103 protein-coding genes, 2 tRNA genes and 1 other RNA gene (2 of these 106 cut by a window edge) are annotated in these 115343 nt (G+C 64.0%); 43 read left to right on the top strand and 63 right to left on the bottom strand.

What is annotated here, in order from left to right; translation table 11 throughout:
* From rnpB to DVO78_RS12715, 4 genes are all read right to left on the bottom strand, one after another.
* An RNA gene (gene rnpB, locus DVO78_RS12730) (RNase P RNA component class A) lies at positions 1-111 on the bottom strand (it extends 228 nt beyond the left edge of the window).
* A gap of 60 nt (positions 112-171) precedes the next feature.
* The gene (locus DVO78_RS12725; RefSeq protein ID WP_120005248.1) at positions 172-987 is read right to left on the bottom strand and encodes a YaaA family protein; all 816 of its coding nucleotides are present in this window, start codon (positions 985-987) and stop codon (positions 172-174) included.
* Positions 988-1022: 35 nt separating this feature from the next.
* A complete protein-coding gene (locus DVO78_RS12720; RefSeq protein ID WP_238385287.1) occupies positions 1023-1475 on the bottom strand; it encodes a reverse transcriptase-like protein in 453 nt (150 codons plus the stop codon).
* A gap of 83 nt (positions 1476-1558) precedes the next feature.
* The gene (locus tag DVO78_RS12715) at positions 1559-2404 is read right to left on the bottom strand and encodes a Nif3-like dinuclear metal center hexameric protein (protein WP_120005247.1); all 846 of its coding nucleotides are present in this window, start codon (positions 2402-2404) and stop codon (positions 1559-1561) included.
* 71 nt (positions 2405-2475) lie between these two features.
* Here DVO78_RS12715 and msrA point away from each other — a divergent pair, with 71 nt between their 5' ends.
* From msrA to epsC, 3 genes are read left to right on the top strand one after another with little or no spacing between them, the layout of a single operon-like run.
* Positions 2476-3015, top strand: coding sequence for a peptide-methionine (S)-S-oxide reductase MsrA (gene msrA, locus DVO78_RS12710; RefSeq protein ID WP_120005246.1), 540 nt, complete (start codon positions 2476-2478; stop codon positions 3013-3015).
* Between the two features lie 51 nt (positions 3016-3066).
* Entirely contained in the window at positions 3067-3999 is a 933-nt protein-coding gene (gene cysK, locus DVO78_RS12705; protein ID WP_120005245.1) for a cysteine synthase A, read from the top strand.
* A gap of 46 nt (positions 4000-4045) precedes the next feature.
* Positions 4046-4633, top strand: coding sequence for a serine O-acetyltransferase EpsC (gene epsC / locus DVO78_RS12700; protein WP_120005244.1), 588 nt, complete (start codon positions 4046-4048; stop codon positions 4631-4633).
* A gap of 20 nt (positions 4634-4653) precedes the next feature.
* On the opposite strand, the gene gndA is transcribed toward epsC, so the two are convergent.
* Together gndA and ppk2 are read right to left on the bottom strand one after the other, a co-directional pair.
* Positions 4654-6117: an NADP-dependent phosphogluconate dehydrogenase gene (gndA, locus tag DVO78_RS12695; protein WP_202912184.1), complete on the bottom strand. Its 1464-nt coding sequence runs from the start codon at positions 6115-6117 to the stop codon at positions 4654-4656.
* Between the two features lie 83 nt (positions 6118-6200).
* The gene (ppk2, locus tag DVO78_RS12690) at positions 6201-7133 is read right to left on the bottom strand and encodes a polyphosphate kinase 2 (RefSeq protein ID WP_120005243.1); all 933 of its coding nucleotides are present in this window, start codon (positions 7131-7133) and stop codon (positions 6201-6203) included.
* A gap of 235 nt (positions 7134-7368) precedes the next feature.
* Between ppk2 and DVO78_RS12685 the strand changes: the two genes are divergently transcribed.
* Positions 7369-8259: a hypothetical protein gene (locus tag DVO78_RS12685; RefSeq protein WP_120005242.1), complete on the top strand. Its 891-nt coding sequence runs from the start codon at positions 7369-7371 to the stop codon at positions 8257-8259.
* A 39-nt stretch (positions 8260-8298) separates the two neighbouring features.
* Here DVO78_RS12685 and zapE read toward each other — a convergent pair whose 3' ends face one another.
* Both zapE and DVO78_RS12675 read right to left on the bottom strand, forming a co-directional pair.
* The gene (zapE, locus tag DVO78_RS12680; RefSeq protein ID WP_120005241.1) at positions 8299-9366 is read right to left on the bottom strand and encodes a cell division protein ZapE; all 1068 of its coding nucleotides are present in this window, start codon (positions 9364-9366) and stop codon (positions 8299-8301) included.
* A gap of 10 nt (positions 9367-9376) precedes the next feature.
* Positions 9377-10978: an AMP-binding protein gene (locus DVO78_RS12675; protein WP_120005240.1), complete on the bottom strand. Its 1602-nt coding sequence runs from the start codon at positions 10976-10978 to the stop codon at positions 9377-9379.
* 92 nt (positions 10979-11070) lie between these two features.
* Between DVO78_RS12675 and DVO78_RS12670 the strand changes: the two genes are divergently transcribed.
* Positions 11071-11514 carry a SufE family protein gene (locus DVO78_RS12670; RefSeq protein ID WP_120005239.1) on the top strand — a complete coding sequence of 148 codons (444 nt, stop codon included), beginning with the start codon at positions 11071-11073 and terminating at the stop codon, positions 11512-11514.
* Positions 11511-12296 (top strand): glycerophosphodiester phosphodiesterase family protein, encoded by a 786-nt coding sequence (locus DVO78_RS12665; protein ID WP_157984029.1) that lies wholly within the window; start codon positions 11511-11513, stop codon positions 12294-12296. Before DVO78_RS12670 ends, DVO78_RS12665 begins: the two co-directional genes overlap by 4 nt.
* On the opposite strand, the gene DVO78_RS12660 is transcribed toward DVO78_RS12665, so the two are convergent.
* Positions 12253-13503 (bottom strand): alpha/beta hydrolase family protein, encoded by a 1251-nt coding sequence (locus DVO78_RS12660; RefSeq protein ID WP_120005237.1) that lies wholly within the window; start codon positions 13501-13503, stop codon positions 12253-12255. The genes DVO78_RS12665 and DVO78_RS12660 overlap by 44 nt on opposite strands.
* A gap of 71 nt (positions 13504-13574) precedes the next feature.
* On the opposite strand from DVO78_RS12660, the gene msrB reads away from it, so the two are divergent.
* The 6 genes from msrB (at position 13575) to DVO78_RS12630 (ending at position 19930) form a co-directional block, all read left to right on the top strand.
* Entirely contained in the window at positions 13575-13961 is a 387-nt protein-coding gene (gene msrB, locus DVO78_RS12655) for a peptide-methionine (R)-S-oxide reductase MsrB (protein WP_120005236.1), read from the top strand.
* On the top strand, positions 13961-15022 hold the full coding sequence (locus DVO78_RS12650; protein ID WP_120005235.1) for a threonine aldolase family protein: 1062 nt from the start codon (positions 13961-13963) through the stop codon (positions 15020-15022). The genes msrB and DVO78_RS12650 overlap by 1 nt, the downstream gene beginning before the upstream one ends.
* A 90-nt stretch (positions 15023-15112) precedes the next feature.
* The gene (locus tag DVO78_RS12645) at positions 15113-15715 is read left to right on the top strand and encodes a DUF3000 domain-containing protein (RefSeq protein WP_120005234.1); all 603 of its coding nucleotides are present in this window, start codon (positions 15113-15115) and stop codon (positions 15713-15715) included.
* A gap of 2 nt (positions 15716-15717) precedes the next feature.
* Positions 15718-16959 carry an HRDC domain-containing protein gene (locus DVO78_RS12640; RefSeq protein ID WP_120005233.1) on the top strand — a complete coding sequence of 414 codons (1242 nt, stop codon included), beginning with the start codon at positions 15718-15720 and terminating at the stop codon, positions 16957-16959.
* Between the two features lie 116 nt (positions 16960-17075).
* A complete protein-coding gene (locus DVO78_RS12635) occupies positions 17076-17714 on the top strand; it encodes a hypothetical protein (RefSeq protein ID WP_120005232.1) in 639 nt (212 codons plus the stop codon).
* 98 nt (positions 17715-17812) lie between these two features.
* Positions 17813-19930: a 3-hydroxyacyl-CoA dehydrogenase NAD-binding domain-containing protein gene (locus tag DVO78_RS12630; protein WP_120005231.1), complete on the top strand. Its 2118-nt coding sequence runs from the start codon at positions 17813-17815 to the stop codon at positions 19928-19930.
* Positions 19931-20359: 429 nt separating this feature from the next.
* On the opposite strand, the gene DVO78_RS12625 is transcribed toward DVO78_RS12630, so the two are convergent.
* The 4 genes from DVO78_RS12625 to DVO78_RS12610 are packed head-to-tail and all read right to left on the bottom strand — an operon-like array spanning position 20360 to position 24106.
* Positions 20360-21469: an ABC transporter permease gene (locus DVO78_RS12625; RefSeq protein WP_157984028.1), complete on the bottom strand. Its 1110-nt coding sequence runs from the start codon at positions 21467-21469 to the stop codon at positions 20360-20362.
* A 10-nt stretch (positions 21470-21479) separates the two neighbouring features.
* Positions 21480-22118: an ABC transporter ATP-binding protein gene (locus DVO78_RS12620; protein ID WP_238385301.1), complete on the bottom strand. Its 639-nt coding sequence runs from the start codon at positions 22116-22118 to the stop codon at positions 21480-21482.
* A gap of 24 nt (positions 22119-22142) precedes the next feature.
* Positions 22143-23420, bottom strand: coding sequence for a peptidoglycan-binding domain-containing protein (locus DVO78_RS12615; RefSeq protein WP_120005229.1), 1278 nt, complete (start codon positions 23418-23420; stop codon positions 22143-22145).
* Positions 23417-24106: a response regulator transcription factor gene (locus tag DVO78_RS12610; RefSeq protein ID WP_120005228.1), complete on the bottom strand. Its 690-nt coding sequence runs from the start codon at positions 24104-24106 to the stop codon at positions 23417-23419. Before DVO78_RS12610 ends, DVO78_RS12615 begins: the two co-directional genes overlap by 4 nt.
* A gap of 594 nt (positions 24107-24700) precedes the next feature.
* On the opposite strand from DVO78_RS12610, the gene DVO78_RS17595 reads away from it, so the two are divergent.
* On the top strand, positions 24701-25573 hold the full coding sequence (locus tag DVO78_RS17595; RefSeq protein ID WP_338016583.1) for a sensor histidine kinase: 873 nt from the start codon (positions 24701-24703) through the stop codon (positions 25571-25573).
* Positions 25574-25585: 12 nt separating this feature from the next.
* On the opposite strand, the gene DVO78_RS12595 is transcribed toward DVO78_RS17595, so the two are convergent.
* The 6 genes from DVO78_RS12595 to DVO78_RS12570 all read right to left on the bottom strand — a co-directional run bounded on the left by DVO78_RS12595 (position 25586) and on the right by DVO78_RS12570 (position 33415).
* A complete protein-coding gene (locus tag DVO78_RS12595) occupies positions 25586-26791 on the bottom strand; it encodes an MFS transporter (protein WP_120005225.1) in 1206 nt (401 codons plus the stop codon).
* Positions 26792-26913: 122 nt separating this feature from the next.
* The gene (gene dxs / locus DVO78_RS12590) at positions 26914-28908 is read right to left on the bottom strand and encodes a 1-deoxy-D-xylulose-5-phosphate synthase (protein WP_120005224.1); all 1995 of its coding nucleotides are present in this window, start codon (positions 28906-28908) and stop codon (positions 26914-26916) included.
* Complete coding sequence (locus DVO78_RS12585) at positions 28905-29801, bottom strand: amidohydrolase family protein (protein WP_120005223.1); 897 nt, start codon at positions 29799-29801, stop codon at positions 28905-28907. Before DVO78_RS12585 ends, dxs begins: the two co-directional genes overlap by 4 nt.
* Positions 29798-30715 (bottom strand): MaoC/PaaZ C-terminal domain-containing protein, encoded by a 918-nt coding sequence (locus DVO78_RS12580; RefSeq protein ID WP_120005222.1) that lies wholly within the window; start codon positions 30713-30715, stop codon positions 29798-29800. Before DVO78_RS12580 ends, DVO78_RS12585 begins: the two co-directional genes overlap by 4 nt.
* A 7-nt stretch (positions 30716-30722) precedes the next feature.
* Positions 30723-32081, bottom strand: a complete 1359-nt coding sequence (locus tag DVO78_RS12575; protein WP_120005221.1) for a 3-oxoacyl-ACP reductase — start codon at positions 32079-32081, stop codon at positions 30723-30725.
* Between the two features lie 8 nt (positions 32082-32089).
* Complete coding sequence (locus tag DVO78_RS12570; protein WP_238385286.1) at positions 32090-33415, bottom strand: acetyl-CoA C-acetyltransferase; 1326 nt, start codon at positions 33413-33415, stop codon at positions 32090-32092.
* A gap of 140 nt (positions 33416-33555) precedes the next feature.
* On the opposite strand from DVO78_RS12570, the gene DVO78_RS12565 reads away from it, so the two are divergent.
* Positions 33556-35634 carry an acyl-CoA dehydrogenase family protein gene (locus DVO78_RS12565; protein ID WP_120005220.1) on the top strand — a complete coding sequence of 693 codons (2079 nt, stop codon included), beginning with the start codon at positions 33556-33558 and terminating at the stop codon, positions 35632-35634.
* A gap of 81 nt (positions 35635-35715) precedes the next feature.
* Here the strand turns inward: DVO78_RS12565 and pepN are convergent, their stop codons facing one another.
* Positions 35716-38367 carry an aminopeptidase N gene (gene pepN, locus DVO78_RS12560; protein WP_120005219.1) on the bottom strand — a complete coding sequence of 884 codons (2652 nt, stop codon included), beginning with the start codon at positions 38365-38367 and terminating at the stop codon, positions 35716-35718.
* A gap of 38 nt (positions 38368-38405) precedes the next feature.
* Between pepN and DVO78_RS12555 the strand changes: the two genes are divergently transcribed.
* From DVO78_RS12555 to DVO78_RS12545, 3 genes are read left to right on the top strand one after another with little or no spacing between them, the layout of a single operon-like run.
* Positions 38406-40097 carry a circularly permuted type 2 ATP-grasp protein gene (locus DVO78_RS12555; RefSeq protein WP_120005218.1) on the top strand — a complete coding sequence of 564 codons (1692 nt, stop codon included), beginning with the start codon at positions 38406-38408 and terminating at the stop codon, positions 40095-40097.
* Positions 40097-41026 carry an alpha-E domain-containing protein gene (locus DVO78_RS12550; protein WP_120005217.1) on the top strand — a complete coding sequence of 310 codons (930 nt, stop codon included), beginning with the start codon at positions 40097-40099 and terminating at the stop codon, positions 41024-41026. The genes DVO78_RS12555 and DVO78_RS12550 overlap by 1 nt, the downstream gene beginning before the upstream one ends.
* A complete protein-coding gene (locus DVO78_RS12545) occupies positions 41023-41877 on the top strand; it encodes a transglutaminase family protein (protein WP_120005216.1) in 855 nt (284 codons plus the stop codon). Before DVO78_RS12550 ends, DVO78_RS12545 begins: the two co-directional genes overlap by 4 nt.
* On the opposite strand, the gene tatC is transcribed toward DVO78_RS12545, so the two are convergent.
* From tatC to DVO78_RS12490, 11 genes are read right to left on the bottom strand one after another with little or no spacing between them, the layout of a single operon-like run.
* The gene (gene tatC, locus DVO78_RS12540; RefSeq protein WP_120005215.1) at positions 41855-42694 is read right to left on the bottom strand and encodes a twin-arginine translocase subunit TatC; all 840 of its coding nucleotides are present in this window, start codon (positions 42692-42694) and stop codon (positions 41855-41857) included. The two genes, DVO78_RS12545 and tatC, sit on opposite strands and share 23 nt — an antisense overlap.
* On the bottom strand, positions 42657-42911 hold the full coding sequence (gene tatA / locus DVO78_RS12535; RefSeq protein WP_120005214.1) for a twin-arginine translocase TatA/TatE family subunit: 255 nt from the start codon (positions 42909-42911) through the stop codon (positions 42657-42659). Before tatA ends, tatC begins: the two co-directional genes overlap by 38 nt.
* A gap of 52 nt (positions 42912-42963) precedes the next feature.
* Positions 42964-44907, bottom strand: coding sequence for a helix-turn-helix transcriptional regulator (locus tag DVO78_RS12530; protein WP_120005213.1), 1944 nt, complete (start codon positions 44905-44907; stop codon positions 42964-42966).
* A 12-nt stretch (positions 44908-44919) separates the two neighbouring features.
* The gene (locus DVO78_RS12525; RefSeq protein ID WP_120005212.1) at positions 44920-45324 is read right to left on the bottom strand and encodes an FKBP-type peptidyl-prolyl cis-trans isomerase; all 405 of its coding nucleotides are present in this window, start codon (positions 45322-45324) and stop codon (positions 44920-44922) included.
* Position 45325: 1 nt separating this feature from the next.
* Entirely contained in the window at positions 45326-46555 is a 1230-nt protein-coding gene (locus DVO78_RS12520; protein WP_120005211.1) for an FKBP-type peptidyl-prolyl cis-trans isomerase, read from the bottom strand.
* 33 nt (positions 46556-46588) lie between these two features.
* On the bottom strand, positions 46589-48079 hold the full coding sequence (gene pafA, locus DVO78_RS12515; RefSeq protein WP_120005210.1) for a Pup--protein ligase: 1491 nt from the start codon (positions 48077-48079) through the stop codon (positions 46589-46591).
* Positions 48080-48082: 3 nt separating this feature from the next.
* Complete coding sequence (locus DVO78_RS12510) at positions 48083-48286, bottom strand: ubiquitin-like protein Pup (RefSeq protein WP_120005390.1); 204 nt, start codon at positions 48284-48286, stop codon at positions 48083-48085.
* A gap of 10 nt (positions 48287-48296) precedes the next feature.
* Positions 48297-49976 carry a depupylase/deamidase Dop gene (gene dop, locus DVO78_RS12505; protein ID WP_238385285.1) on the bottom strand — a complete coding sequence of 560 codons (1680 nt, stop codon included), beginning with the start codon at positions 49974-49976 and terminating at the stop codon, positions 48297-48299.
* A complete protein-coding gene (arc, locus tag DVO78_RS12500) occupies positions 49973-51526 on the bottom strand; it encodes a proteasome ATPase (protein ID WP_120005209.1) in 1554 nt (517 codons plus the stop codon). Before arc ends, dop begins: the two co-directional genes overlap by 4 nt.
* Positions 51513-52586, bottom strand: a complete 1074-nt coding sequence (locus DVO78_RS12495) for a tRNA (adenine-N1)-methyltransferase (protein ID WP_120005208.1) — start codon at positions 52584-52586, stop codon at positions 51513-51515. The genes arc and DVO78_RS12495 overlap by 14 nt, the downstream gene beginning before the upstream one ends.
* On the bottom strand, positions 52583-53284 hold the full coding sequence (locus DVO78_RS12490; protein WP_238385284.1) for an HAD family hydrolase: 702 nt from the start codon (positions 53282-53284) through the stop codon (positions 52583-52585). Before DVO78_RS12490 ends, DVO78_RS12495 begins: the two co-directional genes overlap by 4 nt.
* Before the next feature lie 124 nt (positions 53285-53408).
* On the opposite strand from DVO78_RS12490, the gene DVO78_RS12485 reads away from it, so the two are divergent.
* Positions 53409-54290: a PAC2 family protein gene (locus DVO78_RS12485; protein ID WP_238385300.1), complete on the top strand. Its 882-nt coding sequence runs from the start codon at positions 53409-53411 to the stop codon at positions 54288-54290.
* 19 nt (positions 54291-54309) lie between these two features.
* On the opposite strand, the gene mshC is transcribed toward DVO78_RS12485, so the two are convergent.
* Both mshC and DVO78_RS12475 read right to left on the bottom strand, forming a co-directional pair.
* Positions 54310-55581 (bottom strand): cysteine--1-D-myo-inosityl 2-amino-2-deoxy-alpha-D-glucopyranoside ligase, encoded by a 1272-nt coding sequence (mshC, locus tag DVO78_RS12480; RefSeq protein WP_120005206.1) that lies wholly within the window; start codon positions 55579-55581, stop codon positions 54310-54312.
* Positions 55582-55654: 73 nt separating this feature from the next.
* Positions 55655-55921: a hypothetical protein gene (locus tag DVO78_RS12475; protein ID WP_120005205.1), complete on the bottom strand. Its 267-nt coding sequence runs from the start codon at positions 55919-55921 to the stop codon at positions 55655-55657.
* An 83-nt stretch (positions 55922-56004) separates the two neighbouring features.
* On the opposite strand from DVO78_RS12475, the gene DVO78_RS12470 reads away from it, so the two are divergent.
* Positions 56005-56247 (top strand): DUF5703 family protein, encoded by a 243-nt coding sequence (locus tag DVO78_RS12470; protein WP_120005204.1) that lies wholly within the window; start codon positions 56005-56007, stop codon positions 56245-56247.
* Positions 56248-56386: 139 nt separating this feature from the next.
* Here DVO78_RS12470 and DVO78_RS12465 read toward each other — a convergent pair whose 3' ends face one another.
* The gene (locus DVO78_RS12465) at positions 56387-57676 is read right to left on the bottom strand and encodes a M20/M25/M40 family metallo-hydrolase (protein WP_120005203.1); all 1290 of its coding nucleotides are present in this window, start codon (positions 57674-57676) and stop codon (positions 56387-56389) included.
* A gap of 237 nt (positions 57677-57913) precedes the next feature.
* Between DVO78_RS12465 and DVO78_RS12460 the strand changes: the two genes are divergently transcribed.
* Positions 57914-58771: a hypothetical protein gene (locus tag DVO78_RS12460; protein ID WP_120005202.1), complete on the top strand. Its 858-nt coding sequence runs from the start codon at positions 57914-57916 to the stop codon at positions 58769-58771.
* A 44-nt stretch (positions 58772-58815) separates the two neighbouring features.
* On the top strand, positions 58816-58959 hold the full coding sequence (locus tag DVO78_RS17590) for a hypothetical protein (protein ID WP_157984026.1): 144 nt from the start codon (positions 58816-58818) through the stop codon (positions 58957-58959).
* Between the two features lie 40 nt (positions 58960-58999).
* Here the strand turns inward: DVO78_RS17590 and DVO78_RS12455 are convergent, their stop codons facing one another.
* Both DVO78_RS12455 and DVO78_RS12450 read right to left on the bottom strand, forming a co-directional pair.
* A complete protein-coding gene (locus tag DVO78_RS12455; RefSeq protein WP_120005201.1) occupies positions 59000-59395 on the bottom strand; it encodes a hypothetical protein in 396 nt (131 codons plus the stop codon).
* A gap of 261 nt (positions 59396-59656) precedes the next feature.
* Complete coding sequence (locus DVO78_RS12450) at positions 59657-60124, bottom strand: Lrp/AsnC family transcriptional regulator (protein ID WP_120005200.1); 468 nt, start codon at positions 60122-60124, stop codon at positions 59657-59659.
* Positions 60125-60217: 93 nt separating this feature from the next.
* On the opposite strand from DVO78_RS12450, the gene DVO78_RS12445 reads away from it, so the two are divergent.
* The 4 genes from DVO78_RS12445 (at position 60218) to DVO78_RS12430 (ending at position 62987) form a co-directional block, all read left to right on the top strand.
* Positions 60218-60625: a rhodanese-like domain-containing protein gene (locus DVO78_RS12445; protein ID WP_120005199.1), complete on the top strand. Its 408-nt coding sequence runs from the start codon at positions 60218-60220 to the stop codon at positions 60623-60625.
* 364 nt (positions 60626-60989) lie between these two features.
* Positions 60990-61469, top strand: a complete 480-nt coding sequence (locus DVO78_RS12440; RefSeq protein WP_120005198.1) for a hypothetical protein — start codon at positions 60990-60992, stop codon at positions 61467-61469.
* Positions 61470-61653: 184 nt separating this feature from the next.
* Positions 61654-62145: a hypothetical protein gene (locus DVO78_RS12435; RefSeq protein WP_120005197.1), complete on the top strand. Its 492-nt coding sequence runs from the start codon at positions 61654-61656 to the stop codon at positions 62143-62145.
* A gap of 71 nt (positions 62146-62216) precedes the next feature.
* Positions 62217-62987 carry a hypothetical protein gene (locus DVO78_RS12430; RefSeq protein WP_120005196.1) on the top strand — a complete coding sequence of 257 codons (771 nt, stop codon included), beginning with the start codon at positions 62217-62219 and terminating at the stop codon, positions 62985-62987.
* A gap of 139 nt (positions 62988-63126) precedes the next feature.
* On the opposite strand, the gene DVO78_RS12425 is transcribed toward DVO78_RS12430, so the two are convergent.
* From DVO78_RS12425 to DVO78_RS12410, 4 genes are all read right to left on the bottom strand, one after another.
* Positions 63127-63214 (bottom strand) — tRNA-Leu (locus tag DVO78_RS12425).
* 64 nt (positions 63215-63278) lie between these two features.
* A complete protein-coding gene (locus DVO78_RS12420; protein WP_120005195.1) occupies positions 63279-63536 on the bottom strand; it encodes a type B 50S ribosomal protein L31 in 258 nt (85 codons plus the stop codon).
* Between the two features lie 147 nt (positions 63537-63683).
* A complete protein-coding gene (locus DVO78_RS12415) occupies positions 63684-64577 on the bottom strand; it encodes a sulfite exporter TauE/SafE family protein (protein ID WP_120005194.1) in 894 nt (297 codons plus the stop codon).
* A gap of 3 nt (positions 64578-64580) precedes the next feature.
* Positions 64581-65366: an ABC transporter ATP-binding protein gene (locus DVO78_RS12410; protein WP_120005193.1), complete on the bottom strand. Its 786-nt coding sequence runs from the start codon at positions 65364-65366 to the stop codon at positions 64581-64583.
* A 49-nt stretch (positions 65367-65415) separates the two neighbouring features.
* Between DVO78_RS12410 and serB the strand changes: the two genes are divergently transcribed.
* The 6 genes from serB (at position 65416) to pgl (ending at position 73848) form a co-directional block, all read left to right on the top strand.
* Positions 65416-66372: a phosphoserine phosphatase SerB gene (serB, locus tag DVO78_RS12405; protein WP_238385283.1), complete on the top strand. Its 957-nt coding sequence runs from the start codon at positions 65416-65418 to the stop codon at positions 66370-66372.
* 105 nt (positions 66373-66477) lie between these two features.
* Positions 66478-68586 carry a transketolase gene (tkt, locus tag DVO78_RS12400; protein WP_238385282.1) on the top strand — a complete coding sequence of 703 codons (2109 nt, stop codon included), beginning with the start codon at positions 66478-66480 and terminating at the stop codon, positions 68584-68586.
* A gap of 30 nt (positions 68587-68616) precedes the next feature.
* Positions 68617-69759: a transaldolase gene (gene tal, locus DVO78_RS12395; RefSeq protein ID WP_202912183.1), complete on the top strand. Its 1143-nt coding sequence runs from the start codon at positions 68617-68619 to the stop codon at positions 69757-69759.
* The gene (locus DVO78_RS12390) at positions 69756-71405 is read left to right on the top strand and encodes a glucose-6-phosphate isomerase (protein WP_120005192.1); all 1650 of its coding nucleotides are present in this window, start codon (positions 69756-69758) and stop codon (positions 71403-71405) included. Before tal ends, DVO78_RS12390 begins: the two co-directional genes overlap by 4 nt.
* Before the next feature lie 97 nt (positions 71406-71502).
* The gene (gene zwf, locus DVO78_RS12385; protein ID WP_238385299.1) at positions 71503-72972 is read left to right on the top strand and encodes a glucose-6-phosphate dehydrogenase; all 1470 of its coding nucleotides are present in this window, start codon (positions 71503-71505) and stop codon (positions 72970-72972) included.
* A gap of 18 nt (positions 72973-72990) precedes the next feature.
* Positions 72991-73848 carry a 6-phosphogluconolactonase gene (pgl, locus tag DVO78_RS12380; RefSeq protein ID WP_238385281.1) on the top strand — a complete coding sequence of 286 codons (858 nt, stop codon included), beginning with the start codon at positions 72991-72993 and terminating at the stop codon, positions 73846-73848.
* Positions 73849-73875: 27 nt separating this feature from the next.
* On the opposite strand, the gene secG is transcribed toward pgl, so the two are convergent.
* From secG to uvrA, 11 genes are all read right to left on the bottom strand, one after another.
* Positions 73876-74127: a preprotein translocase subunit SecG gene (gene secG, locus DVO78_RS12375; protein WP_120005189.1), complete on the bottom strand. Its 252-nt coding sequence runs from the start codon at positions 74125-74127 to the stop codon at positions 73876-73878.
* 53 nt (positions 74128-74180) lie between these two features.
* Positions 74181-74993, bottom strand: coding sequence for a triose-phosphate isomerase (gene tpiA / locus DVO78_RS12370; protein WP_120005188.1), 813 nt, complete (start codon positions 74991-74993; stop codon positions 74181-74183).
* A 42-nt stretch (positions 74994-75035) separates the two neighbouring features.
* Positions 75036-76259, bottom strand: a complete 1224-nt coding sequence (locus tag DVO78_RS12365; protein ID WP_120005187.1) for a phosphoglycerate kinase — start codon at positions 76257-76259, stop codon at positions 75036-75038.
* Between the two features lie 39 nt (positions 76260-76298).
* Positions 76299-77306 carry a type I glyceraldehyde-3-phosphate dehydrogenase gene (gene gap / locus DVO78_RS12360; RefSeq protein ID WP_120005186.1) on the bottom strand — a complete coding sequence of 336 codons (1008 nt, stop codon included), beginning with the start codon at positions 77304-77306 and terminating at the stop codon, positions 76299-76301.
* Between the two features lie 215 nt (positions 77307-77521).
* Entirely contained in the window at positions 77522-78145 is a 624-nt protein-coding gene (locus tag DVO78_RS12355; RefSeq protein WP_120005185.1) for a superoxide dismutase, read from the bottom strand.
* 176 nt (positions 78146-78321) lie between these two features.
* Positions 78322-79302, bottom strand: coding sequence for a DNA-binding protein WhiA (gene whiA, locus DVO78_RS12350; RefSeq protein WP_120005184.1), 981 nt, complete (start codon positions 79300-79302; stop codon positions 78322-78324).
* Positions 79303-79360: 58 nt separating this feature from the next.
* Complete coding sequence (locus DVO78_RS12345) at positions 79361-80380, bottom strand: gluconeogenesis factor YvcK family protein (protein ID WP_120005183.1); 1020 nt, start codon at positions 80378-80380, stop codon at positions 79361-79363.
* 18 nt (positions 80381-80398) lie between these two features.
* Entirely contained in the window at positions 80399-81289 is an 891-nt protein-coding gene (gene rapZ / locus DVO78_RS12340) for an RNase adapter RapZ (protein ID WP_120005182.1), read from the bottom strand.
* 9 nt (positions 81290-81298) lie between these two features.
* Complete coding sequence (uvrC, locus tag DVO78_RS12335; RefSeq protein WP_120005181.1) at positions 81299-83182, bottom strand: excinuclease ABC subunit UvrC; 1884 nt, start codon at positions 83180-83182, stop codon at positions 81299-81301.
* Complete coding sequence (locus tag DVO78_RS12330; protein ID WP_120005180.1) at positions 83175-83930, bottom strand: lysophospholipid acyltransferase family protein; 756 nt, start codon at positions 83928-83930, stop codon at positions 83175-83177. The genes uvrC and DVO78_RS12330 overlap by 8 nt, the downstream gene beginning before the upstream one ends.
* Positions 83931-83972: 42 nt before the next feature.
* The gene (gene uvrA / locus DVO78_RS12325) at positions 83973-86915 is read right to left on the bottom strand and encodes an excinuclease ABC subunit UvrA (RefSeq protein WP_120005384.1); all 2943 of its coding nucleotides are present in this window, start codon (positions 86913-86915) and stop codon (positions 83973-83975) included.
* 140 nt (positions 86916-87055) lie between these two features.
* Here uvrA and DVO78_RS12320 point away from each other — a divergent pair, with 140 nt between their 5' ends.
* The 3 genes from DVO78_RS12320 to DVO78_RS12310 are packed head-to-tail and all read left to right on the top strand — an operon-like array spanning position 87056 to position 91652.
* A complete protein-coding gene (locus DVO78_RS12320; RefSeq protein WP_120005179.1) occupies positions 87056-87724 on the top strand; it encodes an MBL fold metallo-hydrolase in 669 nt (222 codons plus the stop codon).
* Positions 87721-90342, top strand: coding sequence for a DEAD/DEAH box helicase (locus DVO78_RS12315; protein WP_238385280.1), 2622 nt, complete (start codon positions 87721-87723; stop codon positions 90340-90342). The genes DVO78_RS12320 and DVO78_RS12315 overlap by 4 nt, the downstream gene beginning before the upstream one ends.
* On the top strand, positions 90339-91652 hold the full coding sequence (locus DVO78_RS12310) for an alpha/beta fold hydrolase (protein ID WP_120005178.1): 1314 nt from the start codon (positions 90339-90341) through the stop codon (positions 91650-91652). The genes DVO78_RS12315 and DVO78_RS12310 overlap by 4 nt, the downstream gene beginning before the upstream one ends.
* Here the strand turns inward: DVO78_RS12310 and DVO78_RS12305 are convergent, their stop codons facing one another.
* Both DVO78_RS12305 and uvrB read right to left on the bottom strand, forming a co-directional pair.
* Entirely contained in the window at positions 91653-92912 is a 1260-nt protein-coding gene (locus DVO78_RS12305) for a TerC family protein (protein WP_120005177.1), read from the bottom strand.
* Positions 92913-93113: 201 nt separating this feature from the next.
* A complete protein-coding gene (gene uvrB, locus DVO78_RS12300; RefSeq protein ID WP_120005176.1) occupies positions 93114-95249 on the bottom strand; it encodes an excinuclease ABC subunit UvrB in 2136 nt (711 codons plus the stop codon).
* Between the two features lie 218 nt (positions 95250-95467).
* Between uvrB and DVO78_RS12295 the strand changes: the two genes are divergently transcribed.
* From DVO78_RS12295 to DVO78_RS12265, 7 genes are all read left to right on the top strand, one after another.
* Positions 95468-96475: a LacI family DNA-binding transcriptional regulator gene (locus DVO78_RS12295; protein WP_162301592.1), complete on the top strand. Its 1008-nt coding sequence runs from the start codon at positions 95468-95470 to the stop codon at positions 96473-96475.
* A 35-nt stretch (positions 96476-96510) separates the two neighbouring features.
* Positions 96511-97278, top strand: a complete 768-nt coding sequence (locus DVO78_RS12290) for an ABC transporter ATP-binding protein (protein ID WP_120005174.1) — start codon at positions 96511-96513, stop codon at positions 97276-97278.
* A 265-nt stretch (positions 97279-97543) separates the two neighbouring features.
* Positions 97544-98107 (top strand): ABC transporter permease, encoded by a 564-nt coding sequence (locus DVO78_RS12285; RefSeq protein ID WP_157984025.1) that lies wholly within the window; start codon positions 97544-97546, stop codon positions 98105-98107.
* A gap of 49 nt (positions 98108-98156) precedes the next feature.
* Positions 98157-99278 (top strand): ABC transporter substrate-binding protein, encoded by a 1122-nt coding sequence (locus DVO78_RS12280; RefSeq protein WP_120005172.1) that lies wholly within the window; start codon positions 98157-98159, stop codon positions 99276-99278.
* Between the two features lie 39 nt (positions 99279-99317).
* Positions 99318-100142 carry an N-acyl homoserine lactonase family protein gene (locus DVO78_RS12275; protein WP_157984024.1) on the top strand — a complete coding sequence of 275 codons (825 nt, stop codon included), beginning with the start codon at positions 99318-99320 and terminating at the stop codon, positions 100140-100142.
* A gap of 16 nt (positions 100143-100158) precedes the next feature.
* Positions 100159-100902, top strand: a complete 744-nt coding sequence (locus DVO78_RS12270; RefSeq protein WP_120005170.1) for a glutamine amidotransferase — start codon at positions 100159-100161, stop codon at positions 100900-100902.
* Positions 100903-100912: 10 nt separating this feature from the next.
* On the top strand, positions 100913-101782 hold the full coding sequence (locus DVO78_RS12265) for a ribokinase (protein WP_120005169.1): 870 nt from the start codon (positions 100913-100915) through the stop codon (positions 101780-101782).
* 30 nt (positions 101783-101812) lie between these two features.
* Here the strand turns inward: DVO78_RS12265 and coaE are convergent, their stop codons facing one another.
* The 6 genes from coaE to polA form a co-directional block, all read right to left on the bottom strand.
* Positions 101813-102418, bottom strand: a complete 606-nt coding sequence (gene coaE, locus DVO78_RS12260; protein ID WP_120005168.1) for a dephospho-CoA kinase — start codon at positions 102416-102418, stop codon at positions 101813-101815.
* Positions 102419-102455: 37 nt separating this feature from the next.
* A complete protein-coding gene (locus tag DVO78_RS12255; protein ID WP_120005167.1) occupies positions 102456-104252 on the bottom strand; it encodes a BCCT family transporter in 1797 nt (598 codons plus the stop codon).
* A gap of 142 nt (positions 104253-104394) precedes the next feature.
* Complete coding sequence (gene rpsA, locus DVO78_RS12250; protein WP_120005166.1) at positions 104395-105888, bottom strand: 30S ribosomal protein S1; 1494 nt, start codon at positions 105886-105888, stop codon at positions 104395-104397.
* A 221-nt stretch (positions 105889-106109) separates the two neighbouring features.
* A complete protein-coding gene (locus tag DVO78_RS12245) occupies positions 106110-107018 on the bottom strand; it encodes a polysaccharide deacetylase family protein (RefSeq protein ID WP_120005165.1) in 909 nt (302 codons plus the stop codon).
* A gap of 213 nt (positions 107019-107231) precedes the next feature.
* Positions 107232-108617, bottom strand: coding sequence for a GNAT family N-acetyltransferase (locus tag DVO78_RS12240; RefSeq protein ID WP_120005164.1), 1386 nt, complete (start codon positions 108615-108617; stop codon positions 107232-107234).
* A 193-nt stretch (positions 108618-108810) separates the two neighbouring features.
* Entirely contained in the window at positions 108811-111627 is a 2817-nt protein-coding gene (gene polA / locus DVO78_RS12235; RefSeq protein WP_274380764.1) for a DNA polymerase I, read from the bottom strand.
* 85 nt (positions 111628-111712) lie between these two features.
* On the opposite strand from polA, the gene DVO78_RS12230 reads away from it, so the two are divergent.
* Positions 111713-112234 carry a hotdog fold thioesterase gene (locus DVO78_RS12230; protein WP_120005163.1) on the top strand — a complete coding sequence of 174 codons (522 nt, stop codon included), beginning with the start codon at positions 111713-111715 and terminating at the stop codon, positions 112232-112234.
* Between the two features lie 98 nt (positions 112235-112332).
* On the opposite strand, the gene DVO78_RS12225 is transcribed toward DVO78_RS12230, so the two are convergent.
* The 3 genes from DVO78_RS12225 to DVO78_RS12215 form a co-directional block, all read right to left on the bottom strand.
* Complete coding sequence (locus DVO78_RS12225) at positions 112333-113469, bottom strand: glycosyltransferase family 4 protein (protein ID WP_120005162.1); 1137 nt, start codon at positions 113467-113469, stop codon at positions 112333-112335.
* Positions 113470-113534: 65 nt separating this feature from the next.
* On the bottom strand, positions 113535-113804 hold the full coding sequence (locus tag DVO78_RS12220; protein WP_120005381.1) for a DUF1272 domain-containing protein: 270 nt from the start codon (positions 113802-113804) through the stop codon (positions 113535-113537).
* A gap of 128 nt (positions 113805-113932) precedes the next feature.
* Positions 113933-114003 (bottom strand) — tRNA-Gly (locus DVO78_RS12215).
* A gap of 98 nt (positions 114004-114101) precedes the next feature.
* Here DVO78_RS12215 and DVO78_RS12210 point away from each other — a divergent pair.
* A complete protein-coding gene (locus tag DVO78_RS12210) occupies positions 114102-115193 on the top strand; it encodes a glycosyltransferase family 2 protein (protein ID WP_162301591.1) in 1092 nt (363 codons plus the stop codon).
* Here DVO78_RS12210 and DVO78_RS12205 read toward each other — a convergent pair.
* A protein-coding gene (locus DVO78_RS12205) for a glycosyltransferase family 2 protein (RefSeq protein ID WP_157984023.1) crosses the window boundary here: on the bottom strand, positions 115153-115343 show its end. Its footprint extends 748 nt past the window's final position; the window shows 191 of its 939 coding nt (coding positions 749-939); its start codon lies beyond the right edge, outside the window; its stop codon occupies positions 115153-115155. The two genes, DVO78_RS12210 and DVO78_RS12205, sit on opposite strands and share 41 nt — an antisense overlap.

Below are 115343 nucleotides of genomic sequence, written 5' to 3'. Positions count from 1 at the left end.
TTCTGTGGCACTGGCCTGCGGGTCTCCCCGAGTGGGCGTTACCCACCATCCTGCCCTGCGGAGCCCGGACTTTCCTCGACACTGCGGTGCCGCGATGGTCTGGCCGACCCGTCCCTATCACGAGAATACCGCTGCACCGCCATCGCTCCTAGTCCGCCGTCTCACCGCCGGTCACGCCCGGCATGTCGCACCAGCGCGCTGCGGGACGGCAGCCTCTGGCGAGGCCGGTTCGACCAGGTCCAGCTGGTGCGGTGTCCGGCCTGTGGCCGGGCGCACCTGGACTCGCCAGCGCCCAGCGGCGAGTCCAGCGACGTCCTCAACCGTCTCCGGCGCAGTCGCACAGCGCAGCAGCATTCCGGCCAGCTCCCCGCGGGCGTGCTTGGCGAAGTGCGTAATGACCTTCCGCTGCCCGTCCTTCTCTGTGAAGCTGTTGACCTGCAGCATCTGCTCCGCCGGTCCGGAATAGGCCCGCTGATAGGCCCCGGATCTGCAGTCAACCACCAGCTGATCACCCACCAGATCATCCATCGGATCCTTGAGCTGCTTCTTCCAGAAGCTCCCCAAGTTCCCCACTATGGGCAGCTTCACGTCCATGGAACACCTGTAGGCGGGGATGACGTCGGTCAAGCCGGTGACTCCGAACCCACCGGAGAACACCAGTACCTGCTCTGCGGCCCGGTGAAGCTCTGCCTCCGACAACGATGACGCCCCGAGCGCCTCATAGAGGACACCGGTGTAGATGCGGTAGGCCGGGGCCGCCGGCTCGTGGAAGAGCCGAGTATTGGCGGCCACCTCAGAGAGAGCCTTGGGACCGACCTTCAGGGTGGTCTGGGCCAGGTCGGTGCCGCTGAGAACCGCCAGTGCCTCGATGACCTCCGTCCTCGCAGCGGTCAACTGCGGAAATCTCAGCGCAGCAAGATTCAGGCGCGCACCGTCATCGTCGGCAGGAGCTGTTTTGCCCTCCGAGGGCGGCAAGAGAATAAGCACCCCAGTAGCCTACCCAGAAGGAGCGGACACCCCCGTCAGGCTTGGGGTTGGATGGCACTGGCGGCGGGGTCCCATCGAACACCTGCTGCCGAGGCGTCCATGGCCTCGTTGCTGAGCCGGTCGGCGTCGCCGTTCTCCGCCCGTGGGATCCAGGTGTAGGTCACCTGCATCGGCGGGAGGATCTGACTGGCCTGGACCGCCAGGCGCTTCATGTCCTGGTGCTTGATCTTCCACCGCCCGCTCATCTGCTCCACCACCAGCTTGGAGTCCAATCTCACCTCGACGAACGCGGAAGGGTCGATCCCGCGGGCCAGTCTGAGTCCTTCGATGAGCCCGGTGTACTCGGCCACGTTGTTGCTGGCCTGGCCCAGCGGAACCGCCGCTGCGGCCAGAATGCGGCCCTCTGGGTCGCGGACCAGCGCCCCGGCCCCAGCGATGCCGGGATTGCCGCGGCTGCCGCCGTCGGCCTCTACGATCAGATCAGTCATCGCAGCAACTCTATACGCATAAGATTCACTGCCCAGGCATGATGACAAAGTCCCAGGGTTTCGTTCAATTTTGATGCCGGAGATTACGGGCCTCCGACGACGAAAAAGTCCCAAGGGTCGGTGTTGATCCCTGAGACCGCGATCTCCACGTCATAGCCGCGGTCAGCCAGTGCTCGGTCCAGGGTCTGGGCAGCAGCCGGCAGCCAGAGCCATTCGCTGGCGAAGTGTGAAACATCGATCAAATACGGCCGCCGGCCACGCACTGCCTCACGTGCCTCGGAAGCCGGATGGTGGCGCAGGTCGGCGGTGATGTATACATCGGCCTCCGCCTCACGGGCCGCCGACAGCAGGGAGTCTCCGGCACCTCCGCACAGCGCCACCCGTTGGACGAACCCGTCCCGGTCCCCGGCAACCCGCACTCCCCCGGCCACTGCGGGAAGGATGCCGAACACGGTGGCGGCGAACTCGCCCAGGGTGGTCCCCCGCGGCAGGGTGCCGATCCGCCCGAGTCCTTCTTCTGCCAGACCCTCAGCGGCCGGATGCAGCGGCTCAGCATCCTGGAGCCCAAGAATCTCGCTGAGCACATCGTTGACCCCGCCCACTGCCGAGTCACCGTTGGTATGGGCAGTCAGCAGAGCGCAGCCGGATTCGATGAGCCGGTGCACCACCTCGCCCTTGAAGGTGCCTGCCTCCACTGTGGTGACCCCGCGCAGCAGCAGCGGGTGATGGGTGATCAGCAGGTCGGCTCCGGCCGCGCATGCCTCCTCTACCACCTCCGAGACCGGGTCCACCGCGAAGTGGATGGTGCCCACTGCCGAGTCCCGCCGGCCCACCACGGGGCCGACGGCGTCCCAGGGTTCAGCCAGCGCGGCCGGCCACAGGTCCTCGACCACGTCGAGCACCTCTTGCAGAGTTGGAGTCTGTGCCATATCTCTATTTCTACCCTGCCCGGTTCCTCAGCTCCAGGAATGAACCGCAGACCAGCTCAGTTTGCACCGGTATGACTGATCGGACAGTAGTCCTGGCAGCCGGGTGCTTTTGGTGCTTGGACTCCATCGCCCGCAAGCTCAAAGGCGTCTCCAAGGTGCGCTCGGTGTACACCGGTGGCACCGGACCTGCCTACTATGAAGCGGTCTGCTCGGGCACCACCGGCCACGCAGAAGGAGTGGAGATCACCTTCGACCCGGAACGGCTGCCGCCCGAGGTGCTGTATCAGATCTTCTTCACCACCCACGATCCCACCTCGCTGAACCGGCAGGGCTACGACGTCGGCACCCAGTACCGCTCGGCGATGTTCTACACCTCCGAAGCAGAGAAGACGGAGTTCTCCGAGGCGATCGATGCTGCCCAGCAGCACTTCAGCAAGCCGATCGTCACCACGCTGGAACCCCTGGGCACAGTGTTCGAAGCCGAGCCGGTGCACCAGGACTTCCACACTCGGCGCCCGGAGGTCGGTTATTGTCAGTTCATCATCGATCCTAAGATCGCCAGACTGCGCGCCGGGTGGCGCCACTGGCTGCGGGAAGAAGTTTCGGCCTAGATAGGCTTAATCCGCTGAGGACACCGTCTGCCCACCGAAAGGACAGCACCCATGCCCCTGCTCAACAACATCAGTGAAGCCATCGGCAACACTCCCCTGGTCAAGCTGAACACGCTCGACGCCGGCCTGCCCGGCAATGTGGCTGTGAAGCTAGAGTTCTACTCACCGGCCTCCTCGGTGAAGGACCGGATCGGTGCAGCCATCATCGACGCCGCCGAAGAGGCCGGTGTGCTCAAGCCCGGCGGGACCGTGGTGGAGGGCACCTCCGGCAACACCGGCATCGCCCTGGCCATGGTCGGCGCGGCCCGCGGCTACCGGGTGGTGCTGACCATGCCGGAGACCATGTCCACGGAGCGCCGGGTGATGCTGCGCGCCTACGGGGCCGAGATCGTGCTCACCTCCGGTTCAGACGGCATGCGCGGGGCGGTGGAGAAGGCCAAGCAGATCGTCGAGGAGACAGACAACGCCATCTGGGCTCGGCAGTTCGCCAATGAGGCCAATCCGAAGATCCACTACACCACCACAGGTGAAGAGATCTGGCGTGATACCGAAGGCACCGTCGCCGCGCTGGTCTCCGGGATCGGCACCGGCGGCACGATCACAGGGGCCGGCGGGAAGCTGCGTGAGTACAACCCCGACTTACACATTGTGGCGGTCGAGCCGGAAGACTCTCCCATCCTCTCCGGTGGGTCCCCTGGACCGCATAAGATCCAGGGCATCGGGCCCAACTTCGTGCCGGAGGTGCTGAACACCGAGATCTACAACGAGGTCATCACCGCCAACCTCGAGAACGCGATCTCCACCGCCCGCAAGCTCGGCACCGAGGAAGGCATCCTCGGCGGCATCTCCACCGGTGCCAACCTGGCAGCCGCCCTGGAGGTCGCCTCCCGTGAGGAGTTCCGCGACAAACTCATTGTCACCTTCGCCTGCGACTTCGGTGAGCGGTACATCTCCACCTTGCTGTATGAGGACATCCGTGGCTGAGAACCGAGCACGACGCCGCCTCTGACCTTCGAAAGGACACGACCCCTTGGGCTTCATCTCACGTCTGCGGGAAGACCTCACCACGGCCCGCGAGCATGACCCCGCCGCTCGCTCCAATGCCGAGATCGTGCTCGCCTATTCTGGTCTCCACGCTGTGTGGGCGCACCGGGTGGCGCACCGGATGTGGCGGCGCAAGCCGCTGAAGACGCCTGCCCGGGTGCTCTCCCAGGTCACCCGTGGCCTGACGGGGATCGAGATACACCCGGGGGCCACTATCGGCCGCCGCTTCTTCATCGACCACGGCATGGGTGTGGTCATCGGAGAAACCGCCCAGATCGGCGATGACTGCATGCTCTACCAGGGGGTGACCCTGGGAGGCACCTCCCTGGAGCAGACCAAACGGCACCCCACTCTCGGCGACGGGGTCACCGTAGGTGCCGGTGCGAAGGTTCTGGGACCAGTGGAGATCGGCGAGCAGTCGGCGGTCGGGGCCAACGCGGTGGTCGTGAAATCCGCCCCTGCGCATTCGGTGCTGATCGGGGTGCCCGCCAAGGACCGCAAACGCCGCGAGGAGGAGCACCAGCCGCTGGTGGACCCAGCAGCCTACGCCTTGGACCCCGCGCTGTTTATCTGAGTTTGTCCCGGCGGCGGGCTTCAGGCCTCGGTCTCGGTGCGGTCCCCGGACCAGCGGGTGTGGAAGGTGCCGGGCTTGTCCACCCGCTGGTAGGTGTGGGCCCCGAAGTAGTCGCGCAGCCCCTGGGTCAGCGCTGCCGGCAGCCGGTCCCGGCGCAGTGAGTCGTAGTAGGCCAGCGATGAGCTGAACACCGGTGCCGGAACCCCATAGGTGGCAGCGGCGGCCACCACTCGGCGCCAGGCCGGCAGGCATTCGCTGATCGCCTCGGTGAACTCCTCGGCCAGCAGCAGGTTGGCCGGCCGTTCTCCTTCGGCATCGTAGGCCTTCATGATGGTGTCGAGCAGATCTGCCCGGATGATGCAGCCTGCACGCCACAGCGAGGCGATGGTGCGCATGTCCAGCTCCCAGCCGTACTCGGCGGCGGCGGCGGTGAGCATGTCGAATCCCTGGGCGTAGGAGACCAGCTTAGAGGCGTAGAGCGCCTTGCGGATGTCCTCGACGAAGTCCTGACGAGCGTCCCCGGAGCCGTAGAGCTCCTCAGCGGTGACGGCCTGGTTGATCCCCGCCGGGAACACCTCATTGGTGGCAGCACGCAGGTCAAGCTGGGAGGAGATCGAACGGGCGAAGACCGACTCCGCGATCGTGCTGATAGGGGAACCCACCTCGAGTCCGGAGATCGCCGTCCAGCGGCCGGTGCCCTTCTGACCTGCGGCGTCGACGATCACATCGACCAGCGGATGACCGGTGAGCTCGTCCTCCTGCTCAAGCACCTCAGAGGTGATCTCAATCAGGTAGGAGGCCAAGTCCGTGGTGTTCCACTCACGGAAAACCTTGGCCTGCCGGCCCGGCTCCAGACCCGCCAGGGAGCGCATGAGGTCATAGGATTCTCCGATGACCTGCATGTCGGCGTACTCGATGCCGTTGTGCACCATCTTCACGAAGTGCCCAGCCCCATCGGTGCCCACCCACGCGCAGCACGGTTCACCGTGATAGTCGGCGGCGATCTTCTCCAGCATCGGACCCAGGGTCTGGTAGGACTCCTTAGACCCGCCGGGCATGATCGAGGGCCCGTTGAGCGCCCCCTCCTCGCCGCCGGAGACTCCTACGCCCACAAAGTGCAGGCCCTTCTCACGCAGGTCCGCCTCACGGCGCCGGGTCTCCTCGTAGAATGAGTTGCCGGCGTCAATGACGATGTCCCCTTCGTCCAGCAGCGGCATCAGCTCCTCGATCACCGCATCCACCGGAGACCCGGCCTTGACCATGATCAGCACCCGGCGCGGAGGCTCCAAGGACTCGACCAGCTGCGCCAGCGTCTCGGTGCGCACGAACTCCCCTTCCGAGGAGTAAGAACTGATCAGTGCGTCGGTCCGGGCAGCCGTGCGATTGTGCAGGGCTACGGTGTATCCGTTCCTGGCCAGATTGCGGGCAAGGTTCGCGCCCATCACGGCCAGTCCGGTTACTCCAATATCAGCGCCCACTGCCATCTCCTAAGTTGAGGTCCAAATACCGCGCCAATCCTATCCTGCTGAGCTCCCGCAGGAGCGGGTCTCCCCACCGCCGGGGCGGCTCAGTCACCCACAGCGTTGCGACCGCGCTGGACGATCAGCGGATCCGGCTCGCCGATCACCTCGTGGTCCTTGCCCTCATATTCGAACTGGGAGAGGAAATAGCGCATGGCGTTGAGCCGAGCCCGCTTCTTGTCATTGGACTTGATGGTGATCCAGGGAGCGTGGTCGGTGTCAGTGCGCCGGAACATCTCTTCCTTGGCCTCGGTATAGGCCTCCCACCTGTCCAGGGACTCCAAGTCCATCGGGGAGAGCTTCCACTGCCTAACAGGGTCGATCTGCCGGATGGCGAACCGGGTGCGCTGCTCTTTCTGGGTGACGGAGAACCAGAACTTGGTCAAGTGGATGCCGGCATCGATGAGCATCTGTTCGAAGACCGGGGCCTGCCCCATGAAGGTCTCGTAGTCGTCATCGGAGCAGAAACCCATCACCCGCTCCACTCCGGCGCGGTTGTACCAGGACCTGTCGAAGAGCACCATTTCACCGGCAGTGGGCAGATGGTAGGCATAACGCTGGAAGTACCACTGGCCCTGCTCCCGGTCGGAGGGCTTCGACAGTGCCACCACCCGGGCTGTCCGGGGGTTGAGGTGCTCGGTGAAGCGCTTGATGGTTCCGCCCTTGCCAGCGGCGTCGCGTCCTTCGAAGACGACCACATGCTTGAGCCCGAAGTCCTCGGCCCAGTACTGGAACTTCAGCAGCTCCACCTGCAGGTGATACTTCTCGATCTCATAGAGATCGCGGCCCATCCTGGTGTCATAGGGGTAGTTCTCCTGCCAGGTCTCGACAGCATTGCCCTGGGGGTCGATCAGATCGGGGTCCGGGGTGTGGCCGTCCTGGACGGTGTAGCCGCCCTCGCGCAGCTGATCGATGAACTCGCGAAGGTTCTGCCGGGGCTTATTGGCCTCGAGTCCCTCCCATAAGTCTTGTTTGACCATTGCCACATACCCTTTCTGCCTCTGGCGCCGTCGCTGTCATGAAAGCACCAATCTCTGAACTCACGATGAACTGGAGACTACGTAGGATACAGGGCTCCTCCTACTTCCCCATCCACCACAGCCGGCTGAGGTAGTGTTGCCCCACACAGACACCGTCGCATGGTTCGGGGCGCAGTACGGCCACACCCTAAGTGCCCTCGAACCGACTACCAGCCGGACAGCCAGAAAGGGCCACATGTCTGCCCAGCCGCACTGGCCAGGGGACGCCAGCACAGTGGAGCAATGGCTGGAGTCCCTTGTGCACCAGGAAGTCGGGGACTATCTGGGGGCGTCCGAACGGACTCGGATCGAAGTCACACTCCACGGTGACGATCTCGCCCTGCTCCGCATCGACGGGAGCAACCTCACTGTCCATATGAACCCAGAGATCTCTGCGCCCCTCGAGGATAGTGCACATACGCAGGAGAGCTCCGAGGAACCTCAGCTGGTGGCTAGCCGGACCGGCACTATTCAGGATCTGATTCTGCAGGCACAGCCAATCTATCTTGACGAGGTGCCCCTGCGGGCCCATCTGCGCATGCATAACATCCCCATCGTCTGGGATCTCTACACCCTGCCTCTCCAGCCTGCGAAACCAACCTCAGGCCGCGAAATCCGCCTCAATGAGGAGGCAGACCCGTCACGAATGCGCGGTTCAGCCGACATCTCAGTCAAGACCTCTGACCTCGAATCGGTCATCCAGGCGATGCTCACGCCGGCGGTCGCGGATCTCGGCGCCACACTCCGCCGTATGGAGGTCACCGTCGAGCAGGTGGATCCTCAGCTGGTGAGCCTCTCAGCCGTGATCCGGTTCCGACGGTCATTTCTCCGCGCCACTGTGCGAATACACGCATGTGTGAGGATCAGCCCCGAAGGGTTGATCGCCGTGGAGGATCTGCGGGTGAAGAGCCGAAATCCGCTGGTGGCCCTCATGCTGCTCTTCGCTCGCAACAGCATCAGGAAGATTCAGGAGGAGTCGCTGGATCTCAACGAAGAGCTCGGCCTGGGCTCCGAGGGGCTACCGCGTGTATCAGACCTGCGGGTGCGGGTCGACGAGAACATCACACTCACCGCGCGTCTGCTGTGACCCCCACAGTTCGCCGCAGGCCGGCGGAGACGCACCGGCTCACAGCGCAGTCTCACCCATCTGCCCGGCGCGCGCCAGTGCGGTCAGTCTCGACACCGCCCGGTAGTACTTCTTCATGTACCCGCCGGAGAGCATCTCCTCGGTGAACAGCTGGTCGAAGGGAACTCCGGAGGCGATGATCTTCACGTTCTGGTCGTAGAGCCGGTCGGCCAGCACCACGAACCGCAGCCCCAGCGACTGTCCCTCGATGGTCTCCACGTCTTTGAGGACCAGCACATCGGTTCCGGCGATCAGCTGCCGGTATCTGCTGGGATGGACTGCAGTGAGGTGATCGCACAGCGGACCGAACTCATCGACCGCCCGGGACTGCTCCGGGTACTGCTCGGCGGCGAAAGCCTCCAGTTCCCCGGTGCTCAGCGGTGCCGGAGCCTCCGGGAGCCCGCGGTGCCGGTAGTCCTCGCCGTCGACCCTGATCACCCGGAACTGGCTGCTGAGCACCTGGATCTCACGTTTGAAGTCACTGGCGGCGAAACGCCCCTCACCCAGGGAGCCGGGCAAGGTGTTGGAGGTGGCGGCCAGCTTCACCCCGGCATCAGCAAGTTCTCGCAGCAGCCGCGACATCAACGTGGTGTCCCCGGCGTCGTCGAGCTCGAATTCGTCGATGCAGACCAGCTTGTAGTCGCTGAGGACTTCCACGGTCCTGCGGAAGCTCAGCGCACCGACCAGGTTGGTGTACTCCACGAAGGTGCCGAAGGCCAGCTTCTCCTCCGGCACTCCACGCTGGCCCGCGGCGTGGTACAGCGAGGCCAGCAGGTGGGTCTTGCCCACGCCGAAACCGCCGTCCAAGTAGATCCCGGCCGGTCCGGAGGGCTTGGACTTCGCACCGAACAGCTTGCCCAGGAACGACGACGACGCCTGGTTCCCCACTGTGCCGGAGAACTCCCGCAGCGCTGACACCGCCTCAGCCTGCGAGGGATGCCCCGGGTCGGGGATGTAGGTGTCGAAGGACACCTCGGCGAACCGGAAGGATGGCCTGAGGCCTGCCAGGAGATCGTCGACGGTAACTTGGGGCGTACGTTCAGCAAGCGATTCAGGGGCGGTTGACATACCCTCCACTCTACTTCGCTGTCTGCCTCAGCTCCCTGCGCAGGATCTTTCCGGTCCGGGAGGTCGGAATCTGATCGATGAACTCGACCTGACGGATTTTCTTGTAGGGGGCCACCCGGGAAGCCACATACTCGATCACCTCCTCGGCGTTGAGTCCAGGCTTTGTGCCGTCCGCGCCGGCCCGGAGGACCACAAAAGCCTTGGGCACCTCTTCCCCGTCCTGGGTGGGCACGCCGATCACCGCGGCGTCGGCGATCTCCTGGTGCTCCCGCAGCAGAGCCTCCAGCTCAGCCGGGGCCACCTGATAGCCCTTGTACTTGATCAGCTCCTTGAGACGGTCGACCACGGAGAACCAGCCCCCGGCGTTGTAGGTGGCGATGTCCCCGGTACGGCACCATCGGCCCTCCACGATGGTCGCCTCAGTGGCCTGTTCATTGTTGAGGTAGCCCTTCATGACCATGGGGCCCCGGACCCAGAGCTCACCAGCCTCGGACTCTCCCTCCGCGGGGATCTGGATGTCCTCCCCGCTGGCTGGATCGACCAGCCTGCACTCCACATTGGCCACTGCTGGTCCCACCGAACCGCGAGGATAGTGCCTCTGACCGTAGGGCACCAGGTGGGAGACCGGTGAGAGCTCGGTCATGCCGTAACCCTGCCCCAGATCGCATCCCAGCCGGTTGATCACCTCTTGTGTGATGGTCTCGTCCAGAGGTGCGGCGCCGCAGAGCATCGACCGCAGTGTCTTGGTGCTGTACTGGTCGACCACTGGGTGTTTGGCCAGGGCCACCGCGATAGGCGGTGCGATGAAGGAGACTTCGATCCTGCGCTCCTGGATGATGCGCAGGAACTCCTCGAGGTCGAATTTGGCCATGGTCACCAGCTGGGCACGCTTGAGCAGCGCGAAGTGCATGAGCACAGTGAGCCCGTAGATATGGAACATCGGCAGCACTGCCTGGACCGGCACCCCCGCATTCACCGGCAGAAGGTCCTGGATCTGGCAGGTGTTGGCCACCAGGTTGCGATGAGTGAGCATCACGGCCTTGGGCGTGCCCGTGGTCCCGGAGGAGAAGGGAAGGACCGCGGTGTGCTCAGCCGGGTCGAACTCCACCTCCGGGGCGGGGCGGCCCTCCCCCAGCAGTGTGTCCAGAGACGGGTGGGTGCCGTCGTCGTCGATCACCACGATCTGCTCGCTGTCCAGCCCGGCCTGCTCGGCTCCGACCACCGCATTCTGGGCCAGTGCGGAGACAGTGATCATCAGGGTGGCCCCGGAGAGGCTCAGCTGTTTGGCGACCTCCCCGGGGGTGTACAGGGAGTTCACCGTGGTGGCGGTGGCTCCGCTGCGAAGGATTCCGTGGAAGGCCACCACGAATTCTGGGGTGTTCGGGGACTGCAGGGCCACCACGTCGCCGACGCCGATGCCGCGGGCGGCCAGCGCGCCGGCCAGCAAGTCCACCTGCGTCTTGAGCTGGCCGTAGGTGACCTCGCGGCCGGTCTCGCCCTGGATGAGGGCGATGCGTTCGGCATCCTGGTCGCTCAGACTGCCGAAGAGCAGCTGGTAGATGCTCTCCTGAGGGATATCGATCTGCGGATGGGGACTCTGAATAACACTCACGGGACCTCCTAGCGTGTCATGGATATATCAGTGACGCAGCTAACACCGACTACTCTACCCACGGGTAGGTTGGTGACGTCTAGGGTGGAAGGATGAGTGATACCACCGATCTGCCAGGACCGCTGGCCGAGATTGTCGAGGACTTCCACGCAGTCAGTGAGCGGGAGCGCCTCGAGCTGCTGCTGGAACTCTCCCGTGAGCTTGCGGACCTCCCTGAGAAGTATGGGGAGAACTATGCCGGGTCCATGGAGCAGGTGGTCGAATGCCAGACTCCGCTGTTTCTGGCCGTTGAGCACGACGACGCCGGGCGGGTTCAGCTGATCTTCGCGGCACCGGCCGAGGCGCCCACCACCCGGGGGTTTGCCTCGATCCTGCAGCAGGGGCTCTCCGGACTCTCTGCCAAAGAGATTCTGCAGGTGCCTGATGACCTGCATCAGCGGCTGGGCCTGGCCAAGGCGATCACGCCGCTGCGGCTGCGCGGAATGGCCGCCATGCTGGGCAGAATCAAGCACAACATCCGTGAGCACGCGTGGTGAGCGCACTGCCCGAATGGTTGAGTACCCGGCCTGTGGCGCACCGAGGCCTGCACAGTGTGCCGGCCGGTGCTGATGCTCCCGGCGGCGGGATCCCGGAGAACACGCTGGCGGCCTTCGACGCGGCTGTCGAGGCCGGCTTCCCGATTGAACTGGATGTGCAGTTGAGCGCTGATGATCAGGCGGTGGTGTTCCACGACCGCGATCTTCTCCGGCTCTGCGGCAGCCCGGAGCCGGTGCGCACCCTAAGAGTCGATCAGCTGCGCGAGCACCGGGTCGCCGGAACTGACCAGCACCCGCCGTCGCTGGCCGAAACGTTGGAGTTCATCGCCGGCCGGGTGCCGGTGCTGGTGGAGATCAAGACCGGTCCGCAGCGGAACCTGCGTGCCAGCGCCACGGCCGCCGCACTGGGGGATTACAGCGGTGAGCTGGCGGTGCAGTCCTTTGACCCGTTCATCGTCGCCTGGTTCCGCAGGAATTCGCCCCTGACTCTGCGCGGACAACTTTCCGGCAGCCTCGCCGATGCCGGAGGACTCAATCCGCTCTCCAGGGCCGTGATGCGAAACCTGGGGTTCAACGCCGTGTCACGGCCGCACTTTGTGGGCTACGAATTCGAGTTCCTCTCGGAGGTGCGTGCCAGGCTGATCACTCGCAGGTGGCCGCTTCTGGTGTGGACTATTACCTCACAGGCGGATATGGACCGGGTCCATCAGCTAGGCGGCAACGTCATCTTCGAAGGGTTCAGTCCGGCGTCCCGGGAAGAGGCTGGGCGAACAGCTCGGTAACCCACTGCGCCACACGGGAGTCCCAGCGTTCGGGGTCGTAGTTCCTCTCCTTGATGTGACCGGCCCGGTGGAAGGGCACAAAGGTCACCAGGCTGTTGCGCTCTGCCAGCTCCCGGCTGGGCTGGTAGGGCACCACCTCGTCGTCGATGCTGTGCAGGATCAGACTTCGGGTGTGCAGCTGGTCGGCACGGGCAATCCAGTTCAGCGCCTTCAGGTCCACCGGGGAGGCGAGCCCGGTGGCTCTGCGTCCGGCCTCATTGGAGAGCAGCCACTGGCTGAGCCGGCCCACCGGCTCAGGCACCCTGCGGGAGCGGAACTGATGGCTGAGCACATCCACCCAGTCGATCACCGGCCCGGTGAGCACCATGCCGCGGATGCGCGGGGTCAGTGGGGAGCGGTCCGCGGTCTGCAGGGCCACTGCCGCGCCCATCGACCAGCCGAAGAGCAGAACATCTTCCGCGCCATGGTCCAGGGCGTATTGGACAGCGACCTCCACATCCTCCCACTCGGTGACGCCGAGTCCGTAGAGACCGTCCGGGCCGGACGGGGCCTCTCCGTCGTTCCGGTAGGAGACCAGCAGTGAATCGATGCCCAGCTGCTGGGCCACCGGGAGTGCTTTGAGTGCTTCGACCCGGGTGCCGGTGCGGCCGTGGACCATGACCGCCCACACTCTTTTCTCCGCCAGCGGTCCCTCGGGGTTGCTGTGCGGCACGTACCAAGCCGGAGCTTCTCCCACGGGCAGGTGCAGAGAAACGTCGTCGTAGTCGAATCCTGCCTCAGCGGGGTTGCGGTGCAGCACCGAGCCGATGGAGCCTGACCGGGCTTGGCGAAGATCCCCACCGCTGACGCCGAGCACCCGGCGGGTCACGGTGCCGTGCTTCGGCTCCAGCGAGGTGATCTCTCCGATCCGGGCCACTGAGGTGCCGCGGTCAAAGTGCAGTCCGTAGGTGCCTTCGACCACAGTGTCGGCGCTCACCGGCAGGATCACCTGCAGCCCCTCGGAGTCCTCGATCACCGCCAGGATCTCAAGGTTCTCCGCGGCCTCGTGCACCGGAGTGACCACCAGCCGGGCGAAGTAGGCCGATGCGCTGGACATGATTCCCGCCAGGGCGGTCCCCACTGCCAGCCCGGTGCCCGCCCCCAGCAGGATCGAGCGCACCCAGGGGGTGGGCTTCGGCTGCTCTGTGCGCTTCAGCTCAAGGTCCATAGTCCTCCCACCGTCTCTGACCTGCTCCTTACTGTACGCCGGAGGCGTGAGGGGACTCTACACTGGATGCTATGGAAAATGATCCCTTCCGGAAGAAGCTCAGCGACGTCGAGTTCCATGTGCTGCGCGAAGGCGGCACCGAGCGCCCGTATACCGGCGAGTACTGGGACAATAAGGAGCCTGGCACCTACTACTGCCGGGCCTGCGGGGCCAAGCTGTTCGAGTCGGAGACCAAGTTCGATTCCCGCTGCGGGTGGCCGAGCTTCTACCAGCCGGCGGGCGGGTCGAATGTGACGTATCTGAAGGACGACTCGCTGGGAGCAACCCGGATCGAGGTCCGGTGCGGCTCGTGCGAGTCCCATCTGGGCCATGTGTTCGAAGGCGAAGGATTCAGCACTCCTACTGACCTGCGGTACTGCATCAACTCGCTGTCCATGTCCTTTGAGCCTGAGGCCTGATGAGCAAGCAGCGCGCCACGAACACCGGAGGGCTGGACGCCTCCTTCGCCTCGGACAACGTCGCCGGGGTCAGTCCGGAGATCCTGGCCGCCCTGGGCCGGGACAACGACGCCGCGGCACTGCCCTACGGCGATGACCCCCTCTCCGCTGAGCTGACCGACTGGGCCAAGGATGAGTTCGGCTCCCAGGCGGAGATCTACCCGGTCTTCAACGGCACCGGCGCCAATGTGGTCTCCCTGCAGGCGATGCTTCCGCGCTGGGGTGCCGCGATCTGCGCCGCCGGAGCGCATGTCAACAACGACGAAGGTGCCGCACCGGAGCGGGTGGGAGCGGTCAAGCTTCTGCCCCGCGCTGTGACCGATGGCACACTGACCCCTGCTGACATCGAGGCCGAGCTGGGCGCTGTGGGATTCGTGCACGCCGCCCAACCCCTGGCCGTGACGCTGACCCAGTCCACTGAGGTCGGCACACTCTACAGCGTCGAAGAGATCACCGCGCTGGCAGAGGCCGCCCACCGGCACGGCATCGGTGTGCATATCGACGGCGCCCGGCTCTCCAATGCCGCCGCCGCACTGGGCACCGGACTCGGAGAGCTGACTGCCGGTGCCGGCGTCGACGTCGTCTCACTGGGCGGGACCAAGAACGGGGCTCTGGCCGCAGAGGCGGTGGTGGTGATCAATCCGCAACGAGTGACCGGCACCGCGTTCATCCGCAAGTATTCCATGCAGCTGGCCAGCAAGCAGCGGTTCATCGCCGCTCAGCTTCTGGAGCTCTTCAGCACTGGGCTGTGGCGGAAGAACGCTGCTGGGGCCAATGCGCAGGCCGCGGCCCTTGGTGCCGGGCTCTCAGCTCTTGAGGGAGTGCGGCTGAGCGCAGAGCCGGTGGTCAACGCGGTGTTTCCCGAAGTTCCGCAGGAGGTCGCCGCGCGGATTCAGTCCCGGTATCTTGTTCATACCTGGGACACCGCGCCCTCGGGGAACCCGGTGCTGCGCCTGATGTGCTCCTGGCAGACCACCGGTGAGCAGGTTCAGGCTTTGCTGGACTGTGCACGTGGACGATGAGGAGCACCTGAGACATCAAAACCCCTGCTCTTGGCCGCCTGCGCGGCGCGCCTGACCAGGCTGAGCCACAGCCTTTCCTAGGCTGAGGCTGTGAGCGTATTCGGCCCTCTCGCCGGCAGCCCCGCCCGGCCGGCCCCGAGCATCGGTGATCTGCCTGCGCCCTTTCGCCGCGCCATCGATGAGCTGCGCAGCGCCCAGACCCGCCAGGAGGCTGTGGTCGAAGAGGTCCCGGCTCCGTCTAAGCTGGCTCCCTATGCGGTGGCCCTTCGGGCAGAGATCGCTGACCATTCGGCGACCGGTCGGTTCATCCTGCTGCACGACCCTGAGGGACAGGACTCCTGGGGCGGAACCTTCCGGGTGGTGATCTACATCCGTGCCGAGCTCGAGCCGGAGATAGGGAATGACCCGCTGCTGGCCTCTGTGGCCTGGACCTGGCTGAGCGACTCGCTGGCCCAACACGGGGTGCAGCACTCCCATGCAGGGGGCACCGCCACCCGCATCCTCTCGGAGTCCTTCGGCTCGCTGGAGAGCCGGCTGGCCAGCAACGATGTGGAGCTGCGGGCCTCCTGGACCCCTGAGGGCAGCAGCTTCGGAGCACATCTGGAGGCCTGGGCAGATATGGTCTGCTCCTTCGCCGGGCTGCCCCCGCTGCCCGAGGGTGTGGTCGCGCTACCCCATCTCCGCAGGAGCTGACGGTGGACACTGAGAACGGTCAATCTGACCAGGCCCAACTGCCGCTGATCACCGAACCCGCAGACGGAGTGCCGGCGGTGATCGAGACTGAGCGTGGGCTGGTGCGTGCTGCGGCTGCGCTGGCGGCAGGCAACGGGCCGGTGGCCGTCGACGCCGAGCGGGCCTCCGGCTTCCGGTACGGACAGCGAGCCTTCCTGGTGCAGCTCAAGCGGGAGGGCTCAGGGATCTGGCTGATCGACCCGGAGCCTTTCAACAGTCTGGCCCCCGTGCAGGAGGCCCTGGAGGGCACAGAGTGGATCCTGCACGCCGCCAGCCAGGACCTGCCCTGCCTGGCTGAGCTGGGCATGCATCCCCATCAGCTGTTCGACACTGAGCTTGCCGCCCGGATGGCCGGTCTGCCACGGGTGGGTCTGGGCGCGGTGGTCGAACAGCTGTTGGAGGTACGGCTGGCCAAGGAGCACTCCGCGGCTGACTGGTCCCGGCGGCCCCTGCCTGCGGACTGGCTGCGCTATGCCGCTCTGGACGTGGATCTGCTGGTCCCTCTGCGTCAAGAGCTCTCGGCCCTGCTTCATGAGCAGGGCAAGGCCGCATGGGCGCAGGAGGAGTTCGACCACCTGCGCAGCTTTGCCCCTGTCACGGTCCCGGAATCGGACAAATGGCGCAAGACCTCCAAGCTGAGCACACTGAAGTCGCCGCGGAAACTGGCGGTGCTGCGTGAGCTGTGGACTGCCCGGGAATCCCTGGCGCAGAAACGTGATCTGGCCCCCAGCCGCCTGCTGCCCGACGCCGCCCTGGTGGCCGCAGCCGGTGCCATGCCTCGCACCGTCCCGCAACTGCTGGCTGTCTCGGGCTTCCACGGCCGCGCCGCCAAGCGTGAGGCGCCCCGGTGGCTGCGGGCCGTGCAGGCCGGAGTACACACCGAGGATCTGCCGGTGATCCACCGCTCCACCGGTGCCCCTCCCCCGCCGCGGACGTGGAAGGACCGCAACCCGCTGGCCTTCCGTCAGTTCCGCACTGCACGGGACCGGCTGGCCCGGCAGGCTGAGCAGCTGCAGGTGATGCCGGAGACGCTTTTGGCTCCGGCGGTGCTCAAGCAGCTGTGCTGGACCCCGCCGGATGTCATTGACCTGGACGCGGTCTCGGCAGCCCTGGCCCGGCATGGTGCGCGGCCCTGGCAGATCGAGCAGTCCGCTGCGGTGATCACCGTGGCCATGCTCGAACCCCAGGAGCCGGAAGCCCTCTGAAAGGGAGGACCCATGTCGCAGTTTTTTGACACTTCTCAACATTCCCTGGATTTCGCCTCAACACACCCCTACCGTTGAGACTGTCAGAGCACACAGCAACAGACAGGATCTGCCCAATGCGCCAGCTCCTGATGCCCCTCGCATTGCCACCTGTCCTGTGGTTAGCCGCATGCAGCTCCGAACCGGAGGTCGATGAGTTCGGCTGGGAGAGCACAGACTTCGATGAACTCGTAGAGATTGAATTGCAGATCAGGCAAGATCTTGAGTGGTACCAGGCCTCCCCAGAGATCACCCCGATCCGGTTCTATACAGCGGATGAACAACCCGATGCCATGAGCACCTGCATGGAAGAGAGGGGCTGGGAGGGCATCAGAGAGGTGACTGATGTTCTACAAGTGCCCTCTGATCAGCTCAGAGCTGCAGAAGAGGATGTCTGGGAATGCATGTCACTGCACCCCAAGGATCCACGCACTATCGCTGATTTCTTTCCTGCACCTGAGGAATTTCATGGTGCCCATTACGAGGCTGAAGAGGAGGTGCGCCAATGCGTCCGGGAGAATGGGTGGGATGTGCCCGATGCACCCTCGTTCGAGGTGTTCGTCCAAGCGCAGGAAGATACGGCGCTGGCAGCAGAGCTGAGACACCCCCACTTTGAAATCCTGGAGAACTATGGTTCAGGTGAGTTTGATGCAGCTCAACAAACCTGCCCATATCCTGATACTGAACAATTTCTCCCTGAAGTACCTGATCCCTGACACCGCACTCTCATCTACTACCGGGTGCACACCTGTATTACCGGCGGGTAGGATGTGATGCAGAACGCATCTGACCCGCCGATCACAGGAGGCTCCCGTTGTCCGCCGACTTCTCTCGCTACCGCCATCTGACCGAGAACTTCCCGCATGAGACTCTGACCCACTCCCGTGTGGAAGATGTCCAGCTCCCCGACGGCGTAGGCATCTTGGCCCTGATCCGACTGGACAATGGCCACCAGAAACGGCCCAGCACACTCGGTCCCGGCTCGCTGGTGGAGTTCGGCGAGGCGATTGCCTCACAGTACGCGCGTGCTGAGTCCGGGGAAATCGCCGCGCTAGGGGTGATTGGCAAGCCCGGGACATTCGTGGCCGGCGCCGATATCGTCTCTGCCCAGCAGCTCACCGATCCCCAGCATGGTGTGGCGCTGGCCGAACTCGGCCACGATGCCTTCAATCTTCTGGAGGATTTCCCGGCCCCCACCTTCGCCTTCATCAACGGCACCGCACTAGGCGGGGGGCTGGAGGTCGCCCTTCCTGCCGATTACCGCACCGTCTCCGACGCCACCAAAGCAGTTGGCCTGCCGGAGGCCTTTCTCGGACTGGTTCCCGGCTGGGGTGGCATCTACCGGCTGCCTCGGCTGATCGGACCGGAGGCGGCGGCCCAGGTGATCTTCGTCAACGCGATGAACAACAACAAGACGCTCAAAGGCCATCAGGTCTTCGAGACCGGAATTGCCGATGCCCTCTTCGAGGAGGCCAGCTTCGAGCAGGACTCACTGGTCTGGGCGGCGAGTATTCTTACCGACGACGCCGCGCAGGCTCAGGCTCAGCAGCATCGCGACCGGGATGTCAGCGCTGAGGCCTGGAACCGTGCGATGCAGACAGCGGAGAAGACGGTCGCCGCCAAGACCGGCGACACCGCACCGGGACCGCTGCATGCGCTGAACATCTTCAGGCAGGTGCCGCAGAACTCCCGCGAAGAGGACCGCAAGCTGGAGGTCGAAGCGCTGGGCGAACTGCTGGTCAGCACAGAGTTCAAGAACGTGGTTTACGGATTCATGGAACTGGTGCAGAAGCGGGCGAAGAAGCCTGCCGGAGTGCCGGAGGCGAGCCCGCGCGCGCTGAACCGGATCGGCGTCGTCGGCGCTGGCCTGATGGCCTCCCAGCTGGCGCTCGTCTTCGCCCAGCAGCTGCGGGTTCCGGTGGTTATCAGTGATATCAACCAGCAGCGGGTGAACAAGGGCCTGGACTATATCGCCGCCCAGAATGCCAAGCAGGTGCAGAAGGGCCGGCTGTCCCAGGAGCAGGCTGATGCGCTCACCGCACTGGTCAGCGGCTCTACGGACAAGTCGGTCTACGCCGATGCCGATTTCGTGATCGAAGCGGTGTTCGAGGAGATCGGGGTGAAGAAGCAGGTCTTCGCCGAGCTGGAGCAGATCGTCTCACCGGAGACCATTCTGGCCACCAACACCTCCTCGCTCTCGGTGACCGAGATGGCCGCCGACCTGCAGCATCCGGAGCGGGTAATCGGCTTTCACTTCTTCAACCCGGTCCAGGTGATGCCGCTGGTGGAGATCGCCCGGACTGCGAAGACCACTGATGAGTCGATCGCCACAGCGTTTGATCTTGCTGCCAAACTGGGAAAGACCCCGGTGCTGACCAAGGACACCACTGCCTTCGTGGTCAACCGGGTACTGCTGCGGCTGATGGCCGAGGTGCAGAAGGCCTTTGATGAAGGCACCGATGCTGCTACCGCTGATCAGGCACTGAAGCCCCTGGGCCTGCCGATGACGCCCTTCGACCTGCTGGCGATGGTGGGAATTCCGGTGGCCCAGCATGTCACCGAGTCACTGAACACCAGCTTCGGAGACAGGTTCTATGTGTCGAAGAACCTCCAGGCGCTGATCGACAACGGTGTCGCCGAAGTCTGGAGCACCGATGAGTCCGGCACCAAGCACATCAAGGACTCCACCCTGGGGCTGATGGAGTTCGGCAGCTCTTCCAAGACCTCCGAGGAAGTGCTGAACACAGTGCTGGAAGCCCTGGCCGAGGAGATCGGGCTGATGCTGGAGGATGAAGTGGTGGCCTCGGCCAAGGACATTGACCTGTGCATGATCCTGGGTGCGGGCTGGCCGTTTCACCGCGGCGGCATCACCCCGTACCTGGACCAGCAAGGTGTCAGCCAGCGAGTCAACGGCAAGCCGTTCCACAGCTGACCGGCGCTCAGGCGAGGTGCTGAGGATGGATCATTTAATTTGGGCTGAAATGCTGCGCGAATCCGCTACCCGCATCTTGCACTTCGACCCAATAATGCATAGGGATACTCCATGTATGGGTCATTTCAATGAGCGAATAACCCATCCACTGGCCATACGAGAAACCGTTGGCACAAGCCTGAACAGTTGCTGATCGCTCATGACACACCGCGGTATTCGGTTCCACCTCGGCATTAGCGGCGCTGAAAGACGAAACTCCAAGCAATTCAACGAAAAATAAAGAAAATATAATACGACATTTATTAAGCATTACAAAACTTTTGCGATCAGATTTTAAAGCGTAATTTTTTTTTGGGAACACTCGAACACTATCAATTTACCTACACTTACCCGCACATGTCTGTCGCAAATTCTGGAGAGTATTTGAACCTATGGGGTGCGGAGAACGTTGACGGGGTCTCTTGTGGCGGCGTAGACGGCGGGGATCACTGCTGAAACCGAGGCGACTAGAATCGCGAGTACCACGGTGCCGGTGGTGAAGTCCCAGGGCGGCAGGGCGTCGAAAGCCCCAGCGATCCCCAGCCCCGCGGCGATTCCCAGAGTCGCGCCCAGTGTCGCGGGCAGGGCGGTGCGCAGCACCACGAGCCCCACGATCACCTCGCGGGAGGCGCCAAGAGCGCGACGCCGCCCTAGATCCTTGCGCCGGACCAGCACATCGGCAAGAACCACAATCGCCACCAAAAAGGCACCACCAGCCAGGACTCCCAGGAGCAGAGTGCGGCCGAAGGTGGTGAAGTCCCCAGCCAGTTCATCCTGCAGCTGGGCCATGGAAAGCGGTGACTGAACACTCAGATGATCAGAGGCAGGCGGGTCCAGGATCCCCAGCACCGCTGACTGAGCAGCTGCTGCCTGATTCCCATCGTGGAGCACCACATGCAATGTTGTCACCGCCGCTACATCCTCATCCAGCGGATAGACAACTCCGACACCGTAATCACCAAAAGGTTCTCTGGGGGTGAAAGTGCCCACCACCGCCCAGTCATCCAGCCCGTTGGTAGATGACGGCTGAACCCAGCCAGCGGGTTCATCCAGATTCAGCCGCTCCATCCCCTCTTCGGAGACCAACGCCTCCCCCTGTTCGGGCCAGCGCCCAGAATCCAGCACCACAGCATCTTCCAGATCGCCGTAGACACCCCAGGCCGGAACCCGATGAGCGCCGTCACCGACCGCGCCATTGAGCACATCGATCGCAGTCACCGCACCCAACGCCCGCTCAGTACTGGAAAGCCCTGCCGCCTGAGAGATAGTCGCGGGATTAATCAACTCATGAGACCCACTACTGGGCTCGGTCACAGTCAGCACCCGCGCTCCGGCAGAGTCCAGCCGCTGATGCAGTTGCTGCTCTGCGGCGGCGGTACGTCCAACCGTGGCCAGCGCAGCAGTGCACATCACCAGCACCAGCAGCACAATCAACGCGCTGGGCACTTTGGTGACCCAAGCGGTCTTGACCGCCTCACCCAGCAGATTCGCCGGCCTCACGGTGACATCCTCACAGCGGGAGCACCTCATCGGCGACATCAATCACGAACGGATCATGAGTCGCGATCACCACCGTGCGCCCACCACCCCCAGATTCTGTGCCGCCGGACCCAGCAGCCTCAGACAAAGCAGCCAACACCCCTTCAGCATTGGCCTGGTCCAAGTTCCCGGTAGGCTCATCAGCCAGCACCACCACCGGATCGGTGACCAGAGACCGGCAGACCGCCACCCGCTGCGCCTGGCCTCCGGAGATCTCACCGGGCCGGTGATCAGCCCGATGCCCCACACCCATCCGGTCCAACAGCCCACGCCCTTTATCCTGGGCAACATTCTGCCTCCACCCAGCATATAGCGCTGGTTCAATTACCGAATCCAGAATCGTGCGGGTGGAATCCAAAGCAGAATCCTGGAAGACGAACCCGATCGACTCAGCACGGATGCGGGAGCGTTCGGCATCAACTGCAGCCGACACGTTCTCGCCAGCTAGGGTCACGGTTCCGTGTATCGGGCTCAGTATCAACCCCAGCACATACAACAAAGTCGACTTACCACACCCCGATGCCCCAGTCACAGCGGTGACCCTACCCGGTTCAAAAACATAAGAGAGCCCGCCGAACAGCTCCTCTTCCCCACGACGGTAGCGGAACATCATATCCTCAAGCGCCAGCACCACTCAGCCCTCATTGCTCTCGTCTGCACTGTCCTCAGGACCGTCTGGGACATCACCTAGCTTCTCATGCCCGGGATCGCCCTCATCATCTTCGCTAGGTTCACTACTGTCACCAGAGTCTTCCCCCGGTTCACCATGCTCAGCGGAGTCAGGGGCTGCAGGATCAGATTCAGGCCCTTGTTCTAGCTGACCAGTTCCGGTGCCAGAGTCGCTGAAGACCCGCACCTCCGTGCCCTCATCGACGCCCTCAATGATCGCCACACCCTGCCCAGAGCCCAGGACCTCCACCTGCACCTCACCGTCACGGGTCTCCACATAAGTATCACCGTCCCCGGCTGTGCGCACAGCAGCCGCCGGAATCGCCGGACCCTCCACCGGAGGACTCACTACCACACTGGAGCGCAGAGACAACTGCGCATCAGCCGGCAGCTCATCACAGTGCTCACCACAAACCTCACCACCATCAGGGCCAGTAAGCTGGTATTCCACTCCCCCACCGGCGGCCGGATCACCCTCAGACACCGACTCGATGACCGCCTCCCAGGTGTAGTCATCGAAAGCGATCTCAACGGTAGCGTCCATCGGCACCTGCTGCGCCTGAGAATCCATCAACACCAACACAAAACTACGCTCCCCCGTAGGTGCCAGCACAGACTCCTCACCACCAGAAAGCTCAGCCCCAACCCGGATACTCTCCCCTAGCTGGATCACCACAGGAGTCTGCGGCACAGCCACCACCTCGCCCAAAGGCACAGTGCCCGTCCGCTGAGCCCCAAGATCCTCCTGCCAATCCCCCACAGCGGCCGCAGTGACCTGATCAAACTCACCGTGAGCTTCACCCTCTTGGAGGTAGCCGGTCTCAATCAAGAACTCTTGAACCGCAGTAACATCCTCACCCGAGTTTCCCTGCTCAAGGTCGCGCCAGAACGGCGCATCAGATTCGATCACGCGCACCGCAGCACTGCCAACCCGGTAGACCAACTCGCCATTGTCCAGCTGACCATCCTGAACCTCACGGACAATGCCAGGAAACCTATTACTCCCCACCTGCTCAGAAGGCTGACGAACAGTAGTGGAGAGATTCAACGACCGACCCACCGACTCATGAGACGCAGCAGCCCAGACCTCCTGCTCACCAGGAGTCCCCTCATCCTCCACCCCAGCATCACCCAGCGTCACTGCAGCGGCCCACCACCCAACCACCGCAGCCAGAATGACAGCACAGAGCACACCAATGACAGAAACGGTCCGACGTTGGTGACGGGATGTTCGACCGCTCATAGACGTTGCTCCGTCGGTCTCTCGGCGAATGGCGAGGGAATGATGCCTTCCTTGACTGCCTGGATATACATATCGATTTTGGTATGGGTTCCCAGTTTCTTGTTCAGACGCGTGATGTAGGTATTGACTGTGCTCAGCTGAATGACAAGCTCATCGGCTATCGCCTGATTCGTCAGCCCCCGACATACCCCCTGAAGAACGCTAAGCTCACGCCCACTGAGGCGCGGAGTCGACACCAGACGCTGAAGAAGTCTCTTCACCTCCCCTTGAGAGCTTCTCTGATTGACCTGCAGCAGCTCTGCGATATCTGGGGCAAAGAGCAGGTCTCCCTGGTGCACTAGCCGGATCGCATGGAGGACGTCGTGGGCCGCGGCTCGCTTGGTCATATACCCCCGAGCACCTGCTTGGAGGGCGCGCAGAACGTCCTGGTCAGTCTCCAGAGCGGAGAACACGAGGACTCGAACCGTTGAAGAGCGGGTAATATCGTAGGTCGCGCTGATTCCGTCTTTGACCGGGAGGTTCAGATCCATCAGGACCACGTCCGGCTCAAGTTCCAAAGCCAGGCTGATCGTTTCCTGTCCATCGGCAGCCTCACCGACGCACTCGATGTCAGCAGAAGTCTCCACATACTGGCGCAAAGTCTCACGGATCAGTGGGTGATCATCCACAATAACGGCGCGAATCATGCTCTGTCCTTCTTCTCTGCTCGTTATTACCCTAAACGCGGGCCAACCGTCTTTGAGAAAGATGCGCCGAAACTGTCAAAGATTGACGACACCACATGAGGTCAGGCCATGATTAAAATGAAAGACAACTCTGAGGGGAGACACATCATGGTGTTGGAATTCGCATTCGACGTTCTTGGACTTGCCGGTCTCACTACTGGAGGTCTACAGGCATTTCTGCTTGACCCTCTGATCGAACCCTATTGGTGGCGGCAAGTATTGTGTGACGCAGGCCTCACACAGTACTGCCTGTAGTCTGCTGATGTGGACAGAATCCGCCAAGAACTACAGTCTGACAAGCCAAGCCCCGTCCTACGGTGGATACTATTTTCCTTCGGAGTAGGGTGGGCGATATTCACTGTAGTGACCCAGCCAATCCTCAGCGATGAGCCCCTGAGCCTGCAGTTTTATGTGGGTACTTCACTATGGCTCCTAACAGTCGGGGCCCTATGGATCGGAGCGGGGTGGGCTGCATTGGCGGGGCTCCTTGCCGCTGCTGGCGTGAGGCTCTTCCTCGGCTATGTCTCCATCGATCAGGAACTTTTCGTCCTCATCATGGTGGGCGTCTTGGCCACCTATGGCAGACCGGCCGTCAGACAGGTCTACGCTTTAGTTGCACTTGCATGGCTCGTCTCTCAGTTCGCAGGCCTGGAAAATGTTCAAGTACAGGTTCTTGGCGCGATGGTGGTAACCGGTCTCACAGTGCTCGCTTATGCCATCGGACGCCTGGTGCGTAGCCTCAGCAGGGATCGGGACCGGTCACGATCAGAACTCACGCAAGCGGAAAGCTCCCTGGCGGAACAACGCTCATCTCTGGCTCGCGAACTTCATGACAACGCAGTGAGTGACCTCACCGTCATCGTCATGAAGGCCCAGCGGCTGCAGCTGGACCAGCGTGACCCACAAGTAGTGACAGAGCTGGATTCGGTCCTTGACAGAGCCACTCTGACTATTGACCGGATTGGCCGAATGGTGACACTGCTGCGGGACAATAAGCCGATACCTGAAACCGATGACCTGGTGCTTCCCTCGATCCCGGAGAGTCTGCAGCACTTCGAAGATGAGCTCAGCAATTCAGGGATTCCCACCACGGTGGAATCGACCACCGGCGCGACCACTCTGGGGCCTTCGGCGCAAGTGGCGTTTTACCACATTCTCAAGGAGGCAGTGACCAACGTCATCAAATACGGAGCACGCTCAGCAGATGGTCAGCCCGCCTGTCACATTCGTTTCGCGGTGGAAGGTGACCGGGCAGAGCTCTGTGTTCTGAACCAGATCAATCAAGAGCGGCAGCGAAACAGTCCCGCCCTCGGCATCGGGCTGGAAGTCCTGAGAGAGCGCGCTGAAGCCTACGGAGCTGAAGTATCAGTCGGCCCAGACGGATCCGATCACTGGCGTCTGCATGTCACCAATATGCGCACCACCTGATGCGACGGAGCCTCAGGCGACATCGCGCTCGAATCGCGTGAAGTGCCCAGAGGCCAGGGCCATGAGCACAAGGCAGAGACCAAAGAATCCGGCGGCGACGGCAAAGGGCGTCTGGTAGCCGAACCAGGTGGCCAGAAGCCCTCCCAGACCGGCTCCGATCGCGAGACCACCAATTCCGATCAGTCGGCTGACCGATCCCACACGTCCCATCATGGCCGCTGGAGTGACCTTCTGCCTGATGGACACCGCCATGATGTTCCACACCACAGCATGACCGATATACGTGGCGAGAAGGAAGCCGACGACCCAGGCGTTCTCAACGACTGCGATGGCGGCGAAGGATCCAGCTCCTACGATCAGTGCAGCCGTGATCGTCCAGCGATAGCCGATCCGCCGTCGCACCGGAGCAGCCACCAGGCTGCCCAACACCCCACCCACAGCGGACGCCGACAGCAGCAGACCGTAACCTGTGGGCCCCAGCCCGAGCACATCGCCTGCATAGAGAACCAAGTACGAGAACGGGATCATATAGCCGATGCTCGCCAGACCTCCGATCAGGATGAGCGTCCGCACGATGGCATTCGACCAAGCCCAGGCAATTCCTTCCCTGACCTGCTGCACAAACGACGGGCGCGAACCAGGGTCGCAGTGTGCGGGAACAGTGTAGGTGCCGCGCAGACTGAAGAAGGCCAGCGCCGCCAGGACGAATGCACACACGTTCAGCAACGATGGGACGAACGCCGCCAGCGCGAAGAGGAAACCTCCCAGAGGAGGCCCCAGAAACTCGTCTACGACTACCTGGGTTCCAGTGATCTGCGAATTCGCGCGGTCGAGCTGCGAGGAGTGCACAGCCTGCGGGAGGACCGCCACTGCGGTGCTGTCTGAGAGCGTTTCGACCACCCCCATGACGGCGTACACCACGTAGAGGGCGATGAGGGTTGCGGTCTCAGTGAGAACAAGCGCGGTTAGTCCAGCGAAGAGCGCGCTGCGGGAGAAATTCGCCCAGTAGAGCAGCTTGCGGCGATCGAATCGATCAACGACGACGCCGATGCCCAGGACCGAGAGCAGCCGCGGCACCGTGTACGCGACCGACAGCGCCGCAATCTTGAGCGGTTCGTCCGTCATCGTGGCCGCCAGCAGCGGCAGCGCCACGAAAGTCACCCCGTCAGCAAGGTTCGAGGCCGCACTGCCCGTCCAGATCTTTCGGTAGTCGTTCACCTGGACACACTATCTCCCGGTCTCAACTGCAGTGCGGCCCAGCCTTAGCCGGACAGTCTTAAGACCCAAGCTGTGTCAGGAGCGCTCCATTGAATGCTGCTTATAAGCAGCATTGCCGCTCTCTACCGACCGCGGAAGACCGGGATCTCTCCGGTGGGCAGGTCCTCGCCGGGCAGTCGACGGGCGAAGGGCACCTTGGTGCCCAGCACCTGGGCCACGGTGTCCTGGGCGATCTGCGTGGAGGTCAGACCCACCCGCTCCAGCACCTGGCTGCGGGTGCCATGACCGAGGAACTCCACCGGAAGTCCGACCTCGTTCAGCGCAGTGTCCACGCCGGCCTCACGCATGACCTGCCGAATCCGGGAGCCCACGCCACCGGCCTTCACACCATCCTCGATGCACACCACAATCCGGTGCCTGGCTGCCAGGGCGGTGACCGACTCCGGAACCGGCAGCACCCACCGGGGGTCCACCACTGTGGCGGTGATGCCCTGATCCTCCAGACGGCGGGCCACATCCAGGGACAGCTCCCCCATCGCTCCGACCGAGACCACCATCACGTCATTGGTGTAGGAGCCGTCGCTGTCTTTCTCGCTGCTGGTGTAGAGCAGATCCACACCGTCGGCCAGCCGCTCCACGGCGTCGAGCTCATCGTTGACCGATCCTTTGGAGAACCGCACCACTGTGGGGGCGTCCTCTACGGTGACCGCCTCACGCAGTTCCTCGCGCAGCCGGGTGGAGTCCCGCGGCGCGGCAATACGCAGCCCCGGCACCATCTGCAGCAGTGAAAGGTCCCACATACCGTGGTGGCTGGGACCGTCAGGACCGGTCACTCCAGCACGGTCGAGCACGAAGGTCACTCCCGCCTTGTGCAGGGCCACATCCATCAGCACCTGGTCGAAGGCCCGGTTGAGGAAGGTGGCGTAGAGGGCGACGACCGGATGCAGCCCACCGTAAGCCAGCCCAGCGGCCGAGGCTACCGCATGCTGCTCGGCGATCCCCACGTCCACCACACGTTCAGGGTGATTCGCGGCCATAGTGCGCAATCCCACCGGGATCATCATGGCGCCGGTGAGCGCCACGATGTCTTCGCGCTCATCGGCGATCGCCGCGATCTCCTCCTCGAACACCGAGGTCCAGGAGCGGGAGGACCCGCGGGAGACAGGGTCGCCGGTCTCCGGGTCGATCACTCCTACTGCGTGGAACTGATCGGTCTCGTCGGCGCGGGCGGGCGCGTAGCCGCGGCCCTTCTCGGTGATGGCATGGACGATCACCGGGCCCTCGTAGTTGCGCGCATCGCCCAGCGCCTCCTCCAAAGCCTGCAGGTCATGGCCGTCCACCGGCCCGATGTACTTCATCCCCAGGTCCTCGAACAGCCCCTGAGGAGCCCAAAAATCCTTGGCACCCTTCTTGGCCGCGTGCAGGCTGCGGTAGACCATCTGACTCATGCTTCCACCGCTGACAAGCTTGTTCTTGGTCCCGTCCATCACCGATTCGTAGAACGGATGGGTGCGGACTTTGTCCAGGACCCCACGGCGGAGCTTGGAGAGCTGATTGGCGATGCCGCCCACAGTCGGCGCATAGGAACGGCCGTTGTCATTGACCACGATCACCGCTCGGCGGTCCTTGTCTGCGGCAATGTTGTTCAGCGCCTCCCAGGCCATTCCGCCGGTCAGCGCGCCGTCGCCGATGATGGGCACCACGTAGCGGTCGCCCTCACCCTTCAGCGCACGGGCCCGGGAGATTCCGTCGGCCCAGGCCAGGGAGCTGGAGGCGTGCGAGGACTCCACGATGTCGTGAACCGACTCCGAACGATCCGGATAGCCGGCAAGACCGCCCTGCTGGCGCAGTGTGGAGAAGTCCTGACGCCCAGTGAGCAGCTTGTGCACATAGGACTGGTGGCCGGTGTCGAAGATGACCGAGTCCCGCGGAGAGTCGAAGACCCGGTGAACAGCCAGGGTGAGTTCGACGACGCCGAGGTTGGGACCTAAGTGCCCGCCGGTGGCGGAGACATGGCTGATGAGGAACTGCCGGATCTCTTCGGCCAGACGGCCCAGCTGTTCCTCGCTGAGCTTGGACAGATCCTGCGGTGAGCTGATCGTAGGCAGAATGCTCATTGGTATATTCTACCGAGCAGCCGGGTTCCGTTGTACCAAAGCACGCTGCGCAGCCAGTCCTCGCCCAGCTCCAGGTCCACCAGTGCCCGCAGCTGTTCGGCGTACAGATAGGGGATGTTCGGGAAGTCCGAGCCGAGGATGATCTTCTCCCGCAGCCCGGCCAGCCGGACCAGATAGTCCTGCGGAGCCGGCGCGACGGCTTCGGTGAAGCCGGTGAAGTTCATGGTGGTGTCCAGATAGACGTTCTCGAAAGTCTCAGCGAGATCGGCGAACTCGTGATACTCCGGCATTCCCATATGCGCGATGACCAGTGTCAGCCGCGGATACCGGTCCAGCACCTCCCGGACCAGTTGGACTCCGGTGTATCTGCCGGGTCGGGGCGCTGAGCCAGCGTGGATCACCACCGGCGTCTGGGCCTCCTGCAGCTGTGCCCAGACCGGGTCAAGCAGTATGTCGGTAGGCGCATATCCGCCCACCTGCACATGGGCCTTGAACAGCTGTGCGCCGCGGTCCAGGGCATGGCCCACATAGGCACCGGCCTCCGGTTCGGGGAAGAATGTACCGCAGTGGATCACATCGGGCTGAGCCTGGGCGAAGGCGGCATTCCACTCGTTGAGCCACCCCGCCATGGCCGCCTTATGCGGATAGGTCAAGGCGGGGATGCGCTTGAGCCCTATACTGCGCAAATGGTCTAACCTCTGATCCTGGTCCCATTTATAGCGGACCGGCCAGGCGGTGCCGTAGTGTTCCTCCGCCCGGTCGAAGTAGTCCCAGACCTTGGCCAGCATTCTCTCCGGGAGGAAGTGGACGTGGATATCCGCCAGCCCCGGGATGCCCAGAGCACTGGTCAGCCCAGCGACGTCGCTGTCCTGCGCAGGTGCCTGAAGGCTCACGGCAGGACGAGCTCCCCGGTGAAGTGCCGCCTCCGCTTCCGCGGGTTCCAACCGACAAAGCGCTGAGTCTTCTCATCGATGTGCTCGGCGGCGAAGGCCACCTTGCCGGGCAGTGCGATCGGAGCTTCGAAAGTGATGCTCCAACGGTGGCCGGCAGTCTCCGGCTCGCGGCCCTCCAGCATCCGGGCCGCAGAGTACATGCCGTGCACGATCGCCTGCTTCTGTCCCAGCAACTTGGCCGTCAGCCCGGTCAGGTGGATGGGGTTGTAGTCACCGGAGACCGCGGCGTACTGCCGTCCGGCGTCGGCGCCCAGGGTCCACAGCCCGGTCTTTTGCGGTGGGACGAACTCCTCGCGCTGGGGGGAAGCGGCCTCATCCTCGCTGAACAGGTAGGTGCCCATGCCCAGGTAGGTGGAGATGCTGGAGTACAGAAGCTGGTCCGCCCCCGCGGTGTCCACCGCCGCATCACCGGGATAGACCTCGATCACCAGCTCGGTCTGGGTGCCCCGCCGGTGCGGGGCGAGGTTCTGCGCTCGGGCCAGCATCTGCAGCGGTGTGCCCACCGCGATGGGCTTGTGGTGGTGAACCTCGTTGGACAGGTGCACCATTCCCAGCAGCGGCAGCGGGAAGTCATCCTGGGACATCAGGGCCATCTGCACCGGGAAGCCGGCTATGTGGATGAGCGTGGACGGGAGCGAGCTGCGGTAGACCCCGTCGAAGGCCTCTCCGGCGAAGAGTGTGCGGTACTGCTCTGCCTGGTCCTCGGTGATGCCCGGATGTGCAGCCACCACCGGTGCCTTCGGCAGGGCCTTGAGGGTTCCGTTGGCAGACAGTTTTGACCTGGCTGCCTCCAGTGCTGCGCGCCGATAGAGGCTGCCGAGGTCAGGCAGCTCGATGGGTGTGGCCGGTGTCATGGCTGGATCACGCTCCTATCAGGTTCTGTCCGCAGACCCGCAGGGTCAGACCGGAGGTTCCGGCTGCCGCCGGCGAGGCCAGATAGGCGATGGTCTCTGCCACGTCCTCCGGCAGACCGCCCTGGTTCAGTGAGTTCAGCCGGCGAGCCACCTCACGGGTGGCAAACGGGATCTTCGCGGTCATCTCAGTTTCGATGAAACCAGGGGCGACGGCGTTGATGGTCCCGTGCCGGGCCTGCAGCTGGGCCGAGGAGGCCGAGACCATGCCGATGACTCCGGATTTGGAGGCGGCGTAGTTGGTCTGACCGCGGTTGCCGGCGATGCCGGAGGTGGAGGCCAGAGAGACGATGCGCGGTCCCACGGTGTCCTCTGCCCGGTTGAACAGTTCGGAGTTCAGGAAGGTCCGGTTCATCCTCAGCTGGGATTCGACGTTCACCGCGATCACCGAGTCCCAGCGGGAGGGGTCCATATTGGCCAGCAGCTTGTCCCGGGTGATGCCGGCATTGTGCACCACGATGTCCAGCCGGCCGTAGTGCTGCTGAGCATGGGTCAGGATGCGCTCGGCGGCATCGTCGGCGGTGATGTCCAGCTGCAGTGCGGTGCCGGAGACGTCATTGGCCACTGCGGCCAGCTGCTCCCCGGCATCCGGGATATCCACCGCTATGACCTGGGCACCGTCGCGGTGCAGGGTGCCGGCGATGGCCGCCCCGATGCCGCGTGCGGCTCCGGTGACCACTGCCACCTGCCCCGCCAGGGGCAGGGCCCAGTCTTCGGGCAGAATGCCGTTGACCGAGTCCACTGTGATGAACTGGCCTGAAACGAACGCCGAGCGGCCCGAGAGCAGAAAGCGCAGGGCCGCCGCCACCGAGGGTGCGCTCGGGTCCAGGTCCTCCTGCAGCACCAGTCCGTTGGCGGTGCCTCCTGCGCGCAGCTCATGCGCCAGGGACCGGGTGATGCCCTCGACTCCCTTGCGCGCGGCCCGGGCTGCCGGATCCTCGGTCTGGTCGGGACTGCGGAAGAGGGTGATGACCCGGCCGGAGGGTCTGAGCTGCTTGAGCAGCCCACCCAGAGCCAGCACGGTCTGGCTCAGCTCAGCCGGGCTGTGGGCTGAGTCAAAGACAGCGATCACCGCGGCGATCTTCTCCCTGGGCCCGACATGGCGCCGGACATCAAGCTCCCACCCCAGCAGACGGTCGGCCAGGGCGTCAGTGACGCCGCTGGAGCCCAGCAGCACCACCGGTCCCTCGATCACCGGGGCCTGAGGCCTGTAACGGCGCAGCCTGGCCGGCTGGGGAAGGCCCAGGGCCTTGGTGATCTTCTTACCGAAGCCGGTGTTGACGAAGTCTGTGTAGGAGTCCTTGGCCATTGAGCGGCTCACCGTCCTTCGATGATCGCAGTGATTCCCTGGCCTCCGGCCGCGCAGACCGAGATGAAGCCCAGCTTTCCAGGCTTGCCGTGCAGCAGCTTGGCCAGTGCGGCGATGATCCGGCCGCCGGTGGCCGCGAAGGGATGGCCTGCGGCCAGGGATGAGCCGGTGACATTGAGCCGGCTGCGGTCGATGCTGCCCAGTGGGGCATCCAGCCCCAGCTTGTTCTTGCAGAACTCCTCGGATTCCCAGGCCTTCATCTGGGCCAGCACTGTGGAGGCGAAGGCCTCGTGGATCTCGAAGTATTCGAAGTCCTGGAAGGTGAGCCCATTGCGCTTGAGCATCCGGGCTGCGGCGTAGGCAGGAGCCATCAGCAGGCCCTCGGCGCCGTCGACGAAGTCCACCGCGCCCTGCTCGTAGTCCACGAAGTTCGCCAGCTTGGGCAGATCATGGGAATCGGCCCACTCCTCGGATCCCAGCAGCACCGCAGAGGCGCCGTCGGTCAACGGCGTGGAGTTCGCCGCGGTCATGGTGGCGGCATCGCCCAGATCGCGGCCAAAGACCGGTGAGAGCTTGGCCAGCTTCTCGATGCTGGAATCGGCCCGCATGTTGTTGTCCCGGCTCAGGCCCTTGAACGGGGTGACCAGATCATCGAAGAAGCCCTCGTCATAGGCGGCCGCGAGGTTCTGGTGGGAGGCCACTGCCAGCTCGTCCTGCTCCTGGCGGCTGATCTCCCACTGGTGGGCTGTGACGGCCATGTGCTCACCCATGGACAGCCCGGTGCGCGGCTCACCGGTGTCTGGTGCCTGGGGGGCCAGGTGTCCGGGACGGATCTTGGCCAGCGCCTTCAGCCGCTGCCCCATGGTCTTGGCACGGTTGGCTTCCATGAGGATTGAGCGCAGTTCGTCGGTGACCACGATGGGAGCATCGGAGATCGAATCCACGCCGCCGCCGATGGCAGAGTCGATCTGGCCCAGCTTGATCTTATTGGCCAGCGACCCGATGGCCTCGGTCCCGGTGGCGCAGGCCATCTGCACGTCATAGGCCGGAGTCTTGGGGTCCAGAGGGGTGCCGAGCACCGATTCGCGCACCAGATTGAAGTTCTTGGAATGCTTCATCACCGCCCCGCCGGCCACTGCGCCCAGCTGCTGGCCCTGCAGACCGAAGCGCGCCACCAGCCCGTTGAGCGCCGAGGTCAGCATGTCCTGGTTCGACGCCTTGGCGTAGGCACCGTGGGCACGGGCGAAGGGGATTCGGTTGCCGCCGATGATGACGGCGTCGCGCACTGTTTCTGCCATGGTCTGCTCCTGGAAGGGCTGGGCGTTATTACTCATCAGTATCTTAGCCTACCTGTGCTGGCCGTCACTTTCATCCCCGCGGGTAAGGAATGCGCGGACTGGCCAAGTTACTCGCCAGTATCTTAGACTAGTTGTGTTGATCATCACCTTCAGCCTAGCGACTTCAGGAGTTCACCATGGGCACCCACGACGACCTCAGCACCGGAGCCATCGAAACGGCCGCGGTGGACACGGCACACCTGGAAGAGGTGCTGCTGGGCCGCTGGGCGGAGACCCGGCGGACGGCCCGGGAGGTGCTGAAGGATCCGCAGTTCCACAAGACCGAGAACCTCACCAAGGAGGACCACCGCGAACGCACCCTCAAACAGGCCCATGCCTTAGTAGAGGCCGGCGCTGTCCACCGCGCCTTTCCCGAGGAGTTCGGCGGCGACGCCGCCCACGGCGCCAATATTGCCGCATTCGAAGAGCTGGTCACCGCCGACCCCTCGCTGCAGATCAAATCCGGCGTGCAGTGGGGGCTCTTCGGCGCAGCGGTGATGCACCTGGGCTCCGCAGAGCACCAGAAGCGCTGGCTGCCAGGGATCATGGACCTCTCGGTCCCTGGCGCCTACGCGATGACCGAGATCGGCCACGGCTCCGATGTGGCCTCCCTGGGTACCACCGCCACCTATGATCCGCAGGCCCAGGAGTTCGTGATCAATACGCCCTTCGAGGCTGCCACCAAGCGTTATCTGGGCAATGCCGCCTTACACGCCACTGCAGCAGTGGTCTTCGCCCAGCTGATCACCCAAGGCGTCAACCACGGGGTGCACTGCTTCTACCTGGAGATCCGTGACGAGCAGGGGAACGCCCTTCCCGGAATCACCATCGGCGATGACGGGCACAAAGGCGGGCTCAACGGTGTGGACAACGGCCGGCTGCACTTCCACCAGGTGCGCATACCGCGCCACCACCTGCTGAACCGCTACGGCGATGTAGCCGCCGACGGCACCTACACCTCCTCGATCGAATCCCCCGGCCGACGGTTCTTCACCATGCTCGGCACCCTGGTTCAGGGGCGAGTCTCCCTCACCGGCGCCGCAGTGGCCGCCGCCAAGCTCGGACTGATCGGCGCAGTCACCTACGGCAATCAGCGCCGTCAGTTCAACGCCACCTCCTCCACGGAGGAGGAGGTCCTGATGGACTACCAGCTGCACCAGCGCCGGCTGCTCCCCCGGCTGGCCAAGACCCTGGCTGCCGGCTTTGCCCATGAGAAGCTGCTGGCCAAGCTCGACGACGTCTTCTCCGGCACCGATGACTCCGATGAGAACCGTCAGGAGCTGGAGACTCTGGCCGCCGCGGTGAAGCCGGTGGCCACCTGGCACGCCCTGGACACGCTCCAGGAGGCCCGCGAGGCTTGCGGCGGAGCCGGGTTCATCTCGGAGAACCGTTTCGCATCGCTGTACGCAGACCTGGACGTGTACGTCACCTTCGAAGGCGACAACAATGTGCTGCTGCAACTGGTGGCCAAGCGGCTGCTGGCTGACTACGCCGCCGAGTTCAAGAATGCCGACGTCGGTGCGTTGGCCAGCTATGTGGCCAACCAGGCCGGGGACACGGTCATGCACCGGTTCGGGCTGCGGCGGGCGCTGCAGGGAGTCAGCGACACCGGTGACGAGCGGCGCAGCGCGAACTGGTTCAAGCAGACCGAGGTGCAGCGTGATCTGCTGGCCTCACGGGTCAGGCAGATGGTGGTCGACGTCGCCGGTGAGCTGCGCAGTGTGGGCAAGCTGCCCGCTGAGAAGCAGGCCACAGTGTTCAATGACCACCAGTACCAGATCATCAACACCGCCAAGGCCCACGCCGATCTGCTGCTCTGGGAGGCATTCACCGACGCTCTGGAGACCATCAAGAATGCAGGCACCCGCGAGGTGATCACCTGGCTGCGCGATCTCTACGCTCTGACCACTATTGAGGAGAGCCTGGACTGGTATCTGGTCAACGGCCGGATCTCCACCCAGCGGGCGCGCACCCTGACTCCCTACATCAACCGGCTGGTGGCCCGGCTGCGCCCGCACGCTCAGGACATTGTGGATGCCTTCGGCTATGAGCCGGAGCATGTGCGCATGGAGGTGGCCTCCGGCGCGGAGCAAGCCCGTCAGGATGAGGCGATCGCCCACTACCGGAAGCTGCGCGCCTCCTCCGAGGCACCCGTGGAGGAGAAGACCCTGCTTGACCGCAAGCGCGCCGAGCAGAGGAAGGCCAAGAGGCAGTAGTCTCCTTCAAAAGTTGTGTCAACAAACCGCCGGAACTGCAGCCTTGTCGACAGGAGTTCCGGCAGTTTCTTGACGTGATTCCTAGGCGGTGGCGGCTTGGGCGCGGAGGCTGCGCAGCAGCTGATCCTCTTCTTCGATGAGGATCCGGCGCAGTGCTCCCGGGGCTTCGGCGTTCTCCTCCAGCCAGCGCCGCGTGCGCTGGGCCACCGGATGCTGATCCGGATGCTGCCCAGCGCCCAAGTCCTGTGACCCGGGGAAGAGTCCGCGGACCACCCGGGTGGCCTGACCCTGGGTCATACCCTCCCAGACTTCGGTGAGCGCTTCGAAGTAGTCCTCGGTCCACCTTACGGTCAGTCCCTGCGGGTCGGCAGTGAAACCCTCCACCGTGGCGGTCAGGTGATCGTTGGAGAGCTCGGCTCCCTCAGCATCGACACCCGTCAGAGCCTGCCGGAGAGCCTGCTTCTTGACCTGCGGATCAGGCCGTGCCGCCGCGGCGAGCCGGTGGGCGATCTCACCCCGGGCGGTGGTGCGGCTCTGAAGCTCGGCATCGAGCTCGGCCTCACCGACCCGTCCGTATGCGGCCAGGGCCTGCAAGAACAGCCAGCGCAGCTGCTCGTCGGTCTCGGTCTCCAGCATCTGAACCAGGAAATCCAGCTGGCTGCCGTGCCGGCGGGAGAGCGTGGCCAGCGTGCGGGTGGCGGCAAGGACAGCGTCGTCGCTCTTGTCATCATCGCTCACGAACTCCGCCAGTCCCGCGGCGAAGACGGTCTCCAGCTGCTCCCGCTGCGCTGCGGGGGTGTAGAGCTCACAGGCCTGGTTGGCCTGCCGCAGCAATGACTGGACCACTGCGGACTCGGGGATGCTCAGGCCCAGCTGCAGCACCGCGTGGACAAACCTGGCAGCGGAGAGCTCACCGTCGCGCACCATGGACCAGACGGCAGCCCACACCGTGGCCCGGGCCAGCGGATCGCCCACCGGGTGGCTCAGCACCGCTTCCACCGACCCTGCGTCCAGCACCAGCTTGGCGTAAGTCAGGTCCTCATCATTGGGCAGGATCAGCCGCGGTATTCCCGGTTCAGGCAGCTGCAGCCCCGGCACCGGGGTGAGCCCGCCCACGGCGTCGGCAGGAAGTTCAACCGGCACCGACTGGACCCGGGTCAGGGCGCCGGTGCCATCCAGGGTGAAGAGGCCGACCCGGATCACATGCGGCCGGGCGATCGGCTCCCCGGTGGCCGGGTCGGTGCCGGACTGCTGGACCTGCAGCCCGCCGGTGTCATCGATGGGAGCGCTAAGCACCGGGATGCCGGAGGTCTGCAGCCACGCCTGGGACCAGGCCCGCATGTCCTTGCCGGTCACCTCCTCCAGCACACTGAGGAAGTCCGCAAGCCTGGCATTGCGATAAGCGAAGCGCTTGAAGTAGCGGCGCGCCGACTCCCGGAAAGCATCCGCCCCGGCATAGGCAGCCAGCTGCTTGAGCACGCTGGCCCCCTTGGCGTAGGTGATGCCGTCGAAGTTCTGATCAGCTGCCTCCAGGTCCGCAATATCCGCCACAATCGGGTGCGTGGTGGGCAGCTGGTCCTGCACATAGGCCCAGCCTTTCCGCGAGTTGGCGAAGGCGATCCATCCGGTGGTGAAGTCGGTGGCGGCGTCGACCGCATAGGAGCCCATGAAGTCTGCGAAGGACTCTTTGAGCCAGAGATCGTCCCACCACTCCATGGTCACCAGGTCGCCGAACCACATATGGGCCATCTCATGCAGGATGGTGTTGGCCCGGGTCTCATGCTGGGACTCAGTGGCCGCAGTGTCGAACACATAGGATTCGGTGAAGGTCACCAAACCGGGGTTCTCCATGGCACCGAGGTTGTACTCCGGGACGAAGATCTGGTCATACTTCCCGTTTCCCCCTGAACCTCGGCCCCAGGGGTAGGGGTAGTCGAACTCCTGGTGGAAGAAGTCCAGACCTTGCTTGGTGATCTTGAGAATCTCCCCAGCATCCAAGTGTTCGGCCAGGGAGGCCCGGCAGAGCACCGCCAGGTCGATCTCGAAGGGCTCCCCTTCATGACCCGAGCCTCGCCAGCTGTCGGTGACCACGTGGTAGGGACCGGCCGCCAGCGCGGTGATGTAGGAGCTGATGATCTCGGTCTCGGCGAAGCTGACCCGCACCAGTCCGTCCCCGGCCAGCTCGCGAGAGACCTCCCGGCCGTTCGACCTCAGCTGCCAGTCCTCGGGCCCGGTGATGGAGAACCGGAACCGGGCTTTGAGGTCAGGCTGGTCGAAGACCGGGAAGACCCGACGGCAGTCAGCCGGCTCGTACTGGGTGTAGAGGTAGACCTGCCCGTCACTGGGATCGGCGAACCGGTGCAGGCCCTCGCCGGAGCGGGAGAATCTGGAGACCGAATCGATCTCCACCACATTGGTTCCCTCCACCAGGTCAGGAAGCCGTATTCCGGCACGGCCGGCGGCCGCCGCAGCATCGCAGTCCCTGCCGTTGATGCGCAGCGACTGCACCGAAACACCTATGTAATCCAGGAATGGCACACTTCCGTCAGCGCCTGCAGCGGCGGCAGAGCGGCCCGGGCTGAAAGTCAGCTCCACACGGGTGCTGACCGGGTAGCTGGTGGCCCCGTCATCGGCGGCGGCAGAGAGGTCCACGTGGACGGTGTAGGAGGAGACGCTGATGTTCGAGGAGCGAAACACTGCCTGGTCCCGGCTGAGATTCTCAGTTTCTGACATAGTGGTATTCAAACAGACCCGGACAGAACAGTAGGAACATGAAGGATCTCTTCGCTGAGTACCCGAAGGCCATGGAACGCTCCACCGCCTTCGACGAGATGTTCTCCCCCGACGGCACGCTGCGGCCCGACTACTCCGGAGTCAACGATGTGCTGCAGTCGTTGACCAGCCCCGACGTCTCCGCCCGGGCCGAGACGATGGCACGGACGTTTCTGGACCGCGGTGTGACCTTCGACTTCGCCGGGGAGGAACGGGCCTGGCCGCTGGACATCGTGCCGCGGATCATTCCCGGTCAGGAGTGGAACAGCATCTCGGCCGGGGTGGCCCAGCGGGTCACTGCCCTGGAGATGTTCCTCAACGACGTCTACGACCGGATGGAGATCGTCCGCGACGGCGTCGTGCCGCGCTCACTGATCACCTCCAGCGCGCATTTCCACCGTGAGGTGCACGGCTTCAAGACCCCCGGCGGAGTCCGGGTGCATATCTCCGGGATCGATCTGGTGAGGGACGACACCGGCACCTTCCGGGTACTGGAGGACAATGTCCGGGTGCCCTCCGGAGTCTCCTATGTGCTGGAGAACCGCCGGGCGATCGCCAAAGGGCTGCCTGAAGCCTTCTCCGGGGCGGCCATCCGGCCGGTGGAGGAGTATCCCCGACGGCTTCTCTCGGCTCTGCGCCGCACAGCTCCTGAGGGCGTCGATGACCCCACTGTGGTGGTGCTGACTCCCGGGGTGTACAACTCCGCCTACTTCGAGCACACTCTGCTGGCCGGGATGATGGGGGTGGAGCTGGTGGAGGGCCGAGACCTGGTCTGCCGCGGCAACCGGGTGTATATGCGCACCACCGAGGGCGAGCAGCGGGTGGATGTCATCTACAAGCGCCTCGACGACGATTTCCTGGACCCCCTGCAGTTCCGAGCCGACTCCATGCTCGGGATCCCAGGAATCGTCAACGCCGCCCGGGCAGGCAATGTCACCATCGCCAACGCAGTGGGCAACGGTGTGGCCGACGACAAGCTGGTCTACACCTATGTGCCGGACATCATCCGCTACTACCTGGGCGAGGATCCCATCATCGAAAATGTGGACACCTACCGCCTGGAAGAGGCCGAGGCCCGGGAAGAGGTGATGGACCGGCTGGAGGAGCTGGTGGTCAAGCCGGTGGACGGCTCCGGGGGCAAGGGACTGGTCATCGGCCCTGCCGCCACGCCCGGAGAGCTGGAGGCTCTGCGCAAGAAGGTGATGGCCGACCCGCGCGGCTGGATCGCCCAGCCGGTGCTGCAGCTCTCCACAGTCCCCACACTGGCCGAGGACACCTTCGGCCCGAGGCATGTGGACCTGCGTCCGTTCGCGATCAACGACGGTGAGGACGTCTGGGTGCTGCCCGGGGGCCTGACCCGCGTGGCACTCACCGAGGGTTCCCTGGTGGTCAACTCCTCCCAGGGAGGCGGCTCCAAGGACACCTGGGTGGTCGACCAGGACGGCGCCGCAGGCACGGCGGTCTCCACTGCTGTGCCCTGGAGCACCCGACGCCGCAGCCAGTCGTCTCAACGGGTCTGGCCCTCGGCGTTCCACACCGATGCGAATCCGGCAGACGCCTTCGACGAGCAGCAGCAGCAGCAGAACCAAGCTGGTTCCGACGGTGCGCACATGCAGCGCTCGCCTCGCGGCCGGCTCACGCCGACCATCGCACCTGAAGCCGCGGCGGCCCCGCAGGAAGGAGGCGTCTGATGCTGAGCCGGATTGCTGAGTCGCTGTTCTGGATCGGCAGGTACGTGGAGCGCGCCGACGGCACAGCCCGCATCCTGGATGTCCACCTTGAGCGGCTCAACCAGCTCCCGCTGCCCGAGCAGCGCACGGTCTCGGCCAACCTGCTGGCGGTCATGGGCGTGGAGCCCAGCGAGGACTCGCCCACTGGACTGCAGCATCTGGTCACCCGGATGGCCTTCGACCTCCAGCAGCCCAACTCGATCGCCGGCTCGCTCTCCGCGGCCCGGGAGAACGCCAGGCGCGCCCGGGAGACGGTGTCCGCACCGGTGTGGGAATCGCTCAACGCCACCTGGAACGGGCTCACCAGCCACCGACAGGATGTGGTGGGCACCTACCGCTTCTGCACCTGGGTGATCGAACGCACCGCCACCGTGCAGGGCATGGCCGACTCCACGATGAGCCGAGACGACACCTGGCAGTTCCTGGCCCTGGGCCGTGCGCTGGAGCGTGCAGATATGACTGCGCGCATGCTCGCCACCGGAGATGAGGAGGCCTTCCGGCTCTCCTGGGCCAATATGCTGCGCTGCGCCGGGGCCTATGAGTCTTTCCTGCGCAGCCGCCGGGCGGCGTTCGGCGACGCCTACGCCGTGGAGTTCCTGCTGCTGGATCAGCTCTTCCCGCGATCAGTGGTCTCGGCCCTGCGCCAGGTGGAGCAGTCACTGATCGCCCTGGACCCCGAATACAGCCGCACCGGCAAGATGGACAGCGCCAGGCGCCTGGTGGGTCAGGCGCGCACGTTCCTGGAGTACCACCACTCTGAGGATCTGATCGGTGAGTTGGCTGAGCACCTGGAGCGGGTGCAGGCAGCGTGTGCCGGGGCCTCTGATGCCATCACGACCAAGTACTTCGCGCAGGCGTCCGAGCATGCGTGGACGGGAGAGCACATATGACGCGGTTGCACGTGGTTCACACCACCGACTACCAGTACGGAGCACCGGTGTCGGTCTCCTACAACGAGGCGCGGATGACCCCGCAGACCGATGCCGCCCAGGTGGTGCTGGAGACGGATCTGAAGATCTCGCCCTACGCCACCACACTCTCGCACTACCGGGACTACTGGGGAACCAAAGTGCACACCTTCGACCTGCACTCCTGGCACGAGACCCTGACGGTCACGGCACAGGCCTTGGTGGAGGTCCACCGCGCTGAGAAGCAGCATGCCCCGGAGGACCTGCTGGACTGGGATCAGCTCGCGCTTGCTGAGAACCTCGAGGAGTTCAGCGACTATCTGCCCCAGTCCAAGCTCTCTGTACCGGGTCAGGAGCTCACTGATGCCGCTGCGGAGATCTCCGCCGGGAACACCCCGAACCAGACGGCCCTGGCCCTCTTCGCCTGGCTGCGCGAGCAGATGGAGTACCAGCCTGGCACCACTGGAGTGCACTACAACGCCGAGGCGTCCTTCGCCGAACGCAAAGGCGTCTGCCAGGACCTCTCCCATGTGGCCATCGGAGCGCTGCGCACCTTGGGAATTCCCGCCCGCTATGTCTCCGGGTACATCCATCCGGACCCGGAGACTGCCATCGGCACCGAGGTAGCGGGACAGTCCCATGCCTGGCTGGAATGGTGGGACGGCCGCTGGCACTCCTGGGACCCCACCAATCATCAGCCCGCCGGTGATCATCACATTCTGGTGACCCGCGGCAGGGACTACGCCGATGTGACCCCGTTCAAGGGGATCCTCTCCGGCGGCACCCCGGAGACCGTCCTGAACGTGGATGTCAGGCTGACGCGCCAGGCCTGAGGGTCTCCCGCTCCCGCTTCTCACGCCGCCTGTCGTTGAGCAGGCAGAGCCCTATCGCCACCGCGAAGAGCAGGGTCAGCGGAATCATGATGAAGAACATGGTGACCGCCTCACCTCCGGGGGCCGCCAGAGCGGACATCACCGCGATCAGCATCACCACCCCGCGCCAGGAGTTGAGGATCTGGCGGCCACTGATGATCCCCATCATGTTGATGCCCACCAGAATCACCGGGATCACCATAGCGATCCCGCAGGCTAAGAACAGATGGAGCACAAAAGTGAAGTAGATGCTGGGGTCGATGACGTTGGCAGTGCCCTCAGGGTTGAGTTGGAAGAAGAACTCGATGGCCCGCGGCAGCAGTGTATAGGCCATCGCGATCCCGGCCAGGAACAGCGGAACGCTGACGGCGATGAAGGCGATCGCGTACCGCTTTTCCTTCTTCTTCAGCCCCGGCATGATGAAGGCCCAGATCTGGTAGAGCCAGACCGGAGAGGATATCACCAGGCCCACGAACAGTGAGAGCCGGATCAGCATGTCCAGTGGCTGCCCCACCGCGTTGAATGCGATCGCCGTCAGTCTGGTCTCGTCACCTGATCCGAACTCCAGCACCGGTTCGGCCAAGGAGGCGAAGAGCCAGTCGTAGAGGAAGAACCCGGCCACTGCCCCCAGCACGATCCCGGCACCGGAGACCAGCAGCCTGCGTCGCAGTTCGCGAAGATGCTCCCGCAGCGGCATCCGCCCCTCGGCATCGCGCTTGGCGCGTTTGGACCCGGGCACCTCAGGAGTGGTCGCGGCGTCCGCGACTCTTGTGCACATCGGCCGTAGGGTCGATGACCTTGCCCTCTACGGCAGAAGGCTCGGCGGAGGCGTCGTCGCCGGCCTCCTGATCTTCCTCCTGCGTAGTCCTGACCTCGGACCTGAAGATCCTCGCAGACTCCCCCATCGAACGAGCAAGCTTAGGCAGGCGGGTGGCGCCGAAGAGCAGCAGGACAATGAGCAGCAGAATCAGCCACTGCCAGCCGGAAATGTTCATGAACAGGTTCCTTTCCTCTTCCGGTCAAGTCTAATGGACTCCCCTGGATGCTTCACGACGGCGCCAGCGCATCTTCGGCACGGCGTCGTACTTCCTCACGAAGCTCCGCAGGACGGATGACCTCGATGTCTCCCCCTGCCTCCAGGCACACCCGCACGGCGGCCTCCTGAGTGGCGAAATGCGTGGAGATGGTCCGCGTCCCGGTCTGTTTGTCGGTGTGCTGCTTGACCGGGCTGTACATGACGGCCTGGGCGGCGGCACAGGGTGCGAATCGCAGCACCACCGGCACTGACTCAGCGGTCACCGGCACCTGGGGCCGGGGACTCTGGCTGAGATCAAGGGCAGCGGCCTCGGCACCCTGGGCCGCCTGCGGCAGCGCGGTCATGCGCAGGATCCGGCTGAGGCGGAAGAACCGCTCCCCCTCGGCGTGACGGCACCAGGCACGCAGATAGGTATGCGGGCCGTCGTAGACGATCTGGACCGGCTCGATGGTCCTGCTGCTATACCGCCCGGACGCATCGGCATACTCCAGATCCAACGCATATCCCGCGTCCATGGCCTCGCCGGCAGTCTGCAGAAGGGGCCCGTCGGCAGAGGCGCGGGACAAGGACATGGACATAGCCGCCTGCGCGATGGACCTCGGCACAATACCTAGAATCTTCTGCTGAAGGTTCTCCGCAGCCCGGGCAATATGCTCATCAGCCGCAGGGCAGACCTCGATGAGAGCTTTCAGCGCGATCATCAGGCTCAGCGCCCCGGGTTTGGTCAGCGAGACCGGCTTGTCCAGGACTCCGCTGCCGGGGTGCAGCACAATCGGCTCATCGGCGGTGAGGTACTCGGAGACGAACTGCTCATCGTTCAGCGGAGGGAAGGGCTGTACATCGAGGGTGTCTGGGAACCCGTGGGTGTTGACCAGGCTGATGCTGAGCAGATCACGCAGCAGCTGCTCCTCAGTGATCGCATACTTCACCAGCAACTGGCTGGGTCGGACTCCCCCGCCGGCCAGCAGCAGGGCTATCATATTGACCACACGTTCGGTTTTGGCCGCCGCGTCATCCTTCCGCAGCCCGCCGGGTGGATCTGTGAGCTTGGGCAGCGTCTGCGGAGCCGGTCCCTGGTGCGCACGCAGGGCGCCGCAGAGCAGCTCCCGCTCCGCGAACTGTCGCTCAGTCGGCTCCAGGACCGCAGACACATCCAGCTGCGCGTAGAGCCTCTCAGAAGCAATCTGTCCCACCACCTCAGCCTCCGCCTCGGTCAGTGTGGCCGCCGGCAGCGCCGTGATCGAACCAGTCACCCGGTCCAGGCGGAAAAGCCGCTGCTGGTCCCGGTCCAGGTCATGGGCGATGAGATACCAGTGGCCCTGGGCGCCAGTGGCCAGCGGAACCACACGCCTGGTCTCAGCCCCGGACCGGCCTCTTCCGGTGTAGCGGAAGGTCACCGGGATGCGAGTGCCGATGGTGGCGACGTCGATCAGATGGGAGAGCTCCGCCTCCGAGCCGATGGATGCCTGCAGGGCTCGGGGGGCCAGGGGGGAGACGACATCCTGGTAGTCGGGGTTGATGGCCCACAGTGCGTGCTGCAGTCCGGCGATGTGGTGATGGGCGAACAGCAGCTGGGCGCGGTGGAGGGCCATATGCTCGTCAGCGGTGAGCTGAAGGTCCGGCAGTCCGTACTGGCGCCTGTCGATCCGGTACCGGTAGTCGTCCTCAGAGCTGGGTTCGCTCAGTGCGATGCCGCAGCTGCGCAGGTGCGCTTTGTCATGGCCGAAGAGCTTCTCCAGAGCCGCGTCGGCCCGTTTCCGCTGAACCCCGGTGAGCCGGTCCCGCTCATCGCGACGGGCACGGTAGAGCTCAACCTTGTCGAAGATCTGCTCCCGGCTCAGCCCACCTGGATGGTTCAGCAGGGCGTTGGCCATGGAGAGTGCCCGCACCACACCGTCCTCAGCCGCTGCAGTCTGCCGCGGCTGCTGATCGGTATCCCCCTCGTGATGCTGCATAGGCCTCAGCGATCAGTCGGTCTTGTTGACCTTCACCAAGTCCACCACGAAGATGAGGGTCTCATGGGGCCCGATGGCGCCACCGGCCCCGGCTTCGCCGTAGGCCAGATGCGGGGGAATCTCCAGACGCCGGCGGGCACCTTCCTTCATGCCGATCAGCCCTTGGTCCCAGCCCTGGATGACCTGGCCGATGCCTGCGGTGAAGTCCAGCGGCGCTCCGCGGTTCCAGGAGGCGTCGAACTCCTCGCCGGTGGACCAGGAGACACCGACATAGTGGCAGGAGATGGCGTCACCGGGGGCCACCTCCGGTCCGGACCCGGGGATGATCTCCTCGATCACCAGTTCCTCCGGCGGAGTCTCTCCCGGAAAGTCGACCTCTGGGCGGCCGCGGTCGTAGCTTCGCTGTCCGAAAGACATGTCATTCATCCTCGTCGTCGGTGTCATCGTCGCTGTCCGGGTCTTCCTCGGAGTCAGCCTCATCCTCAGCGCCGTCTTCCGCGCCCTGGAACATCTCACGCAGCTCGTCCGGGGAGATGCCCATCATCAGAAACTGGGCAATCTCATCCTCGCCGACGCCGAGCTCCTCGGCCAGTTCGGCGACCTCTTCCTCGTCAACCTCGGGCATCTCACCCATCTCAGGCTGCTGGGCCTCCTGCTGGGCGGCCTGGAGCTCCTCCATGGTTTCGCTGTCGATGGTGCGCAGGATGTCGATGGCGAAGATCAGGGTGCCGCCCGGACCACCAGTCTCAGTGGTGCCGTCGTCGTTGACCGCTTCACCGTAGGCCTGGTCTTCGGGAATGACCAGCAGGAGGCGGTCGCCCACGTTGTGGCCGGGGATGCCCTCCAGCCAGCCTTCGATCACACCACCGGTGAGCGAGAAGTCGAAGGGTGCCCCGGGCTCGCCATCTTCGCCCCAGGACTGGTCGAAAATCTCCCCGTCCTCCCAGCGCCAACCGCGGTACTGGGCGATGACGTGATCATCGTCGGCCACTTCAGCGCCGTCACCGGCGATCAGCACCTCACTGGTGAGCTCGCTGGGCGGCTCTGCCTCGGCGTCGTACTCACCGAGCTCGGGCGCAGTGCCAGTTTCGGAGTCGACCTGGGGCAGATCCCCGGACTGCTCCTGCTCCTGCCCATCGGCATAAATCAGGTACTGGTCGAGTATCTCGACATTCCAGAGGATCGGCTCGGTCATTCCGATGTCTTCATCTGCGACCATGTACAGCAGCACATCTGATCCGACAGTGGCCCCTTCGCCTGAGACAGCCTCGCCCACGAAACGGTCTAGGTCATTGTCTGATTGCAGCAACAGTGGTACTGGCAGTGTTTGAGGGAGCATCTCATCGTAGCTGTGCTGCTGCACTGCTCCGTCATCGGGGTTCACCGCAGTCATGTGATAGTCAACCAGCATGTCGGAGCCGACCTGCTCGCCCTCGCCCTGGGTCACCACGTAGGAGGAGTTCTCATCGGCCTCGATCGGGTCGTAGATGACGACCTCGGGGGCTTCTCCCTCTGAGCTGTGGTTGACCTCGACCCCGGAGAGCGCTCCGGAATCGCCGAGGCCTTCGTCGCCGTTGCAGGCGGTGAGCAGAAGGACGGCGGTGGCGGACAGGGCCAGCGGGGCTTTGGCAGCGCGGTGAATGTGCATCGAGGGAACTCTACTCGTTTGTTTCAGACTTTGTCAGATCAGCGGAGGCTCCGGCGGTGCGGCCTCACCGGTGAATGCGTACTTTTCAGTCAGCGCCACAGTGACGCCCCTCTGGCTCCGCTCATCACCGCTGAGCTCACGCAGCTGGGCTCCCCGGTCGCCGAGTCTGTCCAGCAGCGCCTCCACGCGCTCATCCTGGGCGGCGAAAGGGTCTTTGACCATCACCGCCTCCAACGGCCGGTCGATCAGCTTGTGATGGACCCAGTCCACCGTGCACTCAGCGCCATAGGCCCGGGCGGTGGAGAGGAACTCGCCCCGGACTGCTGCCCGGGTCGGCGGCGGGGAGGTCATGGCCCGGGTGATGCGCTCCTCAGAGAGGACGTCGGTGGCCAGGCCACGTGTGAGCAGCAGATGGAAGAGCCCGCGCTGCGGATTGACATCGTGGTAGGACATGTCGATCTGTGCGAGCCGGGGGTGGCTGAGCTCCAGGCCGTGACGCGCAGCGACCTGCTGAACCAGCCGCTTCTTGATGGCCCAGTCGATGTCCTGGTCGATGAGGCCGTGGTTGCCGGTCTCCACCGCCTCCAGCGTGCGCGCCCAGAGCTCCAGGATGGTCTCCACATGCCGGTGGTGGGAGCCTTGCTCGGTGACGAACCTGGTGACCCTCTCCAGCAGTCCCCGTTGGATCTGCGCGGCAGTCAGCTCCTGGCCGCTGCGCAGGCGCACGGTGGTCCGGCCGGTGATGTCGTGGCTGATCGCGCGGATCGCCGCGATCGGGTTCTCCAGTTCGTAGTCGCCGATCGGCACCCCGGCCTCGATCATCCGCAGCACCAGATCTGTGGCGCCGTAGCGCAGCAGCGAGGTGGTGGAGGACATGTTGGAGTCCCCCACAATGACATGCAGCCTGCGGTGGGCGGCGGCGTCGGCGTGGGGCTCGTCCCGGGTGTTGATGATCGGCCGCGACCTGGTGGTGGCGCTGGAGATGCCCTCCCACATGTGGTCAGCACGCTGGGAGAACGCGAAGTGCGCCTCGTTCTCCTGGTCAGCCGGCACGACGCGGCCGGCTCCGGCGATGATCTGCCGGGTGACCAGGAACGGAAGCAGAATTCCGGAGAGCCGCCGGAAGTGGGTGGTCCGCGGTATCAGATAGTTCTCGTGGCTGCCGTAGGAGTTGCCCGCTGAGTCCACATTGTTCTTCAGCACATAGACCTGGCCGTTGAATCCGTCGTCCCGGATTCGCTCCTCGGTCCACTGCGCCAGGTCATGCATGATCCGCTCACCGGCACGGTCTGAGGCGATCAGGTCGATCAGGTCATCGCATTCGGCGGTGGCGTACTCCGGGTGGGAGCCGACGTCCAGGTAGAGCCGTGAGCCGTTGGGGATGAAGATGTTGGAGCTGCGTCCGAACTCCACCACCGGACGGAACAGGTAGCGGGCCAGTTCATCAGGGGGCAGGCCACGGCCGGTCTCCGGGTGATGAATGAGGCCGAATTCGGTTTCGACGCCGTAGACGCGTCGGTCCACGCCCTACTGGCCGCCCTTCTGGACGAAGCCCTTGACGAACTCCTCGGCATTGGCCTCCAGCACGGTGTCGATCTCGTCCAGGAGACTGTCGAGCTCCTCAACGCGCTCGGAGGCCTGCGGGTTTCCCTTCACCTGGCCGGAATCCGCAGACTCCGGCGTCTGATCCCCGCCGGGGCGGTGCGGCTGCTTCTGCGGCTGTGCTGACATGGAGACCATCCTACCGCTGGCCCAGCATGTACTGCAGGCCCTCCACCAGCTCGGCAGTATCTGCGGCGCTCTCCAGAACCGGCTCGGCCTTGACCCGGGTGGCAGCATAGGGATCGGGCAGGTGCAGCCTGACCGGTGGAGAGACTTCATCGGGACGCAGCAGCACCTGATCCCACGAGGCACCCACCACTGCCTGAGCATGCTGTGTGACCAACTGGCCGCGCAGCCAGGCCCGGGTCTCCTCCGGAGGATGCTCGGCGGCCCAGGCGACCTGCTCATCGGTGAACAGCCGGCGCATCCGCCCGGCCCTGGCCAGCTTGTAGTACAGGCCCTTCTCCGGCCGCAGATCGTGGTACTGCAGGTCGATCATGCCCAGCGTCGGCGAGTCCCAATCCAAGCTGTCCCGGCGGCGGTAGGACTCCAGCAGCTGGAGCTTGGAGACCCAGTCCACCCGGTCGGCGGCCAGGCTGAGGTCCTCAGCGAGGTCGTTCAGCAGCTGGTGCCACGCCTCGATCACCTCAGCGGTCTCAGTGTCCGGGGCCGCATGGGGGAGCCCGGGGGCGTGGACGGTGCGGGCATGGGCGGTCGCCGCCTGCAGGTACTGCTGCTGGATCTCCAGGGCGGTCATGGGACCACGGTCTGTGGAGACTCTCTGGGTCAGGGTGGGATCGTGGGAGATGGCCTTCAGGGCCTGCACCGGGTCGGTGAGCCTGATCTGCGGAGCCGAGCCGGATTCGATCAGGTCCAGCACCAGGGCCGTGGTGCCGACTCGCAGCCAGGCGGAGTATTCGCTCATATTGGCGTCACCGATGATCACATGCAGCCGGCGCCAGGTGTCGAAGTGCGCATGCGGCTCGTCCCTGGTGTTGATGATGGGCCGGCGCACCGTGGTCTCCAGCCCGACCTGCTCCTCGAAGAAGTCCGCCCGCTGGGAGATCTGGAACCCGCTGCTCTGGCCCCGCTGCCCGATGCCGACCCGCCCGGCGCCGCAGAGCACCTGCCGGGTGACGAAGAAGGGCAGCAGCCCCGCGACAAGATCGTCGAACGGAACCGATCGCGGCACCAGATAGTTCTCATGGGCACCGTAGGAGACGGATTTGTTGTCGGTGTTGTTCTTGTACAGCAGCAGCTCCGGCGCCCCCGGCTCCCGGGACAGCCGCTGCGCGGCCGCACGGGCGACGACGTCGCCGGCGACGTCGTAGAGCACGGCACGTTTGGCACCCAGGGTCTCTGGCGCCGAATACTCCGGATGAGCGTGGTCGACGTAGAACCTCGCCCCGTTGCCTAGCACCAGATTCATCAGCAGCTGAGGCTGTCCGGCCTGGAGCTCGAAGAAGTCCCCGCGCCAATGCGCAGAGCCAGGCGGGTTGAAGCCGCTTTCTGCGGTGTCTGCCGGGCTGGGATCGCCGCCGGAGACATTGCCCAGGGCATCCACCAGCGCCTCCGGGGTATCGGTGAGCTGGCTGGGATGCGCTGAGGATCGCGGCAGCACCCACCCCCGGGCGTCCACCAGCGGGGACTCGGACTGATAGTCCCATTCGGTGCCGGCCACCGCTCCCCCGGTTTCGGTGACATGGGCGGCATAGGCGTTGACCAGCTCGATCGACAGTGCCACGTGGCTGGCCCGCGGGTTGGCAGGGGCATGGATCCCGTACTCGGTCTCCATGCCGATCAGACGGCGTACACTCACCCTGCGATCCCCAGTCCGGCCACCATGGCCCGCTGCTCGGCGAGCTCCTGCTCGATCGCCTGCTCCAGATGTGCGGAGGTGATGCCCTTGACCTCCTCGTCTGCAGAGCTTGCCAGGTAGTCCTTGATCGCAAGCTTCTTGGCGCGGTCGACAATGTTGCTCAGCACCGCTCCGGACATGAACCCGGCGTGCTCGGGGTAGAGCTGAGAGATCGTCGACTCGATCAGTGCGGTGCGGGCGGCGTCGCGCCCTCCGTGCTCTTCGACCAGGGCAGAGCGCAGCGGCACCGCATCGCTCAGATGAATGCCGAGAATGTCGCGCGCCCCGGCCGCGGTGGGCCGCTGAACCCGGATCTTCACATCAAGCCGTCCCGGCCGCAGGATGGCCGGGTCGATCATGTCTTCGCGGTTGGAGGCGCCGATGACGATCACATTGTCCAATGACTCCACACCGTCGATCTCCGCCAGCAGCTGCGGCACGATGGTGGTCTCCACATCGGAGGAGACTCCGGTGCCGCGGGTGCGGAACAGCGCTTCCATCTCGTCGAAGAACACCACCACCGGCGAGCCGGCTGAGGCACGCTCCCGGGCCCGGGAGAAGATCACCCGGATATGGCGCTCGGTCTCACCCACATACTTGTTCAGCAACTCCGGTCCTTTGATGTTCAAGAAGTACGCGACTGCCTCATCGCCGTTGGTCAACGAAGTGGCCACCGCCTTGGCGATCATGGTCTTCCCGCAGCCCGGCGGGCCGTAGAGCAGAATGCCCTTAGGCGCCCGCAGCCCGTGCTCACGGAAGAGGTCAGCGTGAAGGACGGGGAGCTCCACCGCATCGCGGATCTGCTCAATCTGCTCTGCCAGACCGCCGATGTCCTGGTAGGAGACATCCGGAGTCTCCTCCAGCACCACATCTTCGACCTCGGAGAGCGGCACCACCTCAGTGGCCGTTCCGATGCGCAGGTCGACCACCACAGCGTCCCCGACCCGTACCGGCTTCTCACCCTCTGCCTGCACCTCAGCCGAGGGTGAGAGCTTGACCACCCTCTCGTCCTCTCCGCGGGCGATGATGACCAACCTGCCGTCGGGAAGGATCTCCTTGACCCGGGCGATCTCACCGGTGCCCTCAGGGTCTAACACGGCGATGATGGTGTAGTTCTCATTGAGCATCACCTGGCTGCCGGGGGTGACCTCCTCCGGGACGATCAGCGGGGAGACCGAGACGCGCAGCTTCCGGCCGGAGTGCAGCACATCGCAGCCGGGCCCGGTGGCCGCCTCGATCTCACGGCCCTCTGTCCGGTCCCGCTGCTGGTGGTAGCCGACCACCGTGGCAAAGGTGAAAGGCGGCTGCCCGTCGGCCTCCAAGGCCAGTTTGAGCTGATCGATCTGGCCCTTGGTCGCCTCCAGCAGGCCCTTCATCCGATCATTGTTCCGTCCGGCCGACTGAAGCTGACGCTCCAGATCCCGCTGCCTGCTGCGCAGATTGTCGATCTGCCGATGCGCCTGTTCCAGCCGGCTGCTCAACTGCTCGGTTTGGGCCTCAGTCTGACTCATCTGTGGACACCTCCTTGGCTGCCTCGGCGTGCCGGACCGCATTGGCGGCGGCTTTGCGCGCCTTCTTCTTCGATACCACGCGAGTCTTGAGACTCTCCTGATCCCAAGTGGCTTCGACGTCGTCGTCGTTCTCCCACGCCGTGCCGGCCCAGGCCCGTTTGTCCTCGGCAGAGGGCTCAGAGACCTTCTCCCGCTTCTTCAGCGCCAATGGCAGCTGCCCCTCGGCCAGACGCCTGGCGGAGAGCAAGAACCCGGTGTGGGCGACCATCCGGTGGTCCGGACGCACCGCCAAACCGTCCAAGTGCCAGGTACGCATCATGGTTTCGTGGGCCTCCGGCTCGGTGAAACCGCCACTGCCGCGGATGGCCTCGGTCAGCCGGGAGAGCTGGGTCACGGTGGCCACGTAGCTGACCCATACGCCGCCGGGGGCCAAGACCGTGCGTACGGTGTTCAGGCACTCCCAGGGGGCCAGCATGTCCAGCACCACCCGGTCCACGCCGCCGGGGGCTTCGATGTCCAGGGGTTTGTCAGCGGCATCGCCGATGAGGATCTGCCAGCCCGGGTGCGGCTCGCCGAAAAACGCCTCCACATTGCTCTGGGCGATCTCGGCGAACTCCTCACGCAGTTCGTAGGAGTTCAGCGTTCCTGACTCGCCCACTGCCCGCAACAGGGAGATGCTCAGCGCCCCTGAGCCGACTCCGGCCTCCAGCACGTGGGCCCCGGGGAAGATGTCTGCGACCTGCACCATCTGGGCAGAGTCCTTGGGGTAGACCACAGTGGCCCCGCGCGGCATGGAGAGCACATAGTCGTTCAGCAGCGGGCGCAGCACCTGGTACCGGTAGCCCGCGCTGTTCTCCACCACGATTCCCTCGGACTGACCGATCAGCAGGCCATGGTGGAGCACACCCTGGTGGGTGTGCCATTCGCCTCCCTCAGTGAGCGTGATGGTGGACTTCCGGCCCTTGTAGTCGGTGAGCTGGACCCGCTGCCCGGCCTGCAGCGCACCGGTGCGCATATGCTTGCCGACCGGCCGTGCGACCACCGAGTGCCCGCCCCTCATGCGACCGCCGGGGCAGGGTCTCGGAGGAGAAGCTGCTGCAGGTCGGTGACTCGGGCACCGTCGAGGGTGTCCAACAGATGCCACTGACCGGTTTCAGGCAGCGGGGTGTAGTGCGGCACAGCCAGGGTCACCAGGCCTGAGGCCGCTGCGGCGGCAGTCCCCGGCACTGAATCTTCAATGGCGATGCAGCGCTGGCGCTGAAGCTGCGCTCCAGTGCGGCCCTGGTGGTCCGCTGCCATGGTGTCAAAGGCCAGGTGATAGGCCTCAGGGTCAGGTTTTCCGGCTGAGACCATATCTCCGGTGACGGTGAACTCCAGCTGTCCGGCTGGCAGCGCATCTGCCACCGCCCGGGCCAGCGGGGTGAAGCTCATGGTCACCAGCGCATTGCGGACCTGCTCAGCATGCAGCTCCTCCAGCAGCTCACGGGCCCCTGGGCGCCAGGGCATCCGCTCAGCACATTTGGCGACCACCTGACCGGTCAGGTGGTCGATGATCTCACGGACTCCCATCTGCACCCCGGACTGCTGGAGCACGGTGGCGGAGAAGGGCAGGGCTTGACCCACCAGCAGATGCGCCTTCTCATCGTTCCAGGACCCCCCATGGGCCCTGACCAGCTGGTACTCAGATTCCATCCAGTAGGGCTCGGTGTCCACGAGAGTGCCGTCCATGTCCCAGAAAACGGCTTGCAGTTCTGACATATCCACCATCGTACGCTTCCACCAGCGGTGGCTTGCTACTACTGTGAGAAATGTGAGTGAGGACAACCAGAACCCCGACTCGGCAGATCCGGACGCCCCCGCGGCCAGAGTGGACCGGGCAGAGCTGCTTGCTGCTCACCTGCGCAGAATCGCCGAGACCAATGGCGAGGACAGCGGCAGGCCCACGGTGATGGTGCTTGCCTTCGAAGGGTGGAACGACGCCGGCGGGGCGGCCTCCGCTGCTGTGCGCACCCTGTCTCAGGCCTTCGGCGCGGAGCTGGTGGAGAAGCTCACAGATGAGGAGTTCTACGATTTCCAGTTCTCCCGTCCCAGAGTGTTGCGCAACCCCAGCGGACGGGAGATCATCTGGCCCTCCACCACCATCCTGCGTGCCGCACCGGAGGCCGGGGAGTTCGACCTGCTCCTCGTCCACGGTGTGGAGCCCAGTTTCCGGTGGCGCGGCTACACTGCCGATCTGCTGACACTGGCGGCGGAGCATCATGTGGCCGCGGTGGTTCTGGTGGGTGCGCTGCTGGCCGATGTCCCGCATACCAGGCCTATACCGGCGTCGTTCTCCTCAGAGGACGATCAGCTCCGGGAGCTGCTGGACATCGAGGAGCCCACCTATGAGGGGCCGGTGGGGATCGTGGGGGTTCTGGCCCATACTGCCTACCAGGCCGGCATTCCCGCCGTCTCGCTGTGGGCGGCGGTGCCGCACTATGTGGGCCAGGCGCCCTCCCCCAAGGCGCAGCTGGCGCTGGTGCGCAAGCTCGAAGAGCTGCTTGATCTGCCGCTGGACCCTCAGGAGGCCGAGGAGATCGCTGAGGACGCCGCTGCCTGGGAGCGGGGGGTCGACGATCTTGCCGATGAGGACAACGAGATCGCTGAATACGTCAAGCGGCTGGAGGAGGCCACGGACACTACGAACCTTCCGGAGGCGTCGGGGGACGCCATCGCCGAGGAGTTCGAACGCTACCTGCGTCGGCGCAAACCGCCTGAGCGTTAGGATGTTGCGGCCGGCTTCCTCAGCCGGAGAGGTCGATCCCCAGCAGCGCCTGCACCACATGGTGAACCCGCGTCCTGCTGGTTCCTGCGGCAAGATGTCCGCTGGCCCAGAGGTCGAGGCTGGTCAAGGCGGCCGGTGCGTTGAGATCATTGGCGAGGGCGCTGATCAGGGCGTACTGCAGGTCATCAGCCCCGGCGTCATCGTCCTGACGGTCCTCGGCCTGCTGCCATGCGGCTTTCCAACGGAGGAGGCGCTGCTCGGACTCCCGGAGTTTCTGCCCGGTATAGGGCCAGTCCTGACGCCAGTGGTGGGTGAGGATCAGTGTCCGGATCGCCTGCGGGTCCACTCCGTCGGAGCGCAGCTGGGACACCAGCACCAGGTTTCCGCGCGATTTGGACATCTTCTCCCCGTCGAGCCCGACCATGCCGGTGTGCATATAGCGCTCAGCCAGGGCCACGCCGTCGGCCGCGGTGGCATGCGCGGCGGAGAACTCGTGGTGCGGGAAGCGCAGGTCCGAGCCGCCGCCCTGGACGGTGAACGGCGCGGGCAGGTGCCGCCTGGCGATCACTGAGCATTCGATGTGCCAACCGGGCCGGCCCTGTCCCAGCCTGCCGCCGGGCCATTGGGGCTCCCCCTGGCGTGCCGAGCGCCAGAGCAGCGGGTCGAGAGGGTCTCGTTTGCCGGCCCGCTGAGGATCGCCGCCGCGTTCGGGAAAGAGCTGCTCCATAGTCTGCCGGTCATAGTTGCCCACACTGCCCAAACGCCAGTCAGTGCGCTGTTCGGCGGCGGCGATGTCGAAGTAGTAGTCGTCACCGGCGGCGTCATCGGCAGCAACCGGATAGGCGATCTCCAGGTGGTGGAGACGTTCGACGTCTTCGACCACTGCCGGGATCATCTCCACCGCACCCAGGTAGTGAGTTGGTGGGATGACGCTGAGCGCGGTCATATCCTCCCGGAACAGCTCAGTCTGGGACTCCGCCAGGTCCTGCCAGTCCGCTCCTGTGCTCTGCGCCCGTTCCAGGAGCGGGTCGTCGATGTCGGTGACATTCTGCACATACTGCACGTCCACGCCGCAGGCCAGCCAGTAACGCACCAAGAGGTCGAAGTGGACGTAGGTGTTGGCATGGCCCAAGTGGGTGGCGTCGTAGGGTGTGATGCCACAGACATAGAGGGAGGCCACACCGTTGCGGGAGACGGTGCTGACGGTGCTTGAGGCCGGCGTGTCGTAAAGCTCAAGGGTCTCGGCGACGTGCGGCAGGCCGGGCACAGCAGGGGCACTCCACGATTTCACGCATTGATCCTCTCACGGGCGGATAGGTCCAACTCACAGACAACCCGCAGACGCCCCGGATCATTCCGTCGGTTCAGCCGTCCTCAAGATCATCATCGAGGTCATCGTCCTCGTCGAGCTCATCGACATCGTCTGACTCCTCGTCGTAGAGGTCCAGCGGGGTCACCTCTCCAGTGGCGGCGAAGAGCGCGTCCTCATAGGCCTCGAAGGCGTCTGCGACTCGGTAGAACGTGGTCTCCACAGCCGGATCGTCCTCGCCACGGCGGTTGACCGCGGTGGAAAGATGCTCCTCCAGTGCATTGGTGAGCGCGCTGAGTGCGATGCGAGGATCGATGTTCATAGGCACACAGTATCAACGCCGCCAGTCCGCGCGGTAGACCCAATGTGCACCGAGGCTTGACCGTGTGCTTTAGAGTGGTCGCAATGTCAGATAAGACTCCGGCCACCGTGCCGACCCGGTACCTTACTGAGGGCGACGACGGCCGCGGCTGGGAATACCTGGTGATCACCTGCCAGCCGCGGGAGTCGTTGGCGGAGGCACGGCGTCAGGTGATCGACCATGCGGAGTACGGCCGCTGGGAGCTCCGCCGCTCGGCGATCTACACCGGCGGCGTGCGCAAGTATTGGCTGCGGAGGCGCCGCATCCGTGTTAAGCGGACCTTCTAGGATCCCCCGCCGTGCAATTTGCACAGTGAGATTCCCACCAACGTTGACGTGGAGACGGATTCTGGGAAACAGGCTGTGCATCTGGAACAGCAACCTGCAGGTGCACAGTGAATTTCCCCACGCCGAGGCTCGTAAATCCCTACTGCTCCAGCAGAAAGCGGTGCAGAGTGCGGACGCCGAACTTCAGGGACTCGACCGGCACCCGCTCGTCGACCCCGTGGAACATGCCGGTGAAGTCGAGGTCGGCCGGCAGCTGCAGCGGGGCGAACCCGTAGCCGGTGATGCCGAGTGTGGCCAGATGCTTATTGTCAGTGCCGCCGCCCAGCATGTATGGCACGACGACGGCCTCTGGGTCTTCGTCTTTCAGCGCCTGGACCATCTGCTCCACCAGGGCACCGGAGAACGGCACCTCCAGCGCCGGGCCCTGGTTCATCAGTTCGAAGGTGACCTTCTCCCCCGCCAGCTCGCGCAGGGTCGCAGCAACCTTTTCATCCTGCTCAGGCAACGTGCGGGCATCAACCAGCGCCTCAGCCTGGCCCGGCACCACATTGTGCTTATAGCCGGCTCGCAGCAAAGAGGGGTTGGAGGTGTTGCGCAGAGTCGCGGCGATGAACTTCCCCGCTGAGCCGGAGGCCTCGATCAGCGCCGAAGGGTCCTCCGGGTCGAAGGGGATCCCGGTGACCTCTGCCAGCTGCTCAAAGAGCGCGCGGGTGGTCTTGGTGTACTCGATGGGCCATTCGTGAGCGCCGATCGCCGCCACCGCCTCGGCCAGGTGGACCACCGGGTTGTCCCTATGGATGGCTGAGCCGTGGCCCGCAGTGCCGTGGGCGGTCATCTTGGTCCAGTGGATGCCCTTCTCGGCGGTTTGGATCAGGTAGGTGCGAGTCCCTGCGATGTCCGCGGAGAATCCACCCACCTCACTGATCGCCTCAGTGGCGCCGTCGAAGAGTTCCGGGTGGGTCTGGGTCAGCCAACGGGCACCGTAGGTGCCGTTGTCCTCCTCGTCGGCGAAGAAAGCGAAGATGATGTCGCGCTTGGGCTGATGGCCGTCCTGAGCCATCTGCAGCATGGAGGCCAGGATCATCGCGTCCATGTCCTTCATGTCCACTGCCCCGCGGCCCCAGATCAGCCCGTCGATGAGCTCGGCCGCGAAGGGGTCCACCTGCCAGTCCTCAGCCTGGGCGGGGACCACGTCCAGGTGTCCGTGCACCACCAGCGCGCCGGCATCGGGGTCGCTGCCCTTCATCCGGGCCACCACATTGGTCCGGCCGGGGGTTTTCTCATAGAACTCGGGTGACAGTCCGGCCCGGCGCATGATCTCAGCACAGTACTCGGCGGCGTCGCGCTCCCCGTTGGAGGTGCCCTCACCCCAGTTGGAGGTGTCGATGCGGATCAGGTCACGGCAGAATTCGACGACGTTGTTCTCCATAGCCACCACCCTATCGGCACCGGGCCCAGAAGCCTGGGCGCTCGCTGGCACCGTATGCCAGAACGCTGCCGAACCCACCGGGCAGCAGTCTGCATCGCCTCAGAGGACCTGGATCACCCTCGCTTCTGAGCAGGAACCATCACCGACCTGCGCCCTCGGTCTGAGCCCTCTCCGGCTCGGCGGCGGATTCTGTCATCGCCGAGAATCGCTGCCCGATCAATATGTAGGGTGAAGATTATGCACAACACAACCTGGACGCCCGGACTTTCGATCCTCGGTGCCGCCCTGCTGGTCTCCTCCTGTGCTGCGGATACGGCGGCGACTGACGATGTGACAGCCACACCTGAGCAGGATGAGGAGATTGTCACTTCCGGCGAGGTTGACGGGACGCTGGAAGACGATGTCCACAGCGACGACATATACGCTCCGCCTCTACCGCCTGGCAGTGAAGCACCGCCCATTTATGACTATGAGGACGTGCCTGTCCCTGACACGCCGTTTGAGCATGCGCCCATCGAACAGGCATTCGCGGACGCCCTGGACGACGGCGCAGAGCCTGACGATGCCGGACTCATCGAGTTCGATGAGCCGATCAGGGAGCTGACCGTCAAAGGCCAGACATTCACCGTTGACGGCGTGATCGACCCCAGCAGCGCCACGCCGCTGTATGAAGACCAGCTCACGCAGGACGGAGCAGGTCCGATCACCGAAGAGCTGACCGGCATTCCCTGGCCTGATAGGCGAAGCGACATCCTCGACGCGAACGCTTCAGCCACGTCATGCGAGGGAAACGAACAGTACATCTGGCTTTCCTACGACACCGCAGAGACTCCCACCTGCTTTGAGGAGTCCGGTGGTGTGACCGATCCGTATTTCCGAACGATCAGCGCGGTATGCCACAGCTCGGAATCGCAACGGGCGAGCACTTTGTACATGGGACTGGGCGGTGAGTACTCGTTCAACACGCCGTGGGGACACGGCACAGGATGGGATATGACCTACCAGGGACCCCAGACGTCGGGAGCCAACAGCTGCTACGCCTTCACTGTCCCGGTGCGGGGTGCTGACACCACCCTCAGCAACGTCTCTGGCTGAGGTTCGCAGCACAAACCGTCTTGACGATAAATGAAGGTGGAGGCATGCGCAACACTATCTGGACGCCTGTCCTCTCAGCCCTCGGAGTCGCCCTGCTGGTCTCATCCTGCGCCGGGGACGCCTCTGCCTCCGACCGACGATGGGCCAGCGCCGAGCACCAGCGCCTGCGAGGAGTCAGAAGCGGCTGACCTCGAGGCTGACCGATTGGGGACCGCTGACTGAGGACCCCTAGCCGACGGTCTGGAAGTGACCGAAAGCGTTGCGGCCCGAACCAATATTCTGGTCCCGCCTGGCTACATCGTCGAATCCGAGGAACACCTTGCCGAGATGTGTCCGGAGACGGCAGCGGGGTGGACTGGAGAGGCAAACGCCGAATCCAACCTTTACGCTGTACCCCATCCTGATCGGGCGCTCCGGCCCTGCCAGCAGATCGTAGATGTGGAGGGCAACGTTGGCGTCCACTATCTCGATGGTGAAGACGGTGCGGGTATCGAAGTCCATCACCTCCACTGCGAAGACCCCGATGAACTCGCTGAGAAAGCCTCGTACAACGGCGGAAGCCAGCCGGTTAGGTGGCCCCAGGACTGGGGCGGCACCGGCGCGATGCCTGACCCCTACTGCCACCCGGACTATCTGAGATCGGTGAGCGGGAGCACCTGGTCAATCACGACGACGCGGCCAGGTCTGACTCAACCTGTGCTCGGAGCGGGACTTGAACCTGCACCTCCGAAAGTGTGAAGGCTAGCACCTCAATCTGCCACTGATCAGGGTTTTCGACCTTTCTCTCTTGATGTCATGCGGTTCTCTCGACGCACTCACCGATCTGCTGCGGTCTCATAGAACCTCGTTCGACGCCGTTTGTGACACCGTTCGACGATTTGGCATCTACATGCTGGCGGGGGGAACTATGGCCCGGTGCTCCACAGGGGTCGAGTAGACGACGCTGGTGGAGACCGCTCCGAGGGTTGCCAGTTTCGCGTTCGTCTTCTCCAGATCGGCCATAGAGGCGGCATGAACTTTGAGGATGAAACAGTCCTCTCCGGTCACATGATGCGCCTCGGTGAGCTGGGGTAGGTTCTCCATCAGGTCATAGAACGGTTTGTAGTGCCCTGATGGGTAACGCAGGCGCACTATGGCCAGGATCGGGAAGCCCATCACCTCAGGGTCCACTACTGCGCGGAATCCCCGAATGACTCCGCTTTCAGTCAGTCGGCGCACACGTTCCGCAGTGGAGCTGGCAGATAGGTTGATGCGACGAGCAAGCTCTGCGGTGCTGATGCGCCCATCTTCTTGCAGCTCGAAGAGGATGCGGGAATCTGTCTCATCCAGGGCGGGGTGCGTATTAGACGGCATAACGTGGATACTAACGGCGATTCCATGGTGCGAGAGATCAATTTCCGTGTATCGCTTGTTCATCGCCCGCAGCGTGAGTCATAGCGTTAAAGCATGATGACTGCTGAAGAGTTTTTCCTGACATCCCTGGCCTTCAAGACTGACCCCTCTGACCTGAGCGAAGCACGAATGAAGGGAGAGGCCCCCGTCGTCGTCGATGTGCGCAACCAGGCGTCCTGGGATCAAGGGCATATCCCAAATGCTCTGCACATCCCCCGGGCTGACCTGGCTGATCGTATTGCCCAGCACGTCCCGGATAAGAGCAGCGAGATTGTTCTCTACTGCTGGGGACCAGGCTGCAACGGCAGCACCAAAGCTGCGCTGGACCTCGCCAGGATGGGCTACACGAATTTGAAGGAACTCCTGGGCGGCTACGAATACTGGGCCAAGGAAGGCCTTGCCATCGAAACAGCCCGGGGCCGCACTCGCCGCCCCGTAGACGACCTCACTGCGCCAGTCTGACCTGTACTCTTACTGGTCGTGGAACAGTCCGGCCACTGTCACGCGGAGTCCCTGTGCCAGTTTTCAGAGCACGTCAAGGGTGGGGTTCTGACGGCGCGCTCGACGCCGCTCATGTAGGTACGGACCGGGTCCTACATGGTGCGCGAACGCTTCTTGCGACCACCCTTCACGGGTGCGAAGCCCACGTACGCGCTGACCACACGCACCACGTTGGTCAGGAATAGTCTCAGGCACATGACAAAGGTCTCGGTATCGTGACTCCGGACCTATTGGACTAACAAGCACGCCAGGACTGCGCGTGGTGACTGTGCTGACAGAACCACTGACTTGATGTTCTGAGGCCTGCCTCACTGGTAAACTCGGTGTGGTGAGTAATGCCAAACAGACAGTCATTTCCAGCACTGGCATTGCGGCCAAACACTGGGCACCTCTGATGATCTTCTGCGTTGCGGCGTGTTTGCCAGGCATCCTGTTCACGATTGGTGAGAGGACAGCCTTCCTCGTCGTGTTGGGGATCTCCGTGCCGACGCTGCTCCTGGTAGCTGCTGTCTGCCGTATGCGTGTAGTTATCACCACTGATGCCGAAGCCCTGCATGCCCGTTGCATGGGAATCTTTCAGCGGCATTTCCGCTGGGAGGAGATTACTTCCATTGAGCCTGGCCCGGATACCGGCTTCAGCGCCGGTATGGGGCTGCGCATGCTTCCCGGCGGCGTCACTGGATTACTAGTTGGCGGGCCGAGTGTGCGGCTGCGCTGCAGCGGGCAGGAGCACCTGCTCAGCACCAGCAATCCCGAGCACGTCATCGCCGAGATTCAGTCTCGCATGACCGCCGTCCGTACCTGAGAGAACACATATCTCGACGCCTAACAGGTTGCAGCACCCGCCGCCCGGGCGGCGACCTCACCGCGCACGCCTCCTGACGCTGGCAGGACCCTCAACGTCTTCGAGCATCTTGACGCGGGGTCCGCTCACCTGGTCCTCTTGGACTGAAAGCACAGCCTAACCAGCCCCTATGTAAGGTGAAGATATGCGTCACACCACCTGGACCTCTGCACTCTCGATCCTAGGCGTGGCTCTACTGGTCGCCTCCTGTGCCGCGGATACCCCAAACTCGGACAATGAGTCAGCCTCGATCCCGAGCGTTGAGCCAGAGTCGAGTCTCGACACTGTTGAAGTGTCGGAAGACTCCGGCGCTGAGGTTGTTGTAGAACACCTTCAGTGCGATGACCCGGAGGCCCTGGAGGCCAAGGCCGAGCACAACGCTGACCGTGATCAACCGGTCGGGTGGCCCCTGGAGGAACGACAGGCAGGAAAACTCCCTGACCCGCTGTGCCATCCGGACTATCTGGAGATTGGTGAGTGGGTCCACTTTGAGGAGCACTACGCCTGCTGTGAGGGCATCGAGACATCCAACATCGTCCACGATGGAACGCGCTCCCAGGACTCGATCAACGAAGGACTCTGGGAGCAGTCAATGGCGCGGTTCCAGTGGAGTGAAGAGGCCAACCGAAATCGCTGAGACCATCTTCGGCACTACCTCTGACTGAAGTTCCCGCCACAGCACTACGACACGGTAAGTATGGTGAAGATATGCCCAACAAAACCTGCACGCCCGTACTCTCAGCCCTCGGAGTCGCCCTGTTGGTCTCATCCTGCGCCGGGGATGCCTCTGCCGCTGACGATGAGCCAACGCCGAGCACCAGCGCGGCAAGTGAGGTCACGGAAGCCGCTGAGATGACCGAGGAGCAGGAGGAACCTGAGTCTGAATCTGAGTACGTTCTGATAGAGCCGGACCCAGTGTACGAGGACGCGGTGGACTGGGACCCAGAGATTGCGACGGAGAACGACGGCACGTGGTATGAGCCGGAAGGCGGCATGGTCTACACCCGGATCGACGGCGAGGTCACGATGACTCCGATCGAGGAGATCGAGGACTTCGACCCCGCTGACTACACGGTGATGCGCGGCGAGGGCGTCTCTCACCTCGAATGCACCAACAGCGCGGCGCTGGCCGACAAGGACCAGCACAATGCCGGACGTGATCAGCCGGTCGGCTGGCCCCAGGAGTGGGACGGTTCCGGGGCGATGCCTGACCCGCTCTGTCACCCGGATTACCTCGAAATCGGTGAGTGGGAGCACCTAGAGGCACACTCTGCCTGCTGGGAGGGCGACGAGACCGCTACCCTCTGGCGGACTTTCCAGACCGACGACGAGGTGAACACGTTCCTGTGGGAACAGTCCCAGGCCCGCGCCGACTGGGAACCCAACCCACCGGGGGGAACCTGTGCCGAGCAGTGGGCAGAGCACGACGGCGGTGACCCCGAAGACTACGCGGAGTACGGCAACGCTGACGAAGGCTAAGCGAAGGCCAGTTGTGCACCGGATTTGTGCACCATCCCTGATCCGGGACAAAGCAAGGCCCCTGTCTGTAGCTAGTGAGACAGGGGCCTTGCCGTACATTTGGCCTTGTCAGAGCGGGGTACCACCCGATTCTGGCCTGTGCGCGGAGCGGGACTTGAACCCGCACCTCCGATAAGTTGGAGACTAGCACCTCAAGCTAGCGCGTCTACCTATTCCGCCACCCGCGCAGGGTGCCTGCTTCAACGTGAAGCCAAGAGAGCTTAGCACGTCGGCAGGCGGAGCCGGAAACTCTTACTTCTTGCCGCCGAAACCAGCGAAGCGCTTGTTGAACTTGTCCACACGGCCGGCGGAGTCCATGATGCGCTGCTTGCCGGTGTAGAACGGATGCGAGGCGGCGGAGATCTCGACGTCGATCACCGGGTAGGTGTTGCCGTCCTCCCACTCCATCGTCTTCTCGGAGGTGGCAGTGGTGCGGGTCAGCACCTTCTCCCCGGAGGAGAGGTCGTTGAAGATCACCGGCTGGTAAGTGGGGTGAATGTCGGGTTTCATGCTCGTGTCCTTTACTAGTGCCGCTGGTCTTTAGTGCGCGGAATCTGGGGGATCCCGCTATCCAAAGCTGCGCCAGAGGCTGGGATACAAAAGATCAAGGGCCGGGAACGGCCAACGATCAATCCTACACCACAATGCGGCTGCTCGTCACCCTAAGAAGAGGTTGCGCAGCATGACCCCTAGCGCCACCAGACCCAGGGTGATGATGATCCCCCGCAGCACCACCGGGGAGAGTCTCCGGCCCACCCAGGCGCCGATCAGCCCACCGAGGGTGGAGCCCACGGCGATGATGGCCACGACCCCCCACAGAATCACCCGGTCCTCCGGCTCGCGCACCAGGTAGTCGACCACCACATAGTTGATCGCGGCGGTGAGGTTCACGAAAGCCACCAGGAGGTTCTTCACCCCATTGGCCTGCTGGATGGTCGCTGCCAGGAACACGCCCAGCACCCCCATCAGCAGGATGCCCTGGGCGGCGACGAAGTACCCTCCGTAGATGCCGGCGAAGAACACCAGCAGAATCAGCGGCCAGCCCACCGAGTCCGCCGCCTTGGCCGCCACTGTCTCCGGATCATCATCCGGCTGTGGAGTCTGTGGGTCAGAGTCCAGCATCTCCTCGGCGGCCCGTCGCTTGACCCACGCGGACAACCGCGGCTGGGCGATCACCATACCCAGGGAGATCACAATCAGAAACGGCGCTACCGTGCCGAAGACCTCTTCGGGCAGGGTGATCAGCAGGGTCGCCCCAATGACACCGCCCAAGAATGAGGCCGGGACCAGACGGGCCAGCACTGACCTGACCTGAATGATCTCGCGCCGGTAGCCCCAGGCCCCGGTGAAGTTTCCCGCGATCAGTCCCATCGCATTCGACACGGTGGCAGCTACCGGAGGCACCCCCATGGCCACCAGCACCGGGAAGGTCACCAGAGTGCCAGAACCGACCACGGCGTTGATGGCTCCGGCCCAGACCGCTGCCAACAGAATGAGAAGCAGGAATCCTATGCCGAGACCGTCAAGTTCAAAACTAAGCAGTGTCTCCATGCGCTACTGCCTCATGAAGGCAGAGTAGCGGCCCCCGCGCTCAGTGAGCTCAAGCGGCATATCGAACGTGGTGCTGAGTTTCTCCGAAGTCAGCGTCTCACCGAGCGGGCCGGCAGAGACCACCTTGCCGTCGCGCAGCAGAAGCACATGAGTGAAACCTGGTGGAATCTCTTCCAAATGATGGGTCACCAGCACCGTGGCCGGTGCGAACTCCTCGGACACCAACTGCGAGGTTCGGGACACCAGCGCCTCACGCCCTGCCAGATCCAGACCAGCTCCGGGCTCGTCCAGCAGCAGCAGCTCTGGATCGGTCATCAGCGCACGGGCTATCTGCACACGTTTCCGCTCCCCCTCACTCAGGGTTGCGAAGGGCCGGTCGAAGACCGTGCCCACACCCCAGGCGTTGAGCAGGTCGAAGGCACGGCGCTCGTCGAGGCTTTCGTACTCCTCGCGCCACCGTCCGGTGACCCCGTAGGCGGCGGTGACCACCACGTTGAGAGCCGTCTCGCGGCCGGGCAGTGAATTGGCCACCGCATTGGAGCACAGGCCGATCCGCGGCCTCAGCTCAAAGACATCAACCCGGCCCAGCGTCTCGTCCAAGACTGTCGCCTCACCAGCTGTCGGGAAGAGCCTCGCTGCGGCAATCTGTAGCAACGTGGTCTTTCCCGCTCCATTGGGCCCGAGGATCACCCAACGCTGTCCGTCCTGGATCTGGAAGCTCACATCATCAAGGAGCAGTTTGCGGCCGCGGCGCACGGTGACACCTGAAAGATTCAGCACTGGACTCATGCGCCCAACACTACCGAACCGGCGCGGCGGTTATAGGGTGAGACTCGCTATGACTGATCGACATCCAGGAACTGTGGCCACAATCGCCGCCGAAGGTCTCGACGGCGCGCTGATCCGCTCCCTGACCGCCGAGTTCGAGCGCCGAGGAACTGTCCACCACACCGAGGCGGCAGAGTTCGCCACCGGCACCTCTGCGGTGCGAGCTGTGCGCTGGTTCCTGGAACTCGCTGATGCCGACGATGATTTCGGCACCCAGCTGATTCAGTTACTGCTCGACGACGCAGCTGAGCAGACAAAGAGCACAGGACAGACTAAGCAGATCATCACCACCGCGGTCCTGCCCGCTCCGCAAAGACCAACCGATTCCCTGATGCTCGTCATGGATGTGGACTCCACACTGATCGATCAGGAGGTCATCGACCTTTTGGCTGCCCATGCGGGCCGGGCCGAGGAGGTCGCTGCGGTCACCGAGCGCGCGATGCGCGGGGAGCTGGATTTCACCCAGAGCCTGCACGCCAGAGTGCGCGCTCTGGGTGGTTTGAGCGACACAGTTCTTCACGAAACGTTCCGTCAGCTGACCCCCAGCCCTGGTGCCCGTGGGCTCATCGCCATCTGTCAGCGTCATCAATGGCCGGTCTACGCAGTCTCCGGCGGATTCCGGCAGATCCTGGAGCCGCTCGCCGCAGAGCTGGGGCTGACCGGCTTCGACGCCAACACTCTGGAGATCGCCCACGGCCAGCTCACCGGTGCGGTCGCCGGACAGGTGGTGGACCGCGCAGTGAAGCGCCAGCGGCTCCTGGAGTGGGCTGGCCACCACAGGATCGGTATTGAGCATGTCGTCGCAGTCGGCGATGGCGCCAATGACCTGGATATGGTGAACACCGCTGGGGTCGGGGTCGCTTTCTGCGCCAAACCGGCACTGGCGGAGCAGGCCGATCTGGTGATCAATCACCGCAGCATGGAGCTGATCGCCTACGCCCTCGGCTTACCGTTGAATCGCGACTAAATCGGCTCTCCCCGGTAGGGTGGAGTGAGAGAACTCACGGCACAAGGGCGTGCCTCCTGGAAGCCCCTTTGTAGAATCGAAACCACCGCTTGGAGGACACTCACAGTGACCGAAATCTTCACCGACCTCGACAAGAAGGCCGTGGACACCCTGCGTGTGCTCGCCGCCGATGCCGTCGAAAAGGTCGGGTCCGGCCACCCCGGCACCGCCATGTCGCTCGCCCCGGCTGCCTACCTCCTGTTCCAGAAGGTCATGCGCCATGACCCCTCCGATCCGCAGTGGATCGGCCGGGACCGGTTCATCCTCTCCCCCGGGCACACCAGCCTGACCCTGTACCTGCAGCTGTACTTCTCCGGCTACGGCCTGGAGCTCGACGACATCAAGGCCTTACGCACCTGGGGCTCTGCCACTCCCGGGCACCCGGAGTACGGGCACACCGCCGGTGTGGAGATCACCACCGGGCCGCTGGGCCAAGGGCTGGCCTCCTCGGTCGGCTTCGCCTATGGGCAGCGCCGGCTGCGCGGTTTGCTGGACCCCGAGGCTCCCGCCGGCGAGTCCCCCTTCGACCACCGCGTCTGGGTCATCGCCTCCGACGGCGATCTGCAGGAGGGCGTGACCTCCGAGGCCTCCTCGCTGGCCGGCCACCAGCAGCTGGGCAACCTCAATGTGATCTGGGACGACAACAAGATCTCGATCGAGGACGACACCGATATCGCCTTTAGTGAAGACGTGCTGGCACGCTACGAAGCCTACGGCTGGCACGTCCAGCGGGTGGACTGGCTCAAGACCGGTGACTACGTCGAAGACGTCACCGAACTGGAGCGCGCCCTCACCGCGGCCAAGGCCGAGACCGGCAGACCCTCACTGATCGCGCTGCGCACCATTATCGGCTGGCCCGCACCGGATAAGCAGAACACCGGCGGTATCCACGGCTCCAAACTGGGCGCTGACGAGCTGGCGGCCACCAAGACCGTGCTCGGGGCAGATCCGGAGCAGCACTTCCAGGTCGAGGACGAGGTCATCGCCCACGCCCGCAAGGTCACTGAACGCGGTGCCGAGGCTCGTGCCCAATGGGAGATCTCCTACCGCGCCTGGCGGGAGGACAACGACGCCGCCGCAGCACTGCTGGACCGTCTGCTCGCCGGCGAACTGCCCGAAGACTGGGAGCAGGCTCTGCCGGTGTTCCCCGCGGGCGAGGACGTCGCCACCCGTGCCGCCTCGGGTAAGGTCATCAACGCCGTCGCCCCGGTGCTGCCCGAGCTGTGGGGGGGCTCGGCAGACCTTGCCGGTTCCAACAACACCCTGATCTCCAGTGCAGACTCCTTCGGCCCGGAGACGAGCTCGACGGGCAAGTTCACCGCCAGCCCCTACGGGCGCAACCTGCATTTCGGGATTCGTGAGCATGCCGCTGCGGCCATCACCAACGGTGTGCAGCTCTCGGTCCCGCTGCGTACCTACAACGGCACCTTCCTGATCTTCTCCGACTATCAGCGCCCGGCCGTGCGCTTGGCTGCACTGATGGGAGTGGGGTCCATCTTCGTGTGGACCCACGACTCCATCGGCCTGGGCGAGGACGGACCCACCCACCAACCGGTGGAGCAGCTGGCCAGTCTGCGCGCCATCCCTGGCCTGGACGTCACTCGCCCAGCCGATGCCAACGAGGTTGCCGTGGTGTGGCGGGAGATTCTCACACGCACCACAAAGCCCGCCGGTATCGCACTGACCCGCCAGGGAGTCCCCACTTTCGCCCGGGGTACCGGTGCGGCCACCGCTGAGGAGTTCGGCTCTGTGGAGGGTGCCGCCAAGGGAGCCTATGTGCTGGCAGAGGCGGTACGCGGCGGCGTCGTCGTCACCCCTGATGTGATCCTCATCGGGACCGGCTCAGAGGTCTCCCTGGCTGTGGAGGCGCGCGATGCGCTGGCGGCCAAGGATGTAGCCGCCCGTGTGGTGTCCGCACCATGCCTGGAGTGGTTCGCCGAGCAGGATCCTGACTACCGCGACTCTGTACTGCCGGCTGGGGTGAAGGCCCGGGTTGCCGTGGAGGCAGCCCACCCGCTGTCCTGGTACCCCTATGTGGGCGATGCCGGCCGGATCGTGGGCTTGGACCACTTCGGCGGCTCCGCGGACTACAAGACCCTCTATGAGCAGTTCGGCATCACCGCCGAGGCAGTCACCGCCGCAGCCGAGGAGTCCATCAGCGCTGCCACTGACTGAGACCCATCACCAACGGACCTAGGAGCAACAATGACCGCCGAAACCACCGCACTGACGGGCAATCCGAACACCAAGGCGCTCTCCGAGGTAGGAGTCTCCATCTGGCTCGACGACCTCTCCCGAGAGCGGCTGAACTCCGGCTCACTGGCCAAACTCATCGAATCCCACCACGTAGTGGGTGTGACCACCAATCCGACCATCTTCGAATCTGCCGTCCAGTCCGGCGAGGCCTATGAAGAGCAGCTGGCGAAGCTGGCGGCCGAAGGGGCGGACCCCGAGCAGGCCGTCTTCGAGATCACCACCAGCGACGTCCGTGAGGCCTGTGATGTCTTCGCCGGAGTCTACGCCGCCACCGACGGCGTAGACGGACGGGTGTCCATCGAGGTGGACCCGCGGCTGGCCCACAATGCTGATGCCACCATCGCCGAGGCCAAGCGGCTGGCCGAAGCAGTCGGCCGGGAGAACGTGCTGATCAAGATCCCCGCCACATTAGAAGGCATCGAGGCGATCGCGGCGGTGCTGGCTGAGGGCATCAGCGTCAACGTAACTCTGGTCTTCTCCCTGGAACGCTACCGGGCAGTCATCAATGCCTTCATGCTGGGCCTGGAGAAGGCACACGCCGACGGACTGGACATCTCAAAGATCCACTCGGTGGCCAGCTTCTTCGTCTCCCGGGTGGATTCCGAGGTGGACAAGCGCCTGGATCTTGCCGCCGAGGAGGGCAAGCCAGGCACTGAGAAGCTGAAGTCCAAAGCAGCCATCGCCAACGCCCGGCTGGCCCACCAGATCGCCGCAGAGTCTTTCAGCTCCGAGCGGTGGCTGCTGCTGGCCGAGCGGGGCGGACATCCGCAGAGACTCCTGTTTGCCTCCACCGGCACCAAGGATCCCAGCCTCTCCGACACGCTCTACGTCACCGAGCTGGCCGCCGCCGGAGTGGTCAACACCATGCCGGAGAAGACGCTCAACGCTCTGGCCGATCACGGTGAGGTCGACGGTGACACCATCACCGACACCTACGTGGAGTCCAACCGGGTGCTCGACGGCGTCTCGGCGGCCGGCATCAGCTACCGCGGAGTGGTCGGCACCTTGGAGAAGGAGGGCGTGGAGAAGTTTGAGAAGTCCTGGGAGGGGCTGCTCAGCACCATCGAAGAGGGACTGAAGAGGAACGCATGAGCTCATTGTCACTGACCCTGCTCGGCGCCGCCCGTGAGGCTGCCGATACCCAGGTTCCCGCACTCGTGGACCACGAGTTCGCCTCCCGGCTGGCCGCGAAGGACCACACTCTCTGGGGCCGAGCCGCAGAGGATGAGTCCGCCAAGCGGCTCGGCTGGGTCTCGCCCTTCGAATCCTCCCGGCCATTGGTCGAACAGATCACCGCACTGCGCGCCGAGCTCACCGCTGAGGGAGTGGACCGGGTGGTGCTGGCCGGCATGGGCGGGTCCTCACTGGCCCCGGAGGTCATCTGCGCCACCGCCGGGATGGACCTCACAGTGCTGGACTCCACCGACCCCCAGCAGGTGGGAGCAGCCCTGACTGGCCTTGAGCGCACTGTGCTGGTGGTCGCCTCCAAGTCCGGTTCCACGGTGGAGACCGACTCCCAGCGCCGGATCGTCCAACAGGCCCTCACCGAGAACGGCGTCGATACCTTCGCCCGCACTGTGGTGGTCACCGATCCCGGTTCCCCGCTCAGCGAGCAGGCCCGTGAACAGGGTGTGCGGGCTGTCTTTGAGGCTGATCCCACAGTGGGCGGGCGGTACTCGGCACTGACCGCTTTCGGCCTGGTTCCGGCCGGCTTGGCCGGGGTGGACATTGCCGCTCTGCTGGACGAGGCAGAGGCTGCCCTGGACCTGCTGGCGGAGGACGAGACCACCAATCCCGGACTGCAGCTGGGCGCGGCCATCGGCGGCACCTCCCCGTTACGGGACAAACTGGTCATCACCGATGCAGGCTCACCGCTGATCGGCCTGGGGGCCTGGATCGAACAGCTGGTGGCCGAGTCCACCGGCAAGGACGGCACCGGGCTGCTTCCGGTGATCGTCGCCGACGGGGAGCCTGAGCTGACCCGAGACGCCGACGACGTCCTGGTCGTCGAGATCGTCGACGCCGACGCTGAGGGGGGCGCCTCAGTAGACGCTGATCCTGCTCAGACGGTGGTTTCACCGCATCTGGTGCGCACCGGCGGCAGCCTCGGGGCACAGCTGCTGCTCTGGGAGTTCGCCACTGCGGTCGCAGGTGCGCTGCTGGGCATCAACCCCTTCGACCAGCCGGATGTGGAGTCTGCCAAGGCTGCTGCCCGGGGGCTGCTGGACTCCCCCGCTCTGGAGACCAGTGAGCCGGTGATCGACGGTGCCGTGGAGATCCGTGCCGCCGGCGATGAATCGCTGCTGGACGCCGGCGGCACCACAGTGGCCGAGGCGGTGCGGGCTTTGGTGGATCGCGTCCCCGGCAACGGCTACCTGGCGGTGATGGCCTATTTGGACCGCACCACTGAGGCGCGGCTTGAGGAGCTTCGCCCGCAGCTGGCCGCGCTGTCCGGGCGCCCGGTGACCTTCGGGTGGGGGCCCCGATTCCTGCACTCCACCGGACAGTTCCACAAAGGCGGCCCCGCAGTGGGGGTTTTCCTTCAGCTGACCACCGCCGCTGACGCGGATCTGGAGGTCCCGGACCGGCCGTTCAGCCTCAATCAGCTCATCGAGGCGCAGGCCAATGGAGACGCGCAGGTGCTGGCCGATCATGGACGCCCTGTGCTCCAGCTTCACCTGAGTGACCGGAGGGCCGGCATCGACCAGGTTCTCGAGGCCGTGGCCGGACTCGGCTGACCGACTGATGAGCATCAGGGCACACGGGGATCCGCTGGCGCCGGCACTAGCCCGCACAGCACGACACAACGGTGGCAGGCCTGCCGGAGACTGCGCCATGGTGATGTTCGGGGTCACTGGCGACCTGGCACGGAAGAAGCTCCTGCCAGCTCTCTACGACCTGGCCAACCGCGGCCGGCTGCCCGCCAGCTTCAGCCTGGTGGGCTTCGGACGCCGGGACTGGAACAACGAGGAGTTCGCCGAGCAGGTCAAGGGGCATGTCCGAAAGGGTGCCCGGACCGACTTCGACGAAGGGGTCTGGCAGAGGCTCGCGGCCGGGCTGAGATTCGTCCAGGCCGAAGGGTTCGAGGACGACGCGGCGTACCAGCGCCTGGGCCAGGAGCTTGTCGACCTTCAGGACCAACGCGGCACCGGCGGTAATCATGCCTTTTACCTGTCCATTCCGCCGAACTCCTTCGAGACGGTCAGTCAGAAGCTCTCCACCCATGGACTGGCCCGCCGAACGACCTCCGGCGCAGACCCATGGTCCCGGGTGATCATCGAAAAACCCTTCGGGCACGATGAAGCCTCCGCCCATGAACTGAATCACGCCGTGGAACGCGTCTTCGCCTCCAACGACGTCTTTCGGATTGACCACTACCTCGGCAAGGAGACGGTCCAGAACCTTCTGGCCCTGCGCTTCGCCAACCGGCTGTTCGAGCCGCTGTGGAACAACCAGCATATTGACCATGTACAGATCACCATGGCAGAGGACATCGGCATCGAGGGCCGGGCCAGCTACTACGACGGAGTGGGCGCGGCCCGCGACGTCGTCCAGAACCATCTGCTGCAGCTTCTGGCGATCACCGCGATGGAGGAGCCGATCAGCTTCGACGCCGATCATCTGCGCCGGGAGAAGGAGAAAGTCCTGGAGGCAGTTCAGGTGCCCTCTGACTTGGCGTCAGCCAGTGCCCGTGGACAGTACACATCGGGGAACCAGGAAGGACAGGAGGTGGTCGGCTTTTTGGAGGAGGAAGGGTTCGACCCGACCTCCACCACGGAGACCTATGCCGCCTTCACGCTGGGCATCCGCACCCGCCGCTGGGACGGGGTGCCGTTCTACCTCCGCTCCGGCAAGCGGCTGGGCAAACGTGTCACCGAGATCGTGGTGACGTTCAAACACGCTCCTAATCTGCTGTTCAGCGAGGCTGACGAAGATGAGTTCGGGCAGAACGCGCTGATCATCCGTATCCAGCCCAATGAGGGTGCCACGCTTCGCCTGGCCTCCAAAGTTCCCGGTACGGGTATGCAGATCCGTGGTGTGGACATGGACTTCAGCTACGGACGGTCCTTCACCGAGGAGTCGCCAGAAGCCTATGAACGGCTGATCCTGGATGTGATGCTGGGTGAACCTCCGCTGTTCCCGCGGCACCGCGAGGTGGAGCTTTCCTGGCGCATTCTGGACCCGTTCATCACGCGGTGGGAGTCCTTGGAGGAGCAGCCGGAGCCCTATGCGCCGGGCTCATGGGGGCCAGAGTCTGCCCACGAGCTGCTGGCCCGGGACGGCCGCGCATGGAGAGTTCCTTGAGCCTGGCGCCCTACGCTGATGAGGCAAGACAACGACGACGCCGGAATGAGAGTGGTTGCCATGGGAATTCAGGTCAACGCCGAGACAGCAGACCCGCAGATCGAGATCTACGAGGACCGATCTGCGGTGGTCCAGGTGATCGCCAAGAAACTGTTGGGCGTGCTGGCTGAGGCAGTCGAAGCCGACGGTGTTGCCCACGTCTCGCTGACCGGCGGAGGGGCCGGCATTGCGGTCCTGGAAGCGGTGGCGGAGTTGGTCCGGGAGGACAGCTCAGGTGCTCCGGACTGGTCCCGGGTGCATTTCTGGTGGGGTGATGAGCGTCTGCTGCCCGAACGCGACGCAGAGCGCAATGAGACCCAGGCCCACCAGGCGCTGCTAGATTTCCTGGTGGCAGAGGGCGGGCTTCCGGCGGAGAATATCCATCCGATGCCGACCTCCGAACAGGCCGCGGATCCGGCGACTGGTGCCAGCATCTACGCCCAGGAATTGGAGCGGTTCTCACCTGAGGGCGGGATCTCCGGCCCTCAGGGGCGGCTGAACATGCCGCCGTTGGCTGTCATGCTGCTGGGAGTCGGACCTGACGGGCATATCAACAGTCTCTTCCCTGGCAAGGACGCCCTCACGGTGACCGACCGGACCACTGCCGGGGAGGAGGACTCCCCCAAGCCTCCACCTCTGCGGGTGACACTGACCTTCGACGCCGTGCACACTGCCCAGAGGGTATGGCTGGTGACCGCTGGAGGTGACAAAGCGCAGGCCGTTGCCCACGCACTCTCCCCGGGGGCCGACGTCTCCCAGTATCCCGCTGCGGGGGCTTCAGGCATCCAGGAGACAGTGTGGCACCTGGACCGGTCAGCCGCCGGAGAACTCAGCTAGCCCACACAGCCCAGGCTGAAAAGGCGCTTACCAACTTCCGGTGGCCTGGATGATCAGAGCCAGTGCCACAATGATCAGCCCCCAGACGATGCCCAGCACAATCGTGAGCCGCGTGAGATTTCGCTCAGCGACTCCGGAGGATCCCAACGAAGAGGTGATTCCTCCGCCGAACATATCGGACATTCCCCCACCGCGACCCTTGTGCAGCAGGATCAGCAGAATCAGGAGCAGGCTGATCACCAGCAAGGCGACCTGAAGCCCGATGGACAAAGCACTCACGTAGGGCCTTTCTTCGACGTTCGGCGGAATTGCGCAGCTACCAGGATACAGCCTCAGGCGGTGACATGCTTTTCGAACTGGGCAATCTTGGCGAACTCCTCGGCGTCCAGGGAGGCTCCGCCGACCAGTGCGCCGTCGACATCGGGGCCCGCCAGGATGGCGGCCACGTTGCCGGACTTCACCGAACCGCCGTAGAGGAGGCGGACCGTGTCGGCGAACCCCTGGCTGAACAGCTCGGCCAGTTTGGCGCGGATGGCGGCGGCCAGCTCCTGGGCGTCCTCGGGACCGGCAGTTTTGCCGGTGCCGATGGCCCATACCGGTTCGTAGGCGATCACCAGGTCGGACAGCTGCTCAGCGGTGAAGCCTTCCAGCGCAGCCTCGACCTGAGCCAGAGTGTGCGCCACATGGTTTCCAGCCTCACGGACCTCCAGTCCTTCACCCACACAGAGCACAGGCGCCAGGCCATGTCGCAGTGCGGCCTCGATTTTGCCGCGGACCACATCATCGCCCTCACGGTGAATCTCCCGGCGCTCGGAGTGGCCGACCAGCACTTGGGTGCAGCCCAACTTGGCCAGGAAGGCTCCGGAGATGTCCCCGGTGTAGGCACCCTCGGCCTGGGGTGAAAGATCTTGTGCCCCATACTCCACGGCGAGCTTATCCCCGGCCACCAGGGTCTGGACACCGCGGAGGTCGGTGAACGGCGGGAAGACGGAGACCTGAACACGCTCGTAGTCGTGATCGGCGTCCTCGAGTGTCCAGGCCAGTTTCTGGACCAACGCAATGGCCTGCATATGGTCCATATTCATCTTCCAGTTCCCCGCAATGAGCGGTCGGCGCACAAACGTACCGTCTTGCTTCAGCGTCATATCTCTTCCTTCAGATGGGGGGTGTGGGCCTGGCCCCACATATCAAGCACCTAAGGCTTCGATTCCAGGCAGTGTCTTGCCTTCGAGGTATTCCAGCGAAGCTCCGCCGCCGGTGGAGATATGGCCGAAGCGGGTTTCGTCGAAGCCCAGAGCGCGCACCGCCGCCGCAGAGTCGCCGCCGCCCACCACGGTGAAGCCATCGGTGCCGCTGAGCGCTTCTGCCACTGCAGCGGTCCCGGTGGCGAAGGCCTCCATCTCGAACACGCCCATCGGGCCGTTCCAGAAAACGGTCTTCGAAGCTGCGATCTCTGACGCGAAGGCCTTTGCCGTATCCGGGCCGATATCCAGCCCCAGGGCCTCTGCCCCGTGGCTGCCGGTTTCCAGCTTCTCCACCGGAAGCACCTGATGCTCGGCATCGGCGGCGAAGCTCGCGGCCATGACGATATCGGTGGGCAGGACCAGCTTGCAGCCCTGCTCCTGCGCCAGCTGCATGAAGCCGCGGACCGTCTCCAGCTTGTCCTCCTCCACCAGGGACTTGCCGATGCCGTAGCCCAGTGCCTTGGCGAAGGTGAAGACCATGCCCCCGCCGATCAGCAGGGCATCTGCCTTGGGGATGAGGTTCTCGATGACATTGAGCTTGTCCGAGACCTTGGAACCACCGAGCACCACGGTGTAGGGGCGCTCTGGGGTCTCGGTGAGCTTCTTGAGCACATCCAGTTCAGTGGCCACCAGATCGCCCTGATAGGCAGGAAGCCTGCTGGCGACGTCGTACACAGAGGCGTGCTTGCGGTGCACCGCTCCGAAAGCGTCGTTCACATAGGCCCCGTTCTCTCCCGTGAGGGAGGCGAGTTCGGTGGCGAGTTCGGCGCGTTCGCCGTCGTCCTTGGACGTCTCGCGGGCGTCGAAGCGCACATTCTCCAACAGCAGGATCTCCCCTGCCTCGAGCCCCTTCGCTGCGGTATGGGCGCTGTCGCCGACCAGATCATCGGCGCGCTTGACCGGCACCTGGGTCAGCTCCGCCATCCGGGATGCCACCGGTCCCAACGAGAACGCCGGATTCGGCTCACCCTTGGGACGGCCCAGATGTGCGGTGACCAGCACCCCTGCCCCGGCTGCGGCCAGCTTCTCCAGCACCGGCAGCGAGGCGCGAATACGGCCGTCGTCGGTCACGGCACCCTCGGCGAGCGGGACGTTGAGGTCCGAGCGGACCAGAACAGTACGGCCTGAGACGCCTTCGGCAATCAGATCATCAACAGTCGAGGTCATGTGTTCAGATTACCAATCGTTGAGAGGCGGGGCACCGACTCAGAGCTTACCGCTGACGTACTTGGTCATCTTGACCAGTCGTGAGGAGTAGCCGTACTCGTTGTCGTACCAGCCGAAGACCTTGACGGTATTGCCGATGACCTTGGTCAGCGGAGCGTCGAAGACCGCACCACTGGGATCACCGATGACATCGGTGGAGACGATCGGATCCTCGTTGTAGGTCAGAGCCCCGGCCAGCGGCCCCTCGGCAGCCCGCTTGAAAGCCGCGTTGACGTCTTCGACGCTCACACCGCTCTTCTCCACAGTGACGGTCAGGTCGGTGCCCGAGACGGTGATGGTGGGGACTCGCACCGCGAATCCGTCGAGCTTGCCATCCACCTCTGGGATCACCGCGCCGATGGCTGCTGCGGCGCCGGTGGAGGTGGGGACCATGTTGACCGCTGCGGCGCGGGCACGGCGCGGATCCCGGTGCGGAGCATCGTGCAGACGCTGGTCACCGGTGTAGGCGTGGATGGTGGTCATCAGACCCTCAACGATGCCGAACTCATCGTTGAGCACCTTCACCAGCGGAGCCAGGCAGTTGGTGGTGCAGGAGGCATTGGAGATGACGGTATGGTTCTCAGCCTCGAAAGTGCCCTCATTGATGCCGAACACGAAAGTGCCGTCGACCCCCTTGGCAGGAGCGGAGGTGATCACCTTCTTGGCACCGGCTTCAATGTGCTTGCCGGCCCCTTCCTTCGAGTTGAAGAAGCCGGTGCACTCAAGCACGATGTCCACGCCCAGCTCGCCCCAGGGAAGCTGTGCCGGGTCACGCTCAGAGAACAGCTTGATGCGCTGGGAGCCAATCACCAGAGTCTCATCCTCCACGGAGACGGGTGCGGGGAAGCGGCCCATGATGGAGTCATATTTGGTCAGGTTGACCAGTGCAGCCGGATCAGTGAGATCGTTGATCGCCACGAGCTCGAGGTCCGCCTTCTGATCCTCCAGCACGCGCAGAACGCTGCGGCCGATACGTCCGAATCCGTTGATTGCGATCTTGGTCGCCATGAGTGATTCCTTCCGTTTCCAACTCGAGAGGCTTCTGCAGTCTGGGGACAGCTGCCCTGGAAACGAGTTGGGGATCAGCGGCACCGGACGATAGCCCGGCGCTGCTGACCCCCAACAACTTCGTTGTTCTCAGGTGCTCTGCAGAACAGTGTTCAGTTTTCTTGCATCTATTGTGTCACAGCTTTGCCGCAGCGACAGGACAACCTCGCTCGCGCTCAGGGTGCGATGAGTGCGCTTGCCCCGGCCCGGGCGGCAGCCAGACGGGAGGCGACGTCCTCCCAGTTGACGATGTTCCAGAAGGCCTTGACGTAGTCAGGCTTGACATTCTGGTAGTCCAGATAGAAGGCGTGCTCCCACATATCCAGCATCAGCAGCGGGGTGGTGGCCACCGGGACTCCGTTCTGCTGGTCGTAGAACTGCTCGATGACCAGGTTGCCGCCGATCGGCTCATAGGCCAGGATCGCCCAGCCCGAACCCTGAATGGTCAGCGCCGCCTGGGTGAACTGCTCCTGGAATGCCGAGAAGCCGCCAAAGTACTCGTCGATGGCCGCAGCCAGCTCACCTTCGGGGCGCTCCTGCCCCTCGGGAGTCAGGTTCTTCCAGAAGATGGAGTGATTGGTGTGCCCGCCCAGGTTGAACTGGAGGTTCTTCAGCAGCAGCGGGGTGGTGGCGTAGTCGCCCTTCTCCCGGGCCTCAGCGAGCTTCTCCAATGCGGTGTTCGCACCGCCCACATAGGTGTTGTGGTGCTTGGAGTGATGCAGCTCCATGATCCGGCCGGAGATGTGGGGCTCCAGGGCGCCGTAGTCGTAGTCAAGCTCAGGAAGGGTGTATTCAGCCATGCTTTTCCTCCTTATGACGGGGTGTTCCGAGGTCACTACCTCGCTCTGACTCAATCCTATGCGCCGCGCAGCTGAAAACTTAAGGAGTTACCACGTATGACAATGACTGTTCACCAAGAGGTGAAAAGGGAGAAGGGAAACAAATAATTAGTCATGACTAAATCAAGTCCGTCAGGTCAATCTCCGAGCATGTCTTCGGTGACGTTGGCATCGGTGCCAGGGATCCGTCTCTCCTGCGCGCGTTTGTCCGCCATGGCCAGCAGCCGGCGAATACGCCCGGCAATGGCATCCTTGGTCATCGGAGGGTCTGCGAGTCTGCCGAGCTCATCCAGGGAGGCCTGCTTATGCTGCAGACGGAGCTTGCCTGCGTACTCGAGATGCTCAGGCACCTCATCGCCGAGGATCTCCAGGGCTCGGGCCACTCTGGCACCGGCTGCGACGGCGGCCTGGGCAGAGCGGCGGAGATTCGCGTCATCGAAATTGGCCAGCCGGTTGGCGGAGGCGCGATGCTCACGGCGCTGTCTGCGATCCTCCCAAACCTCCAGGGTCTTCTGGGCGCCCATGGCGGTGAGCAGCTTGCCGATGGACTCTGCATCGCGAATAACCACCCGGTCGGCGTTGCGGACCTCCCGGGCCTTGGCGAGGATATCCATCCGGCGGGCCGCACCGACCAGCGCCAGAGCCGCCTCCGGGCCCGGGCAGGTGACCTCCAGGGAGCAGGACCGGCCCGGTTCTGTCAGCGAACCATGGGCCAGGAAGGCCCCGCGCCAGGCCGCCACGGCGTCTGCGACGGTGCCGTTGACAACCACTGCTGGCAGTCCGCGCACAGGCCTGCCGCGTCCGTCGAGAAGACCGGTCTGGCGGGCCAGAACATCTCCCTCCCGGACCACCCGCACCACGTAGCGCGAGCCGCGCTTGAGACCGTTGCCTGAGACCACGATAATCTCGCAGCTGTGTCCGTAGACCTCCCCGAGCACAGTGCGCAGCCGCCTGGCAGTGCGAGCGTGGTCAAGCTCCGCCTCGATGACGATGCGCTGGGAGATGAGGTGCAGCCCGCCGGCGAATCGAAGCATGGCGGAGACTTCGGCTTTGCGCTCCGAGGTGGTGGAGACCACGACCCGGGAGAGTTCGTCTTTGACCGACTCGGTCAGCGCCATAGTTATCGAGTCCTCGTGTGGTTGTCGTCAAGTGCTCAGGAGCGTGCGTCATAGTATCTCAGGCACCGAAAACCTCGCTGAACGCGATGGCCAGGCGCAGTGGATCATGCACATCCGGTTGGGATTCCTTGCGGACCCGGGCGTAGAGAATCTCAGCTCCAATCCGGGCAGCGGCAGTCTCGAAGCTGTCCTGCTCAGCCTCGGTCACTGACCGGGGATCGGCGATCACGGCGTCGATGTGCAGCTCTGGGGCATAGTCGGCCAGCACGCCCAAGTGGTCCGCCGGGCTCATCCCGGCGGTCTCATCGGTGTCCGGCTTGAGGTTCATCACCACGCAGCGTTTGGCCTCGGTCTCACTGAGAGCGGTGCGCAGACCGTGAAGCAGCAGATGGGGAAGCACGGACGTGTACCAGGAACCCGGCCCGAAGACGACCCAGTCGGAGAGCTCAATGGCGGTCAGCGCCTCCATACAGGGCTCAGCATCCCCGGGCTCTAGCAGCAGGTCAGTGAGTCTGCCCAGGCTCCCGGCGCGGGCAAGCTCGGCCTGCGAGGTCATCCGCACGGGGGCCTCGCCGTCTTTGGGGTGGATCAGGCCGGAGAGTGTCAGCGGGGTACGGGACATCGGCAGCACCTGACCGCGGGCACCGAGCAGCGCTCCCGCCCAACGGAGTCCCTCCACGGGATCTCCGAGGAGCTCCCACAGCGCCACGATCAGCAGATTGCCCAGGGCATGGTCGTCGAGACTGCCGGTGATCCCGTCCTTCGAGGTGAACCGGTGCTGCATGACATCAGCCCAGGTGCGTCCCCAGTCGGTGTCGTCACAGAGCGCGGTCAGCGCCATCCGCAGATCACCTGGGGGCAGCACGTCCATGTCTTTCCGCAGCCGCCCGGAGGAGCCCCCGTCATCGGCGACGGTGCAGACGGCGGTCAGGTGCTCCGCGGCCACGATCCGCAACGCCTTGAGCGTGGCCGAGAGCCCGTGCCCGCCGCCGAGGGCGGTGACCCGGAAGGAGGCTCGGTTCACAGGGGCCACCGGTTGAGTGCTGAGCACAGGCACTGGGCCGGTCATCTGGGTCATGGAAATACGCCGGTCCTGCTATTCGCGCCCGAGATCCCGGTGGACCACATTGACGGTGACATTGGGCAGCTGCGCCAGCCGCCTGGACAGCTCCTCACTGATCGCCACCGATCGGTGCTTGCCACCGGTGCAGCCCACAGCCAGGGTGGCGTAATGCTTGTTCTCCCGGCGGTAGCCGTCAAGGACCGGCTTGAGCGCCTCCACATACCGGTCGACGAACTCACCGGCCCCGGCGTTGTCCAAGACATAGTCGCGGACCTTCCCATCCTGGCCGGTCAGGGGCCGAAGCTCAGGCACCCAGTGCGGATTGGGGATGAACCGGACATCTGCCACATAGTTCGCATCGGCGGGCACCCCGTATTTGAAGCCGAAGCTCATGACGTTCAGCCGCAGAGTGATCGGGCCGTCGTCGCTGAACAGCTCGTTGATGGCATTGGCCAGCCCATGGACGTTGAGGTCGGTGGTGTCCACCACAATGTCGGCCTGCTCCCTGACCGGTTCCAGCAGCTCCCGCTCAGCATGAATGCCCTCGAGGATGCGGCCGTTGCCCTGCAGCGGATGTGGGCGGCGGCCCTGCTCGAATCTGCGGACCAGCAGCTCATCACTGGCCTGCAGATACAGCACCCGGTACGTAATGCCGGCGGCAGCGATCTGCGCCAAGCCTTCCTGCATGGAGGAGTAGAGCCCTCTGCTGCGCGCATCGAGCACCACCGCCAGCTTCTCCACCGATCCGGGATTCCGGGCAACCAGGTCCATCATGGTGGAGATCAGCTCCGGCGGGAGGCCCTCTACCACGTACCAGCCCATGTCTTCCAGAGCATGGGCCGCGGTGGTGCGCCCTGCTCCGGAGAGGCCGGTGACGATCAGCAACTCGTTCTCAGGGGGCTTCACAGGTGCCAGATCGCTCATGCCTCCACCCTACTGTGACTCAGCCTCACCGCGCAGGTGGCTGAGGATCTTCTGGGCTGTCTCCAGCCCCAGGCCGGGGACTTCGGCAATCTGCTCAGCACTTGCCTCGGTCAGGTTGGCCACTGAGCCGAAGTGGGCCACGACGGCGGCCCGGCGTTTGGGTCCCAGGCCAGGCACCTCGTCCAGGGCCGAGGCAGTCATCTGTTTCGACCGGGCCGTACGGTGGAAGGCGATGGCGAAGCGGTGGGCCTCATCCCGGATCCGCTGGAGCATATAGAGGGCCTCCGAGGTGCGCGGGAGCACCAGGGGGAAATCATCCTCAGGCAGCCAGACCTCTTCGAGCCGTTTGGCCAGACCGACCACCGGCATATCGGTGAGCCCGAGCTGGTCCAGAGCACGCCGTGCGGCATGGACTTGGGGCTGGCCGCCGTCAACGACCACCAGGCTGGGCGGATAGGCGAACTTGCCGGGATCATCCACGTCAAGCTCCGCTGACTCCTGCAGGTATTTGCGAAATCGCCTGGTCACCACATTGTGCATCGCCGAGGTGTCGTCGCGGGCGGCCTCACCCCGGATGCTGAAGCGCCGGTAGTCCCGCTTCTTGGGCAGACCGTCCTCCAGGACCACCATGGAGGCGACCACGTTGGTGCCTGAGGTGTGGGAGATGTCATAGCATTCGATGCGCAGCAGCGGTTCCTCCAGCGCCAGCTGCTCCTGCAGCTCACGCAGGGCGGCCGATCGGGTGGTGATGTCGCTGGAGCGGCGGGTCTTGTGCAGGCTCAGCGCCTGCTCGGCGTTCTCCTGGACGGTGCCGAGCAGCGCTGCCTTGTCGCCGCGCTGCGGCACACGGACGCTGACCCGTGCTCCTCGTCGTGCCGAGAGCCACTCGGTGAGCTCTGCGTGGTTCTCGGGTGAGGCCGGCACCAGCACTTCGCGCGGAATGCGCTCGGTGTCGGGCATATCACCGTAGATCTGCAGGATGAGCTGCTCGACCATGCCGGCGTCGTCGAGCTCCTCCACTTTCTCCGAGATCCAGCCTCGCTGCCCGCGGATACGTCCCTGGCGCACGTGAAAGACCTGTGCACTGGCTTCGAGCTCGTCCTGAGCGAAGGCGAAGATATCGGCTTCCGTGTCTTCGGAGAGCACGACGGCGTTGCGTTCGAAGACTCGGCGCAGCGCCTCCAGGTCATCCCTGTGGCGGGCGGCGTCCTCATACCGCAGATCGGCCACTGCCTGCTTCATCTGTTCTTCGATCCTGCGCATATGAGGGCCGGGGCGTCCGGCCATGACTTCCACAAACTCTTCGGCCAGCCTGCGGTGGTCTTCCACGGAGATGTTCCCCACGCAGGGGGCGGCGCATTTGTCGATGTAGCCCAGCAGGCAGGGTCGGCCGGAGGCTTCAGCGCGCTGGTAGACCCCGGCTGAGCAGGACCGGACCGGGAAGACCCGGAGCATGGTGTCCACGGTCTCGCGAATGGCCTTGGCCGGGTGAAAGGGGCCGAAGTATTTGACCCCGGGTTTTTTGTCCCCGCGCATCACCTGAACCCGGGGGACCTTCTCATTCATGGTGACCGCGAGGTAGGGGTAGGACTTGTCGTCCCGGTACATGATGTTGAACCGGGGGGTGTGCTGTTTGATCCAGGTGTACTCCAGCTGGATCGCCTCCAGCTCGGAACCGACCACAGTCCACTGCACGGACGCTGCGGCATGGACCATGGCGTAGGTCTTGGGGTGAAGCTGATGGACCGAGCTGAAGTAGGAGTTCAGCCGGGCGCGCAGACTTTTGGCCTTGCCCACGTAGATGACACGCCCGTGGGGATCGATGAAGCGGTACACCCCGGGCTGTGTGGGGATCTCTCCCGGTCTGGGGCGGTAGCTGGCCGGATCAGCCATCGGCTCCCTTCGGGCCACCGGATTTCGGGGCAGGTTCAGCGGGGCGGACGTTGTAGGCATCTACCCGTTCCTGGCCGGAAAGTGCGGCGATAGCATCCATCACGGCGCCGGTGGCGGCCTTGCGGGGTTTCATCGAGTGTTTGGCCCCCAGCTGGTCGAACTGCAGTGGTTGTCCGATGCGCATCTGGAATGGGGCCGGCCGCATCACCCGCTTGTCGGGCGCCTGCAGCTTCTCGGTCCCGCGCAGGCCCACTGGAACCACCGGCGCGCCGGTGGCCAGGGCCAGCCAGCCGACGCCGTTTTTCCCCCGGTAGAGCCGTCCGTCCCGGCTGCGGGTCCCCTCCGGGTAGATGCCCACCCCGTTCCCGGCCTCGATGATGCTGGTGAGCCGGTATAGCGCCTCCACCGCGCCCGAGTGCTCGTCTCTGTCCACCGGGACTGAGCCGAAGGACTCGAAGAAGAAGCGCTTGCCCCGGCCCAGAAGACCCGGCTGGGTGAAGTACTCCGCTTTGGCGAAGAACCCGACCGGCCGGGGGAAGATGCCCGCGATCAGGACCGAGTCGAGGAAGCTCAGGTGGTTAGAGGCAACAATGAACCCGCCGGTCTCCGGCACGTTCTCCAAGCCGGTGATGGTCGGCCGGCAGAGCAGCCGGGCCGTGCGTCCGCCGATGCGGCGTATTCGTTCCTGGCCTGCGGTGCGCACCTCCAGAAGTGAGGCGCTATCGGGTGTCTGAGGTGCGGTGTTCATCGTCACAGAAGCTTAGCAATCCTGCCCTGTCGGCGGGACTGCTCACCGCAACACCGGGGCAAGGAATCGGCCGGTGTGCGAGCCAGAGGCCTGGTGTCCGGCCGCAACCTGCTCGGGCGTTCCTTCGGCGACGATCCGGCCTCCGCCGGAGCCTCCCTCCGGCCCCAGGTCGATGATCCAGTCGGCAGATTTGACGACATCCAGGTTGTGCTCGATGGTCAGCACGGTGTTGCCCTTCTCCACCAGCCCCTGGAGTACTCCGAGCAATTTGCGGATGTCCTCGAAGTGCAGCCCCGTGGTGGGCTCGTCGAGCACGTAGATGGACCGACCGTTGGAGCGCTTCTGCAGCTCAGAAGCCAGTTTGACGCGCTGGGCCTCACCGCCGGAGAGTGTGGTGGCGGACTGGCCGAGGCGCACATAGCCCAGCCCGACATCGACCAGAGTGTTCAAGTGCCGAGCAATCGGCGCGAAGGCGGAGAAGAACTCAGCGGCCTGCTCGATGGGCATATCGAGCACATCGGCGATCGACTTGCCCTTGTAGAGGATCTCCAGAGTCTCGCGGTTGTAGCGGGCCCCGTGACACACCTCGCAGGGGACGTAGACATCGGGCAGGAAATTCATCTCGATCTTCAAGGTGCCGTCGCCGGAGCAGGACTCACACCGTCCGCCTTTGATGTTGAAGCTGAACCGGCCCGGCTGATAGCCGCGCGTCTTGGCCTCCGGAGTGGCGGCGAAGAGCTTGCGAATGTGGTCGAAGACCCCGGTGTAGGTGGCAGGGTTTGACCGAGGCGTCCTGCCGATGGGGCTCTGGTCGACTTGGATGATCTTGTCGAGGTGCTCAGCGACGCCCTCAATCCTGCGGTGCCTGCCCGGCACCTGACGCGCGTTGTTGAGCTTATTGGCCAGCGCCTTAGAGAGGATCTCATTGATTAGTGTGGACTTCCCGGAACCGGAGACTCCGGTGACCGCCAGAAAGACCCCGAGCGGGATGTCCAGGCTGACTTTGTCGAGGTTGTTCTCCTCCGCTTCGACAACGCGCAGCTTCCGCTTCTGATCAATCTCTCGCCGCTGCGCCGGTAGGGCGATGCTTCGCCGGCCGGAGAGATAGTCGCCGGTGACCGAGGCCTCGTTGGCGTGTAGTGCCTCCACAGATCCCGAGTGCACGATCAGCCCGCCGCGCTCCCCGGCGCCGGGACCGATGTCCACGACCCAGTCGGCCTCAGCGATCGTGTCCTCATCATGTTCGACCACAATCAGGGTGTTGCCCAGGTCGCGAAGCCGGGTCAGGGTTTGGATGAGTCTGGTGTTGTCCCGCTGGTGCAGTCCTATGGAGGGCTCATCGAGCACATAGAGCACTCCGACCAGGCCGGAGCCGATTTGTGTGGCCAGCCGGATGCGCTGGGCCTCTCCGCCGGAGAGGGTGCCGGCGGCCCGTTCCAGGGTGAGGTAGGTCAGCCCCACATCCAGCAGGAACTGCAGGCGAGCATGGATCTCTTTGAGCACCTGGTCGGCGATCTTGGCGTCACGAGCTGTGAGTGTGAGTCCGTCGAAGAACTCGGCGCACTCATCCAGTGGCAGCCGCGCGACATCCGAGATGGACCGCCCGGCCACCAGCACCGACAGTACGGCGGGGTTGAGCCGTTGCCCGTCACAGGCGGGACAGGGTATCTGCCGCATGTACTGTGCAAAGCGGTCGCGGGCGTTGTCAGATTCGACCTCTTCGTGTTTGCGCTCGATGTAGGTGACCACGCCTTCGAATCCACTGGTGTAACGGCGTTCACGCCCCCATCGGTTGCGGTAAGAGACCTTGACCTTGAAGTTACGCCCGTGCAGCAGCGCCTTCCGGGCAGCCTTCGGCAGGTCTTTCCACGGGGTGGTCAGCGTGAAGTCCAGCTCATCGGTGAGGCCTTCTATCACCCGCAGCCAGTATTTCCTGGTCTCCACTCCCATCGACCAGGGAGCGATCGCGCCGTCGTTGATCGACAGTGTGTCGTCAGGGATGACCAGGTCAGGGTCCACCTCCAGGCGGGAGCCAAGGCCGGAGCAAACCTCGCAGGCTCCGAAAGGCGAGTTGAAGCTGAAAGTGCGCGGTTCGATCTCGTCGATCGGCAGCGGATGCTCATTGGGGCAAGCCAGATTCTCGGAGAAGCTCCGGTACTTGGCGGGGTCGCCGTTCTCCGTATCCACCAGGTCAATGACCACCCGGCCGTCGGCCTGCTTGAGTGCGGTCTCGATGGAGTCCGTGAGCCGCTGCCGGATCCCCTCACGGATGACCAGCCGGTCGATGACCACATCGACACTGTGCTTGTACTGCTTCTCCAGGGCGGGCGGATCATTGAGCTGGATGACCTCGCCGTCGACCACCGCGCGGGAGAATCCGGCTCCGGCCAGTTCGCGGAAGAGATCCTTGAACTCGCCCTTGCGTTCACGGACCACCGGGGCGAGCACCTGGAACCGGGTCTTCTCGCCGAAGCTGAGCACTTGGTCCACAATCTGTTGCGGAGTCTGCCGGTCGATCACCTCCCCGCACTCCGGACAGTGCGGAACCCCGATACGCGCCCAGAGCAGCCGCAGGTAGTCGTGAATCTCGGTCACGGTACCCACCGTGGAGCGCGGGTTGCGGGAAGTGGATTTCTGATCAATAGAGACTGCCGGAGAGAGACCCTCGATGAAGTCGATATCAGGTTTGTCCACCCGTCCCAGGAACTGGCGGGCATAGGCCGACAGCGACTCCACATAGCGCCGCTGCCCCTCGGCGAAGATCGTGTCGAAGGCCAATGAGGACTTGCCGGAGCCGGAAAGACCGGTGAAGACGATGAACGCATTGCGCGGCAGCTCAAGTCCGATGTCCTTGAGGTTGTGCTCACGGGCGCCCTGAACCACGATCCGGTCGGCCTCGGAGCGTCCCACCACGGCGCTGGAGACCCCGTTGGACGGGGCATCCTCACGGGAACCCCGGCGGTAGTAGTCGTCTACGGACTCCATCACAGCAGCAGTCGTCTCAGGCACGCGCACAAGTCTACGGCCGATTCTTTATTCGAACAAGTATTCGATTTCACATCGGCGCCCGCCTCTGAGCCAAACGGGCCTGCACAGGAGAGAGCCCGGCGCATACACTGGAGCCCATGGCCCCGCAGAGTTCCCTGATCTACGATCTGCCCGCAGTGACCGTTCGGCGCATCGCCGTCAGCGAGATGAGCAATAACGTCTATCTGCTCACCGCCAAGAAATCAGGGATCCAGGTGCTGATCGACGCCGCCGACGACGCCGCGGCTATCCGGGGCATGATTAATGAGGCCACGGGCGACACCCCCTGTTCCCCCCGGCTGCACGCTGTGCTCACCACCCATCAGCACTGGGACCATATCCGGGCGCTGCCCGAGGTGGCCCAGGACTCTGCGGCCGAGCTGGCCGCCGGGCAGGACGATGCCGCCGCGATCGAGCGGGAGACAAACCTCAGCATCGACCGGCGGCTGGGGCACGGAGAGACTGTGCAGTATGACGGTATGGCCCTGGATGTCATTCATCTGAGTGGGCACACTCCCGGCTCGGTCGCCTTCGTCTACCCCGTGGAGGACGGACCCACCCACATCTTCACCGGGGACTCCCTCTTCCCCGGCGGTGTGGGCAAAACCTGGAACGAAACGGACTTCAGCCAACTGATCGACGACGTCGAGACCCGCATCTTCGCCGTCTACGACGACGACACCATCATCCACCCCGGCCACGGGGATCCGACCACCTTGGGCGCTGAGCGGCCGCAGCTTCCCCAGTGGCGCGAGCGCGGCTGGTGAGGCTGCAGGTCCCCGGAGGCTGGGGCACACCCACCCCCGATCAGCTGTTCGAGACCTTCACCTCCTGGGTCGAGGACCGGGGAATGACCCTCTACCCCGCCCAGGAGGACGCCGTCCTGGAACTGGCCGACGGCAACCATGTCATCATGGCCACACCCACCGGGTCGGGAAAGTCCATGGTGGCCCTGGCCGCGCACTTCTTCGCCCTGGCCCGGCGGGAGCGCACGGTCTACACCGCTCCCATCAAAGCACTGGTGAGTGAGAAGTTCTTCTCCCTGATCGAGGTCTTCGGCCCGGAGAACGTGGGCATGGTCACCGGGGACTCCTCGGTCAACGCCGGTGCACCCATCATCTGCTGCACTGCGGAGATCCTGGCCAATGAGTCGCTGCGCGACGGTGCGGAGGCGAACCTGGGGCCGGTGGTGATGGACGAGTTCCACTTCTATGCCGACCCGCACCGGGGTTGGGCGTGGCAAGTCCCGCTGACTGAACTTAGGGGTGAACACGGCGGCAAGAGCGCTGTGCAGTTCCTGCTGATGTCCGCCACTCTGGGTGATACCAGCCGGTTCGAAAGCCGGATTGCGGAGCGGACTGGACGCGACGTCGTCGTCGTGTCCTCCGCCATGCGTCCGGTGCCGCTGAGCTTTGAGTATTCGACCACTCCCCTGGTGGAGAAGCTGGAGCAGCTGGCCGCCGAACAGCTGGCCCCGGTCTATGTGGTGCACTTCTCCCAGCGTGAGGCCGCTGAGCGTGCCGCCGGGCTGATGAGCCTGAACCTGCTCACCAAGTCCGAGCGTGAGCGGCTGGGCGAACGTCTGAAGGGCTTTCGCTTCGCCAAGGGCTACGGGCAGACGCTCTCCCGCTTGCTGAAGTCCGGGGTGGGTGTCCATCACGCCGGGATGCTGCCCAAATACCGGCGGCTGGTGGAGCAGCTGGCGCAGGAGGGACTGCTCAAGGTGATCTCCGGCACCGACACCCTGGGTGTGGGCATCAATGTGCCCATCCGGACCGTCCTGCTGAGCGGGCTCTCCAAGTACGACGGCGCCCGGGTCCGCCAGCTCAACGCACGGGAGTTCCATCAGATCGCCGGCCGGGCCGGACGCGCCGGTTTCGACACTGAGGGCACTGTGGTGGTCCAGGCCCCGGAGCATGTGATCGAGAACCAGGCAGCTGAGCGGAAACTGGCCGCCAAGCACTCCGGGGATGAGGCCAAGCTGACCCAGGCGATGAAGTCCAAGCCGAAGAAGAAGCCGCCGGAGGGTTTTGTCTCCTGGAGCCAGAAGACGTTTGAGAAGATCATCGCGGCTGAGCCGGAGCCGATGGTCTCCCGGATGCAGGTCAGCTATGCGATGGTGCTGCACCTGTTGAACCGTCCCGAGGATCCGATCCTGGCGATGCGCCGGCTGATCACCAGCTCGGATGAGTCCCCGGCCCGGCAGGCGCAGCTGCAGCGCCGTGCCCTGCAGATCCTCCGCGAGCTGTTGGCCGCCGGTGTGCTGGAGAAACTGGCAGAGCCCGATGACGACGGCCGGACGGTGGACCTGACCGTCGATCTGCAGGACGACTTCGCGCTGAACCAGCCGCTGGCCCCATTCGCGGTGGCGGCCCTGGATCTGCTGGACCCGGAGGCGGAGACCTATGCGCTGGAGGTGATCAGCGTGATCGAGTCCATCCTGGAAACCCCCTACCAGGTTACCGGCGCCCAGGTGAAGAAGCTGAAGTCCGAGCGGATCGCTGAGCTGAAGGCAGAAGGGGTCGACTACACCGAGCGGATGCGCATTCTGGACGAGCTGACCCACCCGCAGCCGCTGGCCGAGCTGCTGGAGCAGCAGTTCGAGGTCTACCGCGCCTCCGCACCCTGGGTGGCCGACTACGAGCTTGCTCCGAAATCCGTGGTGCGCGATATGGTCGAGCGCGCGTTCACCTTCGTCGATGCGGTGAACTTCTACGGACTGGCCCGCAGCGAGGGTGTGCTGCTGCGCTACCTCACCGACGCCTACCGGGCCCTGCGCCAGACGGTGCCTGCCACCAAGGTCAACGAGGAGCTGGAGGATCTGATCGAGTGGCTGGGCGAGGTCATCCGGCAGACCGACTCCTCACTGCTGGAGGAGTGGGAGCGGCTCTCCGCCGGAGACGATCCGGCCAAGCTGGCCGAGTTGGAGAAGGAGCAGAGCAACGACGACGCGGCCCCGGCCGGCTTCACTGCCAATGAGCGGGCTTTCGCCGTGGTGGTCCGCAATGCGATGTTCCGCCGCGCGGAGTTGTTCGCACAGGAGAAGGAGAAGGAGCTGGCCGCCCTGGAGCGTGAGCACGGCAGCACCGGGGAGTGGACGGACCCGGAGCGCTGGGGTGAGGCGCTGGATGTGTTCTTCGACGAGTACGAGGACCTCTACGTGGACGCCAAGGCCCGCTCAGCCGAGTACTTCCGCCTGGACAAGAAGCCTGCGGAGAAGCCGAGGGCTGGGACGTCACGGTACTGGCATGCGGTCCAGGTGCTCGACGACGACCAGGGCAACCACGACTGGGGGATCCACGCATGGGTTGACCTCACCGCCTCCGACGAGGCCGAGGCGGCGGTGATCACCGTCTATCACGTAGGAGAGCTGAGGAACCGGTGAGCGAAGTGCGCGAGCTGCTGGATGGGACTCGGATTGTTGACCACTGGGTGACCGTCCCGCTGGACTGGGAGAACGCTGCCGGCGAGACCATTGACATCTATGCCCGGGAATTCATCGGTGCGGAGGCGCTGGCCAAGGGGGAGGCGCATGTCTCCTCCCTGCCGTACCTGCTGTTCTTGCAGGGAGGTCCCGGCGGCAAGGGCAACCGGCCTGCCAAGCTCTCCGGCTGGATGACTGAACTGGCCACCGACTTCCGCATCTTGATGCTGGACCAGCGTGGTACCGGGCTCTCGGCACGGCTGGACCGGCACAGTCTCGCCGCCCACGGTAGTCCCACAGCACAGGCAGAGCACCTACGAAACTTCCGGGCTGACTCTATTGTGCGCGATGCCGAGGCGCTGCGGGAGGCCCTGGGCATCGAGTCCTGGACCGTGTTCGGGCAGAGCTACGGCGGATTCTGTACGCTGACCTACCTGTCCTTCGCCCCTGAGCATCTGGACCGGGCGCTGATCACCGGCGGGCTGGCACCCCTGACCGGTCATGCTGAGCGGGTCTACCAGCACACCTATCCACGGATGGCCGCACGCAATGCCGAGTACTTCGCACGCTTCCCGGAGGACCGGGAACGGCTCAACGACGTCGTCGCCCACCTCAGGACCCATCATGTCCGGCTGCTGGACGGCTCACCGCTGACAGTGGCCCGCCTGCAGCTGCTGGGCCTGCTGCTAGGTGGGAACACCAAGGTGGACACCCTGCACTACCTGTTGGAGGAGGCCTTCACCGGCCCGAGCAGAACGCGGCTCTCGGATACGTTCCTGAATGGCGCCGGCCAGCAGATCTCGTTCGCCGGCAACCCGATGTACGCGGTGATGCATGAGTCCATCTACGGGCAGCCGGCAGAGCTCAGCGGCGGCAGCGCGGCCATTTCGTGGGCATCCGAGCGGGTGCGCGAGCACTTCCCGGCGTTCTCCCCAGATGCAGACTCTCCGCTGCTTCTGGGCGAGATGATCCTGCGCGAGCATGTCCGCCTGGATCCCGTGCTGGCACCGTTGTATGAGACCGCTGAGCAGCTCGCCGCCGTCGACGACTGGCCGGCGCTCTATGATCTGGAGCAGCTGGCCCGGAACACGGTGCCCGCTGCCGCCGCAGTCTACACCGACGACGTCTTCGTCTCCCGTGAGCTGTCCTTGGAGACGGCCGCGCGGGTGGCGAACCTGCAGGTCTGGGAGACTGTGGACTTCCACCACGACGGCATCCACGAGGACGGGAAACGAGTTCTCCGCACACTCCTTGAGCTCACCGGGCACTGATCAGACCGAGGGGCCGCTGCTGTCGACGATGCCCTGGGAGACAGGTGCTTCGACTCCCTTCCGGCGGGCGGAGTCCAGCCGGGTCTCGTGGGCCGTGCGGATCACGCTGGAGTATTTGTCCTTATGCTCGATCAGCTCCGACCGGAACTTCCCCGGCACTGCTTCCGCCGCCTGGGTCCAGCGGTCCATCAGCTCTTCGGCCTGGCGAACCTCCTCCTCCGCAGCGCCCTGGTCGAGCTTGGTGTAGCGGAAGGCGAACTTCTCGGCGTTCTGCAGAGCCCGCAGCGCTCTGCCCTTGGGGCTGACCAGTGAGGCGACCACGGTGATGGTCAGTACGCAGACGATCACCACCAGGGAGACCGTGGTGGGGATCTCCTGGACGGGCACGTCCTCCCCTGAGTTGATGAAGGGCAGGTTGTTCTCATGCAGGGCGTGCAGGATGAGCTTGACGCCGATGAAGCCGAGGATCGCGGCCAGACCGTAGGAGAGGTAGACCAGCCGGTCCAGCAGCCCGTCGATGAGGAAGTACAGCTGACGCAGGCCCATCAGGGAGAACGCCGTGGCGGTGAAGACGATATAGGGCTCCTGCGTCAGGCCGAAGATCGCAGGGATGGAGTCGAAGGCGAAGAGCAGGTCGGTGGCACCGATGGCCACCATCACCAGCAGCATCGGGGTCAGCACCCGCTTGCCGTTGATCCTGGTGATCAGCTTGTCGCCGTCGTACTTCTCCGAGGTGGGCAGGACACGGGTGGCCAGGCGCACCATGATGTTGTCCGCCTCATCCTTCCCGCTCTTATCCCCGGTGAGCTCTCCCCTGAGCTGCTGACCGGCCACCAGCAGCAGCGCGAGGCCGAACAGGTAGAAGACGTCCGACCACCGTTCGATGATCGCGGCACCGACCAGGATGAACGCGGTGCGCGAGATCAGAGCGAAGGTGATGCCGAAGAGCAGGACCTTCTGCTGAAACTCACGCGGCACCTGGAAGGAGGCCATGATCACCAGGAACACGAAGAGGTTGTCGACGCTCAGCGCCTTCTCCGTCAGATATCCGGCGTAGTACTCCACCGCATGCTCAGCGTCACCGACGGCGAAGAAGAGCAGTCCGAACAGCAGGGCGATGCCCACATAGATCGCGGACCAGATGGCCGCTTCCCGGATAGTGGGGATATGGGCTTTTCGGACGTGGAAGATGTAGTCGAAGAGCAGCAGGCCGACAATCGCGGTGACGGTGAGGGTCCACAGCATTGGCGTGATATCCATGGAGAGTTCGTTCCTTTCGAGAACTGAGGATACAGAAGGTCCTCGTGAGTCTCTCCGCCTGCGCTTCTCATGCTCAGGCTGCTGCGTCCGACGAAACGACTATGCTTCGTGTGCTGACGTCCACAGCATTAGGGATACTCCCCCACGCGTCATTCGATGATACATGCTCAGGGCGCAGCCCTGGCACACCCGTCCGGAGGGTCACTGTGCTTGTTCGATGGCGCGGAGCTCTTTCTTCAAGTCGGAGAGCTCGTCGCGCAGCCGGGCCGCGAGTTCGAAGTTCAGGTCCTCTGCGGCCTTGTGCATCTGTTCGGTGAGCTGGCTGATCAGGTCGGCGGTGTCGGTCGCCGGTGTGCGGGCGGCCAGGCTGTGCTCTGTGCTGCCGATGTCCGCGGGGGCGGCGTCGTCGTCCTTCTGGAAAGCGGTGAGACCGCGGTGGCCCTTGCCGTACTGGAATCCGGTGGCCAGTCCGCCCATGCCTTGGAGCAGGTCTGCGGTGTCGACGTCCTCACGGGCCAACTGGTCGGTGATGTCCGCGATCTTCTTCACCAGCGGCGCAGGATCGATGCCGTGGGCCTCGTTGTGTGCGACCTGTTTGGCGCGCCGGCGCTCGGTCTCATCGATGGCCCGGCGCATGGAGTCGGTGATCCGATCGGCGTACATATGCACCTCGCCGTGCAGGTTGCGAGCGGCTCGCCCGATGGTCTGGATGAGGCTGGTGGTGGAGCGGAGGAAGCCTTCCTTGTCAGCATCGAGGATCGCGACCAGTGAGACCTCGGGCAGGTCAAGGCCCTCTCGCAGCAGGTTGATGCCCACCACCACGTCGAACGTTCCTTTACGCAGTTCGCGCAGGATCTCGATGCGTTTGAGGGTGTCCACGTCTGAGTGCAGGTACTCCACTTTCACCCCGTGCTCGAGCAGGTACTCGGTGAGGTCCTCGGCCATGCGCTTGGTCAGCGTGGTGACCAGGGTGCGCTCGCCACGCTCGGTGCGACTGCGGATCTGGCTGAGCAGGTCGTCGATCTGGCCCTTGGTGGGCTTGACCTCCACTTTGGGGTCCACCAGACCGGTGGGCCGGATGATCTGTTCGACCACGCCGTCGGAGACGCCCAGCTCGTAGGTGCCCGGGGTGGCTGAGAGGTAGACGGTCTGGCCGATGCGTTCTAAGAACTCGTCCCATTTCAGCGGGCGGTTGTCCATGGCACTGGGCAGCCGGAACCCGTGCTCCACCAGGGTGCGCTTGCGGGACATGTCCCCTTCGTACATGCCGCCGATCTGCGGGATGCTCACATGGGACTCGTCCACGATCAGCAGGAAATCGTCCGGGAAGTAGTCCAGCAGGCAGTGCGGCGCGGAGCCCTGCTCGCGGTCATCGATGTGCCGCGAGTAGTTCTCGATGCCGTTGCAGAAGCCCATCTGGGCCATCATCTCCAAGTCATAGGTGGTGCGCATGCGCAGCCGCTGGGCCTCCAGCAGCTTGTTCTGGGACTCCAGCTCGGCCAGGCGCTGGCGCAGTTCGTCCTCGATCCCGGTGATGGCTTTGGCCATCCGGTCGTCACCGGCCACGTAGTGGCTGGCGGGGAAGATGTACATCTCTTCCTCTTCGCGCACCACGGTGCCGGTGAGGGGGTGGAGGGTATGGATGGCCTCGATCTCGTCGCCGAAGAACTCGATGCGCACCGCGAGTTCCTCGTACATGGGGATGATCTCCACCGTGTCGCCGCGGACCCGGAAGGTGCCACGGTGGAAGTCGGTGTCATTGCGCACGTACTGCATACCCACGAACCGGCGCAGCAGCTGATCCCGGTCGGTCTGGTCTCCGCGGCGCAGGGACACCATCTGGGCGATGTACTCCTCGGGTGTGCCCAGGCCGTAGATGCAGGAGACGGTGGCGACCACCACGGTGTCGCGCCTGGTCAGCAGGGCATTGGTGGCGGAGTGGCGCAGCCGTTCCACCTCCTCGTTGATGGAGCTGTCCTTCTCGATGAAGGTGTCGGTCTGCGGGACGTAGGCCTCGGGCTGGTAGTAGTCGTAGTAGGAGACGAAGTACTCCACCGCGTTGTTCGGCAGCAGCTCGCGGAACTCATTGGCCAGCTGGGCGGCCAGGGTCTTGTTCTGCACCATGACCAGGGTGGGCCGCTGCAGCCGCTCGATCAGCCAGGCGGCGGTGGCGGACTTGCCGGTGCCTGTGGCCCCCATCAGGACCACGTCCTTCTCTCCGCCCTCGACCCGCTCGGCCAGCTCGGCAATCGCCGTGGGCTGGTCACCGGAGGGCTGGTAGGGGCTGACCACTTCGAAAGGGGCCACGGTCCGGGAGATCTTGGGCGCAAGACTCATGACGCCTAGTCTACGCGCAAACTATAGAACCTGTGTTCGAATACTCTCCCAGAGTTCATCCACCATGCACCTATCTACCATTTTGCCCAGTTGATTACAGCCATGTAAAACATCAGCCTCCCCCTTGTCGAGACCAGAACCAGCACATAGGCTTACCAAAACGCTTTGCCAAATCGCTTTGGCAGGTGGTTATCTACACCCAGAGAAGGAGCATGGTGATGGCATCCATTCGTGACGTCGCCCTACATGCCGACGTAAGCGTGACAACCGTCTCGCATGCCATCAGTGGTAAACGAAAAGTGAGTGAAGGGGTCCGGCAACGCGTCAAAACTGCCATGGAAGAACTTGGCTACGTACCGAGCCGGTCTGCGCAGAGCTTAGCCCAGGGACGTACTCGCATCCTGGGTCTGGTGGTACCGGATATCGGAAATGGCTATTTCGCTGAACTCGCCAAGGGCGTAGAGCGTACTGCCATTGCTCAGGGGTACAACACCTTCCTGTGTACCACCGGTTTTGACCATGCCCGAGAGCTTTCATATCTTGAGCTGGTTCGCTCTCGGGCAGTTGACGGCATCGTCTATGCAGCAGGTGCTCCACCAAGCGGACCCGAACTGGCACGGGTCCTGGGCAATCTGCCCACTGTGCTCGTCGATGAAGAAGTTCCATGGGCGCCACTTCCCACGTTCATCTCTGACAATTTTGAAGGTGGTCGCGCGGCTGCAACATACCTCTTAGAACTCGGCCATCACCAGACGATGACCGTAGGCGGTCCCGAGGACCTGGAGTCCAGTGCGCAGCGCATCGCCGGATTCACCCAAGCCTGGAGAGATGGCGGGGGCGAACAGCCGGTGATCGCTTCGGGGGGATTCACTGAAAAAGGCGGCTATGACGTCGTCAAGGCACATCTCGATCTCCTACAAAGAAAAGAGGTCACCTGCGTCTTCGCCGCCAATGACCTGATGGCCTTGGGCATTCTTGATGCGCTCTACGATCACCGGCTCACCAGTCCTGCCGATATATCGGTCATAGGTTTCGACGATATCGGCGCGGCGCGGTATGCACGCCCCCACCTTACGACGATCCGACAAGACGTGGCAGCCCTGGGATCTTCAGCCACCAGGGCCGTCATCGACATCGTCGAAGGAAGATCAGAAAACGATGCCCGCCGGAACGTTCGCCCTGTCGAATTGATAGTGCGTGATTCGACAGCTCCCTTGACCACCTGACCACTCGCATCCGATCACTCTGAAAGAGCGATTCCATGGCACATATCTCTATCAATGACGTCACTAAGACCTTCCATACCGCCAGAAAAGAAACACACGCCCTCAACCGAGCCAGCCTCGAGATCCCCGATGGTGAGATTCTCTGCATCGTAGGTCCCAGCGGGTGTGGCAAGACGACTCTTCTCAACCTGGTGGCCGGCTTCCACGAGCCCAGCAGTGGTTTCATCCTGGTGGAGGGAGAACCGGTGGAAGGCCCCTCATCCCAACGAGCAGTCGTCTTCCAAGCTGATGCAGTCTTTCCCTGGCTCTCGGTGAAGGACAACGTCGGATTCGGTCTTGCTGCCCAAGGGCGCAACCGTGAGAAGGAAGATCGCGTCAACCACTATTTGGATCTGGTGGGCCTCTCCGATTTTGCCAAGACATACCCCAAGGAACTCTCCGGCGGGATGCGTAAGCGAGTCGACTTGGCTCGGGCCTACGCCAGCGGTCCGGAGGTTCTACTCCTCGACGAGCCCTTCGGCGCTCTAGATCTGTTCACCAAGGAAGCGATGTGGCTGGCACTCAAACGCGTCACTGCCCTGGAGCCAAAAACCATCATCTTCGTGACCCACGACATAGAAGAGGCATTGTTCCTTGGCGATCGGGTGGTGGTGATGACTCCACGCCCAGCGCGCATCCACAGTGTGATCAATGTGCCTTTCGGTGCCGAGCGCAACCTAGATCTTCGCACTGACCCACAATTCCAAAAGATGCGTGCCGACATTGCTCACACCCTTAGGGAGGTTCACCATGGCGCAGCCTGATCCTGCACTCGCTCCGACATCCGGCAATAAGCAGAAGACGCCACCCCTAGCGGCCCCGAAGAATTCTCCACTCTCCCGACGCGTAGCATCTCCTTTCATCAGCACCGCGACAGTTCTCATCGTCCTGCTGCTTTGGTGGCTGGCAACCAGCGGTACAGGCCTCATTCCACCGCTCTACTTTCCCAGCCCGGGATCAGTGGGGCAAGCTCTGATAGCACTTAACACCCAAATTGCGGCAGACGCCGGTGCGACTCTCCTACGCGTAGTGGTCTCCTGGGTGGGCGGCTCGACCCTTGGCGTGGCAGTCGGGCTGATGATGGCACGCACATGGTGGGTGATGGCTGCCCTCAACCCGCTGATCGAAGCTATCAGGCCGATTCCGCCGGTGGCGCTCATCCCCTTCGTTATTCTGTGGTTTGGGATCGGCGACGACGGCAAGATCTTCCTCGGCGCCCTAGCCTGCTTCATGGTCATGGTCGTCAATACCACTGTGGCTGTGACCAATGTGCCACCGGTCTACGTCCAGGCAGCCCGCTCCTTGGGCTCAAACACTGGATTCGTCTATCGACGCGTCATTCTTCCGGCGATCATTCCAGAGATTCTCTCCGGCTTCCGGATCGGCTGCGCTCTGGCTTTCGCGGTCGTCGTGGCCGCCGAGTTCCTTGGGGCGGATCTCGGAATCGGCAGACTCATCATGCAGGCCAGCCGCACCCTTAACACGTCCACAGTACTCCTGGGCACTGCCTCCATCGCAGTAATGGCGGTGCTGTTAGATCTGCTCATCTCACGCCTGAGTCGCTATATCACTCGTTGGTCAGCTAATCGCTGATCTGTCCCCGAAAAACTCGCCCAGCGGGTCACCCAAAGAAAGGAAGATCATGAAAAGGTCACGCTTCTATGCTGGACTTGCCGTCAGCACGATGCTCCTGCCGCTTGCTGCCTGCTCCCCCGACGGGGAAAGCAGTGAAAACGGCAACGGAGACGAGCTAACCACCCTCACCGTGGGAATCTCTCCCTTCCAAGACACCTACCTCCCTCTGGTGGGCCAGGAGATGGGGTGGTTCGAGGAAGTGGGGCTGGAAGTGGAGCTGCGCTCCCTAGCTTGGAATGCGGTAATGCCTGCTCTCAGCTCCGGAGACCTCGACGCCGCAGTATTCAACACCACGGGCGTCGTCTCAGTGGCCAATACTGACCCCGAGGCAGTGTATGCCTACGGATGGAACCCCTTCACCGAAGGATCCGCGCTGATGATCGATCCAGAGAGCGGACTGCGGTCCATTGACGACCTTGAAGGTGAACTCGGAGACCGGGAGGAAGCCCGGACTGAAGCGGTGGAGCAACTGGAGGGCCGGACAGTGGTTACCACACTGGGTACCGATATGGGCAATCAGCTGATGAATGCTCTCGAATCGGTAGGAATGAACCAAAACGACGTCAACATCGTCGACATGGACCCGGATGCAGGGCTCGCCGCATTCCTCTCCGGCACCGGGGACGCCTATCTGGGTGGCGTTCCGCAGCGCGGCACAGCACTCAACAACGGGATGGAAGTGGGACTCGCCGGGCCCGATCTTGCACCTCCCCCAATCAATGGTCTTGTGACTTCTGCCTCATATCTGGAGGAGAACAAAGAGACGCTCCTCGCCTTCCTGAACGTCACCCACCGCATTATCCGTTACTGCGACGACGAAACCGAGACCTGCGGAGAAATCATCACTGAGCGGATGAACCAGGAGACAGCCGATGACTTCACTGTGGAGGATTTCGTCGACTTCTGGCAGAACATCGAGCTTTACGCTCAGGATGCCCAGTCTGCCGCCGAGATGATTCTCGAAGAAGACGGCATCGCGTACTGGCGCGACACCTGGGACTCCGACAACAACACTCTAGTGGACGGCGGAGACATCCCCGCAGCAGTGGACCCCGCGGAGCACTTCCTGATGGAAGAGGTCTGGGAAGCATACGTGGATGAATACGGTGAGGAAGAGACTGGTTACTAAATCTCTCCGCCGAGTTATGAAATATCGAAAGGAAACATGATGAGCGTAAAGATTCATCATATTGTCACAGGAGAACTGGAAAGCTCTCTGCCAGTTTCGCTCCTAAACGCTGGAGCACACCCGGACCTTCCGCCAGAGGAGCGTCTGCCCTTCGGGTACCGGCGTGACATCGTGAGAAGAGACGGTTCTGTCCACTCAGGAGTGATGGTTCCCGTACCGGTCTGGCTGCTGGAAGGAACAGAGAAGACCATTATTGTTGACACCGGTCTAGGAGACATCGACGAGGTTTCAGAGATGCAGAGCCGCTATGGAGTGGACTTTGTGGCTTCACGGACTGCAGACCAGGACCTTGTCGCTGGATTGGCTGCACATGATGTCAAGCCCCAGGACGTTGACATCGTTGTGCTCACGCATCTGCACTTCGACCACATAGGAAACAACGAATTGTTCCCGAACGCGACCTTTGTGGTGCAGAAGGACGAACTCCCCCAGGCGACAGAGCCTCCGCACTTCTGCATGTTCTACTACCCCGAATACAGCTACAAGATCGACGTCGTCCGGGACCGATTGCAGGTGATCGAAGGAGACGTTGAGATCGAACCTTTTGTGCGCCTGGTGAAAATCGGAGGACACACCCCCGGCTGCATGGTGGTGATGGTTGACACCGCTGAGGGCACCGTTTGCCTGACCAGCGACGTGATGTACAACTACAAGAACCTTGAGCTGCATTGGCCGATGGGGTCGTTCTGGAACCTCCCCGAACTGCTCGCAGGATACGACCGCCTCCATCAGGAAGCTGACATTATCATCCCTGAACACGACTGGAAGTTTCGTGAACTGTACCCCACGGGTACCATCGGATAACGAGAGGCAATGCCCCATGAAAAAAATTCTCCTGCTAGGTGAATCCTGGACTATTCATATGATTCACCAAAAGGGCTTCGATAGCTTCACCACCACTGAGTACACCCGGGCCGGCGATGAGTACCGTAATGCCATGGAAGCTGAGGGGTGGGAGGTCACCCAGATCCCTGCCCACGCCATCGAAACCGATTTCCCGCCTACCCAGGAAGAGCTCCACCAGTATGACCTTGTGGTGATCAGCGATGTGGGTGCCAACACCTTCTTGCTGGGCAAAGGTGTCTTCACGCACGGCAAGACTGAGCCCAATCGACTGGCTAGGATCCGTGATTACGTCATGGATGGCGGAGGGTTGCTGATGGTGGGAGGATACCTCTCGTTCTCCGGCATTGACGCCAAGGCCCATTATGCACATACTCCTATCGCCGAACTCTTACCTGTCGAGGTATTGGAAACAGACGATCGCACCGAACGCCCTGAGGGTGCGGAGATCTCCGTGGTCGCTCCGGAACATCCTGCCCTCGGGGGTGTCGGCACGGAATGGCCGCCGCTGCTGGGATTCAATCGTACTGAAATCCGGCCGACGGCAGAATTACTGGCAACCGTCGACGGGTATCCGCTAGTGGCTGTGACCCGAACCGGTGCCGGACGATCCGGAGTGTTTACCTCCGATCTGGCTCCCCACTGGGCATCTCCTGAATTTGTGGAATGGCAGGGATACGGCCAGCTGTGGAGGGCGCTGTCTTCTTGGATCGCCGGCTGAGCAAAATCTGATGATGACCAAGGTGCCCGTGGCGGTGATCGGTTCTGTCAACATAGACATCACGATCTACACCCGCCTTCGACCTGCAGCTGGGGAAACTGTGCTGGGGTGGCAATTCAATCACTTCATTGGGGGCAAAGGATTTAACCAGGCTCTGGCCGCGGGCCCCTTGGTCCCCACCACGCTCCTCAGTGCAGTCGGCGGCACGGAACACTCCGACATAGTGGAAGCCCTGACCGACAAAGAAGTGGAAACACAGGATCTGAAAGTCCTTGAGGAAACAACCGGCCATGCATTCATCACAGTAACCCCAGATGGGGAGAACTCAATAGTCGTGGTCCCGGGCGCCAACGAACACCTAAAACCCTCAGACATCAGACCTAGCCTGGACATCACCCAGCCTGATGTGGTGCTCACTCAACGAGAGATACCCGCGGAGACCGTGGCCGCAGCGCGCCGATGGGCGGAGGAGAACTCCGCTCGCTATGCCCTGAATGCCAGCCCAGTGGCTGGAATCACTGCAGAGGACGTCGCTACGTGCGACCCCCTGATTGTCAACATACACGAAGCACAGCACCTCGTAGAGCATGACCCACGAGAGACCACTCCAGTGCAGATGTTGACCGAGGGCCTGCAACGTTTAACTCGATCAGCAGTTCTCACTGCCGGGGAACAAGGTGCCTGGGCGATTCAAGCGAATAGTATAACTTATGTTCCCCCAGAACCAGTGACTCACGTGGTGGATACCACAGGTGCTGGTGATACGTTTGCTGGTGTGCTGTGTGCCCACCTTGCGCTAGGTGACTCGCTTATCGAAGCAGCCCGGGAGGCCAGCCGGGCAGCCGCCGAAGTGGTGGCTGTCCCCCGCGCCGAGCGCTGAGGCGATACCGTCCGGATACTCCAGAAGGACTCAACGCACGTAAGCAGGTAGCTCCTCCCAGAGCTCATCCGCCTGCCCCCGCAGATCCTCCAACGTGCCGGAGTTGTCCAGGACGACGTCGGCGGCCGCGGCACGCTGCTCATCAGTAGCCTGTGAAGCGATCCGGGACTCCGCTTCCGTCCGGGACATTCCCCGGTCCTCCACCATGCGACGGATGCGCTCCTCGTAGGGAGCCTGAACAACGACCACCACGTCGAACCGGTCCTGCTGGCCGGTCTCCACCAGCAGGGGGATATCCTCCACCACCACACTGCCCGGAGCTGAAGCCTCCCGCACACGGGTGGCCTCAGCACGCACCCGGGGGTGGATGATGGCATTGAGCCGAGCACGGGCGTCGTCGTTGTCAAAGACGATCTTTCCCATCGCGGGACGGTCCAAAGAGCCTTCCGCGGTGAGCACCTCGGGACCGAACTCGGAAACTATCTCATCCAGCCCGTTACCACCCGGGGCGACGACGTCGCGGGCGAGTTTGTCCGCATCGATCACCACCGCACCGTGCTCCGCAAGCCGTTGCGACACCACTGACTTGCCCGAGGCGATCCCACCGGTCAGCCCCACTCTGAGAATCTTGGCCATACTCCCTACCCTATGGGGAAATGGTCAAAGAACTCGCTCAGCTGCGCGGCGGTGCCCCGTTGCCGTCATCAAGCTGTGCCTGGTCCACCACGGGCATGTCACCGGTACGGATCCGGTACTCGGTCACCAACTGTGGCTGCTCGACATGCTCGACATCAGGAGCATTCTCCGGCTGCGTGCCCTCCGCATAGTCGGGAGCCACCACAGCATGGGCCAGGGTGTCATCGTTCTCCTCCATGCGGCGTTCGTACTCCTCCGGAGGCAAGGTCTGCAGCCAGCGACGCGTCCTGAGATGACCGATCTCTCCTGCGTCCTCACGCATGGCTCGGAGGAGGTTGAACATGATGAAGTATCCGAGGATGAAGAACGGCAGACCGAACACCAGCGCCACATTCTGCAGAGCTTCAAGCCCACCTTCTCCGGTGGCTGTCAGCAGCACCGCGGCAATGGCACCGATGGAGATTGTCCAGAAGGCCCGCTGATGCAACGGGGCCCTCCCCTCAAAGCCGTTGCACATGTCATCCAGCACCAGAGAACAGGAGTCCATAGATGTGATGAAGAAGACTCCCACGAGCATGATCGCCACCGCGGAGGTCAGGGTCGCCAACGGGAATTCTGCGAGGAAGCTGAAGAGCGCTGTCTCGACCCCCTCCTCAATGACAGAATCGACAAGTCCCCCGTCTCCGTTGAGTTCAATATCGAAGACACCAGTGCCCCATACACCGAACCAGATGATGGTGAAGGCGGTGGGCAGTCCCAACACACCGGCGACGAACTGACGCACAGTGCGACCCCGTGAGATGCGGGCGATGAAGATGCCCACGAACGGTGCCCAAGCGATCGTCCAGGCCCAGTAGAAGATGGTCCAGCCCTGTTGCCAGCCGGTATCCGAGAGGGTGTCGTTCCACCACATCACCTCGGGCAGAATGCCCAGGTACACACCCGTCCACTCGAACATGCCGCGCAGGAGGTAGACGGTGGGTCCGGTGGCGACAATAAACACCAGCAGCACGATGGCTGTCCAGATGTTGAAATTGGACAGCCGTTTGATGCCCTTCTCCACACCCAGCACCGCTGAGACAGTCGCGACCAGGGTCACCACCGCGATAATAACGATGAAAGCCCACCAAACGTCCGGCAGGCCGACCAGCTGAGCCAGTCCGGCGTGGATCTGCATGGTCCCCAGACCGATCGAGACCGCAACGCCGAAAATAGTGCCCACGATGGCGAAGACGTCAATGGCTTTACCTATGGGACCGTGGATCCGGTCACCCAGGAGAGGCTGGAAGATGGAAGACACCCGAGGCGGCAGCTTGCGCTTGTAGATGAAGTAGGCGAAGGCCAGACCAGGCAGGGTGAAGATCGTCCAGGTGTGCAGCCCGAAGTGATAGAGCGTGAAGCCCATGGCTTCACGTGCAGCCTCCTCTGTGCCGCCTTCGATACCCAGCTGGTCTCCGCGCGGCGGGTTATCAAAGTGGTGCGCTGGCTCAGCCACCGCCCAGAACATCAGAATAGTGCCGATACCGGCGGCGAAAAGCATGCCGAACCAGGAGATGTCGCTGTGCTCAGGCCTCTCGTGATCATCGCCCAGGCGCATGCGGCCAAAGCGTCCCACAGCCATCCAGAGCAGGAAGATGAGGAAGATGGTGACACCGGAGACGTAGAACCAGCCTAGGTTCTCGTAGAGCCACCCTGAGCCCTCACCCCAGAAGTTTCCCATCTCGGTGGGGATGATGAGGGTCACTGCAACGAACGCAGTAATGATTCCCGCGGAAATGAAGAAGATGACGGGGCTTGTCCGAAGCCTGAATAGGTCATGGACCTTCACGAGCATGTATTTCTCCTACGTCGAGCACAGGCCCGTGTAGGCCCTGGACAGTGCCCAACCGTACGCAGAATTCGCCTCAAAAATCAACAAGAGCTGCCCATACACCAGGGAATGAGCAGCTCTTGTTCAGGTAATTATCAGGTAATTGCTACTTTCCAGTCAGCTTCTCTCGCAACGCGGCAAGAGCCTCATCAGAGGCCAGAGTTCCGGAGTCCTCGGCCTGCTTCTGTGTGGAGGAGTAGTTGGACGGCGCCGGCTCGGACTTGCGCCCACCACCACCGGACACAGAGGCCTCAGCGGCGGCATCAGCATCAGCGTCGACTGCTGTGCGCACCTGCTCCTTGTGGCGCTCCCAGCGCTCCTGCGCGACGGCGTACTGGGCCTCCCACGCAGCGCGCTGCTCGTCGAAGCCTTCCATCCACTCGTTGGTCTCGGGATCGAAGCCTTCGGGGTACTTGTAGTTGCCCTCGTCGTCGTACTCGGCGTCCATTCCGTAGAGAGCCGGGTCGAAGTCCTCAGCCTCGGGGTCCACACCCTCATTGGCCTGCTTCAGGGACAGGCTGATGCGGCGGCGCTCCAGGTCGATGTCGATGACCTTGACGAAGACCTCGTCGTTGACCGAGACAACCTGCTCGGCCAGGTCCACGTGGCGAACGGCCAGCTCGGAGATGTGCACCAGACCCTCGATGCCGTCCTCGACGCGGACGAAGGCGCCGAAGGGCACCAGCTTGGTGACCTTGCCGGGCACGATCTGGCCCAGGGCATGGGTGCGGGCGAAGGTCTGCCACGGATCTTCCTGGGTGGCCTTCAGGGACAGCGAGACGCGCTCGCGGTCCATGTCCACCTCGAGGACCTCCACGGTGACCTCGTCGCCGACGGCCACGACTTCCTGCGGGTGGTCGATGTGCTTCCAGGACAGCTCGGAGACGTGCACCAGGCCGTCCACCCCGCCGAGGTCCACGAAGGCGCCGAAGTTGACGATGGAGGAGACCACGCCGTTGCGGACCTGGCCGCGCTCCAGCTTGTTGAGGAAGGTGGAGCGGACCTCGGACTGGGTCTGCTCCAGCCAGGCGCGGCGGGAGAGGACCACATTGTTGCGGTTCTTGTCCAGCTCGATGATCTTCGCCTCGATCTCCTGGCCGATGTAGGGGGCCAGGTCGCGGACGCGACGCATCTCCACCAGGGAGGCCGGGAGGAAGCCGCGCAGGCCGATGTCCAGGATCAGGCCGCCCTTGACCACCTCGATGACGGTACCGGTGACCACACCGTCCTCGTCCTTGATGCGTTCGATGTCACCCCAGGCGCGCTCGTACTGGGCGCGCTTCTTGGAGAGGACCAGCCGGCCCTCCTTGTCCTCCTTCTGGAGAACCAGGGCCTCGATCTTGTCGCCGACGGCGACGACCTCGTCCGGGTCCACATCATGCTTGATGGACAGCTCACGGGACGGGATGACGCCTTCGGTCTTGTACCCGATGTCCAGAAGGACCTCGTCACGGTCGACCTTGACGATGGTGCCTTCGACCATGTCGCCGTCGTCGAAGTACTTCATCGTCGCATCGACTGCTGCCAGGAACTCTTCAGCGGTTCCGATGTCGTTGATAGCGACTTGGGGGGCACCGGGTGCGGTTGCAGTGGTGGTCATGTAGTAGGTATTCCTATGGGGATTGTGTGATTGGGTCAGTGCACTAGTTCTTCTCAGGCACTGAGCGGCGGACAATTGTCAGGACGCTGAGAGCACATGGATCACTCGTATGCTTCTCAAGCGGGATCTGTCAGAAGTCAGACACGACACTGGGTAGGGCCGCGTACCAGCTCTGTGCGCAGAACGCGCCCCGTCAGTCTATACTGCCGCACCAATCAGTTTCAAGGGCGGGGCAGGGCCTGTTCCAAGGTCGCCCACTCGATGCCGCGTTCTGCAGCGGCCTCCAGGGCTGAGGCGACACCGTCGGCGGTCCCGGACGAGGGTTGGTTGAAGTGGCCGATGCAGATATCACCGGGCTGGACCGCCGCCAGTGCGGCGTGCACCTCGCTGGGTGAGTGGGTGGCCCCGGCATCGGCGTTCAGCGAGAAGTTGACCACCTCGACCCCGAGCATCTGAGCCATCTCCACGGCCACCTCGTCAGCATGGGCGGTCCCGGACCGGAAGCGCCGCAGCTCCAGGCCGTAGGTGTCGCGGAAGTAGTCCTGATTCTGGGCAATCTCCGCGTGGGCGTCGCGGAGGTTCGCCGTGCCGCTGATCCCATAAGCGGCCCGCCCGGTGACGGAGAGCGGGAGGTGCCGGGTCCCGTGATTGGCGATCTCGAACAGCGGGTCCCCGACCAGCTCCTGGGTCACTGAACGGTGCTCCTGCGCCCATCGCTTATTGATGAACAAGGTCGCTGGAGTCGAGGTGCTGCGCAGCACCTCGATCAGCCGCTCGTCGTACCCTGAGCCGGCCGGCCCTCCGCAGGCGTCCAGGGTGAGCACCGCGCGGTTTCCCGATGCCGCGAAGCTGGTCACCACTCCGGTGACGTCCAAACCCCACTGCTTCGGCGACCTCCCGTCCAGGGACTCCTCGACCTGCTCAAGCGAAGTCTGCTCGGTCTCAGACGGCGTGGGGCTCGGCGCAGTAGGACGCGGCGTCGGTGATGCCGGGGACGGGCTCGGACTCGTCGGCCGCTCCGCTCCAGGGTCACCGTTTCCGCAGGCCGACAGCGCTGTGAGACCGGCTGCTGCAGCAGCCCCAAGGAACATGCGCCGCCCGAGGGACAGGTCAGCACACGAAGTGCACATGCACAGACTCACCCTTCGTTCAGCCTCGTAGTCCTTGGACAGGCTACAGAGTGCGCGTCTCTGCCGGCCAATCGCGGCTCATCGCATGATCGGCACACCGACCCCCACCCGGATGCCGACAGTCTGACATCGCGCAGCAGATGATGGCACCGGCAAACAGGCGGTGCGGGTTTCATCAGCGGCACGAAAGCAGAGTCCCTCCTGCTGGCCGACTCAGAAATGGGTGGCGCAGTGCGGGGCGGTGGGCAGATCGAAGGTGGCGGAGAAGGCGTCCCAATCGGCGGCGTCGTCGGCGATGATCCGCCCGGCCTCCCGCATCGTCAGCACGGAGACATCCCCCAGATAGAGCGAGCCGAGGGTCTCGACATCGAGGCTGAAGTGCTGCGGCGTCGTCGTGCTCTCTGTGCTGCTCACCTGCGCGACGCCTCCGGAGACCGAGACCGTGAAGGTGCCGGCGCAGATGCCCAGAGCGTCGGTGATGCTGAGGCTGAACTCGCCGTCGGCGTTCCACTCCCGCGACTCCAGAGCAGTGACCGGATTGAGGACGCGGACCCAGAGCACATCACCGAGACTGGTGGTCTTGGCCGCCCGCGGGTTCACCAGCGCCTGCTGCAGCGGATCATCGACCGGGCTGCCGTTCGGCGTGGTGATCCGTTCCACCAGGTCCATGGCTGCCAGATGGCGCATGAGTTCGATCCGGCTGGTGGCGTCCGCGGCGATCAGGTCGCGTACCCGCATGGTTGCCGGTTCGGTGTCCCAGCCTTCGAACGTGATCACCGCGTAGCCGCCGATGCTCCCGTCCTCGCGCACATGCACCAGCAGCCGCGTCTTCCGGTCCCAGCTGGTGATGTTCTCCGGATCCCAGCGGGCGGTCCCGACCTTCCAGTAGAAGGCCTGGCGTCCCACTGAGCCGCGGGTGCCGCGGTGGAAGGCGGCGAAAACCTCCTTGAGCACCTTCTCACTCTTCGAAGGGTCCACTTCGAGGACAGTGCCGATGGGTGCGGTGCGCAGGGCGAAGCTCTCCCCGGAGCTCCTGGCGTTGATCTGCAGTCCGCGCAGGCGGGTGGCCGCGCCGAAGCCGAACCGGCCGTAGATGCTGCCCTCTGAGACGGTGAGCGCAGCCAACGGCAGGCCGTCCTCCACCGCCTGGGCGAGTCTGCTGGTCATCATGTGCTTGAGGATCCCGCGGCGGCGGAACCCTGCGTTGACCGTGACGCCGGTGATCAGCTGGACGGGGAGGGGCTCGGCTCCGCCGGCGTTGAGCGTCTGGTGGTAGTCGACGAAGGTTCCCACCGGGTGCTCAGCATCGAAGCCGAGCTCTTCCAGCGCCTCGCCCCAGGGCTCCAGGCCGGCGAAGCCTCGGTCCACGTACACCCCGGTCTGTTCCTGACCGGACTCGACGAAAGTGGGGACGAGCCGCTCGAGCTGCTCATCGCTGTGCCACGGTTCATAGAAGCCTTGCTCCACAGCTCGGACAAACGCCGCTGAAGCGCGGTCCGGCTTACCGTCGGCTGAGACGGCCGCCGGAAAGGTTCGGGAGACCAGCCCTTCGGCCAGCGGAGTGACAGCGGGCCTCTGAGGTGCGAAATCAGTGCTCACAGGATCAGCCTATCCGACGCCCGCCCCAAAAAATCGTAGGGCTTTCGGTTTGTCGTGGAGCTAGAGGGCTACGACAAACCGAAAGCCCTACGACAAGTAGAGTTGGCTCGGAAGCCGCGGCACAGTCTGGTCAGTATGCGGCAGCGCCTGCGGCCTCCTTGAGGTCACGCCGCCCATGGAGGTGACGCCGGTATCAGTGCGCGGCGCTGTGCCAGGACTCTCCGACGCCGACATGCACATCGAGCGGCACAGAGAGGTCGGCGGCCGCACCCATCTTCTCGATCAGCAGTTGCTCCACCTGCTCCCGCTCCTCTTGAGCAACCTCAAGCACCAGCTCATCGTGAACCTGCAGCAGCATCCGGGACTTCAGCCCCGCCGCGGCAAACGCGGCGTCCACATCGATCATGGCGCGCTTGATGATGTCTGCCGCTGAACCCTGGATAGGCGCGTTGAGCGCGGCACGCTCAGCCATCTGGCGCAGCTGGCGGTTATCGCTGGCAAGATCGGGCAGATAGCGGCGCCGGCCGTAGATGGTGGAGGTGAAGCCGTCCTTCTTGGCCTGGGCGACCACCTCACGCAGATAGTCCCGCACGGCCCCAAAGCGCTCGAAGTACTCGTTCATCAGGTCACGGGCCTCGTCCACGCCGATGCCCAGCTGCTTGGAGAGCCCGAAGCTGCTCAGCCCGTAGACCAGCCCGTAGCTCATGGCTTTGATCTTGGAGCGCTGCTCGGCGCTGACCTCATCCACGCCGACCCCGAAGACCCGGGAGCCTACGAAATTGTGCAGGTCCTCCCCCGCACGGAAGGCGTCGATGAGCGCCTGATCCCCGGAGAGGTGGGCCATGATCCGCATCTCGATCTGCGAGTAGTCAGCGGTCAGCAGGGTCTCATAGCCCTCCCCCACCACAAAGGCGTCCCTGATCTTCCGGCCGGACTCGGTGCGCACCGGTATGTTCTGCAGATTAGGGTGCAGGCTGGAGAGCCGCCCGGTGGCGGCCACCGTCTGGGCGTAGGTGGTGTGAATCCGCCCGTCGTCGCCGATAGCCTCCATCAGCCCGGTCACGGTCTGACGCAGTTTGGAGGCGTCGCGGTGGTTCATCAGATGCACCAGGAATTCGTTCTGCGTCTTGGCCAGCAGGTCCTGGAGGGTCTCCACATCGGTGGAGTAGCCGGTCTTGTTCTTCTTCACCCCGGCAGTGGGCAGGCCCAGCTCCTCGAAGAGCACCGCCTGCAGCTGCTTGGGTGAGCCGAGGTTAACTTCGTGGCCGACCACGGCATAGGCCGCCTGTTCGGATTCGGTGATGGAATTCTCGAAGTCTTCATCCAGAGACTCCAGCCGCTGGCGGCTGACCGCGATCCCGGTGAGCTCCATCTGCAGCAGGATCTCAGCCAGGGGAAGCTCCAGCTCGTAGAGCAGCTTCTCCACCTTGCGCTCAATCAGCTCAGCGTGCAGCCTGGCCGAGAGCGGGTGCAGCAGCATCCCCTGCACCGCGGCCCGGGCCAGGTCCTCCTGGGTGATGCCCGGCAGAACGTCCTGGTCGAACAGGTCCAGCTGGGCACCCTCCTGGGCCTGGGGCTTGAACTCCTCACCGCCGAGGTACTCGGCCGGCTCGGTGGGGCTTCCCAGATACTGGGTGACCAGGTCCACCAGGCCGAAGCTCCGCCGGTCCGGCTGGACCAGATACCCGGAGAGCAGGGTGTCCTCCACGGCTCCGCGCAGCGCAGCCCCACCCTGGCTGAGTCCGCGCGTTGCCAGCCGCTTGCCGGTGTCCTTATAGTCATGCAGCAGTTTGGGAGCACTGGGGTCGGCCAGCCAGTCCGCCAGCGCGGCCTCCAGCTGGGCATCGGCCTCTGTCAGTGACACCGCCAGGGCGGAGATCGCCTGCTCTGGATTCTCCGCGGCAGGCACGACGAGGACCGCCAGCGCCTCGGCAGTCCGGGCCGCCTCATCTCGCTTGGCCTTGGTGGACAGGGACTCTCCGGACCGGTCCAGGCAGAGGGTGAGGGCCAGCGGGGCCTTCCCGTGGGCTTCGAGGAACTCGGTGAACTGGGTGGCGGAGGTGGCGATACGCACCTCAGGCAATGATTCTGTGGGCTCGGCGGAGAGATCGGCCTCCGGGAAGCGGGCGGCGAAGACCTCGAAGAGCCGGTCGCGGATCTGGTTGAACTGCAGGGCGTCGAAGAGCGGCTCCACGGCCTCCCGGTCCGGCGGGGTGAGCACGCACTGCTCGAGCTCCACCGGCAGGGCGAGGTCGGTGACCAGCTTGTTGAGCTCCAGATTTCGCTCCACCTGATCCAGAGCCTGGCGCAGATTCTCCCCGGCTTTGCCCTTGACGGCCTCGGCATTGTCGATGACGCCCCGGGTGGAGCCGTATTCCGCGATCCATTTGGCCGCGGTCTTGGGACCGACCTTGGGCACCCCCGGCAGATTGTCGGCGGTCTCCCCCACCAGTGCCGCCAGATCCGGGTAGCGCTCAGGCCGCACCAGGTACTTGGCCTCCACCCCGTCGGGGTCCAGGCGGACCGACTTGGTGACCCCGGACGTGGGATAGTCGAGGTGGGTGTTCTCGGTGACCAGCTGCAGGGCGTCGCGGTCTCCGGAGATGATCAGGGTCTGCCAGCCCGCGTTCTCCGCACGGGTGGCGTAGCTGGCCACAATGTCGTCGGCCTCATAGCCGTCCATGGTCACCGCGGGGATGTTCAGGGCTGCGGCGACCTCTTTGATCAGGTCGATCTGGCCTGCGAACTCCTGTGGTGTCTTGTCCCGGCCGCCCTTGTACTCCTGGTAGGCCTGATGCCGGAAGGTGGGGGTGTCCAGGTCGAAGGCCAGCGCGATATGGGTGGGCTTCTCCTCCCGGATGAACTTCAGCAGCATGTTGGTGAAGCCGTGCACCGCGTTGGTGTACTGGCCCGTGGAGGTTTGGAACGACTCGGTGGGTAGGGCGTAGAACGCCCGGAACGCCATCGAATGTCCGTCGATCACCAGCAGCTTCTTGCCTTCGTCACTCACAGCACCACCCTACCGTCCATCATGGCCGCGCGGGCCTGCCGGGTTCGCGCCGGCGGCCCGGCCGCGGTGGATTAAGCTGAGGCTCATGGATTTTGATGCCTACGGCCCCGAGTTTCCCACACCTGGTGTTCCCACTCCTCTTCCGGATCAGGCCCAGCGCCGCGCCCGGCTGGAAGCGGCCAATGTCCCTCAGGAGTACTGGGAGTGGATGGGCCCGCACGGCACCTCCGCGATGGGCGCCAGGCTGGGGCTGAAGTTCGTAGAGATGAGCCCAGAGAAGCTGGTGGCCACACTGCCGGTGGGCGGCAATGAGCAGAACGCCGGCATCTTCCACGGCGGCGGTCACTTTGTCATGGCCGAGACGCTCGGTTCAGTGGCCAGCATCTTCCATGTCCGGGCGAACTTGGGTCTGGTGCGCAATGTGGTGGGCACCGAGCTCTCAGCCACCCACCACCGGTCGGTGACAGAGGGACTGGTGTGGGGCACCTGCACCCCGATCAACCTGGGCAAGCAGCTGACGGTCCACGAGATCGTGATGCGCGACGACGCCGGCCGCCGGCTCTCCACCGCACGGATGACCAATATGATCCTCCATCCCCGGCAGTGAAGAGGAATCGGTCCTCCCCGGCTCTGCCGCACCTGCCCGGAACGCCGCAGGCTCTCTCTACAGCACCGCGGGCTATCACCTGCGGCGAGGCAGAAAGCCTACGGTGAATGGCCCAGGAAACGGGCCAGTGCCACCTCGATGGCCTCAGTGTGGGCCTCAGCGGTGTAGCGCGCACGGACCAGCTCCAGCCCGTTGGCCCCCAACAGCTGACACTGGCCTGGGTCTGTCAGCAGCTCCACCAACGTCTCGCGTAGGGATTCCGGGCTGCCTGCCTGGTAGTAGCGGCCGGTCCGGCCCTCGATGACCGCCTCGATCTCCGGCGACGAGTCCCGGTTCCCCTCCTCTGCCACCACCGGCACCCCGAAGCCCAGCGCCTGGATCACGTTCAGCCCCGCACCGCCGACCGAGAGTGCGGCGTCGGCCCGGGCATAGAGTTCCCGCAGCTGGTCGATGCTGTACACCGCACCGAGGAACTCAGCCTCTACCCCGGCTCCGGCAAAGACCCGCTCCAGCCGCACTCGCTCCGAACCTTCTCCGACCACGACGACGCGCGGGACCGGGGTCCCCGCCGGCCAGTCGGTCAAAGCCTCAGCCAGGACATCCAGACGATGCCGGTGCGTCAGTCGGGAGGAGTAGATGAGGGTGTGGCGGTCCTCTGACCGGACGCTGCGCGGTGACTTCACCGGCGGCTGCTCCGGCAGCTGGTCCCGGGAGTAGAGGCTGTTGTAGACCACCTGGATCTTCTCCGCGGACAGGCCGTACTCCATGCCGAGCTCCTTGGCCCGGTCCCCGTAGACCATCAGCCCGTCCACCAGGGAATAGAAGCTCAGCCGCAGCCGGCGTTTGAGCCCGGTTTCTGGGCGTTTCCACCCGTGGCCCCACAGCAGCACCTTGCGTCCGCGCAGCTTGGCGGCGGCACCGGCGGCCCATGTGGACACGGTGTACACCCGACCCTCCAGTACATAGGCGTCGTGGCCGCCGCGCCATACAACGGTCACCTGGCCCTGCTCCCACCAGAGCAGTCCGGCCGCCCGGGTCTTGAGCGGGGTGACCTGAGACAGGGTCTGCTGGGAGGCCGAGGCGATGCGGTCTTCCGTCGCGGCCTCGGAGTTCCTGAACCTGCCCACGAGGTCGTAGGCGAAGCGCGTGGACTCCAGCAGCCTGCGCACCAGCGGCTCCCGGTAGTGCGAGACGGTCGGCTGTACCTGGAAACGAATGCGGGGCAGGCTCCTCATAGGCTCCCACTGTAGTGATCCCGAATGCAGGAGGCGGAAAGGCCCCGCCGGGGGAACACCTCCGATCAGTGCGGTGTGGGCATCGCAACCGGAGTGACGCTCGCCAAGCAGTCAGGGTTGAAGACGCGCTCAGTCGAGGCAGGATATCTCGCCAACCACGCAACGGGCCTGATCGGACGCTGCGTGAGATTACCACCGCAGTTCGGACAGGTGTAGTTGAGGCCGCGGGCACAATCCGCGCACCAGGTGCATTCGATCGTGCAGATGAGCACGTCCGGATCGTCAGTCGCGAGGTCGCGGTCACAACATTCGCAGTTGGGACGGATGTCAAGCATATCCGCAGTGTACTCAGCCGTTGTGCTGAGTGCTGCTGTTTGTTGCTTAAACCTGCGATTTCGGCCATCTTCCCCAAGGAACAACAGCACTCGATTCCGCTCAGGCCTCTCAGGCGTGGCTGTTACAGAGGGGGTGACGGGAATCGAACCCGCGTAGTCAGCTTGGAAGGCTGAAGCTTTACCATTAAGCTACACCCCCGGACGTCCGGGAAGGACCTCAGAAACTATACCGCAATTCGGCCCGCGATGCCGAGTCAGGGTCCCACCTGCCGGGAGAGTCGGCGGTACAGTCGAGGCGTGACCGACCCCAGACTCAGCATCATTGTGCCGGTGTTCAACACCGGAGAGCATCTGCGCACCCGTGCGTTCCCGTCACTGATCGCCCTGCCGAACTTCGAGCAGATCCAGGTGCTGCTGATCGACGACGGCTCCACCTATCCGGACACCGCGGACGCTGTGGCAGAGCTTGCCGCCGCCCACAGCAACGTCACGGCCTTCTTCCATGAACATGGCGGCTCCGGCTCCGCCTCAAGGCCTCGCAACACCGGCTTCGATCTGGCTGATACCGAGTACCTCGGTTTCCTGGACCCCGATGATGAATTCACCGGCCGCGGACCCTGGCCGCTGGTGGAGGCCCTGGATGCTCACCCCGCGGCTCAGCTGGCCATCGGCAACCAGCAGCGGCTCTACACCGACCGCACCGAGGCGGTGGACAACACCGCCCACTACACCCATCATGCTCTGGGCAACGGACTCTACGCGGCCGGCGGCGAAGTCCTGACCCGCTCCCGGTTCCGGCCCGCCAACCTCAGCAGCTACCTGCTGCGCACCGACTGGTTCCGGCAGACGGGTATCCGTCAGGTGGTCGGTTCCGCCGGTCAAGACTCGCTGTTCTTCCGGCAGATCTTCACCGCCGCGAAGGTCTTTGTCCCGGTGCCGGAGGAGATCTACCTCTACCACGCTGAAACCTCCGGCTCCATGGTCAACACCGTCACCGCCGAATACTTCGCAAAGTGCCTGATCAGAGAACGCGCCCAAGCCCAGTGGCTGGACGCCGCGGGTCTGACTGAGCGCTACGTGCACCACGGCTTCGAGCGGGCCTTCGCCTGGTACCTGCCCCGGATGCGCCGGATCCCTACTGAGCAGCGCGGCGAGGCCCGTGACGTTCTGCGCCAGATCGCCGAGCTCTATGTGGACCCGGCCCAGCACCGATGGCGCTACCCGGAGGCGATGGCCTTCTTCCGCCGCCCCGGGGTCCCCTCGGTGGAGGGCATCAAGCCGCTAGCGGCCTCCGCGCGCCGCAGCGCCAAGCACAGAAGTGCCCAGGCTGCTGCGGCTGCCCGTCGGATCAGGTCTTCCGCGCGTACTCGGCGCGGCCTGGACCCATGAGAGTGGCCAGCATGCCCAGCCCCTCGCAGAGGTAGTAGTCATCGGTGTAGGTGATGGGGCGGCGTCGTGCCCTGCTGCCGAAGCGACGCAGTGCCCCGTACCCTGCACGGGCCAGCCCTTCGGCCGCCACCCGGCCTGCAGCCCGCACCG

Origin of the sequence: Nesterenkonia muleiensis, from assembly GCF_003600155.1 — a bacterium.
In the GTDB taxonomy this organism is placed as follows: Bacteria; Actinomycetota; Actinomycetes; order Actinomycetales; family Micrococcaceae; genus Nesterenkonia; species Nesterenkonia muleiensis.
The sequence above is the reverse complement of the archived record's forward strand: the minus strand, read 5'-3'. Positions and strand labels throughout refer to the sequence as shown.

Excerpts from the sequence above, each read along its gene's own strand:
- DVO78_RS12720 (WP_238385287.1), bottom strand. The coding sequence starts at position 1,475 with ATGACTGATCTGATCGTAGAGGCCGACGGCGGCAGCCGCGGCAATCCC.
- DVO78_RS12715 (WP_120005247.1), bottom strand. The coding sequence starts at position 2,404 with ATGGCACAGACTCCAACTCTGCAAGAGGTGCTCGACGTGGTCGAGGAC.
- msrA (WP_120005246.1), top strand. The coding sequence starts at position 2,476 with ATGACTGATCGGACAGTAGTCCTGGCAGCCGGGTGCTTTTGGTGCTTG.
- cysK (WP_120005245.1), top strand. The coding sequence starts at position 3,067 with ATGCCCCTGCTCAACAACATCAGTGAAGCCATCGGCAACACTCCCCTG.
- gndA (WP_202912184.1), bottom strand. The coding sequence starts at position 6,117 with ATGGCAGTGGGCGCTGATATTGGAGTAACCGGACTGGCCGTGATGGGC.
- ppk2 (WP_120005243.1), bottom strand. The coding sequence starts at position 7,133 with ATGGTCAAACAAGACTTATGGGAGGGACTCGAGGCCAATAAGCCCCGG.
- DVO78_RS12685 (WP_120005242.1), top strand. The coding sequence starts at position 7,369 with ATGTCTGCCCAGCCGCACTGGCCAGGGGACGCCAGCACAGTGGAGCAA.
- zapE (WP_120005241.1), bottom strand. The coding sequence starts at position 9,366 with ATGTCAACCGCCCCTGAATCGCTTGCTGAACGTACGCCCCAAGTTACC.
- DVO78_RS12670 (WP_120005239.1), top strand. The coding sequence starts at position 11,071 with ATGAGTGATACCACCGATCTGCCAGGACCGCTGGCCGAGATTGTCGAG.
- DVO78_RS12660 (WP_120005237.1), bottom strand. The coding sequence starts at position 13,503 with ATGGACCTTGAGCTGAAGCGCACAGAGCAGCCGAAGCCCACCCCCTGG.
- msrB (WP_120005236.1), top strand. The coding sequence starts at position 13,575 with ATGGAAAATGATCCCTTCCGGAAGAAGCTCAGCGACGTCGAGTTCCAT.
- DVO78_RS12650 (WP_120005235.1), top strand. The coding sequence starts at position 13,961 with ATGAGCAAGCAGCGCGCCACGAACACCGGAGGGCTGGACGCCTCCTTC.
- DVO78_RS12635 (WP_120005232.1), top strand. The coding sequence starts at position 17,076 with ATGCGCCAGCTCCTGATGCCCCTCGCATTGCCACCTGTCCTGTGGTTA.
- DVO78_RS12620 (WP_238385301.1), bottom strand. The coding sequence starts at position 22,118 with ATGTTCCGCTACCGTCGTGGGGAAGAGGAGCTGTTCGGCGGGCTCTCT.
- DVO78_RS12615 (WP_120005229.1), bottom strand. The coding sequence starts at position 23,420 with ATGAGCGGTCGAACATCCCGTCACCAACGTCGGACCGTTTCTGTCATT.
- DVO78_RS12610 (WP_120005228.1), bottom strand. The coding sequence starts at position 24,106 with ATGATTCGCGCCGTTATTGTGGATGATCACCCACTGATCCGTGAGACT.
- DVO78_RS17595 (WP_338016583.1), top strand. The coding sequence starts at position 24,701 with ATGGTGGGCGTCTTGGCCACCTATGGCAGACCGGCCGTCAGACAGGTC.
- dxs (WP_120005224.1), bottom strand. The coding sequence starts at position 28,908 with ATGAGCATTCTGCCTACGATCAGCTCACCGCAGGATCTGTCCAAGCTC.
- DVO78_RS12580 (WP_120005222.1), bottom strand. The coding sequence starts at position 30,715 with ATGACACCGGCCACACCCATCGAGCTGCCTGACCTCGGCAGCCTCTAT.
- DVO78_RS12575 (WP_120005221.1), bottom strand. The coding sequence starts at position 32,081 with ATGGCCAAGGACTCCTACACAGACTTCGTCAACACCGGCTTCGGTAAG.
- DVO78_RS12570 (WP_238385286.1), bottom strand. The coding sequence starts at position 33,415 with ATGAGTAATAACGCCCAGCCCTTCCAGGAGCAGACCATGGCAGAAACA.
- DVO78_RS12565 (WP_120005220.1), top strand. The coding sequence starts at position 33,556 with ATGGGCACCCACGACGACCTCAGCACCGGAGCCATCGAAACGGCCGCG.
- pepN (WP_120005219.1), bottom strand. The coding sequence starts at position 38,367 with ATGTCAGAAACTGAGAATCTCAGCCGGGACCAGGCAGTGTTTCGCTCC.
- DVO78_RS12555 (WP_120005218.1), top strand. The coding sequence starts at position 38,406 with ATGAAGGATCTCTTCGCTGAGTACCCGAAGGCCATGGAACGCTCCACC.
- DVO78_RS12550 (WP_120005217.1), top strand. The coding sequence starts at position 40,097 with ATGCTGAGCCGGATTGCTGAGTCGCTGTTCTGGATCGGCAGGTACGTG.
- DVO78_RS12545 (WP_120005216.1), top strand. The coding sequence starts at position 41,023 with ATGACGCGGTTGCACGTGGTTCACACCACCGACTACCAGTACGGAGCA.
- tatC (WP_120005215.1), bottom strand. The coding sequence starts at position 42,694 with ATGTGCACAAGAGTCGCGGACGCCGCGACCACTCCTGAGGTGCCCGGG.
- tatA (WP_120005214.1), bottom strand. The coding sequence starts at position 42,911 with ATGAACATTTCCGGCTGGCAGTGGCTGATTCTGCTGCTCATTGTCCTG.
- DVO78_RS12530 (WP_120005213.1), bottom strand. The coding sequence starts at position 44,907 with ATGCAGCATCACGAGGGGGATACCGATCAGCAGCCGCGGCAGACTGCA.
- DVO78_RS12525 (WP_120005212.1), bottom strand. The coding sequence starts at position 45,324 with ATGTCTTTCGGACAGCGAAGCTACGACCGCGGCCGCCCAGAGGTCGAC.
- DVO78_RS12520 (WP_120005211.1), bottom strand. The coding sequence starts at position 46,555 with ATGCACATTCACCGCGCTGCCAAAGCCCCGCTGGCCCTGTCCGCCACC.
- DVO78_RS12510 (WP_120005390.1), bottom strand. The coding sequence starts at position 48,286 with ATGTCAGCACAGCCGCAGAAGCAGCCGCACCGCCCCGGCGGGGATCAG.
- arc (WP_120005209.1), bottom strand. The coding sequence starts at position 51,526 with ATGAGTCAGACTGAGGCCCAAACCGAGCAGTTGAGCAGCCGGCTGGAA.
- DVO78_RS12495 (WP_120005208.1), bottom strand. The coding sequence starts at position 52,586 with ATGAGGGGCGGGCACTCGGTGGTCGCACGGCCGGTCGGCAAGCATATG.
- DVO78_RS12490 (WP_238385284.1), bottom strand. The coding sequence starts at position 53,284 with ATGTCAGAACTGCAAGCCGTTTTCTGGGACATGGACGGCACTCTCGTG.
- DVO78_RS12475 (WP_120005205.1), bottom strand. The coding sequence starts at position 55,921 with ATGAACATCGATCCTCGCATCGCACTCAGCGCGCTCACCAATGCACTG.
- DVO78_RS12470 (WP_120005204.1), top strand. The coding sequence starts at position 56,005 with ATGTCAGATAAGACTCCGGCCACCGTGCCGACCCGGTACCTTACTGAG.
- DVO78_RS12465 (WP_120005203.1), bottom strand. The coding sequence starts at position 57,676 with ATGGAGAACAACGTCGTCGAATTCTGCCGTGACCTGATCCGCATCGAC.
- DVO78_RS12460 (WP_120005202.1), top strand. The coding sequence starts at position 57,914 with ATGCACAACACAACCTGGACGCCCGGACTTTCGATCCTCGGTGCCGCC.
- DVO78_RS17590 (WP_157984026.1), top strand. The coding sequence starts at position 58,816 with ATGCGCAACACTATCTGGACGCCTGTCCTCTCAGCCCTCGGAGTCGCC.
- DVO78_RS12450 (WP_120005200.1), bottom strand. The coding sequence starts at position 60,124 with ATGCCGTCTAATACGCACCCCGCCCTGGATGAGACAGATTCCCGCATC.
- DVO78_RS12445 (WP_120005199.1), top strand. The coding sequence starts at position 60,218 with ATGATGACTGCTGAAGAGTTTTTCCTGACATCCCTGGCCTTCAAGACT.
- DVO78_RS12435 (WP_120005197.1), top strand. The coding sequence starts at position 61,654 with ATGCGTCACACCACCTGGACCTCTGCACTCTCGATCCTAGGCGTGGCT.
- DVO78_RS12430 (WP_120005196.1), top strand. The coding sequence starts at position 62,217 with ATGCCCAACAAAACCTGCACGCCCGTACTCTCAGCCCTCGGAGTCGCC.
- DVO78_RS12420 (WP_120005195.1), bottom strand. The coding sequence starts at position 63,536 with ATGAAACCCGACATTCACCCCACTTACCAGCCGGTGATCTTCAACGAC.
- DVO78_RS12415 (WP_120005194.1), bottom strand. The coding sequence starts at position 64,577 with ATGGAGACACTGCTTAGTTTTGAACTTGACGGTCTCGGCATAGGATTC.
- DVO78_RS12410 (WP_120005193.1), bottom strand. The coding sequence starts at position 65,366 with ATGAGTCCAGTGCTGAATCTTTCAGGTGTCACCGTGCGCCGCGGCCGC.
- serB (WP_238385283.1), top strand. The coding sequence starts at position 65,416 with ATGACTGATCGACATCCAGGAACTGTGGCCACAATCGCCGCCGAAGGT.
- tal (WP_202912183.1), top strand. The coding sequence starts at position 68,617 with ATGACCGCCGAAACCACCGCACTGACGGGCAATCCGAACACCAAGGCG.
- DVO78_RS12390 (WP_120005192.1), top strand. The coding sequence starts at position 69,756 with ATGAGCTCATTGTCACTGACCCTGCTCGGCGCCGCCCGTGAGGCTGCC.
- zwf (WP_238385299.1), top strand. The coding sequence starts at position 71,503 with ATGGTGATGTTCGGGGTCACTGGCGACCTGGCACGGAAGAAGCTCCTG.
- pgl (WP_238385281.1), top strand. The coding sequence starts at position 72,991 with ATGAGGCAAGACAACGACGACGCCGGAATGAGAGTGGTTGCCATGGGA.
- tpiA (WP_120005188.1), bottom strand. The coding sequence starts at position 74,993 with ATGACGCTGAAGCAAGACGGTACGTTTGTGCGCCGACCGCTCATTGCG.
- DVO78_RS12365 (WP_120005187.1), bottom strand. The coding sequence starts at position 76,259 with ATGACCTCGACTGTTGATGATCTGATTGCCGAAGGCGTCTCAGGCCGT.
- gap (WP_120005186.1), bottom strand. The coding sequence starts at position 77,306 with ATGGCGACCAAGATCGCAATCAACGGATTCGGACGTATCGGCCGCAGC.
- DVO78_RS12355 (WP_120005185.1), bottom strand. The coding sequence starts at position 78,145 with ATGGCTGAATACACCCTTCCTGAGCTTGACTACGACTACGGCGCCCTG.
- whiA (WP_120005184.1), bottom strand. The coding sequence starts at position 79,302 with ATGGCGCTGACCGAGTCGGTCAAAGACGAACTCTCCCGGGTCGTGGTC.
- DVO78_RS12345 (WP_120005183.1), bottom strand. The coding sequence starts at position 80,380 with ATGACCCAGATGACCGGCCCAGTGCCTGTGCTCAGCACTCAACCGGTG.
- rapZ (WP_120005182.1), bottom strand. The coding sequence starts at position 81,289 with ATGAGCGATCTGGCACCTGTGAAGCCCCCTGAGAACGAGTTGCTGATC.
- uvrC (WP_120005181.1), bottom strand. The coding sequence starts at position 83,182 with ATGGCTGATCCGGCCAGCTACCGCCCCAGACCGGGAGAGATCCCCACA.
- DVO78_RS12330 (WP_120005180.1), bottom strand. The coding sequence starts at position 83,930 with ATGAACACCGCACCTCAGACACCCGATAGCGCCTCACTTCTGGAGGTG.
- uvrA (WP_120005384.1), bottom strand. The coding sequence starts at position 86,915 with ATGGAGTCCGTAGACGACTACTACCGCCGGGGTTCCCGTGAGGATGCC.
- DVO78_RS12320 (WP_120005179.1), top strand. The coding sequence starts at position 87,056 with ATGGCCCCGCAGAGTTCCCTGATCTACGATCTGCCCGCAGTGACCGTT.
- DVO78_RS12305 (WP_120005177.1), bottom strand. The coding sequence starts at position 92,912 with ATGGATATCACGCCAATGCTGTGGACCCTCACCGTCACCGCGATTGTC.
- uvrB (WP_120005176.1), bottom strand. The coding sequence starts at position 95,249 with ATGAGTCTTGCGCCCAAGATCTCCCGGACCGTGGCCCCTTTCGAAGTG.
- DVO78_RS12295 (WP_162301592.1), top strand. The coding sequence starts at position 95,468 with ATGGCATCCATTCGTGACGTCGCCCTACATGCCGACGTAAGCGTGACA.
- DVO78_RS12290 (WP_120005174.1), top strand. The coding sequence starts at position 96,511 with ATGGCACATATCTCTATCAATGACGTCACTAAGACCTTCCATACCGCC.
- DVO78_RS12280 (WP_120005172.1), top strand. The coding sequence starts at position 98,157 with ATGAAAAGGTCACGCTTCTATGCTGGACTTGCCGTCAGCACGATGCTC.
- DVO78_RS12275 (WP_157984024.1), top strand. The coding sequence starts at position 99,318 with ATGAGCGTAAAGATTCATCATATTGTCACAGGAGAACTGGAAAGCTCT.
- DVO78_RS12270 (WP_120005170.1), top strand. The coding sequence starts at position 100,159 with ATGAAAAAAATTCTCCTGCTAGGTGAATCCTGGACTATTCATATGATT.
- DVO78_RS12265 (WP_120005169.1), top strand. The coding sequence starts at position 100,913 with ATGATGACCAAGGTGCCCGTGGCGGTGATCGGTTCTGTCAACATAGAC.
- coaE (WP_120005168.1), bottom strand. The coding sequence starts at position 102,418 with ATGGCCAAGATTCTCAGAGTGGGGCTGACCGGTGGGATCGCCTCGGGC.
- DVO78_RS12255 (WP_120005167.1), bottom strand. The coding sequence starts at position 104,252 with ATGCTCGTGAAGGTCCATGACCTATTCAGGCTTCGGACAAGCCCCGTC.
- rpsA (WP_120005166.1), bottom strand. The coding sequence starts at position 105,888 with ATGACCACCACTGCAACCGCACCCGGTGCCCCCCAAGTCGCTATCAAC.
- DVO78_RS12245 (WP_120005165.1), bottom strand. The coding sequence starts at position 107,018 with ATGTGCACTTCGTGTGCTGACCTGTCCCTCGGGCGGCGCATGTTCCTT.
- DVO78_RS12230 (WP_120005163.1), top strand. The coding sequence starts at position 111,713 with ATGGATTTTGATGCCTACGGCCCCGAGTTTCCCACACCTGGTGTTCCC.
- DVO78_RS12225 (WP_120005162.1), bottom strand. The coding sequence starts at position 113,469 with ATGAGGAGCCTGCCCCGCATTCGTTTCCAGGTACAGCCGACCGTCTCG.
- DVO78_RS12220 (WP_120005381.1), bottom strand. The coding sequence starts at position 113,804 with ATGCTTGACATCCGTCCCAACTGCGAATGTTGTGACCGCGACCTCGCG.